This is a genomic window from Diaminobutyricibacter sp. McL0608 (genome assembly GCF_039613825.1).
Taxonomy (GTDB): Bacteria; Actinomycetota; Actinomycetes; order Actinomycetales; family Microbacteriaceae; genus Diaminobutyricibacter.
The window spans coordinates 1821181-1936523 of the sequence record NZ_CP154826.1; the positions used below are offsets into that span (position 1 = coordinate 1821181).

Consider the following 115343-nt stretch of genomic DNA (forward strand, 5'->3'; position numbering starts at 1 on the left):
TGCAGTTCCTCGACCTGATTCAGGAAGGCAACCTGGGCCTGATCCGTGCGGTCGAGAAGTTCGACTACACCAAGGGCTTCAAGTTCTCCACGTACGCCACCTGGTGGATCCGCCAGGCGATCACGCGCGCCATGGCCGACCAGGCACGAACCATCCGCATCCCCGTCCACATGGTCGAGGTCATCAACAAGCTCGCCCGGGTCCAGCGGCAGATGCTGCAGGACCTCGGCCGCGAACCCACGCCAGAAGAGCTGAGCCGCGAACTCGACATGACCCCTGAGAAGGTCATCGAGGTGCAGAAGTACGGCCGCGAGCCGATTTCGCTGCACACCCCGCTCGGCGAAGACGGCGACAGCGAGTTCGGCGACCTCATCGAAGACACCGAGGCAGTCGTCCCTGCGGACGCCGTCGGGTTCACCATGCTGCAGAAGCAGCTGGAGAGCCTCCTCGATTCCCTCTCCGAGCGCGAGGCCGGCGTGATCCGCATGCGTTTCGGGCTGGGCGACGGGATGCCGAAGACACTCGACCAGATCGGTGACACGTTCGGTGTGACGCGCGAGCGCATCCGCCAGATCGAGTCGAAGACGATGGCGAAGCTGCGCCACCCGTCCCGCTCGCAGTCGCTCCGCGACTACCTCGAGTAGGCAACCGGGTGCGGTACAGGCTGGCGGTCATCGCCGGTCGTCTCGCTCGCTGGGTGCTGCGGCTCCGTGGGGGCGGCTCTGCCGTCCCCGGCAGGGTCGCGCTCGCGATCGCTCCGCGGTTCCTCGAGCGTTCGATGACCCGGCTTCCTCTGGGCGTGCTCTTCGTGAGCGGCTCGAACGGCAAGTCCACGACGACGAACATGCTGACCGGGATCCTGCGCGAGCACGGTCTCGATGTCTTCACGAACCCGTCGGGCGGAAACCTTCCGCAGGGGATCGCGTCGGCGCTTCTCGCCTCGGTGCCCCTCGACGGATATGTGCGCGGGGATGTCGCGGTGATCGAGGTCGATGAGGCCTACGGTGTAAACTTGGCGACGATCCTCAAGCCGCGCGGCGCGCTGCTGCTCAATGTGCAGATCGACCAGCTGAACCGCTTCTTCGAGCCGGCCCGTGTCGTCGGGATGCTGCGTTCGATCGCCGACACTGCATCCGAGTTCGTCGTGGTGAACGCCGATGACGACAGCCTCCGGGGCGTCGGCGCGGAGCTTGCAGCGCAGGGCCGCGATGTGACGGCGTTCGGCGTCGCACCGTCGCTCATCGCGGCGTCGCCGAACGGTCTGGCGAACGTCGAGGATTTCGCAGGTGGCGCTGTCGGGGGGAGCGCCGAGAACGCACTCCCTGCATCCCGGGTGATTGTCGCGGCGCTCGACGCCCGTACTGCCCGCCTCGACGTCGACGCTTCACCGGTCGAGGTCGCGCTTCCGGCACGCGGACTGCACTACGCAGTGGATGCGGCCGGAGCTACGGCCACGGCCCTGCGCGTGCTCGGCGACCGGTTCTCGGCCGACGCCACCGCACGGGCGATGACCGCCCTTCGCACGGTCTACGGCCGTGGCGAGACCCTGCGCGTCGGCGATGAAGACGTCGAGATCATCATGATGAAGAACCCGCCGAGCCTTCAGCTGAACCTCGACTATCTCGCGGAGCCTCCCGAGCAGGTCTTCGTCGCCGTCGACGAGGGCACCCCGGATCCGTCCTGGGTGTACGACATCGACCTTTCGTCGATCACCCACGTCGACGTGGTCTCCGGCACGAAGGCTTGGCAGTTCGCGACACGATTCGCCTACGACGGGATCCCGGTGACCTCGGTCCTGCCCGAGCTCCGTCCAGCGCTCAAGGCCTTCCTCGATCTGCCGAAGCCGACCCGGGGGACGAAGACGATGATCGTCAACTACGAGCAGATGATGCTCATCCGCAAGCAGCTCGGATTCCTCGAGTTGGAGGGCAGCCCGTGAGCGCCCCGGTGAGAATCCTGCACCTCTATCCCCGTGAGCTCGGAATCAACGGCGACGCCGGGAACGTGACCGCACTCGTGAAGCGCGCCGAGTGGCGGGGGCTCGAGGCCACGGTGCACCACCATGACGTCGGCGACGAGTTGGTCACGGCGGTCGACATCATCCACATCGGCAGCGGCCCGTTGTCGTCGCAGCGCATCGTCCACGAGGACGTCCTGCGGATCGCGGCCGCCCTTCGCGAGCTTGCTTCATCCGGTGTCCCGCTCCTCGCCGTCGCAGGCGGCTGGCAGCTCCTCGGGCACCAGCTGGTGACGAGCGACGGCGAGACGCTTGCCGGCGCGGGAGTCTTCCCGTCGCTCGCGACACTCGGCACTGAACGACACGTGGGCGAAGTGGTCGTCGACTCCGCCGACGGAGTACTCGCAGGCTTCGAGAACCACTCGGCCGCGACCGTCCTCGATGCGGGCTCAGAGCCGCTCGGAACGGTCGTCGAGGGATTCGGAAACGGTGCGGATCCCACCGGCCGGCGAGTCGAGGGCGTCCGGGTGGGCGAGTCGGTCGGGACGCACCTGCACGGACCCGTCCTGCCGATGAACCCCGTGCTCGCCGACCGCATGCTCGCGGCAGCACTTGCGCTTCGTGGGGAAGAACTGCCTCAGCCGATCTCGCGCGAACTGTCGGGGGCCGACGGTTTCGCCGCGAACGCCCGACGCGCGATCGCGCAGAGAACCGGCGCCAGGACAGCTCGCTGACGGGGACCCGCCGTCAGGTCGTGCAGATCGGTCCGGATCAGCCGATGTAGACGCGCGTCACGCGCGGCATCACACCGGTGACCAGCTCGTCGCCGATGGTCTCGGCCCAGTCAGCCCACGTCTCCGCCGTCGGTTCACCCTCGGCGCCTGAACCGAATACGACGGCGATGTCTCCGACGCGGACGCGATCGCTGCCGCAGTCGATGACGGTGCTGTCGACGCCCACCTCGACGACCCGCCGGCGCACGCCGTTCACGAGCACGGACGCTTTCGCCGTTCCCAGGGTCGGGACACCGTCGGCGAATCCGATGCCGATTCGCGCCCGCGTGCTCCCGTCGACATGAATCCCCGCGACGGGCGCCTCGAGTCGCATCACCGGTACGAGTCCGAGCTCGGTGCCGGATGTGTCGTCGAAGGGGGAGATCCCGTAGGCGGCGATGCCGAATCGGACGAGATCGAAGCGAGCCTCGGGCATTCGGATTCCTGCCGAGCTGGCCGCCAGGTGCAGGACCTCGAAGACAGCGCCGCGCTCCTCGGCGACGGCGACCGCCTTGTGGAACTCCGCCAGCGCAGCTTCGTCGTCGGCGATGGATGCGTCAGCCAGGTGCGACCATGCCGCGCGCACCCGCACGACCCCCGCGTCCTGCAGCGCGAGGGCGGCGTCGACGAGCGCCGGCCAGTCCTCGGGACTGGCACCGTTGCGGCTGAGTCCCGTGTCCACTTTGAGGTGGACGACCGCGGGGCGGTTCGCGGCGGCGCGCTCGATCGCGTCGAGCTGCCAGCGAGCCGAGATGCCGAGCTCGATGTCGGCCTCGATGCCGGCCAGGAAGTCGGTGTTCGGACCGTGGAGCCAGGCGAGGAGCGGAACAGTGATCCCGGCGTCGCGGAGCACCAGCCCCGCCGGGATCTCCAGCACGGCGAGGGCTGTCGCCCCGGCGTCGAGCCCGGCCCGCGCGATCGGGATGAGTCCGTGTCCGTAGGCGTCGGCTTTGACCGCCAGCATGACCTCGGCGGGCGCCGCGATCTGGGCCAGTCGGGCGACATTGTGCCGCAGAGCGGCGAGGTCGATGACGGCACGGGGGAGCGCGGCGGTGTTTGCGACTGTCATGGGTAGATCCGCTCGATCCGGCTGCCCAGCCCGCTCACGATGACGGCGGCAGCGAGGCCCGTGGCATCGGCCCACTGGGCAAGAGATGGTTCCGCTTGCTCAGGGTCGCCGAAGAGGACGGCTTCGTCGCCGACGGACGCAGTGTTGCCGTCGAGGTCGACCACGAACTGGTCCATGGCGATGCGGCCGGTCACCCGCCCGACGAAGTCGCCGATCCTGACCGGCGCGCGGTTTGACGCGACCCTGGGGATGCCGTCGGCGAAGCCGAGTGCGACGAGAGCGAGCGTGGTCGGTTTGCGAGTGCGGTAGGTGTAGCCGTAGGAGACCCCGCGATCCGCCGGCACGTTCTTCACCGCGATCACCTCGCCGACGAGCCGGAAGGCACTTCGGGGTGCGGCGGAGTCGAGGCCGTAGAGCGCGTGCCCGACGACGGGGAACGCTTCACTCTGGGTCGGCGCCACGATGGCGGCCGTGATCCCGGCAGCCGCGAGAGTCTGGACATCGTCGGGCCGGGACACCAGGAACGCGGCGCCGCCCTCCTCGGCGAGTGCGCGTGACACAGGAACGAGGCCGTGGCCGTACGCGTCAGCCCGGACATCGATGAGGGCCTGGTCCGGCGCTGGCGCGCTCCGATGGAAGTTCTCTACGAGGGCCGAAAGGTCGACGAAAGCCTGCCTGCGCACACCTGTCGACACCGATCGAACCCCTCGAGTAGGTCAGCTACCGTGAAGCGAAGTGGGACTACGCGCGCTGCTCCTCGAACAGGCGAGCGGTCTCGTCGTGCCAGCTGTGCGCGATCTCGGACAGCTTCTCCTGGTGCTTCTTGCCGTGGTGGGCGCAGAAGAGGAGTTCACCGTTGTTCACGACAACGCGAATGTACGCCTGGGCGCCGCAGCTGTCGCACCGGTCGGCAGCCGTGAGTTGCGGCCCGCCGGCGAGCTCGTCAACCGCACCGTTCTCCGTGGTGATCGTCGACATGTGATGCTCCTCTCAATCCGAACCGTTCAACTCGGTATGTCTATAGAACCACGTTCACCTGTGAGAAACGAGGCGAACGGAGGGTATTTCGCTCAACGCGTAGCACCCCTCCGGGCGGGTGTCGGTGGCGTATCGTGCTCGTCGCTATCAGTACGCTTGAGTCTGGCAAGGCGTTCAGGAGCACGGGCGCCGCAACGTGTGCAAGGAGCGTTCGTGTCGAGCTCGGACTATTCAGCCAGGCATCTCTCCGTTCTGGAAGGACTGGAGGCGGTGCGCAAGCGCCCGGGGATGTACATCGGGTCGACGGACTCCCGAGGGTTCATGCACTGCCTGTGGGAGATCATCGACAATTCGGTCGACGAGGCATTGGCCGGTCACGGGAGCCACATCGAGGTCATCCTCCACCCTGACGACAGCGTCGAGGTGCGCGACTCCGCCCGGGGGATCCCGGTCGACATCGAACCGAAGACCGGCCTCAGCGGCGTCGAGGTCGTCTTCACGAAGCTCCATGCCGGCGGCAAGTTCGGCTCCGGATCCTACGCTGCCTCCGGCGGGCTGCACGGTGTCGGCGCGTCCGTGGTGAACGCGCTCTCCGAGCGGCTGGATGTCGAGGTCGACCGCGACGGCAAGACCTGGGCGATGTCGTTCCACCGTGGGGAGCCGGGCGTGTTCGCCGACCATGGCCCCGCAACACCCGACGCTCCGTTCACGCCGTTCGAGAAGGGCAGCGAACTGCGGGTGGTCGGAAAGGTGAAGAGAGGAGTCACCGGAACGCGCATCCGCTACTGGGCGGACCGGCAGATCTTCACACGTGGCGCCGAGTTCCAGGGCGACGACCTGCTCGGGCGCGCCCGCCAGACGGCCTTCCTCGTTCCCGGCCTGACCCTGACGATCGCCGACAACCGCGGCGAACAACCCGTCGACACGACATTCAGCTACCAGGGCGGGATCTCGGAGTTCGTCGACTTCCTCGCGCCGGACAGTCCACTCACCGAGACCTGGCGCCTCACCGGCGAAGGGCATTTCACCGAGACGGTTCCCGTGCTCACCGAATCGGGCGCGATGATGCCGACGGAGCTTCGCCGGGACTGCCAGGTCGACATCGCGCTGCGCTGGGGCACGGGCTACGAAACGGTGATGAAGAGCTTCGTCAACATCATCGCGACGCCCAAAGGCGGCAGCCATCAGCTCGGCTTCGACCAGGGCATGCTCAAGTTCCTGCGCCAGCAGGTCGAGCAGAACGCGCGCCGACTCAAAGTGGGCACCGACAAGCTGGAGAAGGACGACGTTCTCGCGGGTCTTACGGCCGTCCTGACGGTCCGTCTTCCGGAGCCGCAGTTCGAAGGACAGACGAAGGAGGTGCTCGGTACGCCCGCGGTACGCGCGATCGTCGCGCAGGTGGTCGCCAAGGCCATGGGCGAGCGGTTCAGCTCGAGCAAACGCGACGACAAGGCCCAGTCGGCCCTGCTCCTCGACAAGGTCGTGGCCGAGATGAAGTCGCGCATCTCTGCGCGCGCCCACAAGGAGACGCAGCGCCGCAAGAACGCGCTGGAGACCTCATCCCTTCCGGCGAAGCTCGTGGACTGCCGCTCGAGCGATGTCGCCAACAGCGAGTTGTTCATCGTCGAAGGCGATTCGGCGCTCGGCACGGCGCGTCGCGCGCGCGACAGCGAGTACCAGGCGCTCCTGCCGATCCGCGGCAAAATCCTCAACGTCCAGAAGGCGTCGGTCTCCGACATGCTCTCGAACGCCGAGTGCGCATCCATCATCCAGGTGATCGGGGCCGGGTCGGGGCGGAGCTTCGAGCTCGCATCCGCCCGGTACGGCAAGATCATCATCATGAGCGACGCCGATGTCGACGGCGCTCACATCCGGACGCTTCTCCTGACTCTCTTCTTCCGCTACATGCGGCCCATGATCGAGGAAGGCCGCGTCTTCGCGGCCGTGCCGCCCCTCCACCGCGTGGTCGTGATGAATCCCGGCTCGAAGCCCAACGAGACGATCTACACCTATTCGGAGGCGGAACTCCAGGGTGTCCTCGCCGGGTTGAAGCGGACCAACAAGCGCTACCAGGAACCGATTCAGCGCTACAAGGGACTCGGGGAGATGGATGCGGACCAGCTCGCCACGACGACGATGGATCGCACCCACCGGACGCTCCGCCGGGTGCGCGTGCCCGACGCCGAGCAGGCCGCGCGGGTGTTCGAACTCCTGATGGGGAACGACGTCGCGCCGCGCAAGGATTTCATCATCGCGGGTTCGGGAGATCTCTCCCGGTCGCGCATCGACGTCTGACTCAGGTCAGGGCCCGGTAGCGGCTGCGCGGCAGAAACAGGGACCCGACGAGCGCGATGCCGGAGAGAGCGATGAGAGCGTAGGCGGCCTGGTGGAGGCCCGACACCGGTCCGAGGGTGGCCGCGCTCTGGGTGAATCGAGTGACGATCACGGCGATGCCGATCGATGCGGCGATGCGCTGCCAGATGCTGAAGAGGGTGTTCGCGTCGGCAAGCCGTGCATCCTCCACGCCCCGCAGCATCACGGAGAGCAGCGGCGAGATCACCAACCCGATCGAGGCGGCACGACACGCGAGCACGAGCGACGTCACCCAGAGCGGCGTTGACAGTCCGATGACGAGTAAGGCGACGCTGGCGGCGGCCAGTAATGCGAATCCCAGTGCGACGGTCGTTCGAACGCTCAGCCGCTCGAGGAGCTTCGGACCGAACGCGAGGCTGAGTCCCGTGAGCACACCCTGGGGGAGCAGCGCCGCTCCCGCCGCGAGGGCTGAGTACCCCTGCGCAGTCTGCATGAATACGGGCAGTAGGAAGATCGCAGCGTACGTGACGACGGAGGCGAAGGCGCACAGGACGAGCGAGAGCACGGCGGGCATACGCCTGAGCAGTGTCACGTCGACGATGGGATGCGCCGACCGCCACGCCCACGCCGCATAGCCCCCCAGGAGAGCGAACCCGACGACGAGCGGGGCCCACGTCTCCGGGCTTCCCCATACTCCGGTCTCGCTGTTGCCGGCACCGAAGAGGAGGAGTCCGAGTCCGACGGCGAGAAGCACCCAGCCGATGAGGTCGAAGCGCGCACCAGGCTGTCCTCCGGCAGCAAGCGACCGGGGGATGCGCCGGACGCTGAACGCCGCAGCCAGACCGATCGGGATGTTGACGAGAAAGATGGCGCGCCATCCCCACAGGCCGATGAGCACGCCGCCGAGGCTCGGGCCGAGAGCCGGCCCCAGGAAGAGCATGATTCCCGCGACCGGCGACATCGAGCGCGCACCACCTCCGCTGCCGAGCAGCATGCTCATGGCGAGGGGAACCATCGGGGCCCCGGCGAGTCCCTGGAGCACGCGCGCTGCATTCAGGAACTCGGCCGAGGGTGCCACGGCACAAAGCAGCGACGCGAGGGTGAAAGCGCCTACGCTGAAGAGGTAGACGGGCAGTGTGCCGAAGCGGCGCGCGAGGTACGACGTGGCGGCGAGCCCGATTCCGAGCGCGAGGAGATACCCGCTGACCGCCCACTGCACGGTGGCGATGGGCGCGTGGAGTTCGGCTGCGATCGGCGAGACGGCGACGTTGACGATGCTGGAGTCGAGCATCGACAGGAGTGGACCGGCGAGCAGGGCGAACTGCACGACCGCTCCGAGGCGCGTGCGGGGCGCAGCCGCCGCATCCGGTGCCGTCATGGTCAGTTCTCCGCCAGCGGAGCCGTCGACGCCTCGTGCCGCATCCCGGCGAGCCATTCGCGTTCCGCCGTGCTCCGGCGAATCAGTTCCGTCGTGACCTCACGGTTCCAGAGGTCGTGCCTGGCGCGGTCGAGAAGCGCGGTCAGATGATGGATGCTCGCCTCGAGCGCCCGGTCGCGAGCATCCAGTATCGCGAGTCGTTCGGCGGGTTCCAGCAGGGAGAACTGTCCGAACCGGGTGAGGAATTCCAGTTCGTCCCCAGCCGCCTCGGGCGGGAGCTCGGCGAGCAGGTCGTGCAGCAGTTCGAGGCCGACCGGGGTGATCGAGTACACATTGCGCGCCGGGCGGCCCTCCTGTTCCTCTGAACGCCGCACGACGGCGCCCGCCTCCTCGAATCGTTTGAGGGCGGGGTAGAGCGAATTGTTGTGGAGCACGACCCCCGTCGTCTCCTCGACCCGCTTGCGGAGCTCATAACCGTGGGCGGGCTGCCGTCGCAGGTGACGGAGGATGATGATGTCGATCGAAGACATGTAGTCCAGTGTGACCTAGGTCACACTGGACGGTCAACCGTCACGTGACCGATCAGCCGAGCTGACGGCCGATACTTCCTACGACAGCGTCGAGTGTCACGCCCGAGCCGTCGCGTCGCGCACCGCCCTCGGGCAGCGTACGTGCTGCGCCATCCGGTGCCACCGCCAGGGCCGGCCCCCGGCCGACCCACGCCAGTGCCAACTCACCCTCGCCCTTCAGGAAGCGGTGCGAACGCACGCCGCCCGTCGCTCGTCCCTTCGCCGGAAATTCGGCGAAGTCGCTGACCTTCGCACTTCCCGGGTCCGTGCCGAGCAGCGTCTCGGTGCCCGTGGCGACGGTGACGACCACGGCGGCGTCACGTTCGACGGCGCGGATGGCCGAGAACGAGATGACCCGTGCATCCGCAGAGAGGTTGATACCCGCCATGCCACCGGCCGCTCGACCTTGCGGACGCACCGTGGACGACGGGAAACGGAGCAACTGGGAGTCGGATGCGACGAAGACCAGCTCGTCGGAGTCTGCTCCCTGTGCCGCACCGACCACTTCGTCACCCGGCTTGAGTGCGATGACCTCGAACTCGGGCTTGTTCGCCCAATCTCCAGCGGTGACACGCTTGACGACGCCCTGGCGTGTACCCAGTGCGATGGATTCGTCGGAGGTCAGTGAGACCAGGGCGAGGATCCGCTCCGTGCGGTCCGTCAGGGCGAGGTAGTCGCCGACGCGTACACCCGCGGCGAGCTGGATCGAGTTGGTGGGCACCGCAGGGAGGTCGACCGGGGAGAACCGGATCAGGCGCCCCTTCGAGGTGACCGCGCCGATCTCCGTTCGACTCGTCGTGTCGAGGCTCGACAGCACTGCGTCGTGCTTGCTGCGTCGCGCGGGCGCCTGGATGCGGTCGAGGCCGCCCTCGTCGTCCGGCTGCTGGTCGACGCGGACGATCCTTCCCGTCGTGCTGAGCAGCACACGGCACGCGATGTCCGCCACCTCGAGCACGACGGGCTTGCCGCGAGAGGACGTCGTCGCGATCGACAGCCGGGCTTCGGTCAGCAGGGTGCGACGGGGTGTTCCGAACTTCGCTGCGACCTGCTCGAGCTCGTCGGAGACCAGCTGGTCGATCCGTGCGCGGCTGCCGAGGAGCTCTTCGAGCTCGGCGATCTCGGCACGCAGCTGGTCCTTCTCTGTCTCGAGTTCGATGCGCGAGAACCGGGTGAGCCTGCGGAGCCGGAGCTCCAGGATGTAGTCGGCCTGCAGCGTGCTCAGGTCGAAGACGTCCATCAGACGCGTCCGGGCCTGTTCGGTGTCGTCACTGGTGCGGATGACCTGGATGACCTCGTCGATGTCCACGATCGCTATCAGAAGGCCCTCGACGAGGTGCAGGCGTTCCTGGCGCCGCGCCAGACGATACTGCGATCGCCGCGTGACAACACTGATGCGGTGGTCGAGGTAGACCTGGAGCAGCTCACGCAGCCCCAGAGTCTGCGGTCCGCCGTCGACGAGTGCGACGTTGTTGATGCTGAAGCCGTCCTCGAGCGGCGTGTGCCGGTAGAGCTGCTCGAGCACTGCCTCCGGGCTGAACCCCGTCTTGATACCGATGACGAGCCGGAGACCGCGCGTGCGGTCGCTGAGGTCGGTGACATCGGAGATGCCGCTCAGCTTCTTGGAGTTGACGCCGTCCTTGATCTTCTCGATGACCTTCTCCGGTCCCACGAGATAGGGGAGTTCGGTGACGACCAGGCCGCTCTTGCGTGCGGTGATGCTCTCGACGCTGACCTTCGCGCGCGTCTTGAAGCTGCCGCGACCGGTGGCATACGCATCCCGCACGCCGGCCAGTCCGACGATGGTGCCGCCGGCCGGAAGATCAGGTCCAGGCACGTACTCCATGAGCTCGTCGAGCGTCGCCTCGGGGTTCGCGAGCAGGTGCCGTGCGGCCCCGACGACCTCGATGAGGTTGTGCGGGGCCATGTTCGTCGCCATACCGACGGCGATGCCGCTCGCGCCGTTGACCAGCAGGTTCGGGAAGGCCGCCGGCAGCACATCGGGCTGCATGAGCTGGTTGTCGTAGTTGGGCACGAAGTCCACGACGTCCTCGTCGAGATCCTCGGTGAGCGCGAGTGCCGCTGCGGCCAGACGAGCCTCGGTGTAACGGGGAGCGGCCGGGCCGTCATCCAGCGACCCGAAGTTGCCGTGCCCGTCGATCAGCGGAACGCGGAGGGTGAAGTCCTGCGCCATACGCACGAGCGCGTCGTAGATCGCGCTGTCACCGTGCGGGTGCAGCTTTCCCATCACCTCGCCGGTGACGCGGGCCGACTTGACGTGGCCGCGATCGGGGCGGAGTCCCATCTCGGTCATCTGGTACAGGATGCGCCGCTGCACCGGCTTCAACCCGTCGCGTGCGTCGGGAAGAGCGCGCGAGTAGATCACCGAGTACGCGTATTCGAGGAACGACCCCTGCATCTCGGTCGTCACATCGACGTCTTCGATTCGCTCAGTCGACGGAGCTGGTGTGGGGTCGTTGGTCGGATTCATGCGTGCAATCTGGGAGGCGTGCTGGGGGCACCGAAGGGACGAGTGACTACCTCCGGTCCCGCTCGTCTATGACAAACTGGGCCGGATGCCCCCCATGCTACCGGCCGCCTTCACGACTCGGCTGAGCCTTGCCGCCGTTCTCCCAAGTTCGGTGGATGCGCTCCTGAGCGCGGAGAATCCGCTCGGGCTGCGGCCTGTCGAACGCATCATCGTCGTCGTCGTCGACGGTCTGGGGGCCGCCTCGTTGCGCGCACGCTCCGGCCACGCCCGGTTCCTCGCTCCCCTCCTGACGAAGCAGACCACGATCGACTCCGGCTTCCCGACGACCACGGCCGCCGCTCTCGCCACCCTCTGCACGGGTACGACGCCGGGTACGCATGGGCTGGTCGGCTATCGCGTACTGGACAGCGCATCCGATCGTCTGGTGAACCAGCTCAACGGCTGGGACGACCGTCTCGACCCCGCGACCTGGCAGCGCAGTCAGACCGTGTTCGAACGGGCCGCACGCTCCGGCATCCATGCCTACGCGATCGGCCAGCCCCGCTACAGCGACTCGGGGTTCACGCGGGCGGTCCTCCGCGGCGCGCAGTATCTCTCGGGCAAGCGTGTGGCCGACCGATTCGAGGCGGCCAGGAACATCCTGCGATCACCGGGGCCGAGCCTGACCTACCTGTACGTGAGCGAGCTGGATACGGTCGCGCATGCGTCCGGGTGGGAATCTCCCGCGTGGACCGCCGAGCTGGAGGGGCTGGACGCCGAAGTCGTGGGCCTGGCCCGGGCCCTGGGGCGTTCCGACGGCATCATCGTCACCGCCGACCACGGCGTGATCGATGTCCCGCATACTGCCCACGTGCTCTTCGACACGGCTCCCGAGCTCGTCGACGGAGTGGAGTACGTCGGCGGCGAGCCCCGCTGCCTGCAGCTGTACCTCTCGGATCGGTCCGGGCAGGCCGCCGACCGAGTCGCATCCGTCTGGAAGGATGTCGAAGGCGAGCGATCCTGGATCGCCACGCGGGACGAAGCTATCGACGCCGGATGGTTCGGAGGGCCGGTCGCCGACGCGGTGCTGCCACGCATCGGGGATGTGATCGTGGCCGCTCGGCGGCGGGTCGCCTACTACGACTCACGCGACCCGGCGGAGTCGGGCCGCAACATGATCGGACAACACGGTTCGCTCACACCCGAAGAGACCAGGGTTCCCCTGATCCGGTTGGGCGCGATCGCCTGACGGCGCCGGCTCAGGCCAGGTCGTCGTCAGTTCGCGCACCGAAGACGATCTCGTCCCAGCTCGGCATCGAGGCGCGGCCCTTCTTGCCGACGCGCTGCTGCGGGCCGGTCGACGACTGCGCAGGCGGATCGGGGAGCTCGGCCGGCGTGAACGGAATGTCCTCAAGCTGGTCGAGCGGCACGTCGACGATGCGGATGCCCGAGTCCGGGTCCGGCTGTGGCGACTCGGCCTTCTCCTCGAAGCTGGCGGCTTCCCGCTCGCCGCGGCGGCGGCGGAGCGCTTCGAGAAGGTCAGCCGTCTGGTGCACGTCCTTCGGCTGGTCGTCGTCGGAGCGCTTGATGGCCGAGATCGCGATCGAGTTGTTCGCCGACGGGATCGTGCGGCTGTACGCCACCGGTTCGAGGAAGGGGGCCGCGTCAGGCCCGAGCAGGTCGCTCGGTGTCTCGTGGAAGGTGAAGGCACCACTGTCGAAGCGCGAGTCGTCCGGTTCCGACGAGTGCGGCGATACGGCCCGTAGGCGTGGGATGAGCGCACCCTTCAGCTCGCCCTGCTGCGACAGGGTCGTCGCCTCCGAATTGAGGGGAGCCAGGGCGTGCTTGCGCGCGTCATAGCCCCAGCGCGCGTCGTGGTCGATCTGGTCTGCGGTGAACTCCAGCTTGATGATCCAGCCGGTCTCCGCGTCCTTCCAGCTCGCCCACCGTTCACCGACGACGCCGAGTGAGGCGAGGCGGTCGCGGATGACGGCACCGAACGTCGCGCCTTCGCCGAGCGGGTCCACATCTGCGGTGGTGTGCACGGGAACGCTCAGCGCCGAGGCCACGATGTGCTCGCGCTCGGCGACGATCGGGCCCTCGAACCGCTGGATGTACTCCAGAGAAGCTCCGGTGACAGCCGCGACGTCCTCTGCGGACATGCCGGAGCGGATGTGCGCCTGCACTTCCCTGGGCGACAACTTGGGAGCGGTCGACGCCACCTCGGCCTTGCGCTGGCGAAGTCTGGACTGCAGTACTTCGTCGATGGCGATGCGGAACCGCTCACCGTCGTCGCTTGCGGCGAGCAGTGCACCGTTCTCGACTCCGATGACCTTTAAATCCTGCATGATGAAATGCCTTCCCAGCTCTCCACGTACCTCGCAAGAATGCCACGTGATGCCCCCGATTCCGGGGAATAACCGTGGCGTGCCGGAAGTTGATCACCGAGCAGTGGAATTGCGCTACGTGACTGGTTTGCTATTCCCTGCGGTTTGATGCAAACTATGGCCGCCGATTGCGAAAAATCGGTCGTTTATACGAGAAGTGGATGGGGCATGGCAACGGATTACGACGCACCGCGGAAGACCGAAGACGACTCAGAGTCGATTGAGGCCCTCAAGGAGCGTGTCCCGGACAAGATGTCCGGAGTTGTCGACGTTGACGATGCGGACAACCCTGGTGGCTTCGAACTCCCCGGCGCGGACCTCTCAGACCTCGACCTAGACGTCGTCGTCCTTCCGCCTCAGGCCGACGAATTCACCTGTGTGAACTGCTTCCTGGTGAAGCACCGCTCGCAGATCGATCACGACACGAAGCTCGGACCGATCTGCGTGGAGTGCGCAGCCTAGGACGCAGCGCTCGCAGCCGCGAGTCGACCTTCATCGAGAGCCCGGACCAGCTGGTCCGGGCTTCTTGTTGAGATCAGCCAGTACGGCGCCGGGTCCTGCGGGTCGAGGACAGGCACCTTCACGACAGGCTTCACCCAGCCGCGGATGAGGAGCCAGGCACGCGCATCCAGGCGCTGGCCGCGTTCCAGCACCGCAGCATCCGGACCGTAGCCGGTGGGCTCGCCGACCAGCGTGAGCGTGATGCTCGCCCGGCCCGCGAAGAGTTCGCTGTCGGTCACCCGGATGACGGGCGATGATGCGATCAGCATCGCCACGCAGCCGCCGTAGAGGACGCTGGCCGTGATGACGCCGGCGATCATCGAGATGGGCGCGAAGACGAGGATGCTCGCGGGGATGACGAGGGCTGTGGAGATGTACAGCCAGGGAGCGGCCCAGAGCCGTTCACGATAGAGAACCATGACTCTATTCGATCAGACTTCTGCACTACCCTCGACACGTGACCGATACCGTTGATGTCCCGATCGTCGCCGACCTCGTGCCGGCATATGCCCATCCGGGCGACGCGGGCGCCGATCTGTGCGCGGCCGAAGCCGTGACCCTCGGACCCGGGGAGCGCGCGACCGTACCGACGGGCGTGTCGATCGCCCTCCCTGACGGCTTCGCCGGTTTCGTCGTGCCGCGCAGCGGACTCGCGGCGCGCCATGGGATCACGATCGTCAACTCGCCCGGCACGGTCGATGCCGGCTATCGCGGCGAGATCCGTGTCACGGTACTGAATACCGACAGTTCGATGCCGTACGATATCGCCGTCGGCGACCGGATCGCCCAGCTCATCGTGATGCCGGTGACCCGGGCGCGGTTCGTGCCCGTCGACAGCCTTTCGGAGAGCCTCCGCGGTACCGCGGGGTTCGGTTCGACCGGCTACAGCACGGAGCCGCGCACCACCGTGCGGTCAGAAGACAGCGTCAAGTCAGGAGAACCAGCGTGACCGACACGAGCAGCACCGACCCCGAGAGCTGGGAGAAGTCGGCGCCGGCGGACCGCGAGACGGAAGGGCCGCTCGACGAGAGCGAGGCCAACCCCGTTCGTCCGTACGTCGATCTCGGGGGCGTCAAGATCCTCCCGCGCGAAGGTCTGCACCTGCGCCTCGAGGTCGAGGAGGAGACGCAGCGCGTCGTCGCCGTCGGACTGGACTATGCGAACTCGACACTGCAGGTTCAGCCGTTCGCCGCTCCGCGCTCCAGCGGACTGTGGCACGAGATCCGCGAGCAGATCGCCGAACAGGTCGAGCGTCAGGGCGGCCGCACGTCGGTCCGCGACGGCGTCTTCGGTCCCGAGCTGGTCGCCGAGATCCCGGTCGCGTCGACCCAGGGCCCCGGCGGCGAGACACGTGTCGCGCGTTTCGTCGGTGTCGACGGACCGCGCTGGTTCCTCCGCGGCGTGATCGCGGGGGATGCCGCGGTCAAACCCGATGCCGCGGCTCTGGTCGAAGATCTGTTCCGCAGCATCGTCGTCGTCCGCGGAACCGTCCCGATGCCCCCTCGCGACCTGATCCCGCTGCGTATGCCGGCGGCTCCCGCTGCGGGCGACGGAACCCCGGTGTGAGCAGGCAGAGCATGTCCAGCACCGGTGAACCGTCGAAGCCGAACGACGAGGAGGGCGAGACCGCCGTCCCCAGTGCCATCGGCGAAAGCCTGGCGAACGCCGCACGCAAGTCCGGCATCGGGCAGCTCGCCGACAGCGATACCTCGACCGGAACGGCGCTGCTCGGCGCGCTCGGAGGGATACGCGGACTCCTGGAGACGATCCTGCCCGGACTCGTCTTCCTCATCCTCTTCACGTTCACGACGAACGTTCCGCTCTCCCTCGGCGCGTCGGTTCTCGTGGCCGTCGTCTTCACCGCGGTGCGGATCATCGGCAAGACGCCCGTCACACAGGCCGTCGCCGGCCTGATCGGGGTCGGCGCATCGGCGATCCTGGCGCTCATCACCGGTCGCGGCGAAGACAATTTCATCTTCGGTATCGGTCTGAATCTGCTCTACGGCGCGGCCCTGCTGATCTCCATGCTCGTGCGCTGGCCGCTGATCGGCCTCGCGTCCGGCTACCTCATGGGCGACGGGCTCGCCTGGCGCAAAGACCGCACCAAGTTCCGGGTGATGCAGGCGCTCACGTTCCTCTGGTTCCTCCTGTTCGCCGCCCGGCTCGTGGTCGAGCTTCCGCTCTACCTGGCGCACACGGACGCGGCGACCACCGGTCTCGGAATCGCGAAGCTGCTCATGGGGGTTCCGCTCTACGCGCCGCTCCTGCTCGTGACCTGGTTCGTCGTTCGCGGGCTTTACGGAGTCGGTGGCACAGCGAGAGACGAGGCGAAGCCCGAATCCACGGGTCCTGACCGTCCCGCATCGAACGGGACCTGAGGGCCCGTGACGTACGCGCGCACAGGGGAGGGACTGACCCGCGCGGAAGTTGCCGAGCGCCACGCCAGCGGACGTGGCAATGCGGTGACGCAGCCGACGTCGCGCTCGATCTCGGAGATCCTCCGAGAGAACGTCTTCACGCTCTTCAACGGCATCCTCACCGTGTGCTTCGTCGCGGTGATCGTGCTGGGCGACCTGCGCGACGGGTTCTTCTACGGAGTCGTCGTCGTGAACGCGCTCATCGGCATCGTCCAGGAGGTGCGGGCGAAGGTCGTGCTCGACCGGGCCGCGTTGCTGGCGGCACCGGAAAGCCGGGTGAAACGGGACGGCGCCGTCGAGACGGTCGCCCTGGCCGAGGTGGTCCTCGACGACCTCCTCGTCCTGCGGCCGGGTGACCAGATCCCGGCGGATGCGGTCGTCGAGGCGAGCAACGGGCTCGGACTCGACGAATCGCTTCTGACCGGCGAGGCCGACCCGGTGCTGAAGGACGAGGGCGATCAGCTGCTCTCCGGGTCGCACGTCGTCAGCGGCACGGGCTACGCGACGGTCACCGCGGTCGGCGCCGACTCGTACGCGAGCAGGCTGACCTCCGAGATCCGCAAGCACTCGCTCGTCCGATCGGAACTGCGCGATGCCACCAACCGCATCCTCGTCTACCTGTCCTGGATCCTCGGGCCCGTCATCGTCATCACGATCATCGGCCGGATCCTCACGTACGGCGGCTTCGCGACGCTCGGCCAGAACGGACGCTGGCGCCGTGCACTGCTCGACGCCGTCGCCAGCGTGGTCGGGATGATACCCGAGGGTCTCGTGCTCCTCACCAGCCTCGCCTTCGGGGTCGCCGCAATCCAGCTCGCCGCGCGCAAGGTGCTCGTCCAGGAGCTCGCGGCCGTCGAAGTGCTCGCGCGCGTCGATGTGCTCTGCCTCGACAAGACCGGCACTCTCACCAGCGGCGAACTGGCGTTCGACCACATCGAGTCACTGGGGGACGTAGTTGCTCCGGCCGACGCGGAAGCCGCTCTTGCCGCGTTCGGGGCCGACGATGCCGGGAACGCGACGGCGGGCATCCTCTCGCGGCATTTCCAGTCGGACACGCTCGTCGTCGAGCGACGCATCCCGTTCAGCTCCGCGACGAAGTTCAGTGGTGTCGTCTTCTCCGTCGGCGGCGTCCGATCCTCCTGGCTGCTCGGAGCTCCCGAACGGCTGCTGGGCGAGCACCCCGAGCAACTGGCACGCGCCAACACGGTCGCGGCGACGGGTCAGCGCACCCTCGCCCTCGTGCGTGCGCTCGACCCGCTGCCGACCGAACCGCACGCCTCGATCAGGGGCGTTCGCGTCGAGCCGGCGCAGCTGGTCGTGTTCGAGGAGTCGGTGCGCCCGGCGGCGCGAGCAACGCTCGGCTACTTCCGCAAACAGGCGGTGCGTGTGGTGGTCATGTCGGGGGACAACCCGGTGACCGTCTCGGCCATCGCACGGACCCTCGACCTGAACGGCGAGGCGGTCGACGCGTCGACGCTCAACGGGGATGCGGAACTCGCGGCGGCGCTCCAGACCTCCGACATCTTCGGCCGGGTCAGCCCGGAGCAGAAGCGCACGGCTGTGGGCATCCTGCGCGAAATGGGCAGGACGGTCGCCATGACCGGCGACGGTGTCAACGACGCCATGGCGATCAAGGATGCGGATTTGGGCATCGCGATGGGCACGGCGACGCCCGCGACCAAGGCCGTCTCGCGCATCGTGCTGCTCGACAATCGATTCGACCGGCTTCCAGACGTGCTCGCGTTCGGCAGACGCGTCATCGCCAACGTCGAGCGGGTCTCGAACCTGTTCCTCGCCAAAACGGTCTACGGGATCCTCCTCGCACTGGTCAGCGCCGTGATGTTGTGGCCTTTCCCGTTCCTTCCGAGGCAGTTGACCCTGGTCTCGACGCTGGCCATCGGCATCCCGTCGTTCGTGCTCGCGCTCGCCCGCAACCGCCGCATCTACACCCCGGGGGTCCTCCGGCGCATCCTCACGTATTCGATCCCGACAGGGACGATCGCCGCTATCGCGTGCGTGGTCGCATATCTACCGCTGTATCGGAGCATCCCGCTCCCTGAGGCGCGCAGCATCACGACCGTCACCCTGTTCTGCGTATCCCTCTGGATTCTCTGCGTGCTCACCCGGCCGCTCAGCTGGCCCCGACTCCTGCTGCTGGCCGGCGTCGTCGCGGCGATGGTCCTGGTCTGCGTGCTGCCGGGGCCGAGCGAGTTCTTCATGATGCGCATCCCGCTGTCGCCGGAATTGCTGTGGGGGATCGGCGTCGGTGTCGTGGGTGCCGCGGGAATCGAGGTCTTCTACCGGTTCGCACGGCGCCGCGGACTGGTCTTCGACCGGGAGTAGCGAGCGTCCCGCTGTGCTAGATTTATCTCGACGTCAAGATAAATTGTGAAGCGAACGGATGCCGGAAGCGGGCTCGCGACTTAGGCTAGCCTTGCTGGAAACACGCTTTGTTCGACCACGAATATTGATCACGATGGCCGGCTTCTTCCATGCCTGCCGATGAAGGAGAGGGCAACGTGTCTGCGGTAAACAGCTTTGGAGCAAAGGACACCCTCCGGGTCGGGTCGACGGACTACGAAGTCTTCAGAATCGACACCGTCCCGGGCTACGACAAGCTCCCGTTCAGCCTGAAGGTCCTCCTCGAGAACCTGCTTCGCACCGAAGACGGAGCGAACATCACGGCTGACCACATCAACGCTCTCGGCGGATGGGATCCGACCGCGGAGCCCGACACCGAGATCCAGTTCACTCCTGCGCGCGTCATCATGCAGGACTTCACCGGTGTCCCGTGCATCGTCGACCTCGCGACCATGCGCGAGGCGGTCTCCGCCCTCGGCGGCGACCCCCGCAGGATCAACCCCCTCGCGCCCGCCGAGATGGTCATCGACCACTCGGTCATCGCCGATCTCTTCGGCACCGAGAACGCGCTCGAGCGGAACACGGACATCGAATACGAACGCAACGGCGAGCGCTACCAGTTCCTCCGGTGGGGCCAGACGGCCTTCGACGACTTCAAGGTCGTTCCGCCGGGAACCGGCATCGTGCACCAGGTCAACATCGAGTACCTCGCGCGTGTCACGATGACGCGACAGGTCGGTGGGGCGCTCCAGGCCTACCCCGACACCTGCGTCGGCACCGACTCGCACACGACCATGGTCAACGGCCTCGGCGTGCTCGGCTGGGGCGTCGGCGGAATCGAGGCGGAGGCGGCGATGCTCGGGCAGCCCGTCTCGATGCTCATCCCCAAGGTCGTCGGCTTCAAGCTGTCCGGCGCGATCCCGACGGGCGTCACGGCCACCGACGTCGTGCTCACCATCACCCAGATGCTCCGCAAGCACGGCGTGGTCGGCAAGTTCGTCGAGTTCTACGGCGCAGGCGTCGCAGAGGTTCCCCTCGCGAACCGCGCGACCATCGGAAACATGAGCCCCGAGTTCGGCTCGACCGCGGCCATGTTCCCGATCGACGACGTCACGCTCGACTACCTGCGCCTCACCGGCCGCAGCGCGGAGCAGATCGCGCTCGTCGAGCAGTACTCCAAGCTGCAGTCGCTCTGGCACGACCCGTCGACCGAACCGGTCTTCAGCGAGTACCTCGAGCTCGACCTGGGCACCGTCGTGCCGTCGATCGCCGGCCCGAAGCGCCCGCAGGACCGCATCATCCTGGCCGAGGCGAAGGACCAGTTCGAGAAGGACCTCGTCGACTACGCCGACATCGACCACGACATCGTCGACCTGACGATCTCCGAGTCGTTCCCGGCGTCCGACCCGGGTGAACTCAGCCCGCAGGACACCAACAGCACGCACGTGCACCACCACCACAGCCACGCGCCCAAGTCGGCGTCGAGCCCGACCCCGGTGACCATCGCCGAGACCGGAACCTCGTTCACGCTCGACCACGGCGCCGTCGCGATCGCGGCGATCACGTCGTGCACGAACACGTCGAACCCGTCGGTGATGCTCGCGGCCGGCCTCCTCGCCCGTAACGCTGCCAGAAAGGGCCTGAAGTCCAAGCCATGGGTCAAGACCACGCTGGCTCCCGGCTCCAAGGTCGTCACCGACTACTACGAGAAGGCGGGCCTCACCGGTTACCTCGAAGAACTCGGCTTCTACACGGTCGGCTACGGCTGCACCACGTGCATCGGCAACTCCGGACCGCTCATCGATGAGATCTCGCAGGCCGTGAACCAGAACGACCTGGCCGTCACCGCGGTGCTCTCGGGCAACCGCAACTTCGAGGGCCGTATCAACCCCGACGTGAAGATGAACTACCTGGCAAGCCCTCCGCTGGTGATCGCGTACGCGCTGGCCGGTTCGATGAACTTCGACTTCGCGGTGGATGCGCTCGGCACCGATCAGGACGGTAACGATGTCTTCCTCAAAGACATCTGGCCCGACGCGGCCGAGGTGCAGGAGACGATCGACTCGTCGATCAACGAGGGCATGTTCACCCACGAGTACTCGAGCGTCTTCGAGGGCGACGACCGCTGGAAGTCCCTGCCGACCCCGACGGGTTCGGTCTTCGAATGGGATGAGAAGTCGACCTACGTGCGCAAGCCCCCGTACTTCGAAGGCATGACGCTCGAAACCACTCCGGTCAGCGACATCCAGGGAGCTCGTGTCCTCGCGAAGCTCGGCGACTCGGTCACCACCGACCACATCAGCCCGGCCGGGAACATCAAGGCCGACAGCCCCGCCGGCAAGTACCTCGACGAACACGGCATCGACCGCAAGGACTACAACTCCTACGGATCGCGACGCGGCAACCACGAGGTGATGATCCGCGGTACCTTCGCGAACATCCGCCTCAAGAACCAGCTGCTCGACGGCGTCGAGGGCGGATACACGCGCGACTTCACGCAGGAGGGCGGCCCGCAGTCGTTCATCTACGACGCGTCGCAGAACTACCAGGCGCAGGGAACGCCGCTCGTCATCCTCGGCGGCAAGGAGTACGGCTCCGGTTCGTCCCGTGACTGGGCGGCGAAGGGGACCAGCCTCCTCGGCGTCCGCGCGGTCATCACGGAGAGCTTCGAGCGCATCCACCGGTCGAACCTGATCGGCATGGGCGTCGTCCCGCTTCAGTTCCCTGCCGGCGAGTCGTGGGCGTCCCTCGGGCTCGACGGCACCGAGTCGATCAGCATCAGCGGACTCGAGGCCCTCAACGAAGGAACCACGCCGAAGACGGTTCACGTCGTCGCTGAGCCGACCTCCGACTCGCCCGCGGGCAAGCAGGCGATCGAGTTCGACGCCGTCGTGCGCATCGACACACCGGGGGAGGCCGACTACTACCGCAACGGCGGCATCCTCCAGTACGTCCTCCGGAGCCTGGTGGCCTGAACGCACCAATGAACCGAGTGCCGCCGAGGCGACCGGATCGTCCACTTCAGGATGAACGATGCGGGACGAAACGGCGGCACTCGGTGATTCCGGAGCGCGCGCGCCTAAACTCGAACCCATGAGTATCCTCGAGACCATCTCCGGTCCCCGTGACCTGGACGCTCTGTCCAAAGAGCAGCTGGTGCAGCTCGCAGCCGAGATCCGGGAGTTCCTGATCTCGAACGTCTCCAAGACCGGGGGACACCTCGGTCCCAATCTCGGCGTCGTCGAGTCCACCATCGCCATCCATCGCGTCTTCGATTCACCACGGGACGCCATCGTCTTCGACACCGGCCACCAGTCGTATGTGCACAAGCTGCTCACCGGCCGGCAGGACTTCAGCATGCTCCGCCAGCGCGGCGGCCTCGCCGGCTACCCGCAGCGCTCGGAATCCGTTCACGACATCGTCGAGAGCTCGCACGCCTCGAGTTCGCTGTCGTGGGCGGACGGCATCTCGCGTGCCTTCTCGATGACCGGTCAGGACGACCGTCACGTCGTCGCCATGGTGGGCGACGGTGCGTTGACGGGCGGGATGACCTGGGAAGCGCTCAACAACATCAGCGACGACAACACCCGTCGGCTCATCATCGTCGTCAACGACAACGGCCGCTCATATGCGCCGACGATCGGTGGGATGGCGCGCTTCCTCAACACCGTGCGCACGCGCCGCTCCTACCGCAGCCTCTACCTGACCAGCCGTAAAGCCTTCTATCAGCTCGGCACGCCGGGGCGAGCGATCTACCGCGGTATGCGCGGCGGGCTCCACGGCTTCCTCAGCCGTTTCTGGAACAACGACGCGCTCTACTCCAACCTCGACATCAAATACATCGGCCCGGTTCAGGGTCACGACATCGAGGCGATGGAAGAAGCCCTGCGCCAGGCGAAGAACTACGGCGCCCCGGTCATCGTCCACATGATCACGCAGAAGGGTCGCGGCTACGAGCCGGCAGTGCGCGATGCCGCCGACCAGTTCCACGCCGTCGGTCAGATCGACCCCGAGACCGGTGAACCGATCGAGAGTTCGACCAAGCCGTCCTGGACGAGCGTGTTCTCGGACGAGATCGTCGGGCTCGCCGAACGCAACCCCCGGATCGTCGGCATCACCGCGGCGATGCTGCGCCCCACCGGGCTCCACAAGTTCGCCGAACGCTTCCCAGGCCGCGTCCACGACGTCGGCATCGCGGAGCAGCACGCCGTAGCGAGCGCTGCGGGTCTCGCCTTCGGCGGCCTCCATCCGGTCGTCGCCATCTACGCCACCTTCATCAATCGGGCATTCGACCAAGTGCTGATGGACGTCGCCCTGCACAAGGCCGGGGTGACGTTCGTTCTCGACCGTGCCGGCGTGACCGGTCCAGACGGGCCCAGTCACCACGGAATCTGGGATCTCGCCATCCTCCAGGTCGTGCCGAACATCCGCCTCGCAGCGCCCCGCGACGCCACGCGCTTCCGCGAGGAGCTCGGCGAGGCCGTCGCCGTCGACGATGCTCCGACGGTGCTGCGGTTCCCCAAAGGCAGCGTGAGCCCCGACATCGAGGCCCAGCGTCGAACCGCGGACGGCGTGGACGTGCTCCGGGAAGCGCCGCACAAGGACGTCCTCCTGGTGACGGTGGGCCCGATGGCCGACCTCGGACTCAGGGTCGCCGATCGACTCGCGGCCCAGGGTATCGGTGCGACGGTGGTGGACCCGCGCTGGGTCGTCCCGGTCCCGCGCTCGATCCTGACGCTGGCCGCCGAGCACCGGATCGTCGTGACGATCGAAGACGGCATCCGGGTCGGCGGGATCGGCACGCGCGTCCGGCAGGACCTGCGCGAGGCGGGCATCGACACCGCCGTCGACGAGCTCGGGCTTCCCGACGAGTTCCTCGACCATGCGACACGCGAGCAGATCCTCGAAGACGCCGGCCTGACTCCGCAGAAGATCGCGCGCGATCTCGTCGCGCAGGTCCTGGGGAGCAAGGTGCCGGTTGCGAGGCCCCTTCCCGCGGAGGGCGGGGACCGCGCGGAGGTCGGCCAGCGCAAGGCAGGCGAGAAGCGGCTCTGAGGTCCGCCCGATCGATTCGTCCCTACGCGGAGGCGAGCACGATCGGCCGGTAGGGCTTGACGGGTTCCCTCGACTGGAATTCGAGAATCGCCGGGTTCACGATCTCACCGTCCCTGATCTCGATCGCGCGCCGGATGGTGTCGTCGGCCATCCATGCCTGCGCACCACCCATGACGGTGCGCAGGAACGGCGTGAGAGCTTCGCCGATCTCCCACGTGGCGGAGTCCCACAGGTAGGACGGACTGTGGTCGACCGCGTAGTAGCGGACATGGTCGCCCACCTCGAACACGGGGTCGTCGAACGTCGTGGGTGTCGCCCAGCTGAAACCCATCCCTTCGTCGCACGAGACGTCGACGATGAGACTTCCGGGCGCAAAGGCGACCAGGTCGGACTCGTCGAGGTAATTCAGTGGCGCGTTCGGGTCCTGCAGCGTGCAGTTGACGACGATGTCGGCCTCGGCGAGGAAGGGAGCGAGGGGCACCCGACCATGGTCGGTGAGCACGTGGCTGAGGTGAGGCGCGGTGTCGTCATGGTCGAACTGCACGATGTGCACGGAGTGGATGGGGGACCCGACCGCTGCGACCTCACGGTTGGTGAGCACCTGCACATCGTGCACGCCGTGGGCGTTGAGCGCGGTGACAGCACCGCGGGCTGTGGCGCCGAACCCGATCACCACGGCTTTCAGGCGACGACCGTAGTCGCCGGTGAGGCCGACGACCTCGAGCGCGTGCAGCACGGAACAGTAGCCGGCGAGTTCGTTGTTCTTGTGGAAGACGTGGAGACCGAAGCTGCCGCTTCGCGTCCAGTGGTTCATCGCCTCGAATGCGATGAGGGTGAGCCCCTTGTCGATCGCCAACTGGGTCATTTCACGATCCTGGACGCAGTGCGGCCACCCCCAGAGCACCTGCCCGTCGCGGAGATCGCGGAGATCGCTGTGCTGCGGCTTAGGCAGGAGGATCACATCCGACCCGGCGATCACCTCGTCGCGCGATCCGATGCTTCCGACGAAGGGGCGCAGCTGATCGTCTGAGAGACCGAAGCGAAGCCCGTATCCGGTCTCCAGCATGATGCCGGACCGCAGGTCGGCGTCGATTCGGTCGAGGCGTGCCGGGTGGAGGGGGAGTCGCCTCTCGTGGGGTTTCCGGGAACTCGCGAGCACACCGATCCGCATGGTCGGGTCGAAGCTGATCGCGTCGAAGAACTGAACGTCGTGCGGAACATCCATGATGGCTCCCTCAGTGGGCGCCGAACCGGCTCCGTCTTCGCGACTCTATGCCCCGAACCTGTGGGTCTCTCAGGTGAGCCGGTAGACGTGCTCGACGGCGCCGCCCTCGAACGGCGTGGTACTCGCCAGTGGGAGTGGCGACGTGGGTCGCCCGATCGGCAGCAGCGGCTTACCCGACCCGACGATGATCGGCATGACCGTCACCCGCAACTCGTCGAGCAGGCCGGCATCGACGAACTGGGCTGCGACGTTTCCGCCGCCGACCACCCACACATTGCGATCACCGGCTGCGATGCGTACCTCGCCATCGAGCTGCGCGATGTCCCCGGCCCAGAACACGACCTCGGCGCCCTCGATCGCGGGCAGTTCGCGGTGCGTGAGCACCCAGGTCGGGATGCCAGCATACGGCCATTCGAGGTTCGGCTGGTCGAGCAGGAATCGATAGGTCGCCGCTCCCATCACGAGTGCTCCGATCCTGGAGTAGAACGCGTCGTAGCTCTTCTGGAAGGCCGTGAAGCCGAACTGTTCGAGCCATTCGATGCGGTCGTCTGCATCCGCGATGAATCCATCGATCGAGGACGCGACGTAGTACTGGGTGAGTGCCATGCGCGGCACGCTACCAGCGACCCCTGACGGAAGGCACCGTTTGACTTCGAGTGCACTCTAAGTTCTAGGGTGGCAACATGACCACAACACCGGCGGCGATGTCGATCTCCGACGTCGCCGGGCTCACGGGCCTTTCGACCCACACGCTGCGGTACTACGAGCGCGAAGGACTGATGCTGACACCGGTCGACCGCTCGTCGTCCACGCATCGGCGCTACACGGAGGCCGACCTCACCTGGGTCACCTTCCTCACCAAGCTGCGGCTCACCGCCATGCCGATCGCGCGGATGCGCGAGTACGTCGAGCTCGCCCGGCGCGGCGACGACACGACGGCCGAGCGGCTCGAACTGCTACTGATCCACCGGATGAATGTGGTGAGGCAACTCGACGAGATGAAGAAGAGCCTCGCCGCCATCGACTACAAGATCTCGCTCTACAAAGAAAAGGTGAATGCATGAAGAAGATCACACTCGGAACCAACCGGCTCGAGGTCTCTCGCCTCGGTCTCGGCTGCATGGGCATGTCGGCGTTCTACACGGGCGCCGGAACCGACGAGGCCGGCTCGATCGCCACGATCCACCGCGCCATGGAACTCGGCGTCACGTTCTTCGACACGGCGGAGATCTACGGCCCGTACGCGAACGAAGAACTCCTCGCGAAAGCGTTCGCGGGCAAGCGCGACCAGGTCGTCATCGCGACGAAGTTCGGCACCATCCTGCACCGGTCGACGAATGAGCGCGGGCTCGACGGCAGCGCGGAGAACGTTCGACTGTCGGTCGAAGGTTCACTGAAGCGACTGAACACCGACTACATCGACCTCTACTACCAGCACCGGATGGACCCGGGCAGGCCGATCGAAGAGACCGTCGGAGCACTGAGCGAGCTGATCAGCGAAGGTAAGATCCGCCACTACGGGTTGTCGGAGGCCGCTCCAGAGACCATCCGACGTGCGAACGCGGTCCACCCCGTGACAGCGCTCCAGACCGAGTACTCGCTGTGGTCACGCGATGTCGAGCAGGACATCCTGCCGACGGTCCGCGAGCTCGGGATCGGTTTCGTGCCGTACTCGCCGCTCGGACGCGGATTCCTGACGGGCACCATCCGGTCGCTCGACCAGCTCGACGAGAGCGATTTCCGCCGCTTCAACCCACGCTTCGAGGGCGACAACCTGGAGGCGAACATCCGGATCGTCGAGCAGGTCGACGCGGTGGCGAACGAGATCGGCGCGGCTCCTGGCCAGGTCGCACTCGCCTGGCTGCTCGCGCAGGGCGACGACATCGCACCCATCCCGGGTACGCGGCGGGTGGCGAACCTGGAGCAGAACGTGGCAGCGGATGCGATCGAGCTGACGGATGCGCAGCTTGCGGCACTCGACGCGGTCGCGACCCCCGTCGGCGACCGCTACGCCGATATGACGCCCCTCAACCGGTGATTCCCCATTGCGGAAAGGGCGGACCCTCGAGCTGAGGGTCCGCCCTTTCCGTGGATGCGCTGCTAGGAGACGCCCCGAATCACCGGGTGCTGGAAGGTGTCACCGAAGACGCGCTCGCTCGCACCGACCCGGTCGAGGTAGGGCGTGATACCGCCCATCTGGAACGGGAAGCCCGCACCGAGGATCATGCACAGGTCGATGTCCTCAGCCGCGTGCACGACGTCGTCTTCGAGCATCCTGTGGATCTCGTCGGCCAGCCCGTCCTCGAGACGCGAGAGGATCTGCTCCTTCGTCCACGGCGAGGTCCCGCCGGAGACGATCTTCGCGGCGCCCTTGTCGATGCCCTTGATCCGGCCTTTGGAGTCCTTCTCGAGAAGGGTCCCGTACTCGGCCAGCTTGTGCAGGTTCTCGCTCTGATAGAAGCGGTCGGGGAACGCGGCGTGGTGGGTGTCGAGCACATGTGCGCCGACTTTCAGCCCGACCAGGTCGAGAAGAGCCGACGGCGCCATCGGCAGGCCGAGAGGGGCGAACCCTTCGTCGACCACGTCGAACGGCGTGCCGTCGTCGACCGCGTGCATCGCCTCGCCGAGCACCTTCGCGAGCACCCGGTTCACCACGAAGCCGGGGGTGTCGGCGGTGATGACCGCATTCTTGCGCAGCTTCGCCGCCGTGACCATCGCTGTAGACAGCGTCGCCTCGTCGGTGTTCGGGGTCCTGACGACCTCGATGAGCGGCATCACGGCGACCGGCGTGAAGAAGTGGAATCCGACGAGGCGTTCCGGGTGCTTCAGCCGCGCGCCGATCTGTTCGACTGAGAGGGACGAGGTGTTCGTCGCGAGCACGGCCTCGGGCGAGATGTAGTCCTCGAATTCGGCGAAGACGTCCTGCTTCACCGAGAGCTCCTCGAACACGGCCTCGATCACCCAGTCCGCGTCGGCGAACAGCGACCGGTCGGTGGTTCCCGTGACCAGTGCGCGCAGGCGGTTCGCCTCGTCGGGCGAGATGCGACCCTTCTCGAGGAGCTTGGCGATCTCGTCGTGGATGTAGGCGACACCCTTGTCGACGCGCGCCTGGTCGAGGTCGGTGATGACCACCGGCACCCGCAGGCGTCGCACGAACAGGAGCGCGAACTGGCTCGCCATATAGCCGGCACCGATCACGCCGACCTTGGTGACCGGCTTGGCCAGGGCCTTGTCCGGGGCGCCGGCCGGACGCTTGGCCCGCTTCTGCACCAGGTTGAACGCATAGATGCTGGCCTGGAACTGGTCGCCCGAGATGAGTTCGGCGAGTGCTGCGTCTTCGCGCTCGAAGCCTTCCTCCTTGGTTCCGCTCTTCGCTGCCTTGAGCAGGTCGAGGGCGAGATACGGGGACTTCGGGATGCTGCCGATGCGGCTCTCGAGCATCTTGCGCGCGATGCCGACGGCGGCATCCCATTTGACGAGACGCTCGACCTTGCCGGGCACGTTCGGACGTTTCACGGTGATCTCGCCCGCGATGACGCCGTCCGCCCAGCGGATGGAGTCTTCGAGGAAGTTCGCCGAGTCGAAGATCGCGTCGGCGATGCCGAGCTCGAAGGCCTCGTCGGCCTTGAGCACGCGGTTCTGCTTGAGCGGGTTCTCGATGATCACTTTGAGCGCATTCTCGATGCCGATCAGGTTGGGCAGGATGTACGCTCCGCCCCACCCGGGGATGAGGCCGAGGAACACCTCGGGCAGCGCGAACGCAGCCGTCGACCGGTCGATGGTGCGGTAGTCGGCGTTGAGGCCGATCTCCACACCACCGCCGAGGGCGAGACCGTTCGTGAACACGAACGACGGAACGCCGAACAGCGCCTGCTTGCCGAGTACATGGTGGCCGAGCTGGGGCAGCAGCTTCGCGACCTCCCTGCTCGGCAGGTCGCCCACCTTGCTCAGGTCGGCGCCGGCAGCGAGGATGAACGGCTTGCCCGTGACCGCGACGCCGTGGATCTCTCCTCGTGCGGCCCGGTCGGTGAGCGCGTCGAACGTCTTCCCGAGTTCGAGAAGAGTCGCAGGACCGAGCGTGTTCGGCCGGGTGTGGTCGCGGCCGTTGTCGAGGGTGACGAGGGCGAGGGTCTTGCCGCCGCGCAAGGGGACGTCACGCACGTAGGAGTGCGTGACGACCTCATCGGGGTCGATGCCGAGCAGCGGGGTGAAGTCGATCTTCGAGTAGTCGGTCATTGACGGCTACGCCTTTCCGTTCCAGTTCGGGTTTTCCCAGATGACAGAGCCGCCCTGGCCGAGTCCGATGCACATCGCGGTCAGGCCGTAGCGAACCTCGGGGTGCTCGGCGAACTGGGCGGCGAGCTGGATCATGAGGCGCACGCCGGATGCGGCGAGCGGATGCCCGATCGCGATCGCGCCACCCCACTTGTTCACGCGGGGATCTTCGTCGTCGATGCCGAAGTGGTCGAGAAGCGAGAGCACCTGGATGGCGAAGGCCTCGTTGAGCTCGAACAGGCCGATGTCATCGATCGTCAGGCCCGCCTTGCGGAGAGCCTTCTCGGTCGACGGAACCGGTCCGATACCCATGATCTCGGGCTCGACGCCGGCGAAGGCGAAGCTCGCCATGCGCATCTTGGGGGTGAGACCGAGCTCCTTCACCGCGTCTCCGGAAGCCAGGAGGCTCGCGGTGGCGCCGTCGGTGAGCGGCGACGCATTGCCCGCCGTCACACGCCCGTGAGCGCGGAACGGCGTCTTCAGGGTGGCGAGACCCTCCAGAGTGGTCTGGGGGCGCATCCCTTCGTCTTCGGTCGCGAGACCCCAGCCGGCTTCGCTGCGGATGGCCACGGACACCAGGTCGGGCTGGATCTTGCCGGCGGCGTAAGCGGCGGCAACCTTCTGCTGGCTGTGCATCGCGAAACGGTCGGCACGCTCCTTCGTGAGCTCCGGGAACCGGTCGTGGATGCGCTCAGCGGTCATGCCCATGTTGAGGGCGTCTTCGCTCACCAGGCGCTCGGCGAGGAAGCGGGGGTTCGGGTCGGCCCCGAAACCCATCGGGTGACGGCCCATGTGCTCGACACCGCCTGCGATGGCGAGGTCGTACTGACCGAATCCGATGCCGGCCCCGAGTGTCGTCACGCTGGTCATCGCGCCGGCGCACATGCGGTCGATCGCGAACCCGGGAACGGATTTCGGCAGGCCCGCGAGGAGCGCAGCGGTACGCCCGAGGGTGAGCCCCTGGTCACCCTGCTGGGTCGTCGCGGCGATGGCCACGTCGTCGATCCGGTCCTTCGGGACGAGAGGGTTGCGCTCCATCAGCCCGATGATCGCCTTGACCACCAGATCGTCCGCCCTGGTGTTCCAGTACTGCCCTTTTTCGCCGGCTCGCCCGAACGGAGTACGGACTCCGTCGACGAAGACGACTTCAGCTCTTTCGGCCACAATGCCTCCCACTTGTCACAGTCGGCTTCGATCCTAAGGTCGGCCCTGCATGGGAAAGAATCGTTTGCCTGAACCTACGAATCGGCTTCGGCAGTGTCGTCGGTCTTTTGGCTGGCTTCCACAAACGACTGGGCGATCACCTGTGCGGTCGCCTCAATTTGCCAGTCTCTGGCACCCAATTCCGCGAGTGCGGCGCCGATCGCCGCAGCCGTCGGATCGGCAGGGGGAGTCCACGCGACCCGACGCAGTGACTCGGGCGTGAGCAGGTTCTCGACGGGGATCGCGAGCTGTCCCGACAGGTCGGTGATGGCCGCACGAGCCGCCTTCAGTCGTGCATCCGCTTCAGGATTGCGGTCCGCCCAGGCCCGGGGTGGCGGAAGGCTCTCACCGTTGCTGCGCATCACCGGAAGATCGTTCGTCGTGCGCCCTGCCTCGATCGCCGCCCACCAGCGGTCGAGTTCGGTGCGGCTGGCGCGACCGTTGAATTCCCGCATCGCTGCGAGAGCGCGCTTGCTCTCCGGCATCGCGCGCGCCGCCGCGGTGAGGGACGCATCCGGAACCAGCCGGCCGGGTGCCACATCCGTCGTCCGCGCCAGCTCGTCGCGCGCCAGCCACAGTTCACGCGCAACAGCCAGGTTGCGGAGGCCGCGGATGCTGTGAACACCCGATAGGCGGCGCCACGGCTCCGCGCGCACAGGTTTGAGGTCGCGCTTCAGTTCGTCCTCGAACTCCTGTGCCGCGATCTCTGTCTTCTCTGCTTCCGCGAGCAGGGCGGCCATCGCGTCGCGCAGGTCGGGCAGGAGCTCCACATCCAGGGCGGCATAGTTGAGCCACGGCTCGGGAAGGGGACGCGTCGACCAGTCGGCGGCCGAATGCTCTTTCGCCAGGTGGATGCCGAGGAGTTCCTCGACGACGGTGCCGAGACCGACGCGGGGCATGCCGAGCAGCCGGGCCGCGAGCTCGGTGTCGAAGATATGCGCAGGATGCAGGCCGACTTCGCGCAGGCAGGCGAGGTCCTGCGTGGCCGCGTGAAGCACCCACTCATCGTCGACGATGGCGGCATTCAGTTCATCGAACCGACCGACTGCCGGCGGGTCGAAGAGGAAGGTGCCGGCTCCGCGCCGGAACACCTGAATCAGATAGGCGCGCTGCGAATAGCGGAAACCGGATGCGCGTTCCGCGTCGACGGCGATCGGGCCATCGCCGAGCGCGATCGCCTCCGTCGCTTCGAGGTAAGCCTCGCGGGAATCGATGACGATATGGTCAGCCACGATTCGCCCGTCGAGTGGAGAGGAGGCTCACGCCCTCTCCCGTCGGGGGCAACCCGGCAAGCATGCAGAGCAGTTCGCCCCAGCCTTCGACGTGTGCGGCCACATCGTGCTCGAGGGGTGTCCAGGATGCGCGCAGCTCGATCTGCGAACCGTCACCCTGCTTGGCCAGTTCGCCGAAACCGGTCGAGATGATCTTGGTCGCCGTGCCGGACGCCGCGGTGTATTTCGCCCCGCGGGCGTCGAGGGCGTCGACCAGCCACGACCAGGCGACATCGGCGAGGAACGGGTCGAGACCGATCTCCGTCTCGAGAGGAGCCTGCGCGAAGCAGACCACCCGGAACCGACCGCCCCAGGCCTCGGGCTCTTCGGGGTCGTACAGGAGGATGAACCGGCCAGTGCCCAGATCTGAGTCGCTTCCGTGACGCGCGGGCCTCACGTCCGCCGCGAGGGCGACGGCGTGCGGTGCGAGCTGCCCGGGTGCCGGGATCTCGGTGATGACGAGTTCCGGCCGCGCCTTGGCCCTGCGAATCGCCTCCAACGCCGCAGTGAACTCCGCTGGAATGCCCGGCGTTGAGGGTGAAGTCGACACGTACGAAGACTAGAGTTCGTAAGCGTTGCGCGAGCGAAGGCACGCCGCTGCAACGGAGGGAGGCAGTTGGCATGACCGGTGGAAACGGGCAGGGAAAGCTCCTCTGGACAGCTGTGGGCGGAGCCGCGGTGCTCGGACTCGCGGGCATCGCGTTCGCCGGGTATGCGATGGCCCGCGTGGCGCGGGCGGTGGTGGTGCCCGTTCGCAAGCGACCGCAGAACCAGCGCATCGTGGCCGTCGACCCGGTGGGACGTACCGTCACGCTCGCCGATACCCCGGATGCGTCGGTGCCGGGACGCTACGGCCTCTGGTTCGACGACGACAGCGGTTATGCCAGGCTCGGCGGCGTCGTCGAACGCTCGAATGGAACCGTCACGCGCTCTCTCCTCGACGTGGTCTTCGGCGAACTGCATCCGACAAGCCGTGCCCGTCTCAGCGGATGGTTCTACCTGACTCCCGAGGAACTCGGGTTCGACGTCGAGAGCGTGGAGATCGAGACCTCGCTCGGCCAGGCGCCGGCGTGGCATGTTCTCGCCGGTGACATGGGCGCCGATCAGGACCGCTGGGTGATCCAGGTCCACGGCTGGGGAGCGGCACGGGAGGAAGGACTGCGCGCGGTGCCGGTGTTCCGCGCTTCCGGGTACTCGTCGCTGCTGATCTCCTACCGCAACGACCGCGACGCACCGGCGAGCGAGGACAAGCGCTATGGTCTGGGCGGAACCGAGTGGCTCGACGTCGAGGCGGCGATCCGTTTCGCCAGGGATCGCGGCGCGAAATCGATCGTGCTCATGGGCTGGTCGATGGGCGGCGCGGTCGTACTCCAGACGATCACCCGCTCCCCGTCTGTCGACCTGATCACCGGGCTCGTGCTCGAATCACCGGTCATCGACTGGATCGACGCGCTCGAATACCAGGCGAAACTACTGAAGCTTCCGCCCGTCATCACTCTCGGCGCCCTGCGCATCATCGGATCGGACTGGGGCGCCCCGATCACCGGCCAGGGGGCGGCCATCGACTTCGCCAGCATGGACTTCGTCGCGCGGGCCGCCGATCTGAGCCTGCCGATGCTCGTACTCCACAGCGACGACGACGGCTGGGTTCCATCGACGAGTTCGCGTGCCCTGGCGATCGCGCGCCCCGACATCGTCACGTTCGTGCCGTTCGAGAACGCGCTGCACACGAAGCTCTGGAATTACGACGAGGAGCGCTGGCGCCGGTCGATCGCCGAATGGCTGTCGGCGCATGTCAACGATTCGAACCGCAGCCGCGCGCGTTCGGTGTAGTTAGCAGGTCAGGCGGCGGCGAGCTTCTCGCGTACCTGGCGCTTCGTGCGGCCGAGCAGTGCGGACATCCCGCGGATGCGCAGAGGCGACACCGCCTGGGTGAGGCCGAGCATCTGGGGAAAGTCGTCAGGCACGGCGAGCACCTCGTCGGAGGTCAGTCCTGCCAGCCCCTGCGCGAGAATCGAGGCGAAGCCGCGTGTCGTCGGCGACTCCCTCGGTGCCGTCGCGAAGAGATGCACCACATCGTGCTCGTCGACCTCGACGAAGATGTACACCGGCGACTGGCATTCCACAACCCGCTCGAAGAGGTCGGGGTGGTCCTGGTACCGCTCGGGAAGCTCAGGCAGGTCGTTCGAGAACTCCAGCAGTAACTGGAGCCGGTCGGGCTGCTCGAGCGCCAGGAAGTCGTCGCGGATCTCCGCGAGCGCGGGGGCGAGTGTCACGTCAGTCATCGGTTCCATTTTCTCTCAGCAACCTGAACGCGGCGAAGCCGGCGGTTCTTCCCTGAGGAACGAACCGCCGGCCGAAGCGATCAGCGCGTCGGAACCTCGCCGCGCTCCGCGCCCTGGATGACGGGCACGCGCACAGCGCTGCCCCATTCGGTCCAGGAACCGTCATAATTGCGCACGTTCTCGAAGCCGAGGAGGTGGGTGAGGACGAACCAGGTGTGACTCGAACGTTCCCCGATCCGGCAGTAGGCGATCACGTCGTCGCCCTCGACCAGTCCAGCCTCCCCTTTGTAGATCCCATCGAGCTCGCTACGGGACTTGAAGGTCGCATCCGGAGCAGCGGCGCGCGCCCACGGCACGGATGCTGCAGAGGGGATGTGGCCGGCGCGGAGTGCGCCCTCGGTGGGGTAGCCGGGGATCTCGGTGCGCTCACCGCTGTATTCCTCGGGCGAGCGGACATCGATCAGCGGCTTGCCCAGGTGCGCGAGCACGTCGTCCTTGAACGCGCGGACAGTCGAGTCGTCGCGCTCGATCACCGGGTACTCGGTCGGCGTCGGCGTCGGGACGTCGGTCGTGATCGCGCGGCCTTCGGAGATCCACTTGTCGCGCCCGCCGTTGAGAAGACGAACATCTTCGTGGCCGAACAGGGTGAAGATCCAGAGGGCGTACGCGGCCCACCAGTTGTTCTTGTCTCCGTAGATGACGACCGTGGAGTCGCGGGTGATGCCCTTCGAGCCTGCGAGCCGTGCGAAGGCCTCGCCCTGGACGAAGTCGCGTTCGACCGGGTCGTTGAGGTCGGTGTGCCAGTCGATCTTCACCGACCCCGGGATGTGACCGGTGTCATAGAGGAGCACATCTTCGTCGGACTCGACGACGACGAGGCCGGGAGCACCGAGGTGCTCCTGTAGCCAGTCGGCGCTGACGAGTCGTTCCGGATGGGCGTAGTCGGCGAAGGACGGGGACGGATCGGCCTCGATGGCCATGAGCTACCTCCTGCTGGCGCCTCGTGGGCGCGGAAACAATCGTGTTGGGTCGGTTTAGGCTTGAGGCCGGACTCCACTCACGAACCTACGCATTAGGCTACGCGGCGCGGATGGGTCCTGTAAGACTTCGACACAAAGGTGCCCAGTTCCATGACTCTCGAACAGACCGGTGCCGTCGTGCGCCTCACCGAGCGCACGCCGACGATCACCGGCGCCGAGATCGCGGCCGAACTGGTGCCACCGCCCCAGTTCGTGCACGCGACGTTCGAGTCGTATCGGCCTGACCACGACTATCCGTCGCAGGCGGACGCTGTCGAGAAACTGAAGACGTTCGCGAAAGCCTGGGAGCCGGCCAGGCCCGCCGGGTTCTTCAGCCGCAGCCGCAAGCGCATCGAGACGAAGCCCGGCGTCTACCTCGACGGAGGCTTCGGCGTCGGCAAGACCCACCTGCTCGCAGCCCTCTGGCACGAGGCTCCCGGCCGCAAGTACTTCGGCACCTTCATCGAATACACCGCACTCGTCGGCGCACTCGGGTACGCCGGCGCCGTCAAGCTGCTGAGCGGCTCGACCCTGATCTGCATCGACGAGTTCGAGCTCGACGACCCGGGCGACACGATGATGATGACCCGGATGCTGTCCGAGCTGGTCGCATCCGGCACCCGCATCGCGGCGACATCCAACACGCCGCCGAACGCGCTCGGCGAGGGCCGGTTCGCGGCCAGCGACTTCCTGCGTGAGATCCAGGCCCTCTCCGGTCACTTCGAGACCGTGAGGATCGACGGGCTCGACTACCGCCGCCGCGACACCGAGGGGCGAGCGCTCACCGTCGAGCCGGAATCCTACGAGAAGACCATCGCCGCACTCGCGTCACGCGGCGAGGCCGTCACCAGCGACGGGTTCGACGAACTCATCGCGCACCTCGCCACCGTGCACCCGTCGAGATACATCAAGATGATCGCCGGCATCGACGTGATCGGACTCACCGACGTGAAAGTGCTCCACGATCAGATGGCGGCACTGCGTCTCGTCGCGTTCATCGACCGCGTCTACGACGCCGAGATCCCGGTCGTCCAGACCGGCGTCCCTCTCAACAGCGTGTTCGACGACGACATGCTCGGCGGCGGCTACCGCAAGAAATACCTGCGGTCGGTCTCCCGCATGATCGCGCTCACCACCGGCGAACTGCCGCCGCACGACGACGAACTCTGACCCCTCGGCATCCGCACGGCTTTTTGTGCACGAATCGGGGGTCGCCTGAAACACGATGTTTACACGCATCCCTCAGCCGTAACACTCGCGAAACACGCGGGCGCATCCACGGAAACCTCTCACCGCAAAACTGACCACACCCCGAAAACGCGCCACACCTGATTGCGTCGACCGGGACATCGTGTGCAATCACTAGAGAGGTAGACCATTCGTATGTTGCTACATTCAGCAGCGGCCTATGACGCCCAGACAGCAGTCAACTCGCTTTGGCTCCTCGTCGCGGCCGCGCTCGTTCTGCTCATGACCCCCGGGGTCGCCTTCTTCTACGGCGGCATGGTCCGCGCCAAGAGCGTCATCAGCATGATGATGATGAGCTTCGGCGCCATGGCCATCGTCGGAGTCCTGTGGGTGCTGTACGGCTACGGGCTCTCGTTCGGCCCGGCGTCGATCCCTCACGTCCTCGGCACGCCCGACTGGGGCCTGATGAGCCTGATGGGCAAGGACGGTGTGACCCCCGACCTGAACGGACTTGCCTTCGCCGGCTTCCAGGCGACCTTCGCGATCATCACGGTGGCGCTGATCTCCGGCGCGATCGCCGACCGCGCGAAGTTCGGCGCGTGGATGGTCTTCGCCGCCATCTGGGCGACGGTCGTCTACTTCCCGGTCGCCTTCTGGGTCTTCAACCTTCAGCACGGCTGGATCGTCAGCATCCTCCACGTGAACGACTTCGCGGGTGGTACAGCGGTCCACATCAACGCCGGTGCGGCCGGCCTCGCACTCGCCCTGGTGCTCGGCAAACGCGTCGGATTCCAGAAGGGCATGGCTAAGCCGCACAACGTCCCGCTCACCCTGCTCGGCGCGGCACTGCTCTGGTTCGGCTGGTTCGGATTCAACTCCGGTTCCGAGGCGGCTGTCGACGGCGTCGCAGCGATCGCCTGGATCAACACCCTCGCCGCTCCGGCAGCTGCGACACTCGGCTGGCTGATCGTCGAGAAGCTCAAGGACGGCAAGCCGACGTCCATCGGTGCAGCATCCGGTGCCGTCGCGGGTCTTGTCGCGATCACCCCGGCGTGTAACATCCTGACCCCGTTCTGGGCGATCATCCTCGGTCTGCTGGTCGGCGCGATCTGCGCGATCTCGATCGACCTGAAGTTCAAGCTCGGCTTCGACGACTCGCTCGACGTGGTCGGCATCCACCTGATCGGTGGTCTGGTCGGAACGCTCTACATCGGCTTCTTCGGTCTGACCCACGTCGACGGCGATCCCACGAAGCCGTACTCGAGCCTCCTCTACGGCGGCAGCTTCCAGCAGCTCGGCGCACAGGCTGTCGGCGCCTTCTCGGTGATGATCTACTCCTTCGTCCTGGCGTATGCCATCGGCTGGGTCATCCAGAAGACGATGGGCTTCCGGATCAAGAACGAGGACGAGCTGGCGGGCGTCGACACCGTGGTTCACGGTGAAGAGGGCTACGCGCTCGAGAACGCCTGATCCTCCAGCACCAGCGAGCGGGGTGTCGCCTTCGGGCGGCGCCCCGCTTCGCGTGTGCGGTCCGCACCGGATGGGCGGCCCAGTAGCCTATGACCGTCGCCACACACGTCAGGAAGGACCCATGGACGCAGCTGCCCAGGTGGATGCTCTCCTGCTGCTGGTCTCGGGCGCCCTCGTCTTCGTCATCGTCCCCGGATTCGCGCTCCTCTACGGCGGAATGATCAGCAGCGCCGGCGCGGTGTCGGCGATGCGCGCGACACTGGTTGGTGCCGGCATCGCCGGGGTGCTGTTCGTCATCGGCGGATACGGGATGCTGTTCGGCGCCCCGCTCATCCCTCATGTCACCGGCGTCCCGGGGACGGTTCCAGGCGACGCGTTCGCTCTGGCTCGCGCCTGCTATGCCGGTGCCGTGTGCGTGCTCGCCGTCGCGATCGTGGCATCGGCCGTCGCGCCCCGCATCACCCTGCGCGGCTGGGCGTCGTTCGCCGTCATCTGGGTGGTGCTGGTCTACCTTCCGGCCGGCTACGCCGTGTTCAATCTGATGGACGGGTGGGCGTCGGCCGCGTTCGGGGTGATCGACTTCGGCGGCGCGATCCCCGTGAGCGTCGCTTCAGCGGCGGGGGCCGCCGGCATCCTGCTGGTCTGCGGCCGGCAGCCGTCACACGAGGTCCGCGCGCGCCGGAATGTGCCCATCATGGCCGTCGGAGGCGCGCTGGTCTGGTTCGGCTGGTTCGGCCTCGCCATCGGCTCGGAGGGATCCGTCGACGGGTTCACGGCGCTCATCTGGGTGAACACCCTGACGGCCTCGGCCGCGTCGACCATCGCCTGGGTGACGGTCGACCGCATCATGATGCGGCGCCCGACGGTGGCGAGCGCCGTCTGCGGTGCCGTGGCGGGTCTGATCGCGATCACGCCCGCATCCGGCATCATCACGACGGGATGGGCCCTGTTGCTCGGAGCGCTCTCGGGGATCGCGTGCGCAGTCATCGTCGACGTCGCCGCGCGCGCACAATTCGGGACACCGATGGTTGTCGTGGTCATCCACCTGGTCGGAAGCCTGGTCGGGCTGCTTTTCATCGGGCTGTTCGCCAACGGGACCGGGATGGTCTACAGCGGTAACTTCGACCAGCTCGGCGTTCAGGCTCTGGCGACCCTCATCGTCGCGGTGTGGTCCTTCCTCATCTCGTGGGGCGCCGCCTACGTCATCCAACGTACGATCGGGTTGACCGCCACGACGCACATCTCGTGGCGCGACGACGCGCCCGCCGAACCTGCGGACAGCCCGGCCGACGCGACCGAATAGTCCGTGTCCCGGCTGATCCGGCACGCAACCGAGCCGGTAATGTGCAGTGGGTGTTCTCGCGCCTCTTCTCCGCCATCGCATCCCTGTTCCGACCATCTGTCCGTCCGCCCCGTCCCGCGGGATTCGAGGCGTCCCCCGGCCAGTACGGTGCATCGGCGACCGTCGAGGTCGACCCACGTCGGGTCGGTGCCGTGACCATGTCCTACGCCCCGCGGATCGACGGCGACGCCGATCCCGGCGAGATCGTCTGGACCTGGGTGCCCTACCAGGAGCGGGATGGCCGGGGGAAGGACCGGCCGGTGCTGGTCGTCGCAGCGGAGAGTGCCGGAACAGTGCTCGCCGTGCAGCTGACCAGCCAGGAGCACCCCGGGCGACCGCAGTACATTCCGATCGGGACCGGACCCTGGGACGGGCAGCGGCGTCCGAGCTGGGTCAACCTCGATCGCGTCTTCCGTCTGCACCAGAGCGGCATGCGACGCGAGGCGTCGGCGCTGGGGGAGCGCGAGTACGCACAGGTGCGCTCCGCGCTGGTCGGCCGCTACGGCTGGGCGTCCCGCTGACCCGCGGCGAACGAGCGGCGGCTACACCTGCCCGGCCTCTGCCAGCGCTTCAGCGACGGCCTGCTCGACCGTGAGCTCTCTTCCTTCGGCGATCGCGGCATCCAGCTGCGGCCCGGATCCGCTGGCGCTGAGCTGATCCAGGTACGCCTGGTGGAAGGTGAACATCGGCCCGTTGTGGAGTCCGCTCCGTTCGCGCAGAGCACGGGCCGCGCCCGCGAGGCGGCCTGCACGGTCCACGTCACCGGCGAGGGCGGCGACGGCGACCATCCCTTCGAGACCGTAAGCGAGACCCTCGACATGACCGAGGCTCGCCGAGACCCGCACACTGAGCGCGAAATCCGCGCGGGCGTCGTCCACAGATCCCAGCTTCAACTCTGTCCAGCCGAGATGGTACGAGGCGATCCGCTCGCCGATGGCGTCGCCGGTCCGTTGCGTGATGGCGAGGCTCTTCTCGAAACGATCGAGCGCCTCCGGGAGCTTCTGCTCGAGCAGCGCGACGCGGCCGAGGAGGACCAGCGCCATGGACTCACCCCACTGGCTGCCTGATCCGCGGAAGAGCGCCAGGCTCGTCTCCATGACCTCGCGAGCCCGCACGGTGTCCGGCTTTCCGCCCGCCATCAATGCGAGCGCCAGCGAGATCAGGGTCAGGGCCTCGCCGTCCGGGTCATGTGTCTGATGGAACAGGTCTGCACTGGTGGTCAGATCGGCGGCCACGCTGCCGTCCGGGTCGCGCCAGAACATGATCGTGCGGCTGAAGTACAGTGCGATCGCCCTGGTGTGGTCGGCAAGGGAATCTCCGGAGCGCAGGGCGAGGTCCATCCAGGTCCGCACCTCACCGAGCAGCCCCGACACCCACCAGTACAGGTAGAGGCTGAACGCCAGCGTGGCGGCACGATCCCAGTCACGGGAGTCGAGGAGGTAGCGTTCCGCCGCCCGCAGGTTCTCCCGCTCCTCGCCCAGCCGCTGCATCCACTCGTGCTGCTTCTCGCCCTTGAGCTCGTCTTCCACACGGTCTCCCAGGTCGAGGAAGAACCGCGCGTGAGCGTCCCGCACGGCCGCGAGCTCGCCGCTTCCGGCCAGCCGTTCGCGGGCATACTCACGCACGATCGCCTGCATGCCGAATCGCGGGCGATCGGCACTCACCGTCTGGCTGACGAGGCTGCTGTCGACAAGGGCGGTGAGGTCGGTGAGAACGTCGCTCACCGCATCCGTGGCCCCGTCGTCGCCGACGGCTTCGGCCGCTTCGAGTGAGAATCCGCCCTCGAACACGCCGAGCCTGTCGAGAAGATGCCGTTGCGCGTCGTCGAGGAGCTGGGTACTCCACTCGATCGTGCGACGCAGCGTCTGCTGGCGCTCGGGCAGGTCGCGCGAACCCGAGACGAGGACGTTGAGCTGCCGGTCGAGGCGTTCGAGCAGTTCTGTCGGCGAGAGCACGCGTACCCGCGCCGCCGCGAGCTCGATGGCCAGCGGCATCCCGTCGACTGCGGCGCACACACCCGAGATGGCCATCGCGTTGTCCTGCGTCAGTTCGAAGTCGGGCTTGACCGCTCGGGCGCGTTCGACGAACAGATTCATCGACGATTCCTCTGCGAGCGGACCGACCTCGTAGCTGTGCTCTGCGCTCACGCGCAGGAGAACGCGACTCGTGACGATCATCGCCACCCCCGGCGCGGACGCCAGCAACGACGTCAGCATCGGCGCCGCGTCGAGCACCTGCTCGAAATTGTCGACCACGAGAAGGATGTGCCGGTCGTGCAGGGCGGTGATGAGGTTGTCCATGATCGGCGCGTCGCCGGTGTCACGGACACCGATGGCCTGCGCGATCGCATGGAGGACGCGCTCCGGATCGGGGACCGCGGAGAGGTCGACGAACGCGACACCGTCCTCGAAAGCGTGCGCGACCGTGCTCCCGGCGGCGATCGCCAGACGGCTCTTCCCGATGCCGCCCGGGCCGGTGAGCGTGACGAGTCTGGCGCCGGCGTCGAGCATCCGCCCGATCTCGGCGATGTCCGCATCCCGTCCGATCAGCTCGGTGAGCGGCATCGGCAACCGCACCGGCTCTGCTGCGCGGTCGGCGTCTTCGAGGACGACTGCCGCAAGTCTCGCCTGGCTCTGCTCGAACCGCTCCGCGAGCATCGTTGCGAGGTCGGCCTCGATGAGCCGGCCGAGTTCCTTCGCGGATTCGAAATACTTGTAGGCGGCCAGGTCGTCGTGGCGGATGCGGTCCAGCAGCGCCGAGAGCCGCGGTTCGCGGGAATCCGCCGGCGCCTTCACATAGAGCAGGCGAGGCACCTCGCTGGGGCACAGGTTGTACTCGTCTTCGAGTCCTGACACGTCCTCATCGGGCGCGGTCCAGCCGTAGCGCTCCCAGTACAGGCCGACGAACACGTCGCTCTGGTCGAGATAAGCGCGATAGAGCTCACGCGGGGGATGGGGACTTGCCCCGAGCTCGAACATGACCGGCGCGAGGTGCAGGCGTTCGATCGCCGCTCGGGCCGCCCTTCGCTCGGGTGCGAGTTCCTGCAGGGTGGAACTGACGAAGATCCGCAGCCGCTGATCCGGCGTGCGGATAACATGAGCGCTCCTCATGTGTGAATTCTGTTGCTGTTCTCAGCAATAGTCCAGTGGTAGACCGACTGGTCAGCAAGGATTTTATGTGGTGGGCGATACCGGACTCGAACCGATGACCTCTTCCGTGTGAAGGAAGCGCGCTACCAACTGCGCCAATCGCCCGCTGCATGCCGTGTGCCGGCTGCGAGTCTCGATACTAGCCGACCGAAGTGCGCCGTGCATAAACGCGCGCCGCGCCTCTCCAGTCGACACGCGCGGAATACGAAACACAACCGTGTCAGTTTGAATATCGATTGAAGTATCGCTACAGTTTCAAAGCACGCAGAAATGCGAGCAATGCGGATGTGGCGCAGTGGTAGCGCATCACCTTGCCAAGGTGAGGGTCGCGAGTTCGAATCTCGTCATCCGCTCGAGTACAGCCTGATCGAAAGGTCGGCTGCTCATGGTGGACAGCCCGATGTATTGAGGTTTGGCCGAAGCGGTGGATTGGCCGAGAGGCGAGGCAGCGGCCTGCAAAGCCGTATACACGGGTTCGAATCCCGTATCCACCTCCAACCTGAAGCAGAAACGCAACAGGCTTGGGCGATTGGCGCAGCGGTAGCGCGCTTCCCTGACACGGAAGAGGTCACTGGTTCGATCCCAGTATCGCCCACCAGCGAAGCCCCGGCAGAGATGCCGGGGCTTCTGTCGTCTGTCCCTCCTTCACGACCTGAGCAACCGGCAGGGCCGTCTCCGGGCGTGACTGCGCGCGTTCGGAACGTTTGCGGTCGCTCGACACGGGGGTCAATCGCGCCAAACCACCGCATGCGCAGGGGACAGGGCATCCTGTCCAGAATCGTGCACGTCTGCAATAAGTGATGCGAAGTCGTGATCAACGCTCTATATCTGCCGGATTCACGACCCGCTAGCGTGCATCTCATGGGCAGAATGGTCGGTCTCCTGGCGGTCGCATCCTCCATCGTCGTATTAACAGGCTGTTCGGCGCCGACCGGCGATCCTACCCATTCGCACACTGCTGCGCCCGCAGTCGCCGCGCCGACCCCGACACCCGCCGCGCCCGCCGAACCGGGCTGGCCGTACTCGATCGGATGCGCGGACATCCTGACCGAGGCCCAGGTACAAGCGAACGTCACCGCGACCGTGTCGATCAGGGCGGACGAGACCGCAGCACCGTCCCGGTTCACAGCTGTCTCGCTATCTGACGCCGGTGGGCTCAGCTGTGTCTGGGGCGGTGCCAATATGACCGACAGCTCCTACGATGCCGGGGTCACCCTGACCATCCTGCCGAAGGCCGCGGCGGCATACGCTTCCCGCCCCGCCTCGACCGCCAGCCCATGCAAGGCGTGGGGGTGCTGGGAGGACTTCCTCGTGGGCGATACCTGGGTTGAGATGCGTTATTCCGACTCAGGGCAGACGGACAACACGACAGACGTCCAGGCCAAGGTCGACGGATTGAAGACCATCATCGCCGACAGACTCAGCTCACTCGGGGTGCCGCAGGCGTCGTGGTCCGCGCCCGAGGGAAGCCTCACCGCAGGGCAGGCCTGCGTCAGCTCGGGGGCTGGCCTCGTAGCGGGCGCTATCGGCGTCGACCCCTCGACGCTCCGACTCGACACGCAACCCACCGACTCGTTCCAATATTCGTCAGTGAACGCGCGGTCGGGGGACACCTACTGCCGGTGGCTGATCGGGTCGGGCTACACGTCGTCGACGACCGTCGAGGTCATACCGGGAGGGTCGTGGGCCTATGCCGGCGTCAGCGCTCCTCTCCTCGCCGGCGCTACCGAGGTCGGCACCTTCGCGCCTGCCGTCATACCAGGCGCCGACAGCGCCGTCGTCGCCTGCAGCGACCACTGCAGCGCTGTCGTGAGCGCGCAGCACAGTCTCGCGATGTTCACCACTGAGTCGACGAAGGACCCGGCGACGTTCACCGCTGAGGTACAGCGGCTCGTCGCCTCGCTCGCAGGCTGAGCTGCTTGTGCGAGTGACTGCGCGCGTTCGGAACGTCTGCGGTCGCTCGACGCGGGGGCAATCGCACCAAACCACCGCAGAGGCGGCCGGGGGAGCTGATCTGGCACGAAGCGCCCGGCGCCCGCTACTACAGTTGAAGAAACCAATCGACGACTCTAGGAGTGGAACAAGGTGGCTGACGGCTTCGAGCTCTTCACCGATCGTTCCGTTGTCGCAATGCGCGTCAACGGCCAGCTGAAGGACCTCGCCACGCAAGTCACGTCCACCGACACCGTCGAACCCGTCACGATCGACTCGCACGACGGGCTGAGCATCCTGCGTCACTCCGCGGCGCACGTGCTCGCGCAGGCCGTGCAGTCCGTCAACCCGAAGGCGAAGCTCGGCATCGGTCCGCCCATCACCGACGGCTTCTACTACGACTTCGATGTCGCGCAGCCGTTCACACCCGACGATCTCAAGGCACTCGACAAAGAGATGGCGCGAATCATCCGGGCCGGCCAGCGCTTCGTGCGACGGGTCGTGACCGACGACGAGGCGCGCGTCGAGCTCGCGAACGAACCGTACAAACTCGAACTGATCGGGCTCAAGGGTGGCGCCCTTCCCGGCGACACGGCCGCCTTCGATGCCGAGGAGAGTGTCGAGGTCGGCGGTGCTGAACTGACGATCTACGACAACGTCGATCCACGCACCGGCGAGACGGTGTGGAAAGACCTCTGCCGCGGCCCGCACCTGCCCAACACGCGGATGATCGGCAATGGCTACGCGCTCACCCGACTGGCCGCCGCCTACTGGCGTGGGTCGGAGAAGAACCAGCAGCTGCAGCGCGTCTACGGAACGGCCTGGCCGACCAAGGACGAGCTGCGGGCGTACCAGACCCGGATGGAGGAGGCCGCCAAGCGCGACCACCGCAAGCTCGGTGCCGAACTCGACCTGTTCAGCTTCCCCGAGGAGATCGGGTCCGGTCTCGCGGTGTTCCACCCCAAGGGCGGCATCATCCGCAACGAGATCGAGAACTACATGCGCGAGCGTCTGATCGCGAACGACTACGAGCTCGTCAACACACCGCACATCACCAAGGCACACCTGTACGAGATCAGCCAGCACCTCAACTGGTATCGGGAGGGTATGTTCCCGCCCATGCACCTCGACCAGGAGGTGGACGCGGACGGCAACATCACCCGTCAGGGCCAGGACTACTACCTGAAGCCGATGAACTGCCCGATGCACAACCTGATCTATCGTGCGCGCGGCCGCAGCTACCGGGAGCTTCCGCTCCGCCTCGCGGAGTTCGGCACCGTGTACCGGTACGAGAAGAGCGGCACGCTCTCCGGCCTGACCCGCGTGCGCGGTCTCACCCAGGACGACGCCCACATCTACGTCGCCGACGAGCAGATCAAGGACGAGGTCGCCCGGCAACTCGAGTTCGTGCTCGAAACGCTCCGCGGTTATGGACTCACCGACTTCTACCTTGAACTCTCGACGAAAGACCCCGACAAGTACGTCGGGTCCGACGAGAGCTGGGAGCAGGCGACCGAGACGCTCCGTGAGGTCGCCATCGAGTCCGGGCTGGAGCTCGTCGACGATCCCGGCGGAGCCGCTTTCTACGGGCCGAAGATCAGCGTCCAGGCGCGCGACGCGATCGGTCGCACCTGGCAGCTGTCCACCGTGCAGCTCGACTTCAACCAGCCCGAGCTGTTCGAGCTCGAGTACAACGCGGCCGACGGAACCCGTAAGCAGCCGGCGATGATCCACCGTGCGCTGCTCGGCTCGATCGAGCGCTTCTTCGCCATCCTGCTCGAGCACTACGCCGGTGCCTTCCCGGTCTGGCTGTCGCCGGTGCAGGTCGTGGGCATCCCTGTCGCCGACACGTACGGGCCGTTCCTCGACGACGTGATCGGCCGCCTCAAGGCTCGCGGTGTGCGCGCGGAGGTCGATCACTCCGACGACCGGATGCAGAAGAAGATCCGCACCCACACGAAGGCGAAAGTGCCGTACCAGCTCATCGTGGGCGAAGAGGATGCCGCGGCAGGCACCGTCAGCTTCCGCTTCCGAGACGGCAGCCAGCGCAACGGCGTGACGGTCGACGACGCCATCGAGCGGATCGTCGCTTCGATCGCGTCGCGCGAACAGGTCACCACGGCATGGCTCGACTGAGCATCGACGACCCGAGCTACCTGGTCGGCGTGCCCGACGAGTTCCAGCGGCTCTGGACTCCGCATCGCATGGTGTACATCCAGAACAACCAGCAGCCCGGTCAGGATGAATGCCCGTTCTGCCACGCTCCGAAGATGAGCGACGAGGATGCTCTCATCGTCGCGCGCGGAACGTTTGCCTACGTGATCCTCAACCTGTTCCCGTACAACAGCGGGCACCTGCTGGTCTGCCCGTATCGGCACGTTGCGATGTATGACGAGGCGACGCCCGAGGAGGTCGCCGAGATCGGGAGCCTGACGCAGACCGCGATGCGCGTCATCACGCAGGTCTCGCACAACGACGGCTTCAACATCGGGATCAACCAGGGCGCAGTCGCGGGCGCCGGAATCGCCGGGCACCTGCACCAGCACATCGTTCCCCGATGGGCGCAGGATGCCAACTTCTTCCCGATCATCGCGAGGACGAAGGCACTTCCACAGCTGCTCGGAGACGTGCGGGCAGCGATCGCGGCGGCATGGCCGTCGCACCCCGACGAGTAGAATCGTCACAGCGTAGTTCCCGCCGCAGCGGCGCCGGAACAGATCAGCGTGCCGCGCGAGGCAGCGGCACCAGGAGAGGACACAGTGAGCGAGACAACCACCGCCGAACAGTTCGGTTCGAGCCGCGTCAAGCGAGGGCTCGCCGAGATGCTGAAGGGCGGCGTCATCATGGACGTCGTGACGCCCGAGCAGGCGCGCATCGCAGAAGATGCCGGTGCAGTCGCGGTCATGGCGCTCGAGCGCGTTCCGGCTGACATCCGGTCGCAGGGCGGCGTCGCGCGTATGAGCGATCCCGATCTGATCGAGGCGATCATCGCCGAGGTGTCCATCCCGGTGATGGCGAAGGCTCGCATCGGCCACTTCGTCGAGGCGCAGGTGCTGCAGGCGCTCGACGTCGACTACATCGACGAGTCCGAGGTGCTGAGTCCTGCCGACTACGTCAACCACATCGACAAGTGGGGCTTCACCGTCCCATTCGTCTGCGGTGCGACGAACCTGGGCGAGGCGCTCCGCCGCATCAACGAAGGCGCTGCCATGATCCGCTCGAAGGGCGAAGCCGGTACCGGTGACGTGTCTGAGGCGACCAAGCACATCCGCAAGATCAAGGGCGAGATCGCGGCCCTCAGCTCGATGAGCAAAGACGAGCTGTACGTCGCTGCCAAGGAGCTCCAGGCGCCGTACGACCTCGTGGTCGAGGTCGCGGAGACAGGCAAGCTCCCCGTCGTGCTGTTCACCGCAGGTGGCGTCGCGACGCCCGCCGACGCGGCGATGATGATGCAGCTCGGCGCTGACGGCGTGTTCGTCGGCTCGGGTATCTTCAAGTCGGGCAACCCGGCTCAGCGTGCGGCGGCCGTCGTCAAGGCGACGACGTTCTACGACGACCCGTCGGTCATCGCTGAGGTCTCCCGCGGACTGGGCGAAGCGATGGTCGGCATCAACGTCTCCGACCTGGCCGCCCCGCACCGCCTCGCAGAGCGTGGCTGGTAGCCCAGACGCGCCACAGGCGCCGCGTGTCGGAGTGCTTGCACTCCAGGGCGATTTCCGGGAGCACATCTCGGTGCTGCACGGACTGGGGGCGGATGCCGTCCCCGTCCGTCGCGCATCCGAACTGGCGGACGTCGCGGGTCTGGTCATCCCGGGCGGCGAGTCCAGCGTCATGGACAAGCTGGCCCGGACCTTCGGTCTCGCCCAGCCGCTGAAAGATGCGATCGCCGGGGGACTTCCGGTCTACGGAACGTGCGCCGGCCTGATCATGCTGGCGGACACCATCCTCGACGCCATCCGGGGCCAGGAGAGCCTCGGGGGCCTCGACGTGGTCGTGCGTCGTAACGCGTTCGGCTCCCAGCTCGACTCGTTCGAAACCGATCTGGACATTCCCGCGGTGGGCGACGAGCCGATGCACGCCGTGTTCATCCGGGCACCCATCGTCGAGAGCGTCGGGCCGGCCGCGACACCGTTGGCGACTCTGGCCGACGGGCGGGTCGTCGCCGTGGAGCAGGGCAATCTGATCGGAACATCGTTCCACCCCGAGATGACAGGGGACACCCGGTTCCACAAGTACTTCCTGCGGCGCGTCACTGAACGAGCAGCCTGAGGCTTCGAGCGCGCTCTACAATGGACAGGATCTTCAGAAGTAGTTAGGGAGCAACGTGTCCGGGCATTCCAAATGGGCGACCACCAAGCACAAGAAGGCCGTGATCGACCAGCGGCGCGCGAAGTCTTTCGCAAAGCTGATCAAGAACATCGAGGTCGCTGCGAAGATCGGCGGCGCCGATCTCTCCGGTAACCCGACGCTCGTCGACGCGGTGCAGAAGGCCAAGAAGACGTCGGTCCCGAACGACAACATCGATCGCGCGATTAAGCGCGGTGCCGGCCTCACGGGCGAGAGCATCGACTACACGACGATCCTGTACGAGGGCTACGGCCCCAACGGCGTCGCCCTGCTGATCGAGTGCCTCACCGACAACCGGAACCGCGCCGCCGCGGACGTCCGCACGGCGATGACGCGTAATGGCGGCACCATGGCCGACCCGGGCAGCGTCGCCTACAACTTCCACCGCAAGGGTGTCATCGTTGTGCCCCAGGCTGACGGCGTCTCCGAAGACGACGTCCTGCTCGCCGTCCTCGATGCCGGAGCAGAAGAAGTCACCTCTCGCGAAGAATCCTTCGAGGTGGTGACCGACCCGTCCGCCCTGGTCGCGACGCGAACCGCACTGCAGGATTCGGGAATCGACTACGACAGTGCCGACGTCGAGTTCGTCGCGTCGATCCAGGTCGAAGGCGACGCCGAGACGGCACGCAAGGTCTTCCGTCTCATCGACGCGCTCGAAGACTCCGACGACGTGCAGAACGTGTACACCAACCTCGATCTCTCGGCCGAGGTCCAGGCCGAGCTCGAGGCAGAGTAGAACCCGGCCGATGCCGCTCCGTGTGCTCGGCATCGACCCGGGGCTGACCCGCTGCGGTGTCGGCATCGTCGACGTCGAGCCGAACCGCACTGCGCGGCTGGTAGAGGTGCTCGTCATCCGGACGCCGCCGACCATGCCGCTCGAGGAGCGGCTGCTCGCGGTCGGCGACGGTATCGCAGAACTGCTCGACCGGCACCAGCCGCAGGCGGTCGCCATCGAGCGTGTCTTCGCACAGCACAACCTCAGGACTGTGATGGGCACGGCTCAGGTCAGCGGCGTGGCGCTGCACGCCGCCGCCAAGCGGGGCCTTCCCGTCGCATTGCACACCCCCAGCGAGGTCAAGGCGGCCATCACCGGATACGGTTCGGCCGACAAGAAGCAGGTGCAGGCGATGGTCGCACGGATTCTCGGGCTCACCGAGGTGCCGAAGCCGGCGGATGCGGCTGATGCGCTGGCGATCGCGATCTGCCATGCGTGGCGGGGCGGCGGCGCGCAGCCCGGAGCATCCGGCTCCGCGACGCTGACTCCTGCGCAGGCGGCGTGGCACGCCGCGGAGCGTTCCAGCCGCGCGTCGGCGGTGCCCCGTAGGCTGGCCAAGTGATTTCATCCCTTCGTGGCACGGTCCTCGCCATCAGCGGCGGCTCGATCGTGATCGAGGTCGGTGGCGTCGGATTCTCGGTCCAGGTCACTCCCGATCACGCGCTCTCGTTGCGAGTCGGAGACGAGGCCCTGGTACTCACGTCGCTCATCGTGCGCGAAGACGCTCTGTCGCTTTTCGGGTTCTCCGATGGGGAGCAGCTCCAGGTCTTCGACCTGCTCACCGGCGTCTCGGGCGTCGGACCGAAGTCAGCCATCGGAGTCCTCTCTGTACTCTCGCCCGAGCAGATCGCTGAAGCGGTGACTGCCGAGGACGACGCGCCCTTCCGCAAGGTTTCCGGCATCGGACCGAAGACGGCGAAGCTGATCGTGGTCTCCCTGTCCGGCAAGCTCGCCGTCACGCGTCGCGCTCCACGCGCGGCCGCCGCCGCACCCCCTTCGTCTCTCAGCGAGAGCGTCCTCATCGCGCTCGTGGGTCTCGGCTGGCCGGAGAAGACCGCATCCGATGCGATCGCGGACGCGGTCGCCGAGACGGACGAGTCGGCGCGCGACAATGTCCAGTCGTTGCTGCGGCTCACCCTGTCCAGGCTCGGTCCCGGTCAGTCTGCGGCGCGGAGGTGACCGTGGCAGACCAGAACGATCTCACCGCGCCCGAACTCGAGTCCGAGTCTGAGCTCGCCTTCGAGGGCGCCCTCCGACCGCGCTCGCTCGCCGAGTTCGTCGGTCAGGCCAAAGTCCGGGGGCAGTTGCAGCTGCTCCTCACCGCAGCGAAGATGCAGGACCGAACCGCGGATCACATCCTGCTCGCCGGCCCCCCGGGACTCGGCAAGACCACGCTCGCGATGATCGTGGCCCACGAGAGCGGGCGCCCGCTGCGGATGTCGAGTGGCCCGGCGATCCAGCACGCCGGCGACCTGGCCGCTCTGCTCTCCTCGCTCACGCCCGGCGAAGTGCTCTTCATCGACGAGATCCACCGTATGGCGCGATCCGCCGAAGAGATGCTCTACCTCGCGATGGAAGACTTCCGTATCGACATCATGGTCGGCAAAGGGGCCGGCGCCACTTCGATCCCGCTCGACCTCGCTCCGTTCACCCTCGTCGGCGCAACGACCCGATCGGGTCTGCTGCCCAACCCCCTCCGAGACCGGTTCGGCTTCACGGCCCACCTCGAGTTCTACGACGAGTCCGAACTCGCCCAGGTGCTCACCCGCGCTGCCGTCATGCTCGATTTCGAGATCGACGGCGAGGCGCTGGCCGAGATCGCCGGCCGGTGCCGTGGGACTCCTCGTATCGCCAATCGCCTGCTGCGCCGCGTTCGAGATTTCGCACTGGTGCACGGGGGAGAGGCGGACGTTCACGCGGTCAGGTCCGCACTGGAGCTGTACGACGTCGACCCGCTGGGTCTCGACAGGCTCGACCGTGCTGTTCTCCAGGCGATCCTCGAGCGTTTCGACGGCGGTCCCGTAGGCCTCAACACGCTTGCAGTCTCGGTCGGCGAAGAGGCGGAAACCATCGAGTCCGTCGTCGAGCCGTTCCTCGTTCGCATCGGACTTCTGTCCCGCACTCCGCGGGGACGGGTGGCCACACCGGCGGCCTGGCGACACTTCGGCGCAGCGCACTCACAGCAACCATCCCTCATGGATGACCTATAATTCAGACTGGCCCATCGGCCACTCACAAATAAGCAGGGTGTCTCCTCGTGCGGCGCCCTCTGGAAGGCCCCAAACTTTTCATGGATCCGTTAACTATTGTCATGCTGGTCGTCCTGGCCGGCCTGGTGTTCTTCATGTTCCGCAACAGCCGCAAGCGTCAGCGCGACGCGGCTGCGCTTCGCGACAAGATCGTTCCCGGTGCTGACGTCATGCTCAACTTCGGTGTCTACGGCAAACTGCTCTCGATCGACGAAGACACGAACGAAGCCCTTGTCGAGACGACGCCGGGCACCGTTCTCAAGGTCCACCGCCAGGTCATCGCCCGGGTCGTCGAGCCCAAGGAGATCGAGCCTGAGGTCGAGTCCTCAACTGAGCCCGAGCTGAACGAAGACCACGCCATCCCACTCTCCGAGCCTGAGTTCGGCGAGCGGATCGACGACGTGGCCAAGAAGCCCGGCGCGAAGAGCGACGACTGACCCCATTCCCTTGTGTGCCCACGTCTTATGAGGCGTGGGCACGCGCGTAGAAAGCTGAGTTCGTAGGTGGCAAAGTCGACCCCGGTCAAGAAAGCCTGGCGTTCGTTGAGTTGGCTCGGTGCGATCATCGTCGTGCTGCTCGGCACCCTCATTGCGGGTGTCGTGTTCAGCAATGCGACCCTGATCCCCAAGCTCGCACTCGACCTCGAGGGCGGAACGCAGGTCATCCTTGCTCCGCAGCTGTCCAACGGCCAGCAGGTCGAACAGCAGCAGCTCGACCAGGCTGTGTCGATCATCCGCCAGCGCATCGACGCGTCCGGAATCTCCGAGGCGGAGATCAGCACCGAAGGATCGAAGAACATCGTCGTGTCCCTGCCGGGAACGCCTGACGAAGCCACGCTCAACCGCATCAAGTCGAGCGCGAAGCTCGACTTCCGCCCTGTTCTCGTCGCCGGTGCACCCTCGAACACGGTCGTTGGAGCCGACGGCAAGACGACCCCCGCACCGGCCCCCGCTCCCGGGCTGCAGTCGACACCGTCGACGAAGCCGACCAACGGAAGCGATGAGGCCTGGGTGACACCCGCGCTTCAGGCCGAGTACGACGCGTTCTCGTGCTCGTCGGACGCAGCCAAGGTCACCAACGTGGCGCCGACGGACAAGCCGCTCATCACGTGTGACCCCCAGGGGAGGACCAAGTACATCCTCGGCCCGGTCGAGGTTCGCGGTCAGGACATCAAAGATGCGACGAGCGGCCTCGTGCAGAGCTCGAGCGGTGTCAGCACCGGCCAGTGGGCCGTCAACATCGTCTTCAACGGTGCGGGCACCCAGGCATTCGCCGACGTGACCACCCGCCTGAACGGCCTGACCGGCGCACAGAACCAGTTCGCGATCGTCCTGGACGGCAAGGTCATCTCGGCGCCCGCGACCCAGGCTGCGATCACGGATGGCCGGCCCCAGATCACCGGAAACTTCGATCAGACGTCGGCCAAGACCCTGGCGGACCAGCTGAAGTTCGGCGCTCTCCCCTTCAGCTTCGAGGTCCAGAGCCAGGACACGATCTCCGCCACCCTGGGTTCGTCCCAGCTGCTCAGCGGACTGATCGCAGGCCTCATCGGCCTCATCCTGGTCATGATCTACACCCTGTTCCAGTACCGACTGCTCGGTCTGGTGACTATCACGTCGCTTGGCGTGGCAGCGCTGCTGACCTATCTCACGATCTCGCTGCTGTCGTGGCACTACGGCTACCGGTTGTCCCTGGCCGGCGTAGCGGGCCTCATCGTGGCCATCGGCTTCACCGCAGACTCCTTCATCGTGTACTTCGAACGAATCCGTGACGAGCTCCGTGACGGGCGCGGTCTCGAGTCCGCCGTCGAAGCCGGCTGGAAGCGTGCGCAACGCACGATCTACGCCTCGAAGGCAACCAACCTCCTCGCGGCTGTCGTGCTCTACGTGCTCGCCGCAGCCAACGTGCGCGGCTTCGCGTTCACGCTCGGACTCACCACGATCATCGACGTCCTCGTTGTCGTGCTCTTCACCCACCCCACCCTCCAGCTGCTGGCCAAGACGAAGTTCTTCAACAGCGGGAGCTCGTGGAGCGGGCTCGATCCCGACGCACTGGGTGCGGTCTACCGGGGCGCTGCGCGGTTCCGCGCCCCGTCGGCTGCCGTCAGCGCCGGCAAAGCCGCCTCGAGCAGCAAGGAAGCCGCCAAGCGACAGACGATCGCAGAGCGCAAGGCCGCTGAGCTCGTCTCGGCGAACTCAGGCAGCAGCAGCACGGATCGATCGAACGACGGGAAGGACTCCTGATGGCCGCCAGTCGCCTCACACGGTTCGGAAACGACCTCTACACCGGCGCTCGCTCGTTCGACTTCGTCGGCAAGCGCAAGATCTGGTACACGATCGCAATCGTGATGGTGATCGCGTCCATCCTGATTCCCGTCCTCAAGGGCGGATTCAACTTCGGCATCGAGTTCCGCGGCGGATCGCAGTTCCAGATCACGAACGTGCAGACCACGGCGCAGAAACCGGCTGAGGATGCGGTCGCCAGCGTCGTCCCGGATGCCGTGGTGCACGTCACCAGCGTCAACAACAACGCTGTGCGCGTGCAGACCGACCAGCTCACCGCCGACCAGAGCCGTCAGGTCGCGGATGCGCTCGCGAAGGCCTACAACGTGCCCTCGACCGAGGTCGCGTCGTCGTTCATCGGCCCGACCTGGGGTGCTGACGTGACCCAGCAGTCCATCCAGGGCCTGGTCGTCTTCCTGCTCCTCGCGTTCATCGCGATGGCCCTGTACTTCCGAACGTGGAAGATGTCGGCTTCGGCGATCATTTCGCTGTTCCACGACCTCATCATCACGGCCGGGATCTACGCACTCGTCGGCTTCGAAATCACCCCGGCTACCATGATCGGCTTCCTGACGATCCTCGGATACTCGCTGTACGACACGGTCGTCGTGTTCGACAAGGTTCGCGAGAACACTCGCGAAGAGCTCGAGCTGTCACGTCGAACGTTCCCTGAAGCGGTGAACCTCGCGGTGAACCAGACTCTTGTGCGCTCGATCAACACGGCTGTCGTGGCCGTTCTGCCTGTCGCGTCGATCCTGTTCATCGGTGCGTTCGCGCTCGGCGCGGACACGCTCCGAGACATCTCGCTGGCGCTCCTCATCGGAATCATCGTCGGCACATACTCGACGATCTTCCTCGCAGCCCCGATGTACTCGCAGTTCCGCGAGGGCGAGGCCGCCATCAAGAAACACGACGCCAAGGTGCGCTCGGCCCGTCCGAAGGCTGCAGCCGCGGCCGCTCCGGTGCCCGTCGCAGCCAAGTAGCGTGGAATAAGGAGCTCGCGTGCACGGTTCTCATCTCGACGGATACGGGATGAGAACCGCGCGCGTAGCGCTCCTGCAGGTCTGCTCAGCAGGCTGCACCGGCGGTACCCGCGATAATAGAAGACGGGAGGCACGCTGATGGTCGACACGACAACGCCACAGACTGCTTCTCTGCGCCGTCTTGTACCGCGCATCTTCTCCCGGGCTCAACCAGCGGGCGCCGTCGACACCCTCATCCGCACTCTCCGGATGCACCATCCGAAGGCCGATCTGTCGCTCGTCGAACGGGCCTACGCCGTCGCCGAGAAAGCTCACTCCGGGCAGAAGCGCCGAAGTGGTGAGCCGTACATCACGCATCCCGTCGCCGTAGCCCAGATCTTGGCGGACCTCGGTATCGGGTCGAAGACGATCGCTGCAGCCCTCCTACACGACACGGTCGAAGACACCGAGTACACGCTGGACGAGTTGCGCGACGCGTTCGGCGACGAGATCGCAATGCTCGTCGACGGCGTCACCAAGCTCGACAAGGTCAAATACGGCGACAGCGCCCAGGCCGAGACGGTACGCAAGATGATCGTCGCGATGTCGAAAGACATCCGAGTCCTGATCATCAAACTCGCCGACCGACTTCACAACGCTCGTACCTGGGGTTTCGTTCCGGCCGAATCCGCGACCCGCAAAGCCACGGAAACGCTCGAGATCTATGCTCCACTCGCTCATCGACTGGGTATCCAGGCGATCAAGTGGGAGTTGGAGGACCTCTCGTTCGCAGTCCTGTACCCGAAGCTCTACGCCGAGATCGAGAGCCTGGTGCGCCAGCGGTCACCCGAACGTGAGCGTCTTGTCCAGCACGTGATCGACGCGATCAACGACGACCTGAAGTCGGCGCGCATCCGCGGCAAGGTCGTGGGACGACCGAAGCAGTACTACTCGATCTACCAGAAGATGGTCGTCCGGGGTCGCGAGTTCGACGAGATCTACGACCTGGTGGGTATCCGGGTGCTGGTGAACTCGGTGCGCGACTGTTACGCCGTTCTGGGCCAGATCCATGCGCGGTGGACGCCGATGCCCGGTCGCTTCAAGGACTACATTGCCACCCCGAAGTTCAACCTCTATCAGTCGTTGCACACGACCGTCATCGGCCCTGAGGGCCGCGCCGTCGAGATTCAGATCCGCACAGAGGAGATGCACCAGCGCGCTGAGTTCGGCGTCGCGGCGCACTGGAAGTACAAGGAGCAGGTCAACGGCAAGAGCTCCGGTCCGGCCGGCAAGGTCGATACCGACCTCGCCTGGCTCGCCCATCTGTCGGACTGGCAGGCGGAGACGGCGGATCCGAGCGAATTCCTCGACTCCCTCCGGTTCGAGATCGGCGCGAAAGAGGTCTACGTCTTCACCCCGAAGGGGCGGGTCATCGGTCTGCCGACAGGTGCGACCCCGGTCGACTTCGCCTATGCGGTCCACACCGAGGTCGGACACCGCACCATGGGTGCGAAGGTCAACGGGCGTCTCGTTCCCCTGGAGAGCACCCTCACGACCGGTGATGTGGTCGAGGTCTTCACCTCGAAGAATCCCGACTCCGGCCCCAGCCAGGACTGGCTGAACTTCGTCAAGAGCCCCCGAGCCCGCAACAAGATCCGCCAGTGGTTCACCAAGGAACGGCGCGACGAGGCAATCGAACAGGGCAAGGATGCGATTGCGCGCGCGATGCGCAAGCAGAATCTGCCGCTGCAGAAACTGATGACGCAGGACTCGCTGGCCGAAGTCGCAGCGCAACTTCGCTACGACGATGTGTCCGCCTTGTATGCCGCTGTCGGCGAAGGCCACGTCTCGACGCAGTCCGTCATCGAGAAGGTCGTGGCGTCTCTTCAGACCGAGGCCGACGGCGACGCCGGCGAGCTGGAGCTTCCGGTCAAGGGTCGTTCGCGACAGCTTCGCAACAGCGATTCTGGCGTGTTGGTCCGCGGCGCCCCCGACATCCTGGTCAAGCTGGCCAAGTGCTGCACCCCGGTGCCCGGCGACCCCATCGTCGGCTTCATCACACGCGGGGCCGGTGTTTCGGTTCACCAGGCCAGTTGTCACAATGTGCAGTCGCTGCTCCAGGAGCCGGAGCGCATGATCGATGTCGAGTGGGCGCCCAGTTCGAAGAGCGTCTTCCTCGTCCAGATCCAGGTGGAGGCCCTCGACCGCTCCGGCCTCCTTTCGGATGTGACGCGGGTGCTGTCCGAGCACCATGTGAACATCCTCTCGGCGACCGTCACCACGTCGAGCGATCGGCTGGCTCTCAGCCGGTTCGTCTTCGAGATGGGCGACACCACGCACCTCGATCGGGTGTTGAACGCCGTACGCCGGATCGACGCCGTCTACGACGTCTACCGTGTGAGCGCCGGCTGACCCTCGGCTCACTGAGCAACCGGTCGCCCGTGTAGCGCAGGCTCCCACCGCTCGACCAGTGTCGTGCGTGCAAGGGCACGACGGACCCCGGGATAGCCTGGCTGCGCACGAATGAGGTGCCGGCATTCGCTCATGGTGGATCCGCCTAGTCGCAGCACCGCGAGCACATCCAGTGCGTCGGACGGACTGAACGGCTCGCAGGTGCGGAGCAGGTCGATCGCCGTTCGAAGATGGGACGTCACTCGCAGCGAACCGAGCTGCACGATGTCGACCGGATCGAGCCTGCACTCCCGGAATTCGAACCGGGATGAGAGGTGCGGGGTGGTCCTGTTGGCGATATCGGAGCACAACTGGTGACGGAATGGTGGGTACGATCGCGCTCCGTGAACCCACAGCGCCGACGCTCGCTCGACGATCATCCGCGACGGAACGAGGTGTGCGAGCGCCGACGCCCTGAACTCACTGCTCTCGGGTTCATCGATGGGGGAAAACCAGTCTCCGATCGCATAGACCTCCCCGTCGATGCGGGCGGCGTGAAGCTCGGCCGACGGCAGATCGTCGACGTTCAGGAGTCGGGGGAGTAGGCGCATCACCTGACCAGTCTGCCGAGACGATGTACGTGTGTCGCCGATTGAGACTGATCTGTGCAGGAGCCCGGCCTGTGCATAGTCTGACGGCAGCACAGCCTGACGAGGACGCTCCTACTTCAGAGCGTCGAGCCAGACCTTGCGCGCGTCGAGCGCCTCCTGTGCTTCGGCGACCTTGGCCTTGTCGCCACTGGCCTTAGCCTCTTCGAGCTCCGCTTCGAGCTTGGCGATCGCAGCAGTGAGCTGGCTGGCGAGGCCCTCAGAGCGTGCCTTCTTCTCCGGGTTGTTGCGCTGCCAGTGGTCGTCGTCGAGCTTGCGTACGGCCGCCTCGACCCGGCGGAGCCTCTCTTCGACGACCTTGACCTGGTCGCGAGGGACCTTTCCGATCGCATCCCACCGCCGCTGGATGGAGCTGAGCGTCGCTCGAGCCGACTCGCGATCGGTCGCGGTGAGCAGGGGTTCTGCTTCGGTCAGCAGCGCGAGCTTGGCCTCGAGGTTCTCGGAGAACTCTTCGTTCTCCCGGGCGTCTATTTCGGACTTCGCCGAATAGATCGAATCGCCCGCGGCTTTGAACCGTGCCCAGAGAGCGTCATCGTTCCGTTTTCCGGCGCGTCCGGCCAGCTTCCACTGCTCGAGGAGTTCACGATACGCGGGCACGCCGTCGGCCCCGCGCGGAATCAACGCTTCGGCCTGTTCGATCAGCTGCGTCTTGCGAGCGCGCACGTCGCGGTGCTGGTTGTCGAGTTCGGCGAAGAATGCCTTGCGGTTGTGCTCGATCGTCGCTCGGGCGGCGCGGAACCGCTTCCACAGCTCGTTCGCCTCGTTCTTCGGCAGGCGCGGCCCGTCGTGCTGGTGGGCCTGCCAGCGGGCGAACAGCGAGTCGAGAGCGGCGGTCGTCTGCTTCCATTGCGTCTTGGCCGGGTCTTCGGCCGCGAGAGCCTCTGCCGCGACGACGATCTCGGTTCGCTCAGCGATCGCGGCATCCACTGCCGCACGTGCCTCCGCGGTCTGCTGCTCCGTCAGCTCCTCGACGGTGCCACCCAGCTTCGCCAGACGCTCCTGGAGCGAGGCGAGGTCGCCGACCGCGTTGGCCGTGGCGACGTGTTCGCTCAGGGTCGAGACGGCCTTCGCGATATCGGTAGCCGGCGCTCCACGCCGAGCGCGCTGCTCGAGCAGCGTCACCTGACCGGCCAGGTCCGTGTACTTGCGCTCGAAGTAGGCGAGTGCCTCCTCGGGAGTTCCGTCGGGATACTGGCCGACCTCCCTCTCGCCATCGCCTTCGCGCACGAAGACGGTGCCGGTCTCATCGACGCGGCCCCACGGTTGCTGATCAGTTGTAGCCAAGAGCCTCACCTTGCTGACGACGACGGCCAGGACGACCGCCTCACACTGCGTTTTAGCCTATTGCACGCGCCCGACGGCGTGCAGGGGTCCTTACTGAACCGTTATCCCGTTGATCGTCGTCGTGACGTTCGGCTTGCCGTCGGTCGTACCACCCTGGACCCCCTTGTCGGCGACCTGGCTGATGACCTGGTCGAGTCCGCTCGTCACCTGGCCGATGACGGTGTACCCGCCCGCTGTGTCGGAGGGGATGGTCGAGTTCTTGTAGACGATGAAGAACTGACTGCCCTGGCTGTTGCCGTCGTTGCTGGTCCGTGCCATTGCCAGCGTGCCTGCCGGGTAGACATTGTTCGCGGGCGCGTTCTCGACGGGCCCGTAGGTGTAGCCGGGGCCGCCCGACCCGTCACCCTTCGGGTCACCGCACTGCAGGACGTAGATTCCGGAGGTCGTCAGACGGTGGCAGGTCAGGCCGTTGTAGAAGCCCTTCTGGCTGAGCGCGATCGTGGACGAGACCGCCTGCGGCGCTTTCGCGCCGTCGAGGGTGATGCCGAGCGGGATGCTGTTGATCGTCATCGTGCCGGTCCACTGCCGGTTGCCCGCAAGAGTCTTCGGGGGCAGCGTGTATGCGGCCGCGGACGCGGAGGGTGAAGGACTCGCGACCGGCTTGCCCGGACCCGAGTTGAAATACAGCAGCTGGGTCAGCACGGCGAGGACGACGACGACGAGTACACCGATGCCCGCGAGCCAGTTGTCGCGCGCCCGGCGCTTCGCCTTCGCCTCATGCACCGTCTGACGCGCCTGGTAGGCCCTCAACCGCTCTCGCGCCTGTCGCGCTTCGCGATCGTTCTGCTTGTTCGGTGCCACGTGAAATCCTCCGAGGGGGCGCGCCGTCGTGCGGGGGGAGTCTGCGGTCGACACGCCACAGCGCTGGACCTCAGATGAACTTTATGCGACCGAGCTATGTCGGCCAAATGCGGCTGTGGATGACGGCGCGGTCGTGTCGGCGGAAGCAACTACCCTTGACCCATGGTCGATGCGCAACCGGGGCTCCGTAGCGGGGCAACGCCGCTCGCCGTGCGCATGCGACCGAAGAGCCTCGACGAGGTCGCTGGGCAGAAGCATCTGCTGACTCCTGGGTCGCCACTCGTGAGCCTGGCGTCGGACACGACGGGGGAGCGCGGCTCCGTCTCCGTGATCCTCTGGGGCCCGCCGGGCACCGGCAAGACCACGCTCGCGCAAGCGATCGCTCACTCGTCCGGGCGTCGATTCGTCGAGCTGTCCGCTGTCTCCGCCGGCGTCCGCGACGTACGACAGGTGATGGACGAAGCACTCTCCACACGTGATCTCTACGGCATCTCGACCGTCCTGTTCCTCGACGAGATCCACCGGTTCAGCAAGGCGCAGCAGGATGCCCTGCTTCCCGGCGTCGAGAACGGCTGGGTCATCCTCGTCGCGGCAACCACAGAGAATCCCTCCTTCTCCGTGATCTCGCCCCTGCTTTCGCGATCGCTTCTCCTCACGCTCGAGACGCTGAGCGACGACGACCTGGGCACCGTGGTCGATCGCGCCGTCGCCGACGAACGGGGGCTGGCCGATCGCTTCGTACTCGAGACGGACGCGCGCGCAGCCATCATCCGCCTTGCATCCGGTGACGCGCGACGCGCCCTGACAGCGCTCGAAGCCGCATCCGTCTCGGCCGCTTCGTCGACGCCCGCGACCTCGCCGGACAAGCCGGTCATCACCGCCGACATCGTCGCCCAAGCCGTCGATCGGGCACTTCTGCGTTACGACCGCAACGGCGACGAGCACTACGACGTGATCAGCGCCTTCATCAAATCGGTGCGCGGGTCCGACGTCGACGCCTCGCTCCACTATCTCGCACGCATGATCGAGGCAGGGGAGGACCCGCGATTCATCGCGCGTCGCATCATCGTCCTCGCATCCGAGGACATCGGGATGGCCGATCCCCAGTCGCTGGTGATCGCCGTAGCGGCTGCGGACGCGGTACAGCTGATCGGGATGCCTGAGGGGCGCATCCCGCTCGCCCAGGCTGTGGTGCACCTTGCGACCGCGCCGAAGTCCAATGCGGCGTACATGGCACTCGACAAAGCGATCGCCGACGTGCGCGCGGGGACGATGGGCCGCGTCCCCAAGCACCTGCGCGACGCGCACTATCCGGGTGCGAAGCGTCTTGGCCACGGCAAGGGCTACAAGTACCCCCACGACGACGAACTCGGGGTGCTGCAGCAGCAATATCTTCCGAACGAGCTCAAGAACGCGATCTACTACGAGCCCACCGAGCACGGCAACGAGAGGGACGTCTCCGCGCGCCTCGCCAAGCTCCGACGCATCGTGCGCGGACGCTGATCGCGATCTGCTAGAATCGAGCAGCCTAGAAACGGGTGTCGCGTGCGGCTGCGTCGACAAACGTTCTCGAAGGGAAAGGCCCTGTAGCCGGGCATCCCTGGCACCATCCCTCTAATACTGCAGGACGATCTTGTGTGCCTGCATTTCACACCGTTAGAGAGACAACCGAAAGGAACTCGTGTCTACCAAGTCACGTACCCGTAGCAAGACCCGCCTGTCGCGGTCACTGGGCATCGCCCTGACCCCGAAGGCAGCCAAGTACCTCGAAAAGCGTCCGTACGCTCCGGGCGAGCACGGCCGCACCAAGCGCAAGGCCGATTCCGACTACGCCGTTCGTCTGCGCGAGAAGCAGCGTCTGCGCGCCCAGTACGGCATCCGTGAGAAGCAGCTGAAGATCGCGTTCGAAGAAGCCCGCCGCACCCAGGGCCTGACCGGTGAGAACCTGGTCGAGCTCCTCGAGATGCGTCTCGACGCGCTCGTACTCCGTGCCGGCTTCGCCCGCACCACCGCGCAGGCCCGTCAGATGGTTGTTCACCGCCACATCCTCGTCGACGGCAACCTCGTCGACCGTCCGTCGTTCCGCGTCAAGCCGGGTCAGCTGATCCACGTCAAGGCGCGCAGCGAAGGCACCGAGCCGTTCCAGGTGGCGGCCGCCGGCGGTCACGTCGACGTCCTCCCCAAGACGCCTGCCTACCTCGAGGTCGAGCTCGACAAGCTTCACGCGCGCCTCGTGCGCCGCCCGAAGCGTGCCGAGGTTCCGGTCACGTGTGAGGTCCAGCTCGTCGTCGAGTACTACGCAGCTCGATAACTTGCGTCTACGCTAGGAAGCGGGTCACCTCTTGGGTGGCCCGCTTCATGCGTTTAAGACGGCGCGGAATTGCAAATCCGGCCGATAATATGCCGTTGGCGGAATGGATGGTGGACTCGTGACCGGTGGCGACATCGCAGGGCTCATCGCGGCGGTGGTCTTCGCCGTCCTCGTGGGGTTCATCGCCCTGCCGCTGATCAAGCTCGGCCGGGTGCTCGACGAGACCCGTTCGGCCATCAAGGATGCGAGCGACGGGCTCACACCCATCCTGGAGGAGACGGCGACGACGATCCAGGAGACCAACAAGCAGCTTGCCCGCGTCGACGTCATCACGAAGAACGTCGCCGACGTCACCGGTAACGTCTCCGCGCTCGTGGCCTTGTTCGCGGCGACGGTCGGCGGCCCGCTCATCAAGCTCGCCGGTTTCAGCGCCGCGGTCCGGGCAGCATTCCGGGCAACCGCCGGTACCGCCAAGGGCGCCTCGGAGGATTCCACAGGTCGCCCCCGCTCCCGGCGGAAGCGCGGAAGCACGCACTAAACTGACCCGAGGCGTTTCGTTTGCAACGACGCCTCTTTCACCACGAAGCCGTCATTGAGCAGGGAGTACGCACCATGAAGAGTTTTCTATGGCTTGTCGTCGGCATAGCGATCGGTTTCGCCGTGGCGCACAAAGTCAACGAAACCCCTCAGGGCAAGCAGTTCTTCTCCGAACTGGACAAGAAGGCGCGTGACTTCGGAACCGCCGTCTCCGACGGCTACCGCAAGCGCGAGGCCGAACTGCGTTCCGCGATCGAAGACGCCGAGGCCTAGCCCGTTCCCTTCGACCCTGCCCGACCCCTCTACCAACCGGAACCCATGCAGACTGCCGAAATCCACAGGCGCTGGCTCGATTACTTCGCTGCCCGCGGCCACACCGTAGTTCCTTCCGCTTCTCTGGTCAGCGACGATCCGTCATTGCTCTTCACTGTCGCAGGCATGGTGCCGTTCGTGCCCTATCTGACCGGGCTCGTCCCTGCACCGTTCCCGCGAGCGACGAGCGTTCAGAAATGCATCAGGACCAACGACATCGAAGAGGTCGGCAAGACGCCGCGTCACGGCACCTTCTTCCAGATGTGCGGCAATTTCTCGTTCGGCGACTATTTCAAGGAACAGGCGATCACCTACGCGTGGGAGCTCCTCACCATGAGTGAGGACGACGGCGGCCTGGGCTTCGATCCGAAGGACCTCTGGGTCACCGTCTACGAGGACGATGACGAGGCGCGCGAGATCTGGCGTCGCGTTGCCGGGCTTCCTGATGGGCGCATCCAGGGCCTCGGCAAAGACACCAACTACTGGTCGACCGGACAGCCCGGACCGGCGGGACCCTGCTCCGAGATCTTCTTCGACCGCGGTTCCGCCTATGGGATCGACGGAGGACCGGCGACGGACGACGACCGCTACGTGGAGATCTGGAATCTGGTCTTCATGCAGTACCTGCGCGGTGAGGGCACCGGCAAGGCCGATTTCGAGATCCTCGGCGACCTGCCGCGCAAGAACATCGACACCGGCATGGGCCTCGAACGCGTCGCCTTCCTCAAGCAGGGCGTCGAGAACATGTACGAGATCGATCAGGTCCGACCGGTGCTCGATCGCGCAGCTGCTCTCGCCGGCAAGACGTACGGGGCGGTCCACGAGGACGACGTACGACTCCGCGTCATCGCCGACCACGTCAGAAGTGCCCTCATGCTCATGTCCGACGGGGTCACCCCGTCGAACGAGGGCCGCGGTTACATCCTGCGCCGTCTGCTTCGCCGCACGGTGCGGTCCATGCGGCTGCTGGGCGTCGAGACGGCAACCTTCCCCGAGTTGTTCACCACGTCGCGCGACGCGATGGCTGCCGCGTACCCCGAGGTCTCCGCCGATTTCACACGGATCTCACGGTTGGCCTATGCCGAAGAAGAGGCTTTCCTGCGAACGCTCACAAGCGGCACGGGCATCCTCGACACCGCTGTGGCGAACACGCAGCGGGCCGGAAAGTCCGAACTCGCGGGTGACACCGCATTCCTTCTTCACGACACCTACGGCTTCCCGATCGACCTGACGCTCGAGATGGCTGAAGAGGCCGGCCTGAGTGTCGACCGCAAGGCCTTCGACTCCCTGATGGCCGGGCAGCGCGCCCGCGCGAAGGCGGACGCGAAAGCGAAGAAGACCGCGCTGGCCGATCTCTCGGTGTACAGCACGTTCCGTTCACTCGGCGAGACCGTGTTCACCGGTTATACCGAGCTCGAGACCGAGTCGTCGATCCTTGGCCTGATCGTGGACGGGGAGTCGGTGCGCTCGGCGACTGCAGGCCAGATCGCCGAGGTGATCCTCGGGGCGACCGCGCTGTATGCGGAATCCGGAGGGCAGGACGCGGACGCAGGCCTCATCGTCGGCCCCGGGTACGAACTCGAAGTGCTCGACGTGCAGAAGCCCGTCAAGGGCTTGATCAGCCACACGGTGCAGGTCCGCAGCGGCGAGGTCGGAGTCGGTTCGCCGGCGACGAGCGTCGTGGACAAGGAGTACCGCCGCGGTGCGCGGCAGGCGCACTCCGGCACCCACATCATCCACGCGGCTCTTCGCCAGGTGCTCGGCCCCAACGCCCACCAGTCCGGTTCGTACAACAAGGCCGGATACCTTCGACTCGACTTCTCGTGGAACCAGGGCCTCTCGGCCGACACACGGTCCGAGATCGAAGAGATCTCCAACAACGCGATCCGCGACAACCTCGAGGTGGTCACCCGAGAGATGCCTCTCGCGCAGGCGAAGTCACTCGGTGCTATGGCGCTCTTCGGTGAGAAGTACGGTGAGACCGTGCGCGTGGTGGATATCGGAGGCCCTTGGTCGCGCGAGCTCTGTGCGGGAACCCACGTGGTCTCGAGCGCGGAGATCGGCATGATCAACCTCGTCAGCGAATCCTCCGTCGGTTCGACGAACCGGCGCGTCGAGTCGCTCGTCGGCATCGAAGCCTTCCGTGATCTCGCTGCCGAGCGAGCGATCGTGTCCCAACTCTCGGGGAGCCTCAAGACTCCGCGTGAGCAGCTGCCCGAGAAGATCGCCGACCTCGTCGCCAGCCTGAAGACCGCCGAGAAGCGGATCGCCGCCTTCGAGGCACGTGCCGTGCTCGACAAGGTGCCCGTGCTCCTCGACTCGGCGGCGTACCACGGTGCAGTCCGCCTCATCGCCCAGGATGCCGGCAAACTGAACTCGGGCGACGATCTGCGCCTGCTCGTCACCACACTGCGCGAACGGCTCGGATCCGATGCCACCGTGGTCGTTCTGGCGGCCGAGGTTGCAGAGAAGCCGGTCATCATCGCCGCGACCAACCAGGCAGCGCGCGATGCCGGCGTCAAGGCCGGCGCTCTCGCACGCGTTGCCGCCGGGGTTCTCGGTGGGGGCGGCGGTGGCAAGGACGACCTCGCCCAGGGCGGTGGCGCCGATGTCTCGGCCATCCCGGCGGCACTGGCCGCCGTGACCCAGGCGATCGCCGGATAGGGGCCGACTGGTGCGTTCAGGCGTGCGTGTCGGCATCGACGTCGGCAAGGTTCGGATCGGCGTGAGCCGCTCCGACCTGCACGGGATGCTCGCCACGCCCGTCGAGACGGTCGCTCGCTCCGAGGATGGTGCGGATCGCCTGAGGATCGCCGGGATTGTGACTGAACTCGGAGCTTTCGAGGTTATCGTCGGACTTCCGCTTGCTCTTTCGGGCGCTCACACCGCATCCACCGGTGACGCAGTCGATTTCGCCCGAACGCTCGCGGCCGATCTGGACGCCGACGTGCGAATGGTCGACGAGCGATTGTCGACCGTCTCCGCGCACGCAGCTCTCCGTGCTTCGGGAAAGAACTCGAAAAGCGCGCGACCAGTGGTGGATCAGGTCGCCGCCACGATAATTTTGCAGCACGCCCTCGATGCGGAGCGTGCCGCAGGCCGTCCTCCCGGCACCCTCGTCGTACCGAACATTGGAAGCTAGCGTGTCGCACACTCCTCCTTCGCCTGGGCCCAGCGGCCCTGTCGCGCCGGACGACGGCGCGCGCGACGAATTCGACGCGTTCGACGAACTGTTCCGTTCCGAGCCGGAGGTCGCACCTCCGACGATGCCGGCGGCTCCGGAGAAGAAGCCGACGACCCGGCGTGAAGCGCGCGAGGCCGAAGCCCGGCGCGCACAAGCGGGAGAGAATTTCACCCCCTCGGCCGACGCGCCTGCCCCCGCAGCCGCGGCAGTGAGCGATGCGCGTCACCACCACGAATCCCCGTTGGCGTGGCGACAGCAGCACTACGTCTCGCACCAGAAGCCCCGCAAGAAGAAGCGGAGCCTCAAGCCGCTCTGGATCACGCTGGTGATCCTCGCCATCCTGGGCGGTCTCGCGGGCACCGCGTATGCGATCTTCCAGCCTCAGGTCGCGAAGATCATCGCGAGCTTCGAGCCGAACGACTACAAGGGTTCCGGATCGGGAGAGGTGCTGGTCAGCATCAAGACCGGAGACACCGGATCCGACATCGCGACGACCCTTCAGAAGGCGGGGGTCACCAAGACCTTCGACGCGTTCTACAGCCTCCTGTTGAGCCAGCATCCGGAGCCGGTCTTCCAGCCGGGCGCGTATCGCCTTGCGAAGCAGATGAGTGCACAGGCCGCACTGACGATGCTCGAAGATCCCAAATCGCGAGTCGACCAGACCGCCGTCATCCCCGAGGGTACGGCCGAGAAAGACATCCTCCCGCTCCTGGCCGATGCGACCAAACTGCCTCTCGCCGACCTTCAGAAGGCTGCGGGCGACGTGAAATCGTACGGCGTGCCGGCCGAGGCGAAGACACTGGAGGGCTTCCTGTTCCCGGCGACGTATAAGTTCACGCCGGGCACGAGTGCACACGACGTCATCAAGACGCTCGTCGATCGGAGCTTCACCGCTCTCGACGATGCCGGTGTCGCGCCGGCGGACCGTTGGAAGACCGTCGTCCTCGCGTCGATCGTCCAGCGCGAAGCGGGTCTCGCGCCCGACTATCCGAAGGTCTCCCGTGTCTTCCTCAATCGGCTCGCCCAAGGCTGGAAGCTGCAGTCGGATGCGACGGTCGCCTACGGGACCGGCCACACCGACACGGTCACGACGACCGACGCGGAACGCGCCGATGTGTCGAACCCGTACAACACCTACGCGCACGCGGGCCTGCCGGTCGGGCCGATCTCCAACCCTGGCGATCTCGCGATCAACGCCGCGCTCCATCCCGCTTCGGGCACCTGGATGTACTTCGTCACCTGGAACCTGAAGACCGGTGAGACGATCTTCTCGACCACGCAGGCAGAACACGACGCCGCTGTCCAGAAATGGCAGCAATGGATGAGGGACAACCCCGGGTATGGATAGCAAGAGCGAGAAGCCTGACCAAGTCGTGACCGCGACGGGGCCCGACCTCGAGACCGATGAGGTCATCGAGGAGCTGGTCAAGGCCGACGAGGTCAGCGAGGTCAGCGAATTCGAAGAGGTCGAGGTGCTCGAAGACGACGTTGCCGCAGTGCCGGCCGCTCCGGCCGCTCCGGCCGAGGAGGGTGACATCGACGAGGGCGCCGAGCCTGCGGAAGTCGACGAAACCGAGGAACTCGAAACCGAGGAACGTGAAGCCGAGGTACTCGAAGCCCAGGAACTCCAGGCCGAAGAGCCCGACGTCGAGGCGGATGACGAGCTCGCCTCACCGCGCCGTCTCGCCGTGCTCGGTTCGCCGATCGCGCACTCCAAGTCTCCGGCCCTTCACGCCGCCGCCTACGCGGCGCTCGGGCTCGACTGGACCTACGAGGCCGTCGAGGTCACGACGGACACCCTGCCGGCGTTCATCGACGCGTGTGCCCGCGATGCAGAATGGCGCGGTCTGTCCCTGACCATGCCCCTCAAGCAGGCCGTCATCCCAGTACTCAACGAGGTCGACCGGGTTGCCACCGTGACCGGAGCCGCGAACACCGTCCTCTTCGACTACTCCGAGACGGCGGTCGCAGCACTCGACGACAGCGACGCAGGCGACGAGAGTGCCGCATCCGACGACGATCACGACGCCACTTCCGTCGTGATCCGTGGCTTCAACACCGACGTCGCCGGCATCGTCCGTGCCCTCGCGGCGGCCGGTCTCACCAGTGCCCGTTACGTCCTGATCCTCGGCGGCGGTGCGACCGCGGCATCGGCGATGGTCGCCGCCGCAGAGCTCGGTGCCGAGAAGGTCGTCGTCGCTGCCCGGTCGCTCGAGCGCAGCGTCTGGCTGGAGCCACTCGCGCACTCGCTCGGCCTGATGATCCAGATTCGCTCGCTCGGTCAGGCAGACCGCACACTCGACGTGCCCGATCTGGTCGTGAGCACGTTGCCCGCCTCCGCCGCGACCGACATCCTCTTCACCGACTCGACACGTCGACGTGCGACCCTGCTCGATGTCTCCTACGACCCGTGGCCGAGTGCGTTCGCGCGCGCGTGGGAGAGCGTCGGCGGCACTGTCGTCTCCGGACTCGCGATGCTCGCACACCAGGCTCTGCTGCAGGTCCGCATCTTCACGGGCGGAGATCCTCTTCAGCCGCTCGACAAAGAAGACGACGTGCTGGCAGCGATGCTCGCAGCCGTGGGAATCGATGCGACAGGAAAGCCCGTCGAGCGCACCGAGGGCGAAGACCAGTAGCTCCCGCTCGCTCCCGTCACACCGGAATCCGGTGATCATCGGCTATGCCAGAATCGATAACATGCTTCGTTGGCTGACCGCCGGAGAGTCTCACGGCCCGGAACTCATCGCAATCCTCGAGGGCCTGCCCGCCGGCGTGCCCGTCACGCTCGACGGAATCCGGGCCGATCTCGCCCGCCGCAAGCTCGGCTACGGACGCGGCGCGCGGATGAAGTTCGAGCAGGACGAGCTCACCCTCTCGGGAGGCGTGCGTCACGGCTTCAGCCTCGGGAGCCCTGTAGCCGTTCGCATCGGGAACACCGAGTGGCCGAAATGGGTCGACGTGATGAGCCCCGAGCCGGTCGACCCCGAGCAGCTTTCCGGTGGCCGCGGCGCGCCGCTCACCCGTCCGCGCCCTGGTCACGCGGACCTCGTCGGGATGCAGAAGTACGGCTTCGACGAAGCGCGTCCCGTGCTGGAGCGCGCCAGCGCCCGCGAAACCGCTGCCCGTGTGGCACTCGGCGCCATCGCACGATCCTTTCTCGAACAGCTCGGCATCACTCTCGTCAGTCACACGCTGGCAATCGGCCCCGTGCGAGTGCCCGAAGACAGCCCACTCCCGCTGCCATCCGACGTCGCAGCGCTCGATGCCGACCCGCTTCGGTGTTTCGACCCTGAGACGTCCGGGCGCATGGTCGCCGAAGTCGACGAAGCCCACAAGGAGGGCGACACCCTCGGCGGTGTCGTCGAGGTGCTCGCGTACGGCCTGCCACCGGGACTGGGCTCCCACGTGCATTGGGACCGCCGCCTGGACTCGCAGCTCGCCGCCGCGCTCATGGGAATCCAGGCCATCAAAGGGGTGGAGGTCGGCGACGGCTTCCTCACCACCACCCGCCGCGGCTCGAAGGCGCACGACGAGCTCGTGCAGGCCGGGGGGGAGATCGCCCGGACCAGTGACAAGGCCGGCGGCACCGAGGGCGGCATGAGCACCGGGACCGTCCTGCGGGTCAGGGCAGGCATGAAACCGATAGCGACGGTGCCTCACGCGCTCCGTACGATCGATGTCGTGACCAGTGAGGCCGCGCCGGCGCATCACCAGCGCTCCGATGTCTGCGCCGTGCCCGCTGCGGGCGTGGTCGCGGAGGCGATGGTGGCACTCGTGCTGGCCAATTCCGTCATCGAGAAGTTCGGCGGCGACTCGATCGCAGAGACGTCCCGCAACCTCACCGGCTACCTCGCCGCGATCCCCGCGAATCTCGCCACGGCGCGCCTGTCGGCGCCGTACACCGCGTGACCGTCGTCCTCATCGGTCCGCCCGCGGCCGGCAAGACGCGGATCGGCAAGCGCCTGGCGTCACGGCTCGGCCGCCCGTTCATCGACACCGACCACGAGATCGTCGCAGAGCACGGGCCCATTCCGCAGATCTTCGCGGAGCACGGGGAGCCCTACTTCCGTCGACTCGAACGCGAAGCGGTCCGGTCTGCGCTGACCGAGCACGCCGTCGTGTCGCTCGGCGGCGGAGCGGTGCTCGACCGTGAGACGCAAGCCGATCTTGCTGCGACGTCCGTCATCCTCCTCACAGTGAAGGCCGAGGCCGTCGCGGCCCGCATCGGTAACGCGAAACGCCCGCTGGTGACCGACCTCACCTCGTGGCAGGCTCTGGTGGACAGCAGGGCCGAGCTGTACGCATCACTCGCCGATTACAGCATCGACACGTCGACGCGGCCCCTGGACGCCATCGTCGAAGACATCGCCCTCTGGGTGGAAGGAAACCGATGACCGAATCATCCGACGACGCGACCGAGATCACGGTGACGGGGGAGCATCCCTATCCCGTCGTCATCGGCCGTGGCCTCCTGAGCTCACTGCACGTCCACCTGGGTGCCGGCGTGCAGAAGGTCCTGATCGTGCATCCGCCGACCCTCGGCGCAGCCGCAGCGGACCTGCGTGAATCCCTGCTCGGACGATACGAGGTGCTGCTGGCAGAGATCCCCGACGCCGAAGCAGGCAAGCGGGTCGAAGTCGCCGCGTTCTGCTGGCAGGTGCTCGGCCAGGCCGATTTCACCCGCTCGGATGCGGTCATCGGCTTCGGCGGCGGCGCGGTCACCGATGTGGCTGGGTTCGTGGCGGCGACGTGGCTGCGCGGTGTTCGCCTCGTGCAGGTGCCGACGACACTTCTCGGAATGGTGGATGCGTCGGTCGGCGGCAAGACCGGCATCAACACCGCAGAAGGCAAGAACCTCGTCGGTGCGTTCTACGCCCCTGCGGCCGTCGTCGCCGACCTCGACACCCTGGACTCATTGTCGCGCAATGAGATCCTCGCGGGATTCGCGGAGGTCGTGAAATGCGGTTTCATCGCCGACCCCGAGATCCTCGACATCATCGAAGCGGATGTGGATCGTGCCACGGACCCGCGGACGCCCGAGTTCCGCCGACTGGTCGAGCTTTCGATCGGGATCAAGGCGCGCGTCGTCGGCGAGGACTTCACCGAGAACGGCCTTCGCGAGATTCTGAACTACGGCCACACCCTCGGGCACGCGATCGAACATGCAGAGCGCTACCAGTGGCGCCACGGTGCCGCGGTGGCGGTCGGCATGATGTTCGCGGCAGAGCTCGCGCGGCTGAGCGGACGGCTCTCGGACGAGGTCGCCGACCGGCACAAGAGCATCCTCGAGTCGCTGAGCCTGCCCGTGACCTACCCGCTCGGGCGCTGGCAGACCCTGCTCGCAACGATGCAGCGCGACAAGAAGGCGCGCGGCAGCATGCTCCGGTTCATCGTGCTCGACGACATCGCCCGCCCGACTGTGCTCGCCGGCCCGGACGCCAGCCTCCTCTTCGCCGCCTACCAGGAGATCGGGTCCTGACCGTGGCCGAGCGAACCGTCGCACAGAAACTGCAGATCAAGCCGAGCGATGTGGTCGCACTCGTCGCGGCCTCGGATGACGACGTGACGCGCATCGGCGCTCTGCCCGAGGGTGCACGCTTCGTGCGTGAAAGCACAGCCGGCGCGGCCGTCGCGATCGTCTTCGTGACGAGCCTGGCCCAGCTCCTGGAGCGTTTCGCATCCGAACTGCCCTCCCTCGTCGATGCGCGGGCCGTCTGGTTCTGCTACCCCAAGGCGAATCGGGTGGACCTGAACCGCGACACGATCATCCGCGAGTCGCCCGCGTTCGGGTGGAGACCGAACAGCAATGTCGCCGTCGACGACACCTGGTCGGCCGTACGCGTGCGTCCGCTTGCACCTGGCGAAGCGCCAGTAGGCTGATCTCCCATGAGCACAGTCCTGGTCCTGAACGGCCCGAACCTCGGGCGCCTCGGCACGCGCGAACCCGAGATCTACGGATCGGCGACGCTCGACGACCTGCGTGCGCAGCTCACCGCGGATGCCCCCGAACTGACCATCGATCTGCGCCAGACCGACGACGAAGGCACAATGCTCGGCTGGCTGCACGCCGCAGCCGACGAGCGTACCCCGGTCATCCTGAACGCCGGGGCGTGGACGCATTACTCATACGCACTACAGGATGCTGTGTCGATGGTCTCGAAGGCGGGAATCACTGTCGTCGAGGTTCACATCTCGAACCCGCACGCGCGCGAGGAGTTCCGGCACACGAGTGTGCTGACCCCTGTCGTCACCGGTGTGATCGCGGGGTTCGGCTTCGAGTCGTACCGCCTCGCGCTCGCCTTCATTCGCCGAAACCAGTTCTGACAACTAGAATCTCTTGTGGTCGCCGGGCATCCGGCACCCATCGTGGACCACGCGTCCACCGTCGGCTGCAGGCGTGCGTGTCGCCGCCGGCCCACCTCACGCTTCCTCAATCGATCGGAACACTCTCGCATGGCTTCAACCGCTGACATCCGGAACGGCGTCGTCCTCAACATGGACGGCCAGCTGTGGACGGTGATCGAGTTCCAGCACGTCAAGCCCGGCAAGGGCGGCGCATTCGTGCGCACCAAGCTGAAGAACGTCACCAGCGGCAAGATCGTCGACCGCACCTTCAACGCCGGCGCCAAGATCGAGACCGCCAACGTCGACCGCCGCGACTTCCAGTACCTGTACCAGGACGGCGACGGCTACGTGTTCATGGACACCTCCGACTACAACCAGCTGACCGTATCCGACGTCGTCGTCGGCGACGCGTCCAACTTCATGCTGGAGAACCAGGCCGTCACCGTCGCGCTGCACGACGGTGAGCCGCTCTACGTCGAGCTCCCCGCGTCCGTGACTCTCGAGATCACCTACACCGAGCCCGGCCTCCAGGGCGACCGCTCGACCGGCGGCACGAAGCCGGCCACCGTGGAGACCGGCTACCAGATCCAGGTGCCGCTGTTCCTCGAGACCGGCACCAAGGTCAAGGTCGACACGCGCACCGGGGACTACCTCGGCCGCGTCAACGACTGACCGGCGATCCGATGAGTGCACGGACGAAGGCGCGGAAACGTGCTCTTGATGTGTTGTACGGCGCCGACCTGCGCCAGATCCCGCTGAACCAGGCCCTTGCCACCGAAGCGGAACGAGCTGCAAGCGAGCCGCAGCGCGAGGCATCCTGGTTGTACGCCCGCGAGATCCTCGACGGCGTCATCGACAACGGCGACGAGATCGACGAGCTGATCGAGACGTATTCGCAGGGCTGGACCCTCGAGCGGATGCCTGTCGTCGACCGTGCGATCCTGCGGATCGGCATCTGGGAGGTCGTCTTCAACGACGAGGTGCCCGACGGCGTCGCCATCTCCGAGGCGGTGGAGGCTGCCACGGTGCTCTCGACCGACGACTCGGCCGGGTTCATCAACGGGTTGCTTGCGAAGATCGCCCAGACCAAATCCGCGGGTTGACCGACCCACGACCGGAAGAGACCGCATCCGCATGCCCCGACGTCGAAGCACCCTCATCCGCGCGCTGACGGCGGCCGGTGCGGCCGTGCTCGCGATCGCGATCGGCGTGGGCGTCGCCGCCTGCTCCACAGCGGGCAGTGCACCCGTGTCGACCGTGCCGCTGCCGACCGGCACGAGCGGAGCGGTGCACTTCGACGACGGCTACATCCAGGTCGGGTCGGGGCCGAAGACGGTGGACGTGTATTTCGACCCACTGTGCCCGTACTGCCAGGAGTTCGAGCTCACGAACGGCGCGACGCTGGCCTCCGCCGTGTCGGACGGGAGCATCACGCTCCGGCTTCACCCGTTGACATTCCTCGACCCCTCGTCGAACGGCACTGCGTATTCGAGCCGCGCGGCTGCGGCGCTCACCTGCGTCGCGGAGACCCAGCCGGATTCCACGCTCGACTACCTCGGGGCTCTCTACAAGAACCAGCCGAAAGAGGGCAGCGACGGCTTGACCGACAAGAAGCTCGTGTCGATGGCGACGGACCTCGGCGTCCCCGACATCTCGTCGTGCATCGCCACGGGCGCGAATCAGGCGTGGGCGCAGTCGATCACCCGGCGCGCGCTGGCGGGTCCGATCAAGGAGGCGGACATCACCCAGATCAAGGGCACGCCGACCGTCCTCGTCAACGGCATCTCCTACGCGGGGAGCATCACCGATGAGAAGGCTTTCGCGAAGTTCCTCGACTCGCACTGATTCCCGGTCTCCGGACCGACTATGCTCGTTCGAGGTAGACATCCTTTAAGAGCCGTCCAGTGAGGCGGGAAAGGGGGTCGGCATGACGGTGCGCACTGTGCTCCAGCAAGCTGACATCACCCGGGCGTTGACTCGGATCTCACACGAGATCCTGGAGTCCAACCGGGGAAGACGTGATCTCGTGATCCTCGGTATCCCGACGCGCGGAGTCGCGTTGGCGCACCGGATCGCTGAATCCATCGAACGCATCGAGCCGGGTGCGGGCGAATCGATCGTCGGAGCACTCGACGTGACGATGTACCGGGACGACCTGTCGCGGAATCCGACCCGCACGCCCTCGCCCACGTCCCTTCCCGGCCCGATCGACGGGAAGACGGTCGTCCTCGTCGACGACGTCCTCTTCTCCGGACGCACCATCCGGGCGGCCCTCGACGCGCTCAGCGACCTGGGGCGGCCTCGCGCCGTTCGTCTCGCAGTGCTGGTCGACCGCGGTCACCGCGAGTTGCCCATCCGCGCGGACTTCGTCGGCAAGAACCTGCCGAGCGCCGCCTCCGAGCGGATCAACGTGCGCCTGGCTGAGGTCGACGGCGACGAGTACGTGACCATCGATTCACCCGACGACGCGGGGGAGGCTCGCGCATGAGGCATCTACTGTCCACCAAAGGTCTCGGCCGCGACGACGCGATCCGGCTCCTCGACGTCGCCGAAGACATGGCGGATGTGCAGGGGCGCGAAGTCAAGAAGCTGCCGACCCTGCGCGGCAAGACGGTCGTCAACCTGTTCTTCGAGGATTCGACGCGCACTCGCATCTCTTTCGAGGCGGCCGCCAAACGGCTGTCGGCCGACGTGATCAACTTCAGCGCCAAAGGCTCGAGCGTCTCGAAGGGCGAGAGTCTGAAGGACACCGCGCAGACGCTGGCGGCCATGGGCGCGGATGCCGTCGTCGTGCGCCACCACGCCTCGGGCGCACCGCACACCCTCGCCTCGAGCGGGTGGATCGACGCGGGCATCATCAACGCGGGCGACGGGACGCACGAGCATCCGACCCAGGCGCTCCTCGACGCGTTCACCATGCGGCGCCGCCTGCACGGGGCCGGCTCTCGCGGCCGCGACCTCGGCGGCGTGACGGTGACCATCGTCGGCGATATCCTCCATTCACGCGTGGCCCGCTCGAACGTCTGGCTCCTCGAGACGCTCGGCGCCCGCGTGACGCTGGTCGCCCCGCCGACGCTCCTGCCGGTGGATGTGAGCGGCTGGCCTGCAGAGGTCGGATTCGACCTCGACGAGGCCATCGACACGGGCAGCCCCGACGTCGTGATGATGCTGCGCATCCAGGCGGAACGGATGAACGCCGCGTTCTTCCCGAACAGCCGCGAATACGCCCGCCGGTGGGGACTCGACGACGAGCGGCTGGCGCGCCTGCGCCCCGATAGCATTGTGATGCACCCCGGCCCGATGAACAGGGGCCTTGAAATCTCGGCCGCTGCAGCGGATTCGCCGCAGTCGACCGTCAGGGAACAGGTCGCGAACGGGGTGTCTGTGAGGATGGCCGCGCTGTACCTCCTGCTGTCCGGAGATCGGGAGGACTCGTAAATGGTGACTGACAACGCACGCAACCGACACCTCATCCGCGGCGCGACGCTGGCGGATGGCTCGATGACGGACCTGCTGGTCGAGAACGGGCGAATCGCGGAGACAGGCGCAGGGCTGTCCGCGGCGGGTGCGTCGATCGTCGACGCAGAGGGCCTGCTCGCGCTGCCGGGGCTGGTCGACCTGCACACCCACCTGCGCGAGCCGGGTTTCGAGCAGAGCGAGACTGTGCTCACGGGCACGCGCGCCGCCGCCGCCGGAGGTTTCACGGCCGTCTTCGCCATGGCGAACACCTCACCGGTGGCGGATACGGCGGGCGTCGTCGAGCAGGTCCTGTCGCTGGGCGACCGCGCGGGTTACGCGACCGTGCGCCCCATCGGGGCGGTGACGGTCGGGCTCGAAGGCGAGCGCCTGGCAGAGCTCGGGGCGATGGCAGACTCGCGCGCCCGGGTCCGGGTCTTCTCCGACGACGGCAAGTGCGTCTCCGATCCGCTCCTGATGCGGCGCGCACTCGAATACGTGAAAGCGTTCGACGGCGTCATCGCGCAGCACGCCCAGGAGCCTCGACTCACCGAAGGCGCGCAGATGAACGAGGGCGCGCTGTCCGGCGAACTCGGCCTCACCGGCTGGCCGGCGGTCGCGGAGGAGTCGATCATCGCGCGCGATGTGCTGCTCGCCGAGCACGTCGGTTCGCGCCTTCACGTCTGCCATGTCTCGACGGCCGGATCGGTCGACGTCATCCGCTGGGCCAAAGCACGGGGGATCGATGTCACGGCCGAGGTCACGCCGCATCACCTGCTGCTCACCGAAGACCTCGCCGCCGGCTACGACGCCCGCTACAAGGTCAACCCGCCGCTCCGTCGCCGTGAGGACGTCGAGGCGTTGCGCGCGGGCCTGGCCGACGGCACGATCGACATCGTGGCGACCGACCACGCACCACATCCTGTGGAAGCGAAGGACTGCGAGTGGGGTGCGGCGGCGTTCGGGATGGTCGGGCTCGAATCCGCGCTCTCGGTCGTACACGCCGCCGTGGTGCAGAACGGCCTGCTCGACTGGAACGACGTCTCGCGGGTTCTCTCGACTGCTCCGGCTGCGATCGGGCGCCTCGCCGGTCACGGGGGCCCGCTGGTCGCAGGGTCGACGGCCGACTTCCTTCTTTACGATCCCCAGGCGACCCGCACCTTCTCGACCGCCGACCTCGCAGGCAAGGGCGTCAATTCGCCGTACCTTTCGATGGAGCTTCCCGGCCGCGTCGTCGCGACCTTCCATCACGGCTACCCGACCGTCCTCGACGGCGTCGTGCTCCCGGCCGACGAGGTAGCCGCACAGGCAGCACTCTGGACGGAGACGATCGATGGATAAGCTCGTTCCCACGCTCGTGGCGATCGCGGTGGTGGCACTGATCCTCTACCTGCTGATCTTCGCGTGGCGCAGGCGCGCGAAGCGCGACGCCGGCCTCGGCGCGGGGTACGACGTGCCGGCGGATGCGGCGGTCGCTACACATGACACGGACACCCTCTACGTGGCCACGACTCCCCACGACAAGCCTCTCGAGCGTCTCGTCCTGCCGAACCTCGGGTTCCGCGGCAAAGCGACGGTCTCCGTCGCACCGGATGGCGTCACGCTCGCGATCACCGGCGCCGACCTCGTCTTCATCCGGGCATCCGCCCTCCTCGGCGTCGGTCTTGCGACCTGGGCCATCGACCGCGTGGTCGAGACCGACGGCCTGGTCTGGATCGCCTGGACGACCAGCGGCGGCGCGGCCGTCGACAGCTACATCCGGGTCATCGACCCGGCAGAACGGTCGTCGCTCATCGGCGCCGTGAACGACATCCTGCCGGCTTCGGTGCACGGGCAGACGCCCGCAGCGCACGACAGCACCGGCTCAGAGCAGACCAACGAAAGGGAGGTGTGAGGTGGCTGGTTTCGAACCGGCGGTCCTCGTCCTCGAGGACGGCAAGCGATATGTCGGGCGCGCGTACGGCGCACAGGGCCGCACCCTCGGCGAAGCGGTCTTCGCCACGGGAATGACGGGATACCAGGAGACGCTCACCGACCCGTCCTACGCGGGTCAGATCGTCCTCATGACGGCGCCGCACATCGGCAACACGGGCACCAACGACGAAGACATGGAGTCCCGGCGCATCTGGGTCTCGGGTTACGTCGTGCGGGAACCATCGCGGACCGTCTCGAACTTCCGTGCGACCCGGAGCCTCGACGAGGATCTCGTCGCGAACGGCGTCGTGGGGATCAGCGGGATCGACACGCGCGCCGTCACCCGCCACATCCGTTCAGCGGGCGCCATGCGCTCCGGGATCTTCTCCGGCGCCGACTTCGAACTGAGCGACGGCGAGCAGCTCGACCTCGTCCGCAGCGGCGCTGAGATGGCGGGTCTCAATCTCTCCGCAGAAGTCTCGACGCCCGAACCGTTCACGGTTCCTGCGGTCGGCGAGCGCATCGGATCGGTCGCGGTGCTCGACCTGGGCGTCAAGACCTCCACACTCAATTACCTGGCCTCACGCGGGTTCGACGTCCACGTGCTGCCTCAGATGGTGTCGGCCGGAGATGTTCTCGAACTGAAGCCCTCTGCGCTCTTCTTCTCGAACGGACCCGGCGACCCGAGCGCATCCGACCGTCATGTCGCGCTGCTGCAGGAGGTGCTCCGTGCCGGGGTGCCGTACTTCGGCATCTGCTTCGGCAACCAGCTGCTGGGACGCGCGCTCGGGTTCGGCACCTACAAGCTTCCGTTCGGTCATCGCGGCATCAACCAGCCGGTGCTCGACAAGTCCACCGGCCGTGTCGAGATCACTTCGCAGAACCACGGCTTCGCTGTGGACGCCCCGATCGAAGGCGTCATCGAGTCGCCCGCGGGCTTCGGCCGGGTCGAGGTCAGTCACTTCTCCCTCAACGACAACGTCGTCGAGGGACTGAACTGCCTCGATCTCAACGCGTTCAGCGTGCAATACCACCCCGAGGCGGCCGCCGGGCCCCACGACGCCAACTACCTGTTCGACAGGTTCAGGGACATGGTCCTCAGCACCAAGGGAGACGCGAAGTAATGCCACGCAGGGAAGACATCAAGAGCGTCCTGGTCATCGGCTCAGGGCCGATCGTCATCGGGCAGGCGTGCGAATTCGACTACTCCGGAACCCAGGCCTGCCGCGTGCTGCGTGAGGAGGGCGTGCGCGTCATCCTCGTGAACTCGAACCCGGCGACGATCATGACCGACCCCGACTTCGCCGACGCGACGTATGTCGAGCCGATCACCTGGCAGGTCATCGAGACCATCATCGCCAAGGAGCGACCGGATGCGATCCTGCCCACCCTGGGCGGCCAGACCGCGCTCAACGCGGCCATCCAGCTCCACGAGCACGGCATCCTCGAGAAGTACGACGTGGAACTCATCGGCGCCAAGTTCGAGGCGATCCAGAAGGGTGAGGACCGCCAGATCTTCAAAGACCTGGTGATCGCGGCGGGGGCGGATGTCGCACGTTCGCACATCGCCCACTCGGTCGAAGAGGCGATCGGCTTCGCCGAGGACCTCGGCTACCCGCTCGTCGTGCGGCCCTCGTTCACGATGGGCGGCCTCGGCTCCGGTTTCGCGCACACCGAAGAGGAGCTTCGCAGGATCGTCGGCGACGGCATCCACCAGAGCCCGACGAGCGAGGTGCTGCTCGAGGAGTCCATCCTCGGGTGGAAGGAATACGAGCTCGAACTGATGCGCGACACCGCGGACAACACGGTCGTCGTCTGCTCGATCGAGAACGTCGACCCGGTCGGCGTCCACACCGGCGATTCGATCACCGTCGCCCCGGCACTGACTCTGACCGACCGCGAGTACCAGAACCTGCGTGACATCGGCATCGACATCATCCGTGCGGTCGGCGTCGACACCGGCGGCTGCAACATCCAGTTCGCGGTCGATCCGGTCGACGGGCGTGTCATCGTCATCGAGATGAACCCCCGTGTGTCCCGCTCCTCTGCGCTTGCGTCGAAGGCCACCGGGTTCCCGATCGCGAAGATCGCTGCGAAACTGGCCATCGGCTACCGTCTCGACGAGATCCCGAACGACATCACGCGCGTCACCCCGGCCAGCTTCGAGCCGACCCTCGACTACGTCGTGGTGAAGGTGCCGCGGTTCGCCTTCGAGAAGTTCCCGGCCGCCGATCCCACGCTCACGACGACCATGAAGTCGGTTGGCGAGGCGATGGCGATCGGCCGCAACTACACGAGCGCTCTCCAGAAGGCGCTCCGCTCACTCGAGAAGCGCGGCTCGTCGTTCCACTGGGGCGCCGAGGAGCGCACGCTGGAGCAGCTGCTCGAGTCGATCGCGACACCGACCGACGGACGCATCGTCGACGTGCAGCAGGCGCTCCGCCTCGGCGCGACGATCGAGCAGGTCTTCGAGGCGACGAAGATCGACCCGTGGTTCATCGACCAGGTCGTTCTCATCAACGACGTCGCCGAGATGGTGCGCACCGCCGAGACCCTCGACACCGACACGCTGCGGTACGCGAAGGACCACGGATTCTCGGATGCGCAGATCGGCCAGCTCCGCGGCTTCGGCGAGGCGGATGTGCGCGAGATCCGTCACATCCTCGACGTCCGGCCCGTGTACAAGACGGTCGACACGTGCGCTGGAGAGTTCCCCGCGCTCACGCCGTACCACTACTCGAGCTACGACCTCGAGACCGAGGTCGAGCCGAGCGACCGCCGCAAGGTGGTCATCCTCGGTTCCGGGCCCAACCGCATCGGCCAGGGCGTCGAGTTCGACTATTCCTGCGTGCACGCGTCGTTCGCACTGCACGATGCCGGGTTCGAGACGATCATGATCAACTGCAACCCGGAGACCGTCTCGACCGACTACGACACGAGCGACCGGCTCTATTTCGAGCCGCTCACTCTGGAGGACGTGCTCGAGGTGATCCACGCGGAGAGCCAGTCGGGCGAGCTCGTCGGCGTGGTCGTGCAGCTCGGCGGGCAGACGGCGCTGGGTCTCGCCAAAGGTCTGAAGGCCGCCGGCGTGCCCATCCTCGGGACCACACCGGAAGCGATCGACCTCGCAGAGGAACGCGGCCTGTTCGCCGAGATCCTGGAGAACGCGGGGCTTCTCGCACCGCGCAACGGCACGGCGCACGATTACGCCGGAGCAGTCACGGTCGCCGAGCAGATCGGCTACCCGGTGCTCGTGCGCCCGAGCTATGTGCTCGGCGGCCGCGGCATGGAGATCGTGTACGACAGCCCGTCGCTTGCCGACTACTTCGACCGTGTCGCCAATCAGGGCATCGTCGGCCCCGCGCATCCCCTCCTCGTCGACCGATTCCTCGACGACGCGATCGAGATCGACGTCGACGCACTCTACGACGGCGAGACGCTGTACATCGGCGGGGTGATGGAGCACATCGAGGAGGCGGGCATCCACTCCGGCGACTCCAGCTGCACCCTCCCGCCGGTGACCCTGGGGCGCCAGGAGATCGATCGCGTGCGTGTCGCGACGCTGAAGATCGCCGAAGGCGTCGGCGTGCGCGGCCTGCTCAATGTGCAGTTCGCGATCGCCGCAGGCGTGCTCTACGTCCTCGAGGCGAATCCTCGGGCCTCACGCACGGTGCCCTTCGTATCGAAGGCGCTGGGCATCCCGCTGGCGAAGGCCGCATCGCGGATCATGGTGGGGGAGACGGTCGCAGACCTGATCGCCGAGGGCCTGCTTCCCGCGCAGGACGGATCGGTCATCCCGATGGACTCGCCCGTGGCCGTCAAGGAGGCGGTGCTTCCCTTCAAGCGGTTCCGCACCCGCGAAGGGCAGATCGTCGACTCGGTCCTCGGCCCCGAGATGCGCTCGACCGGCGAGGTCATGGGCATCGACAAGGACTTCCCCCGCGCGTTCGCGAAAAGCCAGTCCGCGGCGTACGGCGGGATGCCTCTCGGCGGCACGGCGTTCGTCTCGGTTTCCGACCGTGACAAGCGCTCGATCATCCTGCCGGTCCTGCGGCTGCAGCAGCTCGGCTTCGACATCCTCGCGACCGAGGGAACAGCCGAAGTGCTGAACCGCAACGGCATCGCCGCCCGCGTCGTCCGCAAGTTCAGCGACGCCCCCGATGGCGAGGCGCCGTCGATCGTCGACCTGATCAACCGCAACGAGGTCGACGTCGTGATCAACACGCCGAGCGGCCGCTCCGCCCGCGCCGACGGTTACGAGATCCGCGCCGCCGCCGTCGCCGGGGACAAGCCGCTTTTCACCACGATCGCCGAGCTCAGTGCCGCCGTCGCCTCCATCGACGCCATCCGCGAAGGCTTCGAGGTGCGGTCGCTGCAGCAGTACGCACTGGACCGGGCGGCGCGCGCGTGACCGCTGGAACGAAGGCGTTCGGGGACCGGCTGGCGTCGGCCTTCGTCGAATTCGGCCGGCTCTGCGTCGGTATCGATCCGCATCCCCATCTGCTGCAGGAGTGGGGGCTCGACGAGTCCGGCGCGGGCACCCGCGAGTTCGGGCTGCGGGTCGTGGACGCGGTCGTCGGACACGCTGGAATCGTGAAGCCGCAGATCGCGTTCTTCGAGCGCTACGGTGCAGCCGGGTATGCCGCGCTCGAGGATGTACTCGCGGCGGCTCGTGCCGCCGGCGTCCTGGTGATCGCAGATGCGAAGCGCGGCGACATCGGGACGAGCGTCGAAGCCTACGGTCAGGCGTGGCTCACTCCGGGTTCGCCGCTGGAAGCCGATGCGATGACCATCTCGGCGTTCCAGGGCGTCGGCTCGATCGCGGCCCCGATGGAACTGGCCGAGTCCGCGGGCAAAGGCCTGTTCGTCCTGGCTGCGACCTCGAACCCGGAGGCGGAATCGATCCAACGGGCCGTCGTCCCTGTGGAGAACGCCAGCGGACAGACGGTCTCCCGTGCCATCATCGATGGTGTGAAGGCGTTCAACGAAGCCCAGGCGGCGCATCCCTTAGGCTCCATCGGTGTCGTCCTCGGGGCGACCCTCGATCTCGCACGATTCGGCATCGACACCGCATCACCCGCAGGTGTCAACCCGCCGCCGGTGCTCGCGCCCGGCTTCGGCCACCAGGGTGCGAAGCTGTCGGATGCTCGGTCGATCTTCGGCTCGTACGCACCGGCGACGATCGTGAGCGAGTCCCGCGCGATCCTGTCCGCCGGCCCCGATCGCGTCGCCCAGGTCATCCGCGATCGAGCGGAGCAGGTCCGTGCCGAGATGGGGTCGCAGATTGGCTGAGCGCGGCAACCGCCCGACCCCGCCCGACGTCGACCGGGTCGCCGCATCGCGGGCGGCGATCGCGGCGCGTCGCGCCCGGGCCGCCGTCAAAGTGACGATCGCGAACGGTGACATCTCGTCGCTCACGGTGCTCGACAAATCCGCCGAAGAGCCTGAGGGAATCGAGGGGCGCCTCCGGGTCACAGAGTTCCTGCTGAGTGTTCCGGCGATCGGCACCACGAAGATGCACGAAGCCCTCGAACGGCTCGCGATCTCACCGGCCAAACGCCTCGGCGGTCTTGGAAAGCACCAGCGTGTGCGCCTGCGCGAGTACCTCGTCGACCGCGAGGCCGCGAACCACGGCAGGCGCCCGAACCGTCTCGTCGTTCTCGCCGGGCCGACCGCGGTCGGCAAGGGCAGCGTCGCTGGGTACATCAGGGAGAACTACCCCGACGTGCTCCTGTCCGTGTCGGCGACGACACGTCCGCCGCGCCCCGGCGAGGTCGACGGCGTCAACTACTACTTCGTCGACGACAGTGAATTCGACCGGATGATCGGGGCAGAAGAACTGCTCGAGTGGGCGACCGTGCACAACGCCTCTCGTTACGGCACACCGCGCGCTCCCATCGAGCAGGCTCTCGACGCCGGGCGCAGCGTGCTGCTCGAGATCGACCTGCAGGGTGCCAGAAACGTCCGGGCGGCGATGCCGGAGGCGCGGCTCATCTTCCTGCTCCCTCCCACGTGGGAAGAACTCGTGCGCAGGCTCATCGGCAGGGGCACTGAAGACTCCGCCGAACAGCAGCGCAGACTCGAGACGGCGAAGGTCGAACTGGCCGCCCAGGACGAGTTCGACTACAGGGTCGTGAACAGCGACGTGGCCGATGCCGCTCGCGAGGTCGTAGACTTGATGAAGATCCGCACGGCGCCGTCGCGCGCATAGCCGTCGCTGCGTCCCGCCGAGACGTTTCGCTGTGCTCGTTTCGCCGTGTTCGTTCGATCGACGACCAGACCTCTACCAAGGAGCAGTACACGTATGGCAACCAACCTCAAAGGCATCATCGACCCGCCGATCGACGACGTGCTCGCCAAAGTCGAGTCCAAGTACGCGCTGGTGATCTTCGCCTCCAAGCGTGCGCGCCAGATCAACGACTACTACGCCGACCTCCACGAGGGCAGCCTGTTCGACAACGTCGGACCGCTCGTCGACTCGACGATCGACGACAAGCCCCTCTCCGTCGCACTTCACGAGATCAACGAGGACAAGCTGACGATCAAGCCGATCGTCGAGTAGCGGTCTCACCGGGCTGAACCCATCGGCCCGGTTCCGACCCGTTCGATTTCCTGAGGGGATGCCGCTGTGAGCACTCGACTGACCATCGTCGTCGGAGTTACCGGCGGCATCGCCGCATACAAAGCCGTGAGTGTCATCCGCGCACTCGTCCTCGAGGGCCACTCCGTCCACGTCGTGGCGACAGAGGCGGCTCTGCGATTCGTCGGTCGGCCGACACTCGAGGCGATCAGTCGCAACCCTGTCGCCACCGACCTGTACGAGGGCGTGGCCGAGGTACGGCATGTCGCCATCGGGCAGTCAGCCGATCTCATCGTGATCGCACCGGCCACCGCCAACACCATCGCCAAGCTCGCAGTGGGACTCGCCGACGACCTTCTCGGCAACACCGTTCTCGCGAGCACGGCTCCGCTCGTCATCGCGCCCGCCATGCACACCGAGATGTGGCAGAACCCGGCCACCGTGGCGAATATCGCCACCCTCCGCGAACGCGGAGTCACGATCGTCGGACCGGGGGTCGGGCAGCTCACGGGCAAGGACTCGGGCCCGGGCCGCATGGAGGAGCCCGACACCATCGTGCGCGCGGCCCTCGCGGTGGTCGGAGGCGATGCCGTCACGTCGGCTGCCGCGCCCGCGATCGCGGTAGCCGCCGCCCAGCCGGCTGCCGTCGTGTCCCTCACCGAACGCCGCCGCGCCGGCGAATTCGTCCGACCGACGCGCGGAGGCGACGACCTCGCAGGCCGTCGCGTCGTCATCACCGCCGGCGGAACGCGCGAACCGCTCGACCCTGTTCGTTTCCTCGGCAATCGGTCGAGCGGGCGGCAGGGGATCGCCATCGCCGTCGCCGCGAAGGCCCGGGGAGCCGATGTGACGCTCATCGCCGCTCATCTCGAGGTTCCGCCGCCCGACGGCGTCCGCCTGATCGAGGTCGGCACCGCGAACGAGCTCCTCGACGCCGTCACCGAAGCCGCGCGCACGGCCGACATCGTCGTGATGGCTGCCGCTGTGGCCGACTACCGCCCGGCAGAGGTCCGCGCCGACAAGATCAAGAAGGCCGACGTCGGCGACCGACTCACGCTCGAGTTGGTCGCCAACCCCGACATCCTCGCCGGACTGGCCTCGGCCAGGCGCGAAGGCCAGACGATCGTCGGCTTCGCCGCCGAGACCGAGCAGGACCCGTCGGCTCTCGTCGACCTGGGCCGAAGGAAGCTCCAGGCGAAGGGCTCCGATTTCCTCATCCTCAACCAGGTCGGCTGGTCGCACGGGTTTGCCACAGAAAGCAATGAGGTCGTCGTCCTGAAAAGAGGCGGCGATATAGTGATGGAGGCCTCCGGCACCAAGCTGTCGGTGGCCGATCGTATCCTCGACGTCATCGCCTAACGCAAACCAGATGTGGATGGGCCCGAACTTGGGACAACTATGACTGAACTGCGCCTCTTCACCTCCGAATCGGTGACCGAGGGACATCCTGACAAGATCTGCGACCAGATCTCGGACAGCATCCTCGACGCCCTTCTCACGGAAGATCCGGCGAGCCGGGTAGCGGTCGAGACTCTGGTGACCACAGGGCTCGTCCACGTCGCCGGTGAGGTGACGACCAGCGGCTACGTCGATATCCCCACCCTGGTGCGTGACCGCATCGTCGCCATCGGCTACAACTCGTCCGAAGTGAGCTTCGACGGGCGCTCCTGCGGCGTTTCGGTGTCGATCGGCGCGCAGTCGCCCGACATCGCACAAGGCGTCGACAACGCGCTCGAATCACGTGCCGAGCAGAGCGGCGACGACCTCGACCGCCAGGGCGCCGGCGACCAGGGCATCATGTTCGGCTACGCCACCACCGAGACGCCCCAGTACATGCCGTTGCCGATCTGGCTCGCGCATCGTCTCGCGGAGCGCCTGGCGGAGGTGCGCAAGAACGGCACCCTCGACTACCTGCGGCCCGACGGCAAGACCCAGGTGACGGTCGGCTACGAGGGATTCGTTCCGAAGACGGTGCAGACCGTCGTGCTCTCCACGCAGCATTCACCCACCGTCGGATCCGAGACCCTGCAGGCCGAGGTCATCGAAGAGGTCATCAACCCCGTGCTGCACGGCGCGGGCCTCGACACGTCGCACGTGCGCACCCTGATCAACCCCACCGGTCGTTTCGAGATCGGCGGGCCGAAGGGCGACGCCGGGCTCACCGGCCGCAAGATCATCGTGGACACCTACGGGGGCGCCAGCCGCCACGGCGGGGGAGCGTTCAGCGGAAAAGACCCGTCGAAGGTGGATCGGTCTGCGGCATACGCGATGCGCTGGGTGGCCAAGAACGCGGTCGCCGCAGGGTTCGCCGATCGTCTCGAACTGCAGGTCGCCTACGCGATCGGCAAGGCGGCTCCGGTGGGTCTGTACGTCGAGACCTTCGGTACGGGCGTCCTCCCCGACGAGCAGATCATCCGGGCGATCCGCGATGTCTTCGACCTTCGACCCGCGGCCATCATCCGTTCGCTCGACCTGCTGCGCCCGATCTACGCCCAGACGGCGACATACGGGCATTTCGGCCGCGAGCTTCCCGACTTCACGTGGGAACGCCTTGACAAGGTCGACGACCTCCGCTCTGCAGCGGGATTGTAGGCGTGGTGGCGGCAGGCAGGGTCGCCCGCGTGCTGATCGACTCGGCCCTGCCCCAACTCGATCACCTCTTCGACTACCGGGTTCCTGAAGAGTTGCTGGCGGATGCGCAGCCCGGCGTACGCGTCAAGGTTCCGCTGCGCACGGCGGGCCGGATCGCCGACGGTTACGTGATCGGGTTCACCGATGAGGAGTTCGAGGGGGCCCTCAGCGACATCGAGTCCGTCGTCTCGCCGGTCCCCGTGCTTTCGGCGGACGTCTGGGCTCTTGCCCGCAAGGTCGCCGACCGGAGCGCCGGCACGGCGAACGATGTCGTGCGTCTCGCCGTTCCCGGCCGCCAGGTGCGGGTGGAGAAGGCCTGGCTCGCAGCGCGAAGCAACGGGGGGCCAGATGAAGTGCCCATCGCAGCGCCACCCGTGCGCGGCTACCCGTCAGGCCGGATCGAGAGCGCGCTGGCCGGCGATGAGCGGATCGCGCTCCAGGCACGCCCCCAGCTCGCAGAGCTTCCCGACGGCGCCTGGGTGGGCGAGTGGGCGGTCACCCTTGCGACGGCGGCGACCGTCTGCTGGGCAGCGGGACGGTCCGCTATCATCGTCGTTCCCGACTACCGCGACCAGGATCAGGTCGCTGCGGCCCTCGCGGCGATCGCACCGGCCGAGGCGGTGGTGCGGGCGGATGCCCGCCAATCCAACGCCGAACGATATCGCGCCTTCCTCGATGCGCTCTCGTCTCCCCGCATCGTGCTCGGCAACCGGTCCGCCGTCTACGCTCCCGCATCCGATCTCGGACTCATCGCCGTGTGGGACGACGGCGATCCTCTGCACGCCGAACCGCTGAGTCCCTACGTCCACGCACGCGACGCCGCGCTGGTCCGTCAGGAATTACAGGGATGCGCCCTCATCTTCGCCGCCCACAGCCGCAGCGTGGAGGTGCAGCGCCTCGTCGAAGTGGGCTGGCTCCGCGACGTCGCGCCGGAACGCGCGGTGAGCCCGAAGGTGGTTCCGACCGCGAACCAGGCCGCGAACGACGTCGCAGCTCGCGCGGCCCGCATCCCTTCGACGGCCTGGCAGACCGCGAAGGCTGCGCTCGAATCGGGACCCGTGCTCGTTCAGGTCGCGCGTCCCGGTTACGCGCCCATGCTGGCGTGCGCGAACTGCTCCCAGGCCGCACGCTGCAATCGGTGCGAAGGTCCGCTCGGGCAGGCCCGCGCCGGGGCGACGCCGTCGTGCGGCTGGTGCGGTGCGCTGGCCACCGACTGGCGCTGCGAGAACTGCGAGCACGCGCGCTTCCGCATGGTGACGGTCGGAGCGGGCCGTACGGCTGAGGAGCTGGGCCGCGCGTTCCCCGGTGTCCGTGTCGTGGTCGCCGACGGCGAGCATCCCTTGCAGACCATCGGGTCGGCGCCCGCGCTGGTGGTCGCGACGCGCGGCGCCGAGCCCATCGCGGCGGGCGGCTACCGCGCGATCCTCCTGCTGGACGGCGAACGGATGCTCGCCCGCGAGACGCTGCGGGTGACCGAGGACTGCATGCGCTGGTGGTCCAATGCTGCCGCACTGGCCGCGCCGGGCGCCGCGACGGTGCTCGTGGGTGTCGGCGGAGCCCTCGCGCGGGATCTCGCCACCTGGCGGCAGGTCGATTTCGCCCGTCAAGAGTTGATCGACCGGCGTGCGCTGCGTTTCCCTCCCGCGGTGAGGCTGGCATCCCTCACCGGCGCTGCCGAGGTCGTCGAGGAGGCAGCCGCCGCAGTCGATTCGGACCTGCTCATCGATGTGCTCGGCCCGGCACCGCTCGGCGACGGAAATGTGCGGACGATCCTCCGCTTCGACTATGCGCACGGCCCGGCGGTCGCCTCCGCTGTGCGGGCGGCCATCGTGCGGAACGCCACCCGTCGCCGTCGGGCGCCCGCCGGCAAGGGCGGTTTCCGGCCCGCGCCGTCATTGAGAGTGCGTTTCGACGATCCCGAGCTCGGGTAGCCGGGCTCGAGACACGCGAAACCCCGTTTCGCACCCCTAGTACTCGTGGGTGGCCGGTTCGCGCATCGTCGTCGGCTGCGAGAGACTGGATTGCCGACCCGCTTTCGATGAACCGGAGAACCGTGATGACCGCATCCCGCTCAGGCGAGCTCGCATGAGGCTGGTCTTCGCCGGCACCCCGGCCGTCGCTGTCCCCGCCCTGCACGAGCTGGCTCGGGGTCCGCACCAGATCGCGGCTGTGATCACCCGGGAAGACGCCGAGTTGGGGCGCAAACGCATCCTGACCCCGTCTCCGGTCGCGAGTGCGGCGCAGGACCTGCGATTGGCGACCATCAAGGCGAACCGGCTCGACGCATCCGTCACAGAACGCGTCGCCGACCTGAGCCCGGACCTTGGCGTCATCGTCGCGTACGGGGGACTGGTGCGCGAGCCGCTCCTCTCGCTGCCACGCCACGGCTGGATCAACCTGCATTTCTCGCTCCTGCCACGATGGCGGGGCGCGGCCCCCGTGCAGCGCGCCGTGATCGCGGGGGATGCGGTCACCGGCGCGTCTGTCTTCCAGCTCGTCCCCGAGCTCGACGCCGGTGCCGTCTTCGCCGAGGCCACCCGCGCGATCGGTCCTGCCGAGACGTCCGGTGAGGTTCTGGATGCCTTGGCAGGCGTCGGTGCGCGTCTCCTCGCGACGACAGTGGATGCGATCGCGGCCGGAACAGCGCACGCCTCACCGCAGGCCGGTTCCCCGACGCTGGCTCCCAAACTCACGATCGATGACGCACGGATCGACCTGTCGGGCGACGCGGGGCACGCGTTCGACCGCATCCGCGGGGTGACACCGGAGCCGGGCGCCTTCGTGATGCTCGGCGATCAGCGGTTCAAGATCCTCGAGGCCTCCCCCGCGCCCGAGGAGGCGGGCCTCGCGCCCGGCCGACTCGCCCTCCGCGACAAGCGCATCCTGGTGGGCACAGGCACCCATGCGCTGGAGCTCATCACCGTGCAGCCGGCAGGCCGCCGCCCGATGCCCGCAGCCGACTGGTGGCGCGGAGTGACCGACGCTGCAGAGGTCGTGCTCTCATGAGCGAACGCGGCCCGCGCATCCAGCCCGCCCGACGAGTGGCCTACGACGTCATCGCCGCGGTGCGGGAGTCGGACGCGTACGCCAACCTGCTGCTTCCGACCAGGATCGCCCGCGCATCCCTCAACACGGCCGACGCGGGACTCGCGACCGAGTTGACGTACGGCACACTGCGGATGCAGGGCTACTACGACCGCGTCATCGCACGAGCCGCCGGCAGGACGATCGACCGCATCGACCCTCCCATCCTCGACGTCCTTCGTCTCGGCACCCACCAGCTGCTCTCCATGCGGGTGGCGAGCCACGCCGCCGTCGACGAGTCGGTGTCGCTTGCGCGGGTGGTCGGGTCGCGCTCCGCGACGGGCTTCACGAACGGGGTGCTGCGCGAGATCAGCCGGCACACTCCGGACGAGTGGCGTGAGCGGATCGTCTCGGATGCGTCCAGCCCCGACGACGAACTAGCCGCCGTGCACTCGCATCCGCTCTGGGTCGTGCGGGCCCTCCGCCGCGCCCTCGAGACGGAGGGACGCGAGAACGAACTCGAAGAACTCCTGGCCGCCGACAACACAGCGCCCCGCGTCAACCTGATTGCACTTCCCGGGCTCGCCGAGGTACCTGACGATGCTGCCGCAGACCGGTTCTCACCATTCGGCTTCACTCTCGGCGGGGGCGATCCGGTGGGGATCGTTGAGCAGCACGAGGGCCGCATCCGCGTGCAGGACGAAGGGTCTCAGCTCGCCGCCCTTGCGCTGTCCCGGGCCCGTGCCGTCGAGGAGGGCGAGCTCTGGCTCGACCTGTGTGCCGGTCCCGGCGGAAAGGCCGCGCTCCTCGCGGCAGAAGCACGAAGCAGCGGGGCGACCCTCATCGCGAACGAACTCGTCCCGGCCCGCGCCGACCTCGTGCGTCGCGCGCTGGGCTCTGTCCCCGAGCCGGTCGAGGTCTGGGAGCGTGACGGTACGACGATCGGCGGGTCCGAGCCGGAGCGCTTCGACCGCATCCTGCTCGATGCGCCGTGCACCGGGCTCGGCGCGCTCCGCCGCCGCCCGGAAGCCCGCTGGCGCAAGACGCCGCGTGACGTCGCCGAACTGACCAAGCTCCAGGCGCAACTCCTCGACAGCGCTTTCGCTGCGCTGAAGCCCGGAGGCGTCCTCGCCTATGTGACCTGCTCGCCGCACATCGCGGAGACACGGCTGTCGGTGGCGGATGCGGTGGATCGGTGGGGTAACGCGATTGAGCCCCTCGACACGGCGTCTGTACTCCAGGAGGTGGCGCTCGAACGCCTGGACCTCGCGGGCGACCCGACCCAGGTGCAGTTGTGGCCGCACCGGCACCAAACGGATGCCATGTTCATCGCCCTACTGGCGAAACGAGCTGCATCCTGAGCGGTGCGACGGCCGGGCTTCACTAGGCTGAAAGGCATGCCCGCCCGGATCAGCCCCAGCATCCTCGCCGCCGATTTCGTCAATATGCAACGCGACCTGGCGAAGATCGCCACCGCCGACCTGGTCCACGTGGATGTGATGGACAACCATTTCGTCCCCAACCTGACGTTCGGGCCTCAGATGGTTGAGCGCATCCAGGATGTCTCGGCCATTCCGCTCGATGTGCACCTGATGATCACGGATCCGGAACGGTGGGCTCCTGGGTACGCAGAGCTCGGTGCCTATTCGGTGACCTTCCACGCGGAAGCGGCCAGCGATCCGGTCGGGCTGGCCCGCCGCCTCCGCGCCCTTGGTGCGCGCGCCGGCCTCGCGCTGAAGCCCGGGACCGCGGCCGACGACTATCTCGACCTGCTGCCCGAGTTCGACCAGGTCCTCGTCATGACCGTCGAGCCGGGCTTCGGCGGCCAGAGCTTCATGCCCGAGACGATGCCGAAGCTTCGGCAGCTGAGGGCGGCGGTCGAGGCGCGAGGCCTGGATGTCTGGCTGCAAGTCGACGGCGGAATCACCGAGGAGACGATCGTGACGGCGGCAGAAGCAGGCGCCGACACCTTCGTCGCCGGGTCCAGCGTCTTCCGTGCCGATGACCCGGCTCGGCAGATCTCACTGCTGCGGGAGACTGCCCAGCTCCATCTGTGAGGACAACGCGGGTGTCCCCGCGGAGCGCCTTGTTCGCGGGATCGCACTGAGGACGACCATGGCGAGCACAGCGGCGATCGCGAAAACGTAGAAGCCCCACGGGTATGCGATTCCGAGCCCGACCAGCGCGCCGGTGATCAGCGGACCGACGATGGCCCCCGCCCGTCCGATTCCTGCCGAGAACCCCAACGCCGTACCGCGGACCGATGACGGGTACGCACCGTTCACGAAGGCATAGACGAGCACCTGGGCCGAGAAGACGAAGACTCCCGTGATGAAGACCGCGATGTACAGCACGGCGACGTGGTTCATCCGGATGCTCAGCACGGCAAGGAATACGGCCGCCAGCAGGAACCAGGTCGCCGCGACGCGCCTGATGCCGAGGCGATCGCCGACGACTCCGGCGAGCAGGAGCCCAGCCACCGCCCCGAGATTGAGGACCATGAGAAAGGCCAGAGAGTTGCCCAGATCGTATCCCGCCGATCTCATCAGCTCGGGAAGCCAGGTGTTCAGCCCGTAGACGAGGAGCAGCCCCATGAACGACGCGCTCCAGATCGCGACGTTGAGCGGCAGGTACTTTCTGCGCAGCAGCTCGCGGGCCGCACTCGCCGGGGCGCGGCGCTGTGCGCCGGGCCGGTCCTCGCTGAAGCTCGACGACTCGGGAAGGGCGAGCCAGAGCAGGGGCAGCACGACGAGACCGGCGATTCCGCCGATGAGGAACATCACCCGCCAGTCCGGGATGATGACGAGCGCAAGCAGTGCGGTGACGACGGCGCCGACGTGGTAGCCGGTCATCGTGAGGGTGACGGCCCGGCCGCTTCGGCGCGGGGGTGCGAATTCGCCGACGAACGCGATCGCGGTGGGCAGGCAGGCACCCAGCCCGAGCCCTGCGACGAAACGAAGGATCCCGAAGACGAGGGTGTTCGGTGCGGCAGCGACCGCCAGCGTGCAGACCGAGAACACCAGCACGCACACGATGATCGGTCGCCGTCTGCCGTAGGCGTCGGTCATCGGCCCGATCAGGAAGGCCCCGAGGCCGACGCCGACCAGCCCGACCGTCGCGATGATCGTGGCCGCAGCGGGATCGAAGCCGAGCTCGCCCGTGGCGAGAAGGGTCGGGATGACAGTGCCGAGGACGACCAGGTCGAATCCGTCGAGGGCGACGACCGCCCAGCAGAGGATGGTCGGCACTAGTCGATTGGTGCGGATCGTTTCCATGGAGCCTCCTTGCTCAGTGCCCACCCCAACAATGCTTTTATAATCCGGGCACACACGCTTGATAACAAACACTTTGTTTATATCACGGAGGATATGAACAGCGCATATCCGCACCCGACGATCGCGCGCAGCGGGAACCGATAGCCTGTACTGGTGAAAACCTTCGACGACCTCTTCGCCGAGCTCAGCGACAAGGCCACCGCCCGGCCGGCAGGTTCCGGAACCGTGCGCGAGCTCGATGCGGGGGTGCACGCCATCGGAAAGAAGATCGTCGAGGAAGCCGCCGAGGTCTGGATGGCCGCCGAATACGAGACGGACGACCGCACAGCCGAGGAGATCTCGCAGCTGCTGTACCACCTCCAGGTACTCATGCTGGCGAAGGGACTGACCACGGCCGACGTGTATCGACATCTGTGACCGCGTGACGCACAGCGTCAGCCCACTCCTGTCGACCACTCCAGCTGAAGGCTTTGTCAATGCTCAAGATCGCCGTCCCCAACAAAGGCTCCCTCTCCGAGACCGCAGCCCAGATGCTGCACGAGGCAGGCTACGTCGGCCGCCGCGACCCGAAGGAGCTGATCGTCGCCGATCCGCGCAACGACGTCGAATTCTTCTATCTGCGCCCGCGTGACATCGCGACCTATGTCGGGTCAGGCGCGCTCGATGTCGGGATCACCGGTCGCGACCTGCTCCTCGACTCCGGTTCCGCCGCCGCCGAGATCGCGGCCCTCGATTTCGCCGCGTCCACGTTCCGGTTCGCCGGCCCGACCGGGGTCTTCACCGACCTTGAGGACCTCATCGAGAAGCGGGTCGCGACGAGCTACCCGGGACTCGTCGGCGACTTCCTGGCCGCCAACGGCGTCACCGCCGACCTGATCCGCCTCGATGGCGCCGTCGAGTCCGCGGTGCGACTCGGGGTAGCGGATGCTGTGGCCGACGTCGTGGAGACGGGTTCCACCCTTCGCAAACAGGGCCTCGAGATCTTCGGGCCGGTCATCCTCGAATCCGAAGCGGTGCTGATCTCCTCGCCCTCGAACGCGACCGGCATCGACACCCTGCTCCGTCGTCTTCAGGGCGTGATGGTCGCGCGCCAGTTCGTGCTGATCGACTACGACCTGCCCGCGCGACTCCTGGAGCAGGCTGTCGCCCTGACCCCCGGGATCGAGTCGCCGACCGTCTCCCCGTTGCGCGACCCCGAGTGGGTGGCGGTGCGGGCGATGGTCAAGCGCGACGGCACGAACCACATCATGGACGACCTGTACGAGCTCGGCGCCCGGGCGATCCTGGTGACGCCCATCCACGCTGCGCGGATCTGACATGTCGCTCTCGGTCAGGGTCATCCCGTGCCTCGACGTGGCCGACGGCCGCGTCGTCAAGGGCGTCAACTTCCAGAACCTCCGTGACGCCGGCGACCCCGTCGCGCTCGCGCGCTCGTACTACGAGCAGGGCGCCGACGAACTCACCTTCCTCGATGTGACCGCCACTGTCGACAACCGGGTGACCACCTACGACGTCGTGCGCGCGACCGCCGAACAGGTGTTCATCCCGCTCACGGTCGGTGGGGGAGTGCGCAGCACCGACGACGTGGCCCGTCTGCTCGCCAGCGGAGCGGACAAGGTCGGCGTGAACAGCGCGGCCATCGCACGGCCGGAGCTCGTCGCCGAGATCGCCGACCGGTTCGGCGCCCAGGTGCTCGTGCTGTCGCTCGATGTCAAACGGTCGCCGGCCACCGCATCCGGGTTCGTCGTGACGACCCACGGAGGCCGCACCGAGACCACGCTCGACGCGCTCGACTGGGCTGCGCGGGCGATCGAACTCGGCGCCGGGGAGCTGCTGGTCAACTCGATCGACGCCGACGGCACCAAGGCCGGCTTCGACCTGGAGCTCATCGGACTCATGCGCGGGATCAGCTCCGTGCCCGTGATCGCCTCCGGGGGAGCGGGCGCGGTCACCGACTTCGCCCCGGCCATCGCCGCAGGAGCGGATGCTGTACTCGCCGCGAGCGTCTTCCACTCCGGTGAGATGACGGTCGGGGACGTGAAGCGCGAACTCGCGCAGGCAGGAATGGAGGTCCGCTCGTGACCGGATCCGTGGATCGTGCGATCATCGAGAGGGTCGCCTTCAACCGTGAGGGCCTGGTGCCGGCGATCATCCAGCAGTGGGACACCGGCGAGGTGCTCATGATGGGGTGGATGGACGAGGAGGCGTTCCGGCGCACCCTCACCGAGGGCCGTGTGACCTTCTGGTCACGGTCGCGCGGAGAATACTGGCGCAAGGGCGACACCTCCGGGAACGTGCAGTACGTCAAGGGCGCTGCCCTCGACTGCGATGGAGATACCCTGTTGGTGAAGGTGGAGCAGATCGGCGTCGCCTGCCACACCGGCACCCGCACGTGCTTCGACGCCGACCAGCTCGCGCCCGTCGTCGGCAACGCACCGACCGATTCCTGACACCTCTTCGCCCCGGGAGACCGCATGACCTCCGCAACCGGATCGCTGGCCGCGACAGGCTCGACCACGGCCACCGATTTCCAGGCACTCCTGTCCGCCCACCGCGTCGTTCCAGTCGTCCGCGAGCTCTTCGCCGACGGTGAGACCCCGGTCGGCATCTACCGCAAGCTCGCGGCCGGCAAGCCGGGCACGTTCCTGCTCGAGTCGGCGGAGCAGGGCGGTATCTGGTCGCGGTTCTCCTTCGTCGGCGCGTCGTCGTTCGGGGTGCTCACGCAGGACGGCGATGAGGTCTCCTGGCTCGACTACGGCGTCTCGCGCGAACGTGCACTCGGCACGACCGAGACGGTTGCGCCGCTCGTCGCTCTCGCACACCTTTACGAGCGATGGCAGACGCCGCGGATCGAGGGCCTCCCTCCGCTCACCGGAGGCCTCGTCGGTTTCATCGGGTGGGAGGCGATCCGCCAGATCGAGCGTCTGCCCGACCAGCCGGTCGCCGATTTCAGCGTTCCCGGCCAGGCGCTCTGCTTCGCGGCGGATGTCGTCGCGATCGATCACCGGTACGGCACCGTGAAGCTCATCGCGAACGTCCTCAATGACGGCGTCGACGACGCCGACGTGATGTGGGCACAGGCACAGACGCGGCTGGATGCGATGCAGGCCGGTCTCGCGCAGCCGGCGGAGGCCTGGCTGGCAGAAGTCGACCTCTCCACGCCCGCGCACCCGGTCTCGCGCACCGAACGGGACGACTTCCTGGCCGCTGTCGTCACCGCGAAGCGGCACATCCACGACGGCGATGTGTTCCAGGTCGTCATCTCCCAGCGCTTCGAACTCGACTGCCCGGCGCATCCGATCGACGTCTACCGCGTGCTCCGCAGCCTGAACCCCAGCCCGTACATGTACCTGCTGACGCTCGAGCGACCGGATGGGGGAGAGTACGCGATCGTCGGAAGCTCACCCGAGGCGCTCTTCAAGGTGCAGAACGGGCGCGCGTTCACGCATCCGATCGCCGGCTCCAAGCCGCGCGGCGCCACACCGGAGGAAGACCTCGAACTGGAGACGACGCTTCTCAGCGACGACAAGGAGCGCGCCGAGCACCTGATGCTCGTCGACCTCGCCCGCAACGACCTGCTCAAAGTCTGTGCCGCCGGCTCTGTCGAGGTCACCGAGTTCATGCGGATCGAGCGGTTCAGCCACATCATGCACATCGTCTCGTCGGTCGAAGGCGACCTCCTGCCCGGCGCGACGGCCATCGACGTGTTCCGTGCGACGTTCCCTGCCGGAACCCTCTCCGGGGCTCCGAAGCCGCGGGCACTCGAGATCATCGACGCGCTCGAGCCGGCGCAGCGAGGTGTCTACGGGGGCGTGATCGGGTATTTCGGCTTCGCAGGAGATGCCGACCTGGCCATCGCGATCCGCACCGCGACGATCATGGACGGGGTGGCACGCGTGCAGGCCGGCGGGGGTCTCGTCGCCGATTCCGACCCGGTGAGCGAGTTCCAGGAGTCGCAGAACAAAGCGGCGGCCCCTCTCCGCGCCGTCGCGGTCGCGAACGCAATGCGACGGGTGAAGTGACAGCATGAGCGACGAGGCGACCACAGACGAGAGCCGGGCGGGCAGCCGCCGGGCCAAATACACGACCATGCTGGCGATCGTCGTGGGAGCCGGACTCGCGCTGCTCGCATCGACTCAGCCGTGGATCACCGTGCACCTGGCGTCCGCGGCGAACCACGCCGGCGATGTGGTCGTGCAGGGGTCCGCAGCGGCTCCCGCACTGACCGCGCTCTCACTCGCCGGCCTGGCCCTGGCGGCCGCGCTCGCGATCGCCGGACCCGTCGTGCGGATCGTCCTCGCCGCCCTCGGCGTCCTGATAGCCGTCTCCGTCGCCCTGTCCGCGGGGATCGCCCTCGGAGACCCGGTACAGGCCGCCGCCGCAGCGATCACGAGCGCCTCGGGCGTCTCCGGCGGATCCTCGGTCGCCCGCCTCGCCGAAAGCGTGGACGTGTCGGCCTGGCCCTGGATCGCGATCGCAGGTGGCGTGGTCATCGCCGTCGCGAGCATCGCCGTGATGGTCACCTCGCGGCGCTGGCCCGGTCCCTCGCGCCGCTACCAGGCCGTGCGATTCGAGGATGCCGACAGCTCGGCCGCTGAGAACCCGGCTGGGACCGACAGCGATGCGGCCCCTGAGGCAACGACCGCAGAGAATCCGTCCGCTGCATCCGATCGGTCGGGACAGGGCGTCGCGCTCGACCGTGACTCGGCCATCGACAGCTGGGATGAGCTCAGCCGCGGGGAAGACCCCACGCGCTGACGCTGCGCACCGCGCCTTCGCGGTTTCGCTAGACTTGACCGGAACCATCCAGAACCATCGTGCGCCTGCGTGAGCGGTGCACCCGACACGCGGGAGTTTCATGAGCACGGAGTCAGTGGAGCCAGGACACGGGCACTCGCCGGCAGCCTGGACGGCCGTCATCATCATGCTCATCGCGTTCGCGATCGGTACCGTGGCGTTCTTCCTCGACCTTCCGTTCGTCGTCTGGGGAGCCGCCGGCCTCGCCGTCGTCGGTCTCATCGTCGGCTGGATCATGGCCCGCGCCGGCTACGGCGTCAACGGCGACAAATACACCCCGAAAGAACACTGAGGCGTGCTCTCCGACCTCGTCGCCGGAGCGCTTGCCGATGCTGAACGTCGACGGGCCGAACGGCCCCTGGAACTCGTCGAAGCCTCAGCGCACGACCGTTCTCCGGCGCTCGACGCCCTGACAGCGCTTCAGCCCGCCGATCGCGTCAAGATCATCGCGGAGGTGAAGCGTGCGAGTCCGTCGCGCGGAACACTGGCAGAGATCACGGATCCGGCCTCGCTCGCCGTCTCGTATGAGACCGGAGGCGCCAGCGCCATCAGCGTGCTGACCGAGGAGCGTCGATTCCTGGGGTCGCTCTCCGACCTCGAAGCGGTCCGTGCCAGCGTCAGCCTCCCCGTCCTCCGCAAGGACTTCATCGCCGAGCCGTACCAGGTGTTCGAGGCGCGGGCAGCGGGAGCCGACATCGTGCTCCTCATCGTCGCCGCGCTCGACCAGCCGACCCTGCAGTCGCTCTTCGACCTGTCCACTTCGCTCGGGATGACGACGCTTGTCGAGACGCATTCCGCAGACGAGGTCAGCCGAGCGCTCGACATCGGCGCCAGTCTCGTCGGCGTCAACGCCCGCAACCTGTCGACCTTCGAGCTGGATCGCAACCTCTTCGGCACCCTCGCCGACCAGATCCCGTCCGGCGTCATCCGGGTCGCAGAGTCCGCCGTCAAGACGGCCGGCGATGTGGCCCATTATCGCGCGAGCGGCGCAGACGTCGTCCTCGTCGGCGAAGCGCTCGTCACGAGCGACCCCGTCGCAACCCTCGAAGAATTCCTGGTGGTCTGATGTCCCTCCGTGAAGAAACGGGCCCGTATTTCGGCGACTTCGGCGGACGATTCGTCCCCGAGTCACTTGTCGCCGCGCTCGACGAGCTCTCAGCAGCCTGGGAGCAGGCCAAGATCGACCCGGCGTTCACGGAGGAGCTCGACTTCCTGAACCGCACATATACGGGCCGTCCGTCGATCATCACCGAGGTGCCGCAGTTCGCAGCCCACGCCGGCGGGGCCCGCATCATCCTCAAGCGCGAAGACCTGAACCACACCGGCTCGCACAAGATCAACAACGTGCTCGGGCAGGCCATCCTGACCAAGCGCATCGGCAAGACACGCGTGATCGCGGAGACCGGGGCCGGGCAGCACGGCGTCGCGACGGCGACCGCAGCCGCGCTCTTCGGCATGGAGTGCGTGATCTACATGGGCGAGGTCGACACCGAGCGCCAGGCGCTGAACGTCGCCAGGATGCGGCTCCTCGGAGCCGAGGTCATCGCCGTCAAGACCGGCTCGCGCACTCTCAAGGACGCGATCAACGAGGCGATGCGCGACTGGGTCACCAACGTCGAGAACACCAACTACATCTTCGGGACGGTCGCAGGGCCCCACCCGTTCCCCGCCATGGTGCGCGACCTCCAGAAGATCATCGGCGAAGAGGCGCGTGAACAGGTGCTCGCCCTCACCGGACGCCTTCCGGATGCCGTAGCCGCGTGCGTCGGCGGCGGCTCGAACGCCATCGGCATCTTCCACGCTTTCCTCGACGACCCAGGAGTCGCCCTATACGGCTTCGAAGCCGGGGGAGAGGGCGCCGAGACTCCGCGGCACGCAGCCACGATCACGAAGGGCCGGCCCGGCGTTCTACACGGTGCGCGAAGCATGCTGCTGCAGGACGAAGACGGGCAGACCATCGAGTCGCACTCGATCTCCGCCGGGCTCGACTACCCGGGCGTCGGCCCGGAGCACGCGTGGCTTGCGAGCATCGGACGCGCCCAGTACCGTCCTGTGACGGATGCTGCAGCAATGGATGCGCTCCGGCTGCTCAGCCGCACCGAAGGCATCATTCCCGCGATCGAGTCATCGCACGCCCTTGCAGGAGCCCTCGAGCTCGGGCGCCAGCTGGGACCAGAGTGGATCATCCTCGTGAACCTCAGCGGCCGTGGCGACAAAGACATGGAGACCGCCGGAAAGTACTTCGGCCTGATCGACGAGAACGCGGTGCAGTCGTGAACCAGGTCGCAACGAGCAGGGTCGAAGCCACGATCGCCGAGCGCAACTCCGTGGCGAAAGGCGCACTCGTCGGCTATCTCCCGGCAGGATTCCCCAGCCTTCAGGCGAGCATCGACGCGGCGGTCGCTCTTGCTGAGAACGGCGTCGACGTCATCGAGCTCGGGCTGCCGTACTCCGATCCCGTGATGGACGGGCCGGTCATCCAACAGGCCACCCAGACGGCGCTGGCGGGCGGATTCCGCCTGCGCGACGGCTTCACGGCCGTGCGCGAGATCACGGCACGGGTCGACGTGCCCGTCCTGCTGATGACGTACTGGAACCCCGTGCTCCAGTACGGCGTCGATCGCTTCGCCGACGACCTCGTCGCTGCGGGCGGCGCGGGACTCATCACGCCCGACCTCATTCCAGACGAGGGTTCGTCCTGGATCGAAGCGTCCGATCGGACCGGCCTCGACCGGGTGTTCCTCGCCGCGCCCTCGTCGACGGATGCTCGACTGAAGCAGGCCGTCGAGACGAGCCGCGGGTTCGTCTACGCCGTCTCCACCATGGGCATCACCGGCGCGCGTGCCGATGTCGACACGGCCGCACGAACCCTCGTGACCCGGCTCCGCGCGGCCGGCGCGACGAGCACCTGTGTCGGGCTCGGGATCTCGAGCGCGGCTCAGGTGTCAGAAGTCCTCGACTATGCGGATGGCGCGATCGTCGGTTCTGCACTGGTGAAGGCACTGGCCGAGGGCGGCGTCGAGCACGTCAGCGAGGTGGCCGCAGAGCTGGCCGCCGGGACCCGCAGAGCGAAATAGACTAAGTTGACCGTGGCGCGGATGCGCTGGAACGCCGTCTTCTGCGGCGGGGACAAGTAAAAGCACGAAAGGTGAGTCATCGGGTGTTTGCGGTGTTGAGCAGCTTGCATGCGAGCATTCCGAGTCCGGATCCGGCCTGGGCGTCGTTCACGATCGGCCCGTTCACGATCCGGACGTACGCGTTGTGCATCCTCGCCGGCATCGTCCTGGCGACCATCTGGACGTCGCGCCGTCTGACGAAGCGCGGCGCCGAGCCGGGCATCGTGCTCGACGTGATCCTCTGGGCTGTGCCGCTCGGCATCATCTTCGCCCGTGCCTACCACGTCTTCACGCACCCGGCCGACTACTTCTACCCGGGCGCCGACCTCTGGAAGACACTCTTCATCTGGGAGGGCGGGAACGCCATCTTCGGCGCGCTGATCGGTGGCGCCGTCGGTGCCTACGTCGGCTGCCGCATCTCGGGCCTGCGATTCTGGTCGTTCGCCGACGCCCTCGCCCCCGCGCTTCTGCTCGCGCAGGCGGCCGGCCGCCTCGGAAACTACTTCAACCACGAGCTCTTCGGCCTTCCGACGAACCTTCCATGGGGCCTCGAGATCGAGTCGAGCAATCCGGCCTTCCCCGCCGGCCTGCCCGACGGCACGCTCTTCCAGCCGTTGTTCCTCTACGAGATCATCTGGAACATCATCGGTATCGTCGTCCTGCTGTGGCTCGAGCGTCGTTTCCGGCTCCGCTGGGGCAAGCTCTTCGCCTCGTACCTCATCTGGTACGGCGTGGGCCGCTCGTACCTCGAGTCGATCCGGATCGACCCGAGCGAGTACTCCTTCCTCGGCATCCCGTTCAACGTGTGGGCCGCCTTCGGAGCCGTCGTCCTGGGCATCATCATCTTCATCGTGCAGACGCGTCGCCACCCGGGACTCGAGCCGAGCGTGTACCGACAGGGTCGCGAATGGCACAAGCCCGATGCTGAGGTAGACTCTGACGACACCGATTCGGACGACGAGGATCAGGGCGACGACGCCGATGAGACCGAGGAACCGGGCGCAGCCAAGGCCACAAGCACAATAGGCACCGCGTCGTAATCCGGTGCCCAAGGCCCAGGCAATCCCGAAAGCATCTCCCTGACCGCATGCTCGTAGCGCCCATACCGGGCGTACAGGGCAGCGGATCCCATGTTCACGGGCCGACGGCGTCCCACCTCAGCAACTCTTCACGTGAGGACGGTCGATGATGGCGCAACAGCCACCCCTCTCCCGCTCAGGCACGCAGTCCGGTTTCAGCGCGATTCCCGCGCGGCAGGGTCTCTACGACCCTGCCTTCGAGAAGGACGCCTGCGGTCTCGCCATGGTGGCGACGCTCCGCGGCACCGCCGGGCACGACATCATCGATGCCGCCCTGAACGCCCTGCGCAACCTCGAGCACCGCGGGGCCGTCGGGTCCGACGCTGGTACCGGTGACGGTGCTGGCATCATCACGCAGATCCCCGACACCTTCCTCCGCGCGGTCTCCGGCCTCGACCTCCCGCAGGTCGGCCGCTATGCCGTCGGCAACGCCTTCCTTCCCTCAGAGCCGGATGCGCGCGCGGTGGTCAAGACCGCCATCGAGGCGATCGTGGTAGAAGAGGAGCTCGCTGTGCTCGGCTGGCGGGATGTTCCCGTACGCCCCGACGAGATCGGGACGCTCGCTCGCGACGCCATGCCCGTCATCGAGCAGCTCTTCGTCGCGAGCACGCGAATCGGCGACTCGGGCTCCCCGGTCGGCGGCATCCTTCTCGACCGGCAGACGTTCCGTGCCCGCAAGCGCGTCGAGCGCGAACTCGACGTCTACTTCTCCTCGCTCTCGAGCCGCACCCTGGTCTACAAGGGCATGGTCACGACACTCCAGCTCGAGCCGTTCTACCCCGACCTCTCCGACCAGCGGTTCGCGTCAAAGCTCGCCCTCGTGCATTCGCGCTACTCGACGAACACCTTCCCGTCCTGGCCGCTCGCCCAGCCGTTCCGCATGATCGCCCACAACGGTGAGATCAACACCGTGCAGGGCAACCGCAACTGGATGCGCGCGCGCCAGTCGCAGCTCGAGAGCGCCCTTCTCGGCGACCTCGCTCCCGTCCTCCCGATCGTCACTCCCGGTGCGAGCGACTCGGCGTCGTTCGATGAAGTGGTCGAGTTGCTGACGCTGGCCGGCCGCTCGCTCCCGCACGCCGTCATGATGATGGTGCCGGAGGCCTGGGAGAACCAGACCGAGATCGACCCGGTCCGCCGCGACTTCTACGAGTACCACTCGATGCTCATGGAGCCGTGGGACGGCCCGGCCGCGATCGTCTTCACGGACGGCTCACTCGTCGGCGCGACCCTCGACCGCAACGGCCTGCGTCCGGGCCGGTACGTCATCACCGACGACGGACTGGTCGTGCTGGCCAGCGAGATCGGCGTACTCGACATCGAACCGAGCCGCGTCGTGCGCAAGGGCCGACTCCGCCCCGGAAAGATGTTCCTCGTCGACACGGTCGCGGGACGCCTCATCGAAGATGACGAGATCAAGGCGGAGCTCGCCGCGAGCGAGCCGTTCGGCGAGTGGCTCGAGCACGGCCGCATCAACCTCAAGGACCTCCCGGAGCGCGAGCACATCGTTCACACTCCGGCCTCCGTCACACGTCGCCAGCGCACCTTCGGCTACACCGAGGAAGAGGTGCGCGTCCTTCTCGCCCCGATGGCGAAGGCCGGTGCGGAGCCGCTCGGCGCAATGGGCTCGGACACGCCGGTCGCCGTCCTCTCAGAACGACCGCGCCTGCTGTTCGACTACTTCACCCAGCAGTTCGCGCAGGTGACCAACCCTCCGCTCGACTCCATCCGTGAAGAGGTCGTGACCTCCCTGAAGCTCGGTCTCGGCCCCGAGCGCAACCTGCTCACAGCCGGACCCGAGCACGCTCGCCAGGTCGTCCTCGACTTCCCGGTGATCGACAACGACGAGCTCGCCAAGATCCAGCACATCGACCCGCGCGCCGGCAGCCGCCTGACGACCACCCTCAAGGGCCTGTATCGGGCGGATGCGGGACCCGACGCGATGCAGGAACGGATCGCGGAGCTCTGCGATGAGGTCGACGTCGCGATCGAGGCCGGCGCGCAGTTCATCGTGCTGAGCGACCGTGACTCGAACCGCGACCTGGCGCCCATCCCGTCCCTCCTCATGCTCGCGGGCGTGCACCACCACCTCATCCGGACCGAGAACCGCATGAAGGTCGGCATCATCGTCGAGGCCGGAGACGTGCGCGAAGTCCACCACGTGGCGCTCCTGATCGGGTACGGCGCTTCGGCGATCAACCCGTACCTCGCGATGGAGACCTGCGAGGAACTCGTACGCAGCGGCATGATCACGGGCGTGACCCCCGAGAAGGCCGTCAAGAACGTGATCAAGGCCCTCGGCAAAGGGGTCCTGAAGATCATGTCGAAGATGGGGATCTCGACCGTCTCGTCCTATGCGGGAGCCCAGGCGTTCGAGGCCGTGGGCCTCAGCCAGGAGTTCGTCGACCAGTACTTCACCGGCACGACCAGCAAACTGGGCGGCGTGGGCATCGAGGTCGTCGCGGCCGAGAACCTCGCGCGGCACGCGAGCGCGTACCCGCTGGACGGCGCGACGATCGCACACGAGCGCCTGGCCAACGGGGGAGAGTACCAGTGGCGACGCGACGGTTCGCCGCACCTCTTCAACCCGGAGACCGTGTTCCGCCTTCAGCACTCCACACGCACCAGGCGGTACGACGTCTTCCGCGAGTACACGCAGCTCGTCGACGAGCAGGCCGAGAGCCTGATGACACTCCGCGGCATGTTCAAGCTGCAGACCGGAGTGCGGCCGCCCGTACCGCTCGACGAAGTCGAACCGATCGAATCGATCGTCAAACGTTTCTCGACCGGCGCGATGAGCTACGGCTCCATCTCGAAAGAGGCGCACGAGACGCTGGCGATCGCCATGAACAGCATCGGCGCGAAGTCGAACACGGGTGAGGGCGGCGAAGACCTCGACCGTCTGCTCGACCCGGAGCGCCGCAGCGCGATCAAGCAGGTCGCCTCCGGCCGGTTCGGCGTCACCAGCATGTATCTCACGCACTCCGACGACATCCAGATCAAACTCGCGCAGGGCGCCAAGCCCGGCGAGGGCGGACAGCTGCCGCCGACCAAGGTGTACCCGTGGATCGCGCGCACCCGTCATGCGACCGCGGGCGTCGGTCTGATCTCTCCGCCCCCGCACCACGACATCTACTCGATCGAAGACCTCAAGCAGCTGATCTTCGACCTGAAGCGCGCCAACCCGAACGCCCGCGTCCACGTCAAACTCGTGAGCGAGTCGGGCATCGGAGCTGTGGCCGCGGGAACGGCGAAGGCACTGGCCGACGTCATCCTGGTCTCCGGTCACGACGGCGGCACGGGCGCGAGCCCGGTCAACTCCCTCAAGCACGCGGGAACTCCGTGGGAGCTCGGCCTGGCCGAGACACAGCAGACGCTGATGCTCAACGGGATGCGCGACCGGGTGGTCGTGCAGGTCGACGGTCAGCTGAAGACCGGTCGTGACGTCATCGTCGGAGCCCTGCTCGGCGCCGAGGAATTCGGCTTCGCCACCGCTCCTCTTGTGGTCTCCGGCTGCGTGATGATGCGCGTCTGCCACCTGGACACCTGCCCGGTCGGCGTCGCCACCCAGAATCCCGAGCTCCGCGCCCGGTTCTCCGGCAAGCCCGAGTTCGTGGTGAACTTCTTCGAGTTCATCGCCCAGGAGGTGCGCGAGTACCTCGCCGAGCTCGGCTTCAGGAGCATCGATGAGGCCATCGGCCACCACGAGTTCCTCGACGTCAACGGGGCCATCGAGCACTGGAAGGCATCGGGGCTCGATCTCGCGCCGATCCTCGTCGGTCCGGATTTCCCGGATGACGCGCCCCGCAAGAACGCGCGCCCCCAGGACCACGAGCTCGAGAAGCACTTCGACAACGTGCTGATCGCCCGCAGTGCCGGCGTTCTCGAAAAGGGTGGCCGCATCCAGCTGGAACTGCCCATCCGCAACACCGAACGCGCCGTCGGCACCATGCTCGGCCACGAAGTCACGGTGCGTCACGGCGAGAACGGCCTGCCGAGCGGCTCGATCGACATCACGCTCACCGGTTCAGCGGGCCAGTCGCTCGGCGCTTTCCTGCCGGCCGGAATCACGCTCCGCCTCGAGGGCGACTCGAACGACTACGTCGGCAAGGGACTCTCGGGCGGCCAGATCATCCTGCGACCGGACCGCAACAGCGTCTTCCCCGCCGAACGCAATGTGATCGCCGGAAACGTCATCGGCTACGGTGCGACCCAGGGCAGCATGTTCATCCGCGGCATCGTCGGTGAGCGGTTCCTGGTGCGCAACTCCGGGGCCACGGCTGTAGTGGAAGGCGTGGGCGACCACGCGCTCGAGTACATGACGGGTGGCCTCGCGGTGATCCTCGGCGGCACCGGGCGCAACCTCGGCGCGGGAATGTCGGGCGGAACGGCGTACGTGTACGAGCTCAAGCGCGATCGGGTGAACCGGGATGCGCTCGACACCGGCGAGCTCGAGCTGCTGCCCCTGGGCAGCGCCGACGTGGAGATCGTGCGCGACCTGCTCGAGCGACACGTCGCCGAGACTGAGTCGACGCTCGCGGCCAAGCTCCTCGCGGACTTCGACGACACCGTCGCGAACTTCGTCAAAGTCCTGCCGCGCGACTATGCCGCGGTGCTCGAAATGCGACAGAACGCCGTGGATGAGGGGCTGGACCCCGACGGCGACGTCGTCTGGAACCGAATCCTGGAGGTAACCGGTGGCTGACCCGAAGGGCTTCCTCAAAGTTACGGAGCGCGAGCTCCCCAAGCGCCGCCCGGTCTCCGTGCGCCTGATGGACTGGAAAGAGGTCTATGAGGCGGGCGACCCGGCCGAGCTCCGACGCCAGGCCGGACGCTGCATGGACTGCGGCATCCCGTTCTGCCACCAGGGCTGCCCTCTGGGCAACCTGATCCCCGAGTGGAACGACCTGATGTGGCGAGGCGAAGGCCGCCAGGCCATCGAGCGCCTGCACGCGACCAACAACTTCCCGGAGTTCACGGGCCGGCTGTGCCCGGCGCCATGCGAGTCGTCGTGCGTTCTCGGGATCAACCAGCCCGCGGTCACGATCAAGCAGGTCGAGGTGTCGATCATCGACCAGGCCTGGCAGAACGGCTGGGTCCAGCCGCATCCGCCGGAGCGCCTCACCGGCAAGACCGTCGCGGTCGTCGGCTCCGGTCCTGCGGGACTCGCCGCGGCCCAGCAGCTGACCCGGGCCGGTCACACGGTGGCCGTCTACGAACGCGACGACCGCATCGGCGGCCTGCTGCGCTACGGCATCCCCGACTTCAAGATGGAGAAGAAGCATCTCGAGGCGCGCCTCAACCAGATGATGGCCGAAGGCACCCGGTTCCGCGCCGGAGTGAACATCGGCGTCGACATCACGTGGGACGAGCTGCGCACCCGGTATGACGCCGTGGTGATCGCGACGGGGGCGATGGTCCCGCGTGACCTGCCCGTCCCGGGCCGCGACCTGAGCGGCGTCCACTTCGCGATGGAATACCTCGTCCAGCAGAACAAGGTCGGCGCTGGTGACAGCGTGCCCGACCAGATCACGGCCGAAGGCAAGCATGTCGTCGTCCTCGGCGGTGGCGACACCGGCGCCGACTGCATCGGAACCTCCCACCGGCAGGGTGCCGCATCCGTCACCAACCTCGCCATCGGCAAGCAGCCGCCGAACGAGCGTCCGACGCACCAGCCGTGGCCCGTCACGCCGACGCTGTTCGAAGTCCAGACCGCGCACGAGGAGGGCGGCCGTCGCGAGTACCTCGCCTCGACTGTCGAGTTCCTGGCGAACGACTTCGGCGAGGTGCGGGCGATCCGCGTGGCCGAGACCGAATACCTCGACGGACGCCGCGTGCCCAAGGCGGGAACCGAGCGGGAGATCCCGGCAGACCTCGTGCTCCTCGCACTCGGATTCACCGGGCCCGAGCCGGAAGACCTCGGCAACCAGCTCGAGGTGCCCTTCGACTCCCGTGGCAACGTCGAACGCGACGGTGACTACCAGACCAGCCTGCCGGGCGTCTTCGTCGCAGGCGATGCCGGCCGCGGCCAGTCCCTGATCGTCTGGGCCATCGCCGAAGGACGGGCAGCGGCGTCTGCTGTCGACCGGTATCTTGAAGGGGAGACGCAGTTGCCCTTCCCGGTGAAGCCGACCGACCGCGGCATCCTCGTCTGAGAACAATACGAACCATCACGCGCGGCGCTGCCGCACGCCCCGAACCGATACGAATCCAGAATCACGGAGCAAAAGGAAGAAATGAGACGGGCAAAAATCGTCGCGACCCTCGGGCCGGCGACATCGAGCTATGAGAACATCCGCGCGATCATCGACGCGGGTGTGGATGTGGCTCGCATGAACCTGAGCCACGGAAGTTACGACGTGCACGAAGCCGTCTACGCGAACGTGCGACGCGCGACGGAGGACTCCGGGCGCAGTGTGGCAGTGATGGTCGACCTGCAGGGCCCGAAGATCCGGCTCGGCAAATTCGAGGCCGGCCCCTACGAGCTCGCCGAGGGCGACATCTTTCGCATCACGACCGAAGATCTGATCGGCACGAAGGAACTCTCGTCCACGACCTTCAAGGGGCTGCCCCAGGACGTGAACCCCGGGGACTTCCTGCTGATCGACGACGGCAAGGTCAAGGTGCGCGTGCTCGAGACCGACGGAACCGTCGTGACCACCGAGGTGGTCGTCGCAGGTCCGGTGTCGAACAACAAGGGCATCAACCTGCCCGGGGTCGCTGTCAACGTGCCCGCGCTCTCCGAGAAAGACGAGGCAGACCTCCGCTGGGGCCTCAGGCTCGGTGCCGACCTGATCGCCCTCTCGTTCGTGCGTAACGCCTCCGACATCGAGCGCGTCCACGAGATCATGGCAGAAGAAGGACGCAAGATCCCGGTCATCGCCAAGATCGAGAAGCCCCAGGCCGTCGACAACCTCGAGGAGATCATCGAGGCGTTCGACGCGATCATGGTCGCACGAGGCGACCTCGGCGTCGAGCTTCCTCTGGAGGCCGTGCCGATCGTCCAGAAGCGCGCTGTCGAACTGGCCCGCCGCATGGCTAAGCCGGTCATCGTGGCCACTCAGATGCTCGAATCGATGATCTCGAGCCCGGTTCCGACCCGCGCCGAGACCTCCGACGTCGCTAACGCGGTGCTCGACGGTGCGGATGCCGTCATGCTGAGCGGCGAGACCAGCGTCGGCGAATACCCGGTCATCACCGTGCAGACCATGGCGCGCATCGTCACGTCGACCGAGGAGCACGGACTCGACCGCATCGCCCCGCTCGGCACGAAGCCGCGCACGCAGAGCGGCGCGATCACTCTCGCCGCCGTCGAGGTCGCTGACTTCGTGGAGGCCAAGTACCTGTGCGTGTTCACCGAGTCGGGCGACTCCGCCCGCCGCATGTCGCGACTCCGCAACCGGATCCCGATCCTCGCCTTCACGCCGGACCCGGCCATCCGCCGTCGCATGGCACTGTTCTGGGGCGTCGAATCGTTCGTCGTCGACCGCGTCACCCACACCGACCAGATGGTCGCGCAGGTCGACGAGGTCCTGAAGGCGAACGGTCGCGCGACCGACACGGAGAAGGTCATCATCATCTCCGGTTCCCCTCCCGGAATCCCCGGCACGACCAACGACCTCCGTGTTCACAAGGTCGGGGACGTGCTCTAAGCCACCCACCACGAACGGCCCGCGACTTTCACCCGTCGCGGGCCGTTCGCGTTCGGCTACGCTGACGGGCGTGAGCGCAGACGAACCGGGAGCCACCGCAGGCGCGGTGACCGGTGCGCGCGGTGCCGCCGAACGTCGCCACGCCAGCTGGCTCGAGCTATTCTTCGACCTCGTGTTCGTCGGTTTCGTCGGCCAACTGGCCCTGCGCCTCCACGGCGATCCGACCGCCGGCGACTTCGCTGTCTTCGTGCTCCTGTTCTTCCCGGCGTGGTGGCTGTGGATCGACGTTCTGCTCACCACGAACCTCTTCGGCCGTCGGGCGACCGGTGTCACCTGGCTCGTGATGATCACGGTCATGTTCGCCGTCGGGATCATGGCAGCAGCCGTCTCCGCGGAATTCCCGGAGCGGGCCTGGGCTTTTGCAGCCGCCAACGCGCTCGCCAGGCTGGTGATGCTGCCGGTCTGGCTGTTCGCGGCGAAGAAGAAGAGCCTGGACTGGTGGCGGCCGGCGCTCTACAGCGGGCTGACTGCCGCACTGTGGCTGGCATCCATCGCTTTTCGTGCACCGGGCATCTACATCGTCTGGGTGGTGTCGATGCTGATCGAGCTGGTGCTCTCGTATGCGATCGGCCGTCAGGGCGCGTGGCTCCGCCGGGCGCTCGACATCGATCACATGTCCGAACGCATCGGGCTGTTCGTGGTGATCGTGTTCGGCGAGACGATCTTCACCCTCATCGTCGCCGCGTCGGAGCACTGGACCCTGGCCTCGGGGGCAACCACAGCGCTCGGCTTCATCATCGTGGCGCTTCTCGCCTGGTCGTTCTTCACGTATGGCGCAACGCTCGCGGAGCGGGCCTGGGGCGAGATGCGCGTACGCGGCGACATCGCCGCCCTCCGGGATACTGCGACATTCCTGCCGTTCTTCCTCGTGATCGGCATCGTATCCATGGCGGCCGGACTCGGAACAGCGGTATCCGAACCCCTCGTGGCGCTGCCGAACGGAGCCGCGATTGCTCTGTGTGGTGGAGTCGCCCTGTTCTATGCGACGAACGGCGCCGTTTCGCTGCGCTACGGGCAGCCCCTCCGCCGAGTTCTCGCCTGGGCGGCGCCCGGTGTGCTCGGGCCGCTCGTCCTCGCGGCGCTCTCCGGTCTGGTCACGTCGCTTGCGCTGGTGGCGATGCTGGCAGTGTTTCTCGCGGTGCTGGTCCTGACGGTACGGTTCCGTCAGCCGTCGACCTGACCCCGACCCGCTGATGTCTGCGGTCGTTTGTCAGGTCTGCCTGCCGCTCGCGCTGCCGCAGACGTAACGCGGAGCAGCAGTCACCGGCGGGCACGGCAGGCTACTCGGCGCTGCTGATGATCGTGCCGATTCCGAGCACGCCGAGGATGGCCGCCGAGACCCGTTCGAGCACCTTCGCCACCCTGGGACGCCGCAGCCAGAGCACGGCACGCGCCGCGACGATCGACACGATCGCGAGATAGACCAGCGCCACCACCGCGTCGATCGCTCCGAGCAGCATCGTGCTGCCCACCGAGGCGTTGCCCGCTGGAATGAACTGCGGCGCGACCGCGAGGAAGAAGAGCCCGACCTTGGGGTTCAGCATCGTCGACAGCATGCCGGCGAGCAGGCTCGAGTGGATGCGCGCCCTCGGCGCTGCGAGCTCCGCGCCCTCCACCCCGGCCCGGCGGCTCGCAAGGAACGCGCTCACTCCGAGGTAGACGAGGTAGAGTCCGCCGATGATCTTTACCACGCGGTACGCCTCGGCCGACTGTTCGAGCAGGGCGGCGAGACCGAAGGCGACCGCGGCCGCCCAGACCAGCGACCCGATCGCCGAACCCACCGACGCGGCCACACCGGCGCGAACCCGCACCAGACTGTAGCGGAGCACCAGGAACGTGTCCGGCCCGGGCGTCAGCGCCAGCAGGACGCAGAGCCCGGTGAAGGCCAGGATCGAGGGGAGAGTCATCCGGCGAGTCTACCGAGGGGAGGTCAGGTCAGTCCTTCGGCGGTGGTCTCCAGATCCGAGCGCGGATGCTCGCGCTGGGTCGCGATCGTCACTCCGGCCGCAAGACAGACAACGACGATGCCGGCGACCTGCACGGGCGTGAACGACTCACCGAGGACGAGCACGCCGAAGATCGCGGCGATCACCGGCCCGAAACTCGTGATGATCGCGTACAGGCGCGGGGGTATGCGGCGCAGGATGAACGTGTCCAGGCTGTAGGGGATGGCCGACGACAGGATGCCCGCTGTCACGAGCAATGCGATGACCCGCAGGTCGAGCTTGGAATAGTCGACGACGATGAGCGCAATGGGGAGCAGGATGGCCGTCGCGACGACACTGGCCACGCTGAGGCCTTCCAGCCCCGGCAGTCCGACCGCCACCCTACGGGTGAGCAGGATGTAGCCCGCCCACGACGCCGCCGCGATGAGGGCGAACACCACACCGAGCACATCGATCGAGCCGGCCGTGCCGGTCAGGAGTACGACTCCGGCGGCAGCGACGATGGCACAAGCGAAGTCGAGCAGGCGCCGCGAGCCGACCAGCGCGAGCGCGAAGGGGCCGAGGAACTCGATGGTCGCGGCGATTCCGAGTCCGAGTCGACCGACAGCTTCGTAGAACGACAGGTTCATGGTGGCGAGAACGATCCCGAGCGCGAGTGCCGGCCAGAGCCGCCGCCAGGTGAGTTCGCGCCGCTTCGGCCGGTAGAACGGCAGCACCGCGATGGCGGTGATGACCTGGCGGACTGCGACGACGACGACCGCTCCGACGATGGGGATGAGCAATCCGGCCACGGCCGACCCGAAGTTGATGCTGACCTCGGTTGCGACCTGGGTGCCCGCGCCGATGAGGCGGTCGCGTTTCGAAGTCACTCGACGAGCCTAGGGCGCGGAGGGACTGGTCGCGAACCGCCGACAGTGCCGTGTCAGGTGTCGAGGCCGAGCCGCATGATCGCGCGCGTCGCAGACGGTCGCCTCACCACGGAGAAGCCGCCGGACTCGAACAGCGACACAGTGCCGTGGTACCGTTCGGCGGCCGACAACGACGGCCGCACGCCAGGATCGACGGGGTAGCCTTCGACGACGCGCGCACCACTCGATCGGGCGTGCTCCACGGCTCCGCCCAGCAAATGGCGGGCGACGCCGCGACGCCGCGAATCGAGCCGAACCACGAAGCACGTCACAGCCCAGAGGTCGTCGACCGGATCGCCCTCGAGCCGTCGCGTGATCGGTGAGCGCCCCAGGCCGGAGTATGCCGAGTACGGCTCGACAGCCGACCATCCGACCGGTTCATCGTCGAGCCACGCGATGACGCCCGCGGTCGGCGAGCCGGAGGTCTGCCCGTGGAGGGCGTCGCGCCTCTCGGCCGTCGTGGTCGCCCGGTACTCCGCGCCGGTCAGCTTGAACCACTGGCACCAGCACGTGGCCTGATCACCCGGCTGGCCGAAGACCCGCTCGAGCTCTGGCCAGGTCTCAGCCGTGGCCGGTGCCACGCGCATCGTCATTGAGGTCATGCGATCACGCTACCGGTCGCCTCTGACACACGCAGCAGGTTCTCAGAGCCCGAGTTCCGCGAGCACGAGCAGAGGGCGTTCGATCTGGCCGAAGTGTCCCGTCGCCGGGAGCACAGCGACCGTGAAGCGCGGAATGACACAGCGCAGGCGTGCGTCGTCGTTGCGGCCGGTGAACACATCCCGGTCACCATGAACGCTGACGACCGGGCACTCGATCCGTCCCCAGCGCCCGACCGCGTCGTACCGGCGCGCACAACGCAGGGCCCGCGCGAACGCCGCTGGTCTGACCTCGACGGCGAGGGCATCCACTACGGAGGCATCGACGCGCCGGCCGGGCGCGAACAGGGGAGTGGTGAGCAGGCGGAGAAGGCCGACCCGATTGAGCAGGCGCACCGCCGCGCAGCCTGCGCGACCGAGCACAGAGAGCATCCGCATCCCCTGCAGCAGCGCGAACAACGCCGGGTAGGCTGCCCAGGCCTGAACTGCGCAGATCCGGTCACCCCGCGCGCCGAGAGTGGTCGGTGACACCAGCAGGACCTCAGTCGTCTCCTTCGGTCGCTGTGCGGCGAGTTCCAGCGCGACGAACCCGCCGAGCGAGTGCCCGAGAACGCGCCAGCTGTCGTAGCCGCACGCCCGGACCACCTCGACGACGGCGGCGGCGAGGCTCTCCGCGTCCACCGCGCCCAGACCCGATTCGGGCCCGAGCGAATCACCCCAGCCGGGCAGATCGGGGATGACGAGGCCGGAAAGCCGCCCCCGGCCCGCCGCCCGCAGCATCGGTGTCCAGGTCGTCCAACTGCCGGCCGCGCCGTGGAGCAGCACCATCGCCTCGGATGCGGTCCCAGGGCTGCGATACACGACCACGTCACCGAGAGCCGTCGGCACCACCACGCGCTCGAGACCGAGCGAGGACGGGTTGGTCACGAGCGGATACACGATGTTGCCCGAAGTGGGCGCCGACGAACCTGCGATATGGATGCTCACATGAATTCGTTCGGAACGGACCAGTCAACGGATTGCGCCTCCCGGCAGCATTCCTAGGATGGAAGCATCCGAGTCATCCCGCCTGAGCCGCCCGCGGCACCGCGAACGCATGGAAGGACTTCGTGAACGACACCGACGCATCCGCCGCCCTCTGGGCCCGCCGAGCACGAACAGAGCTGTCCCCTGAAACCCTCGACCAGCTGGATGCGTGGTGGCGCGCCGCCAAC

At 67.0% G+C, this 115343-nt stretch carries 104 protein-coding genes and 4 tRNA genes (2 of these 108 only partly in view); 82 read left to right on the plus strand and 26 right to left on the minus strand.

The window, feature by feature from the left end; all coding sequences use genetic code 11:
• The 3 genes in view from AAYO93_RS08605 to AAYO93_RS08615 are tightly spaced (at most 8 nt apart) and all read left to right on the plus strand, a layout consistent with a single transcriptional unit that may run on beyond the window.
• Window positions 1–644, plus strand: the final stretch of a protein-coding gene (locus tag AAYO93_RS08605) for an RNA polymerase sigma factor (protein ID WP_345764567.1). It extends 742 nt beyond the left edge of the window; only the last 644 of its 1386 coding nucleotides appear in the window; its start codon lies beyond the left edge, outside the window; its stop codon occupies window positions 642–644.
• An 8-nt stretch (window positions 645–652) separates the two neighbouring features.
• Window positions 653–1939, plus strand: a complete 1287-nt coding sequence (locus tag AAYO93_RS08610) for a MurT ligase domain-containing protein (protein WP_345764568.1) — start codon at window positions 653–655, stop codon at window positions 1937–1939.
• Window positions 1936–2691 (plus strand): type 1 glutamine amidotransferase, encoded by a 756-nt coding sequence (locus AAYO93_RS08615; RefSeq protein WP_345764569.1) that lies wholly within the window; start codon window positions 1936–1938, stop codon window positions 2689–2691. Before AAYO93_RS08610 ends, AAYO93_RS08615 begins: the two co-directional genes overlap by 4 nt.
• Window positions 2692–2728: 37 nt before the next feature.
• Here the strand turns inward: AAYO93_RS08615 and alr are convergent, their stop codons facing one another.
• From alr to AAYO93_RS08630, 3 genes are read right to left on the minus strand one after another with little or no spacing between them, the layout of a single operon-like run.
• Window positions 2729–3799 (minus strand): alanine racemase, encoded by a 1071-nt coding sequence (gene alr / locus AAYO93_RS08620; RefSeq protein ID WP_345764570.1) that lies wholly within the window; start codon window positions 3797–3799, stop codon window positions 2729–2731.
• Window positions 3796–4494: an alanine racemase C-terminal domain-containing protein gene (locus AAYO93_RS08625; protein WP_345764571.1), complete on the minus strand. Its 699-nt coding sequence runs from the start codon at window positions 4492–4494 to the stop codon at window positions 3796–3798. Before AAYO93_RS08625 ends, alr begins: the two co-directional genes overlap by 4 nt.
• A gap of 46 nt (window positions 4495–4540) precedes the next feature.
• Window positions 4541–4777 (minus strand): DUF7455 domain-containing protein, encoded by a 237-nt coding sequence (locus AAYO93_RS08630; RefSeq protein WP_163289797.1) that lies wholly within the window; start codon window positions 4775–4777, stop codon window positions 4541–4543.
• 213 nt (window positions 4778–4990) lie between these two features.
• On the opposite strand from AAYO93_RS08630, the gene AAYO93_RS08635 reads away from it, so the two are divergent.
• Window positions 4991–7072: a DNA gyrase/topoisomerase IV subunit B gene (locus AAYO93_RS08635; protein ID WP_345764572.1), complete on the plus strand. Its 2082-nt coding sequence runs from the start codon at window positions 4991–4993 to the stop codon at window positions 7070–7072.
• Window position 7073: 1 nt separating this feature from the next.
• Here AAYO93_RS08635 and AAYO93_RS08640 read toward each other — a convergent pair whose 3' ends face one another.
• The 3 genes from AAYO93_RS08640 to AAYO93_RS08650 are packed head-to-tail and all read right to left on the minus strand — an operon-like array spanning window position 7074 to window position 11525.
• Complete coding sequence (locus tag AAYO93_RS08640) at window positions 7074–8468, minus strand: DHA2 family efflux MFS transporter permease subunit (protein WP_345764573.1); 1395 nt, start codon at window positions 8466–8468, stop codon at window positions 7074–7076.
• Window positions 8469–8470: 2 nt separating this feature from the next.
• On the minus strand, window positions 8471–8998 hold the full coding sequence (locus AAYO93_RS08645; RefSeq protein ID WP_345764574.1) for a PadR family transcriptional regulator: 528 nt from the start codon (window positions 8996–8998) through the stop codon (window positions 8471–8473).
• A gap of 52 nt (window positions 8999–9050) precedes the next feature.
• The gene (locus AAYO93_RS08650; protein WP_345764575.1) at window positions 9051–11525 is read right to left on the minus strand and encodes a DNA gyrase/topoisomerase IV subunit A; all 2475 of its coding nucleotides are present in this window, start codon (window positions 11523–11525) and stop codon (window positions 9051–9053) included.
• 85 nt (window positions 11526–11610) lie between these two features.
• Here AAYO93_RS08650 and AAYO93_RS08655 point away from each other — a divergent pair, with 85 nt between their 5' ends.
• On the plus strand, window positions 11611–12753 hold the full coding sequence (locus AAYO93_RS08655; RefSeq protein ID WP_345764576.1) for an alkaline phosphatase family protein: 1143 nt from the start codon (window positions 11611–11613) through the stop codon (window positions 12751–12753).
• Window positions 12754–12763: 10 nt separating this feature from the next.
• Here the strand turns inward: AAYO93_RS08655 and sepH are convergent, their stop codons facing one another.
• Window positions 12764–13852: a septation protein SepH gene (sepH, locus tag AAYO93_RS08660; protein ID WP_345764577.1), complete on the minus strand. Its 1089-nt coding sequence runs from the start codon at window positions 13850–13852 to the stop codon at window positions 12764–12766.
• 207 nt (window positions 13853–14059) lie between these two features.
• Between sepH and AAYO93_RS08665 the strand changes: the two genes are divergently transcribed.
• Window positions 14060–14353, plus strand: a complete 294-nt coding sequence (locus tag AAYO93_RS08665) for a DUF4193 domain-containing protein (RefSeq protein ID WP_345764578.1) — start codon at window positions 14060–14062, stop codon at window positions 14351–14353.
• On the opposite strand, the gene AAYO93_RS08670 is transcribed toward AAYO93_RS08665, so the two are convergent.
• Window positions 14350–14811, minus strand: coding sequence for a DUF3093 domain-containing protein (locus AAYO93_RS08670; RefSeq protein ID WP_345764579.1), 462 nt, complete (start codon window positions 14809–14811; stop codon window positions 14350–14352). The genes AAYO93_RS08665 and AAYO93_RS08670 overlap by 4 nt on opposite strands.
• Before the next feature lie 38 nt (window positions 14812–14849).
• Here AAYO93_RS08670 and dut point away from each other — a divergent pair, with 38 nt between their 5' ends.
• From dut to dxs, 6 genes are all read left to right on the plus strand, one after another.
• On the plus strand, window positions 14850–15341 hold the full coding sequence (gene dut / locus AAYO93_RS08675; protein WP_345764580.1) for a dUTP diphosphatase: 492 nt from the start codon (window positions 14850–14852) through the stop codon (window positions 15339–15341).
• Window positions 15338–15958, plus strand: coding sequence for a DUF3710 domain-containing protein (locus tag AAYO93_RS08680; protein ID WP_345764581.1), 621 nt, complete (start codon window positions 15338–15340; stop codon window positions 15956–15958). The genes dut and AAYO93_RS08680 overlap by 4 nt, the downstream gene beginning before the upstream one ends.
• A gap of 11 nt (window positions 15959–15969) precedes the next feature.
• A complete protein-coding gene (locus AAYO93_RS08685) occupies window positions 15970–16770 on the plus strand; it encodes a DUF3159 domain-containing protein (RefSeq protein ID WP_345764582.1) in 801 nt (266 codons plus the stop codon).
• An 84-nt stretch (window positions 16771–16854) separates the two neighbouring features.
• The gene (locus tag AAYO93_RS08690; RefSeq protein ID WP_345764583.1) at window positions 16855–19152 is read left to right on the plus strand and encodes an HAD-IC family P-type ATPase; all 2298 of its coding nucleotides are present in this window, start codon (window positions 16855–16857) and stop codon (window positions 19150–19152) included.
• Between the two features lie 176 nt (window positions 19153–19328).
• Window positions 19329–22145 (plus strand): aconitate hydratase AcnA, encoded by a 2817-nt coding sequence (acnA, locus tag AAYO93_RS08695; protein WP_345764584.1) that lies wholly within the window; start codon window positions 19329–19331, stop codon window positions 22143–22145.
• A gap of 118 nt (window positions 22146–22263) precedes the next feature.
• Entirely contained in the window at window positions 22264–24225 is a 1962-nt protein-coding gene (gene dxs, locus AAYO93_RS08700; RefSeq protein ID WP_345764585.1) for a 1-deoxy-D-xylulose-5-phosphate synthase, read from the plus strand.
• A 22-nt stretch (window positions 24226–24247) separates the two neighbouring features.
• On the opposite strand, the gene AAYO93_RS08705 is transcribed toward dxs, so the two are convergent.
• Together AAYO93_RS08705 and AAYO93_RS08710 are read right to left on the minus strand one after the other, a co-directional pair.
• On the minus strand, window positions 24248–25450 hold the full coding sequence (locus tag AAYO93_RS08705; protein WP_345764586.1) for a N(5)-(carboxyethyl)ornithine synthase: 1203 nt from the start codon (window positions 25448–25450) through the stop codon (window positions 24248–24250).
• A 69-nt stretch (window positions 25451–25519) separates the two neighbouring features.
• The gene (locus AAYO93_RS08710; RefSeq protein ID WP_345764587.1) at window positions 25520–26056 is read right to left on the minus strand and encodes a dihydrofolate reductase family protein; all 537 of its coding nucleotides are present in this window, start codon (window positions 26054–26056) and stop codon (window positions 25520–25522) included.
• A gap of 77 nt (window positions 26057–26133) precedes the next feature.
• Here AAYO93_RS08710 and AAYO93_RS08715 point away from each other — a divergent pair, with 77 nt between their 5' ends.
• Both AAYO93_RS08715 and AAYO93_RS08720 read left to right on the plus strand, forming a co-directional pair.
• Complete coding sequence (locus AAYO93_RS08715) at window positions 26134–26514, plus strand: MerR family transcriptional regulator (protein ID WP_345764588.1); 381 nt, start codon at window positions 26134–26136, stop codon at window positions 26512–26514.
• A complete protein-coding gene (locus AAYO93_RS08720) occupies window positions 26511–27488 on the plus strand; it encodes an aldo/keto reductase (RefSeq protein WP_345764589.1) in 978 nt (325 codons plus the stop codon). Before AAYO93_RS08715 ends, AAYO93_RS08720 begins: the two co-directional genes overlap by 4 nt.
• A gap of 62 nt (window positions 27489–27550) precedes the next feature.
• On the opposite strand, the gene AAYO93_RS08725 is transcribed toward AAYO93_RS08720, so the two are convergent.
• The 4 genes from AAYO93_RS08725 to AAYO93_RS08740 all read right to left on the minus strand — a co-directional run bounded on the left by AAYO93_RS08725 (window position 27551) and on the right by AAYO93_RS08740 (window position 32749).
• Window positions 27551–29686, minus strand: a complete 2136-nt coding sequence (locus tag AAYO93_RS08725) for a 3-hydroxyacyl-CoA dehydrogenase NAD-binding domain-containing protein (protein ID WP_345764590.1) — start codon at window positions 29684–29686, stop codon at window positions 27551–27553.
• A 6-nt stretch (window positions 29687–29692) separates the two neighbouring features.
• A complete protein-coding gene (locus AAYO93_RS08730; protein ID WP_345764591.1) occupies window positions 29693–30889 on the minus strand; it encodes a thiolase family protein in 1197 nt (398 codons plus the stop codon).
• A 74-nt stretch (window positions 30890–30963) separates the two neighbouring features.
• Complete coding sequence (locus AAYO93_RS08735; protein WP_345764592.1) at window positions 30964–32160, minus strand: HRDC domain-containing protein; 1197 nt, start codon at window positions 32158–32160, stop codon at window positions 30964–30966.
• A complete protein-coding gene (locus AAYO93_RS08740) occupies window positions 32153–32749 on the minus strand; it encodes a DUF3000 domain-containing protein (protein WP_345764593.1) in 597 nt (198 codons plus the stop codon). Before AAYO93_RS08740 ends, AAYO93_RS08735 begins: the two co-directional genes overlap by 8 nt.
• A 71-nt stretch (window positions 32750–32820) precedes the next feature.
• Here AAYO93_RS08740 and AAYO93_RS08745 point away from each other — a divergent pair, with 71 nt between their 5' ends.
• A complete protein-coding gene (locus AAYO93_RS08745) occupies window positions 32821–34032 on the plus strand; it encodes an alpha/beta hydrolase family protein (protein ID WP_345764594.1) in 1212 nt (403 codons plus the stop codon).
• An 8-nt stretch (window positions 34033–34040) separates the two neighbouring features.
• Here AAYO93_RS08745 and AAYO93_RS08750 read toward each other — a convergent pair whose 3' ends face one another.
• Both AAYO93_RS08750 and AAYO93_RS08755 read right to left on the minus strand, forming a co-directional pair.
• Window positions 34041–34484 (minus strand): SufE family protein, encoded by a 444-nt coding sequence (locus AAYO93_RS08750; RefSeq protein WP_345764595.1) that lies wholly within the window; start codon window positions 34482–34484, stop codon window positions 34041–34043.
• A gap of 80 nt (window positions 34485–34564) precedes the next feature.
• Window positions 34565–35464 (minus strand): sulfurtransferase, encoded by a 900-nt coding sequence (locus AAYO93_RS08755; protein ID WP_345764596.1) that lies wholly within the window; start codon window positions 35462–35464, stop codon window positions 34565–34567.
• Window positions 35465–35614: 150 nt separating this feature from the next.
• Between AAYO93_RS08755 and zapE the strand changes: the two genes are divergently transcribed.
• From zapE to AAYO93_RS08775, 4 genes are all read left to right on the plus strand, one after another.
• The gene (zapE, locus tag AAYO93_RS08760) at window positions 35615–36673 is read left to right on the plus strand and encodes a cell division protein ZapE (protein WP_345764597.1); all 1059 of its coding nucleotides are present in this window, start codon (window positions 35615–35617) and stop codon (window positions 36671–36673) included.
• A gap of 213 nt (window positions 36674–36886) precedes the next feature.
• Window positions 36887–38161 carry an ammonium transporter gene (locus tag AAYO93_RS08765; RefSeq protein ID WP_345764598.1) on the plus strand — a complete coding sequence of 425 codons (1275 nt, stop codon included), beginning with the start codon at window positions 36887–36889 and terminating at the stop codon, window positions 38159–38161.
• Between the two features lie 121 nt (window positions 38162–38282).
• Window positions 38283–39464, plus strand: a complete 1182-nt coding sequence (locus AAYO93_RS08770; RefSeq protein ID WP_345764599.1) for an ammonium transporter — start codon at window positions 38283–38285, stop codon at window positions 39462–39464.
• A gap of 50 nt (window positions 39465–39514) precedes the next feature.
• Window positions 39515–40024 carry a type II toxin-antitoxin system PemK/MazF family toxin gene (locus AAYO93_RS08775; RefSeq protein ID WP_345764600.1) on the plus strand — a complete coding sequence of 170 codons (510 nt, stop codon included), beginning with the start codon at window positions 39515–39517 and terminating at the stop codon, window positions 40022–40024.
• A gap of 21 nt (window positions 40025–40045) precedes the next feature.
• On the opposite strand, the gene AAYO93_RS08780 is transcribed toward AAYO93_RS08775, so the two are convergent.
• Together AAYO93_RS08780 and AAYO93_RS08785 are read right to left on the minus strand one after the other, a co-directional pair.
• Window positions 40046–42613, minus strand: coding sequence for a DUF4062 domain-containing protein (locus AAYO93_RS08780; RefSeq protein WP_345764601.1), 2568 nt, complete (start codon window positions 42611–42613; stop codon window positions 40046–40048).
• 68 nt (window positions 42614–42681) lie between these two features.
• Window positions 42682–42757, minus strand: a tRNA-Val gene (locus AAYO93_RS08785).
• Window positions 42758–42933: 176 nt separating this feature from the next.
• Between AAYO93_RS08785 and AAYO93_RS08790 the strand changes: the two genes are divergently transcribed.
• The 16 genes from AAYO93_RS08790 (at window position 42934) to AAYO93_RS08865 (ending at window position 57611) form a co-directional block, all read left to right on the plus strand.
• A tRNA-Gly gene (locus tag AAYO93_RS08790) sits at window positions 42934–43005 on the plus strand.
• 70 nt (window positions 43006–43075) lie between these two features.
• Window positions 43076–43149: transfer RNA gene (locus AAYO93_RS08795), tRNA-Cys, on the plus strand.
• Between the two features lie 26 nt (window positions 43150–43175).
• A tRNA-Val gene (locus AAYO93_RS08800) sits at window positions 43176–43250 on the plus strand.
• 584 nt (window positions 43251–43834) lie between these two features.
• The gene (locus AAYO93_RS08805; protein WP_345764602.1) at window positions 43835–44566 is read left to right on the plus strand and encodes a hypothetical protein; all 732 of its coding nucleotides are present in this window, start codon (window positions 43835–43837) and stop codon (window positions 44564–44566) included.
• 171 nt (window positions 44567–44737) lie between these two features.
• Window positions 44738–46720: a threonine--tRNA ligase gene (thrS, locus tag AAYO93_RS08810; protein WP_345764603.1), complete on the plus strand. Its 1983-nt coding sequence runs from the start codon at window positions 44738–44740 to the stop codon at window positions 46718–46720.
• Window positions 46708–47259 carry an HIT family protein gene (locus tag AAYO93_RS08815; protein ID WP_345764604.1) on the plus strand — a complete coding sequence of 184 codons (552 nt, stop codon included), beginning with the start codon at window positions 46708–46710 and terminating at the stop codon, window positions 47257–47259. Before thrS ends, AAYO93_RS08815 begins: the two co-directional genes overlap by 13 nt.
• 147 nt (window positions 47260–47406) lie before the next feature.
• Window positions 47407–48246 carry a pyridoxal 5'-phosphate synthase lyase subunit PdxS gene (gene pdxS / locus AAYO93_RS08820; RefSeq protein WP_434056682.1) on the plus strand — a complete coding sequence of 280 codons (840 nt, stop codon included), beginning with the start codon at window positions 47407–47409 and terminating at the stop codon, window positions 48244–48246.
• 31 nt (window positions 48247–48277) lie between these two features.
• A complete protein-coding gene (gene pdxT, locus AAYO93_RS08825; RefSeq protein ID WP_345764606.1) occupies window positions 48278–48853 on the plus strand; it encodes a pyridoxal 5'-phosphate synthase glutaminase subunit PdxT in 576 nt (191 codons plus the stop codon).
• A gap of 55 nt (window positions 48854–48908) precedes the next feature.
• A complete protein-coding gene (locus AAYO93_RS08830) occupies window positions 48909–49667 on the plus strand; it encodes a YebC/PmpR family DNA-binding transcriptional regulator (protein WP_345764607.1) in 759 nt (252 codons plus the stop codon).
• A gap of 10 nt (window positions 49668–49677) precedes the next feature.
• On the plus strand, window positions 49678–50268 hold the full coding sequence (gene ruvC, locus AAYO93_RS08835; RefSeq protein ID WP_345764608.1) for a crossover junction endodeoxyribonuclease RuvC: 591 nt from the start codon (window positions 49678–49680) through the stop codon (window positions 50266–50268).
• Window positions 50265–50885, plus strand: coding sequence for a Holliday junction branch migration protein RuvA (ruvA, locus tag AAYO93_RS08840; RefSeq protein ID WP_345764609.1), 621 nt, complete (start codon window positions 50265–50267; stop codon window positions 50883–50885). Before ruvC ends, ruvA begins: the two co-directional genes overlap by 4 nt.
• A gap of 2 nt (window positions 50886–50887) precedes the next feature.
• The gene (ruvB, locus tag AAYO93_RS08845; RefSeq protein ID WP_345764610.1) at window positions 50888–51916 is read left to right on the plus strand and encodes a Holliday junction branch migration DNA helicase RuvB; all 1029 of its coding nucleotides are present in this window, start codon (window positions 50888–50890) and stop codon (window positions 51914–51916) included.
• Window positions 51917–52017: 101 nt separating this feature from the next.
• Window positions 52018–52392, plus strand: a complete 375-nt coding sequence (locus tag AAYO93_RS08850) for a preprotein translocase subunit YajC (protein WP_345764611.1) — start codon at window positions 52018–52020, stop codon at window positions 52390–52392.
• Between the two features lie 66 nt (window positions 52393–52458).
• Window positions 52459–54198: a protein translocase subunit SecD gene (gene secD / locus AAYO93_RS08855; protein WP_345764612.1), complete on the plus strand. Its 1740-nt coding sequence runs from the start codon at window positions 52459–52461 to the stop codon at window positions 54196–54198.
• Window positions 54198–55220, plus strand: coding sequence for a protein translocase subunit SecF (secF, locus tag AAYO93_RS08860; protein WP_345764613.1), 1023 nt, complete (start codon window positions 54198–54200; stop codon window positions 55218–55220). Before secD ends, secF begins: the two co-directional genes overlap by 1 nt.
• Window positions 55221–55358: 138 nt before the next feature.
• Complete coding sequence (locus AAYO93_RS08865) at window positions 55359–57611, plus strand: RelA/SpoT family protein (protein WP_345764614.1); 2253 nt, start codon at window positions 55359–55361, stop codon at window positions 57609–57611.
• An 8-nt stretch (window positions 57612–57619) separates the two neighbouring features.
• Here the strand turns inward: AAYO93_RS08865 and AAYO93_RS08870 are convergent, their stop codons facing one another.
• The 3 genes from AAYO93_RS08870 to AAYO93_RS08880 all read right to left on the minus strand — a co-directional run bounded on the left by AAYO93_RS08870 (window position 57620) and on the right by AAYO93_RS08880 (window position 60403).
• Window positions 57620–58204 carry a hypothetical protein gene (locus AAYO93_RS08870; protein WP_345764615.1) on the minus strand — a complete coding sequence of 195 codons (585 nt, stop codon included), beginning with the start codon at window positions 58202–58204 and terminating at the stop codon, window positions 57620–57622.
• A 108-nt stretch (window positions 58205–58312) separates the two neighbouring features.
• Window positions 58313–59542, minus strand: a complete 1230-nt coding sequence (locus AAYO93_RS08875) for a DUF349 domain-containing protein (protein WP_345764616.1) — start codon at window positions 59540–59542, stop codon at window positions 58313–58315.
• A gap of 90 nt (window positions 59543–59632) precedes the next feature.
• Window positions 59633–60403 carry a peptidylprolyl isomerase gene (locus AAYO93_RS08880; protein WP_345764617.1) on the minus strand — a complete coding sequence of 257 codons (771 nt, stop codon included), beginning with the start codon at window positions 60401–60403 and terminating at the stop codon, window positions 59633–59635.
• A 162-nt stretch (window positions 60404–60565) separates the two neighbouring features.
• On the opposite strand from AAYO93_RS08880, the gene AAYO93_RS08885 reads away from it, so the two are divergent.
• The 31 genes from AAYO93_RS08885 (at window position 60566) to rpe (ending at window position 92754) form a co-directional block, all read left to right on the plus strand.
• Window positions 60566–61906: a replication-associated recombination protein A gene (locus tag AAYO93_RS08885; protein WP_345764618.1), complete on the plus strand. Its 1341-nt coding sequence runs from the start codon at window positions 60566–60568 to the stop codon at window positions 61904–61906.
• Window positions 61907–62084: 178 nt separating this feature from the next.
• On the plus strand, window positions 62085–62714 hold the full coding sequence (gene rpsD, locus AAYO93_RS08890) for a 30S ribosomal protein S4 (RefSeq protein ID WP_345764619.1): 630 nt from the start codon (window positions 62085–62087) through the stop codon (window positions 62712–62714).
• A gap of 118 nt (window positions 62715–62832) precedes the next feature.
• On the plus strand, window positions 62833–63252 hold the full coding sequence (locus AAYO93_RS08895) for a DUF948 domain-containing protein (protein ID WP_345764850.1): 420 nt from the start codon (window positions 62833–62835) through the stop codon (window positions 63250–63252).
• Window positions 63253–63326: 74 nt separating this feature from the next.
• Entirely contained in the window at window positions 63327–63524 is a 198-nt protein-coding gene (locus AAYO93_RS08900; RefSeq protein ID WP_345764620.1) for a hypothetical protein, read from the plus strand.
• A 45-nt stretch (window positions 63525–63569) separates the two neighbouring features.
• Entirely contained in the window at window positions 63570–66227 is a 2658-nt protein-coding gene (alaS, locus tag AAYO93_RS08905) for an alanine--tRNA ligase (RefSeq protein WP_345764621.1), read from the plus strand.
• A gap of 10 nt (window positions 66228–66237) precedes the next feature.
• The gene (ruvX, locus tag AAYO93_RS08910; RefSeq protein ID WP_345764622.1) at window positions 66238–66705 is read left to right on the plus strand and encodes a Holliday junction resolvase RuvX; all 468 of its coding nucleotides are present in this window, start codon (window positions 66238–66240) and stop codon (window positions 66703–66705) included.
• A gap of 1 nt (window position 66706) precedes the next feature.
• Window positions 66707–68095 carry an endolytic transglycosylase MltG gene (gene mltG / locus AAYO93_RS08915; RefSeq protein WP_345764623.1) on the plus strand — a complete coding sequence of 463 codons (1389 nt, stop codon included), beginning with the start codon at window positions 66707–66709 and terminating at the stop codon, window positions 68093–68095.
• A complete protein-coding gene (locus AAYO93_RS08920; RefSeq protein ID WP_345764624.1) occupies window positions 68088–69383 on the plus strand; it encodes a shikimate dehydrogenase in 1296 nt (431 codons plus the stop codon). Before mltG ends, AAYO93_RS08920 begins: the two co-directional genes overlap by 8 nt.
• A gap of 61 nt (window positions 69384–69444) precedes the next feature.
• Window positions 69445–70656 carry a chorismate synthase gene (aroC, locus tag AAYO93_RS08925; protein ID WP_345764625.1) on the plus strand — a complete coding sequence of 404 codons (1212 nt, stop codon included), beginning with the start codon at window positions 69445–69447 and terminating at the stop codon, window positions 70654–70656.
• Window positions 70653–71141, plus strand: coding sequence for a shikimate kinase (locus AAYO93_RS08930; protein ID WP_345764626.1), 489 nt, complete (start codon window positions 70653–70655; stop codon window positions 71139–71141). Before aroC ends, AAYO93_RS08930 begins: the two co-directional genes overlap by 4 nt.
• A complete protein-coding gene (aroB, locus tag AAYO93_RS08935; protein WP_345764627.1) occupies window positions 71138–72226 on the plus strand; it encodes a 3-dehydroquinate synthase in 1089 nt (362 codons plus the stop codon). Before AAYO93_RS08930 ends, aroB begins: the two co-directional genes overlap by 4 nt.
• Window positions 72227–72228: 2 nt before the next feature.
• Complete coding sequence (locus AAYO93_RS08940; RefSeq protein ID WP_345764628.1) at window positions 72229–72627, plus strand: hypothetical protein; 399 nt, start codon at window positions 72229–72231, stop codon at window positions 72625–72627.
• A gap of 6 nt (window positions 72628–72633) precedes the next feature.
• Complete coding sequence (locus tag AAYO93_RS08945; protein ID WP_345764629.1) at window positions 72634–73071, plus strand: type II 3-dehydroquinate dehydratase; 438 nt, start codon at window positions 72634–72636, stop codon at window positions 73069–73071.
• Between the two features lie 129 nt (window positions 73072–73200).
• Window positions 73201–73764: an elongation factor P gene (gene efp, locus AAYO93_RS08950; RefSeq protein WP_345764630.1), complete on the plus strand. Its 564-nt coding sequence runs from the start codon at window positions 73201–73203 to the stop codon at window positions 73762–73764.
• Window positions 73765–73775: 11 nt separating this feature from the next.
• Window positions 73776–74195, plus strand: a complete 420-nt coding sequence (nusB, locus tag AAYO93_RS08955; RefSeq protein WP_345764631.1) for a transcription antitermination factor NusB — start codon at window positions 73776–73778, stop codon at window positions 74193–74195.
• 31 nt (window positions 74196–74226) lie between these two features.
• Window positions 74227–74937, plus strand: a complete 711-nt coding sequence (locus AAYO93_RS08960) for a DsbA family protein (RefSeq protein ID WP_345764632.1) — start codon at window positions 74227–74229, stop codon at window positions 74935–74937.
• A gap of 82 nt (window positions 74938–75019) precedes the next feature.
• On the plus strand, window positions 75020–75580 hold the full coding sequence (gene pyrR, locus AAYO93_RS08965) for a bifunctional pyr operon transcriptional regulator/uracil phosphoribosyltransferase PyrR (protein ID WP_345764633.1): 561 nt from the start codon (window positions 75020–75022) through the stop codon (window positions 75578–75580).
• Complete coding sequence (locus AAYO93_RS08970; protein WP_345764634.1) at window positions 75577–76530, plus strand: aspartate carbamoyltransferase catalytic subunit; 954 nt, start codon at window positions 75577–75579, stop codon at window positions 76528–76530. The genes pyrR and AAYO93_RS08970 overlap by 4 nt, the downstream gene beginning before the upstream one ends.
• Window positions 76531–77889, plus strand: coding sequence for a dihydroorotase (locus AAYO93_RS08975; RefSeq protein ID WP_345764635.1), 1359 nt, complete (start codon window positions 76531–76533; stop codon window positions 77887–77889).
• On the plus strand, window positions 77882–78442 hold the full coding sequence (locus AAYO93_RS08980; RefSeq protein ID WP_345764636.1) for a hypothetical protein: 561 nt from the start codon (window positions 77882–77884) through the stop codon (window positions 78440–78442). The genes AAYO93_RS08975 and AAYO93_RS08980 overlap by 8 nt, the downstream gene beginning before the upstream one ends.
• A 1-nt stretch (window position 78443) precedes the next feature.
• Window positions 78444–79586 (plus strand): glutamine-hydrolyzing carbamoyl-phosphate synthase small subunit, encoded by a 1143-nt coding sequence (gene carA / locus AAYO93_RS08985; RefSeq protein WP_345764637.1) that lies wholly within the window; start codon window positions 78444–78446, stop codon window positions 79584–79586.
• Window positions 79586–82873 carry a carbamoyl-phosphate synthase large subunit gene (gene carB, locus AAYO93_RS08990; protein ID WP_345764638.1) on the plus strand — a complete coding sequence of 1096 codons (3288 nt, stop codon included), beginning with the start codon at window positions 79586–79588 and terminating at the stop codon, window positions 82871–82873. The genes carA and carB overlap by 1 nt, the downstream gene beginning before the upstream one ends.
• The gene (gene pyrF / locus AAYO93_RS08995; RefSeq protein WP_345764639.1) at window positions 82870–83754 is read left to right on the plus strand and encodes an orotidine-5'-phosphate decarboxylase; all 885 of its coding nucleotides are present in this window, start codon (window positions 82870–82872) and stop codon (window positions 83752–83754) included. Before carB ends, pyrF begins: the two co-directional genes overlap by 4 nt.
• On the plus strand, window positions 83747–84673 hold the full coding sequence (gene gmk, locus AAYO93_RS09000) for a guanylate kinase (RefSeq protein ID WP_345764640.1): 927 nt from the start codon (window positions 83747–83749) through the stop codon (window positions 84671–84673). Before pyrF ends, gmk begins: the two co-directional genes overlap by 8 nt.
• A 93-nt stretch (window positions 84674–84766) precedes the next feature.
• A complete protein-coding gene (gene rpoZ / locus AAYO93_RS09005) occupies window positions 84767–85024 on the plus strand; it encodes a DNA-directed RNA polymerase subunit omega (RefSeq protein ID WP_345764641.1) in 258 nt (85 codons plus the stop codon).
• Window positions 85025–85102: 78 nt separating this feature from the next.
• On the plus strand, window positions 85103–86401 hold the full coding sequence (locus AAYO93_RS09010; protein ID WP_345764851.1) for a bifunctional phosphopantothenoylcysteine decarboxylase/phosphopantothenate synthase: 1299 nt from the start codon (window positions 85103–85105) through the stop codon (window positions 86399–86401).
• A gap of 39 nt (window positions 86402–86440) precedes the next feature.
• Window positions 86441–87634 carry a methionine adenosyltransferase gene (metK, locus tag AAYO93_RS09015; RefSeq protein WP_345764642.1) on the plus strand — a complete coding sequence of 398 codons (1194 nt, stop codon included), beginning with the start codon at window positions 86441–86443 and terminating at the stop codon, window positions 87632–87634.
• Between the two features lie 2 nt (window positions 87635–87636).
• Window positions 87637–89604, plus strand: coding sequence for a primosomal protein N' (locus AAYO93_RS09020; protein WP_345764643.1), 1968 nt, complete (start codon window positions 87637–87639; stop codon window positions 89602–89604).
• 154 nt (window positions 89605–89758) lie between these two features.
• A complete protein-coding gene (gene fmt / locus AAYO93_RS09025; protein ID WP_345764644.1) occupies window positions 89759–90679 on the plus strand; it encodes a methionyl-tRNA formyltransferase in 921 nt (306 codons plus the stop codon).
• Window positions 90676–92058: an RsmB/NOP family class I SAM-dependent RNA methyltransferase gene (locus AAYO93_RS09030; protein WP_345764645.1), complete on the plus strand. Its 1383-nt coding sequence runs from the start codon at window positions 90676–90678 to the stop codon at window positions 92056–92058. The genes fmt and AAYO93_RS09030 overlap by 4 nt, the downstream gene beginning before the upstream one ends.
• Window positions 92059–92094: 36 nt before the next feature.
• Window positions 92095–92754 (plus strand): ribulose-phosphate 3-epimerase, encoded by a 660-nt coding sequence (gene rpe / locus AAYO93_RS09035; RefSeq protein WP_345764646.1) that lies wholly within the window; start codon window positions 92095–92097, stop codon window positions 92752–92754.
• On the opposite strand, the gene AAYO93_RS09040 is transcribed toward rpe, so the two are convergent.
• Window positions 92719–93972, minus strand: coding sequence for an MFS transporter (locus AAYO93_RS09040; RefSeq protein WP_345764647.1), 1254 nt, complete (start codon window positions 93970–93972; stop codon window positions 92719–92721). The two genes, rpe and AAYO93_RS09040, sit on opposite strands and share 36 nt — an antisense overlap.
• A 153-nt stretch (window positions 93973–94125) precedes the next feature.
• Here AAYO93_RS09040 and AAYO93_RS09045 point away from each other — a divergent pair, with 153 nt between their 5' ends.
• The 15 genes from AAYO93_RS09045 (at window position 94126) to AAYO93_RS09115 (ending at window position 111856) form a co-directional block, all read left to right on the plus strand.
• Window positions 94126–94389, plus strand: a complete 264-nt coding sequence (locus AAYO93_RS09045) for a phosphoribosyl-ATP diphosphatase (protein ID WP_345764648.1) — start codon at window positions 94126–94128, stop codon at window positions 94387–94389.
• A gap of 59 nt (window positions 94390–94448) precedes the next feature.
• Window positions 94449–95288 carry an ATP phosphoribosyltransferase gene (hisG, locus tag AAYO93_RS09050; RefSeq protein WP_345764649.1) on the plus strand — a complete coding sequence of 280 codons (840 nt, stop codon included), beginning with the start codon at window positions 94449–94451 and terminating at the stop codon, window positions 95286–95288.
• Between the two features lies 1 nt (window position 95289).
• Window positions 95290–96054 (plus strand): imidazole glycerol phosphate synthase subunit HisF, encoded by a 765-nt coding sequence (gene hisF, locus AAYO93_RS09055; protein ID WP_345764650.1) that lies wholly within the window; start codon window positions 95290–95292, stop codon window positions 96052–96054.
• Window positions 96051–96422 carry a phosphoribosyl-AMP cyclohydrolase gene (hisI, locus tag AAYO93_RS09060; RefSeq protein WP_345764651.1) on the plus strand — a complete coding sequence of 124 codons (372 nt, stop codon included), beginning with the start codon at window positions 96051–96053 and terminating at the stop codon, window positions 96420–96422. Before hisF ends, hisI begins: the two co-directional genes overlap by 4 nt.
• Before the next feature lie 24 nt (window positions 96423–96446).
• Entirely contained in the window at window positions 96447–97994 is a 1548-nt protein-coding gene (locus AAYO93_RS09065) for an anthranilate synthase component I (protein ID WP_345764652.1), read from the plus strand.
• 4 nt (window positions 97995–97998) lie between these two features.
• Window positions 97999–98730, plus strand: a complete 732-nt coding sequence (locus tag AAYO93_RS09070; protein ID WP_345764653.1) for a Trp biosynthesis-associated membrane protein — start codon at window positions 97999–98001, stop codon at window positions 98728–98730.
• A gap of 100 nt (window positions 98731–98830) precedes the next feature.
• Window positions 98831–99061, plus strand: coding sequence for a DUF6704 family protein (locus tag AAYO93_RS09075; protein WP_345764654.1), 231 nt, complete (start codon window positions 98831–98833; stop codon window positions 99059–99061).
• Between the two features lie 3 nt (window positions 99062–99064).
• Complete coding sequence (gene trpC, locus AAYO93_RS09080) at window positions 99065–99835, plus strand: indole-3-glycerol phosphate synthase TrpC (protein ID WP_345764655.1); 771 nt, start codon at window positions 99065–99067, stop codon at window positions 99833–99835.
• Window positions 99835–101046, plus strand: coding sequence for a tryptophan synthase subunit beta (trpB, locus tag AAYO93_RS09085; protein WP_345764656.1), 1212 nt, complete (start codon window positions 99835–99837; stop codon window positions 101044–101046). The genes trpC and trpB overlap by 1 nt, the downstream gene beginning before the upstream one ends.
• Complete coding sequence (gene trpA / locus AAYO93_RS09090) at window positions 101043–101846, plus strand: tryptophan synthase subunit alpha (protein ID WP_345764657.1); 804 nt, start codon at window positions 101043–101045, stop codon at window positions 101844–101846. Before trpB ends, trpA begins: the two co-directional genes overlap by 4 nt.
• Window positions 101847–101941: 95 nt before the next feature.
• Complete coding sequence (gene lgt, locus AAYO93_RS09095) at window positions 101942–102925, plus strand: prolipoprotein diacylglyceryl transferase (RefSeq protein ID WP_345764852.1); 984 nt, start codon at window positions 101942–101944, stop codon at window positions 102923–102925.
• A 148-nt stretch (window positions 102926–103073) separates the two neighbouring features.
• Window positions 103074–107669: a glutamate synthase large subunit gene (gene gltB, locus AAYO93_RS09100; RefSeq protein WP_434056683.1), complete on the plus strand. Its 4596-nt coding sequence runs from the start codon at window positions 103074–103076 to the stop codon at window positions 107667–107669.
• Complete coding sequence (locus AAYO93_RS09105; protein ID WP_345764659.1) at window positions 107662–109119, plus strand: glutamate synthase subunit beta; 1458 nt, start codon at window positions 107662–107664, stop codon at window positions 109117–109119. Before gltB ends, AAYO93_RS09105 begins: the two co-directional genes overlap by 8 nt.
• Window positions 109120–109200: 81 nt before the next feature.
• Complete coding sequence (gene pyk / locus AAYO93_RS09110; RefSeq protein ID WP_345764660.1) at window positions 109201–110616, plus strand: pyruvate kinase; 1416 nt, start codon at window positions 109201–109203, stop codon at window positions 110614–110616.
• Window positions 110617–110686: 70 nt separating this feature from the next.
• The gene (locus tag AAYO93_RS09115; protein ID WP_345764661.1) at window positions 110687–111856 is read left to right on the plus strand and encodes a low temperature requirement protein A; all 1170 of its coding nucleotides are present in this window, start codon (window positions 110687–110689) and stop codon (window positions 111854–111856) included.
• A 100-nt stretch (window positions 111857–111956) separates the two neighbouring features.
• On the opposite strand, the gene AAYO93_RS09120 is transcribed toward AAYO93_RS09115, so the two are convergent.
• From AAYO93_RS09120 to AAYO93_RS09135, 4 genes are read right to left on the minus strand one after another with little or no spacing between them, the layout of a single operon-like run.
• Window positions 111957–112583 carry a LysE family translocator gene (locus AAYO93_RS09120; protein ID WP_345764662.1) on the minus strand — a complete coding sequence of 209 codons (627 nt, stop codon included), beginning with the start codon at window positions 112581–112583 and terminating at the stop codon, window positions 111957–111959.
• Window positions 112584–112606: 23 nt separating this feature from the next.
• Window positions 112607–113491 carry an EamA family transporter gene (locus AAYO93_RS09125; RefSeq protein WP_345764663.1) on the minus strand — a complete coding sequence of 295 codons (885 nt, stop codon included), beginning with the start codon at window positions 113489–113491 and terminating at the stop codon, window positions 112607–112609.
• Window positions 113492–113544: 53 nt separating this feature from the next.
• Window positions 113545–114132 (minus strand): GNAT family N-acetyltransferase, encoded by a 588-nt coding sequence (locus AAYO93_RS09130; protein ID WP_345764664.1) that lies wholly within the window; start codon window positions 114130–114132, stop codon window positions 113545–113547.
• A 42-nt stretch (window positions 114133–114174) separates the two neighbouring features.
• Window positions 114175–115116, minus strand: coding sequence for an alpha/beta fold hydrolase (locus AAYO93_RS09135; protein WP_345764665.1), 942 nt, complete (start codon window positions 115114–115116; stop codon window positions 114175–114177).
• Between the two features lie 122 nt (window positions 115117–115238).
• Between AAYO93_RS09135 and AAYO93_RS09140 the strand changes: the two genes are divergently transcribed.
• Window positions 115239–115343, plus strand: the start of a protein-coding gene (locus AAYO93_RS09140) for a phosphoketolase family protein (RefSeq protein WP_434056678.1). The gene runs 2358 nt beyond the window's last position; only the first 105 of its 2463 coding nucleotides appear in the window; the start codon lies at window positions 115239–115241; the stop codon falls past the right edge of the window.

What these genes read in the sequence shown, in the direction of transcription:
- pyk (WP_345764660.1), top strand. Translation starts at nt 109,201, where the DNA reads ATGAGACGGGCAAAAATCGTCGCGACCCTCGGGCCGGCGACATCGAGC.
- AAYO93_RS08815 (WP_345764604.1), top strand. Translation starts at nt 46,708, where the DNA reads ATGGCTCGACTGAGCATCGACGACCCGAGCTACCTGGTCGGCGTGCCC.
- AAYO93_RS08980 (WP_345764636.1), top strand. Translation starts at nt 77,882, where the DNA reads ATGGATAAGCTCGTTCCCACGCTCGTGGCGATCGCGGTGGTGGCACTG.
- dxs (WP_345764585.1), top strand. Translation starts at nt 22,264, where the DNA reads ATGAGTATCCTCGAGACCATCTCCGGTCCCCGTGACCTGGACGCTCTG.
- AAYO93_RS08770 (WP_345764599.1), top strand. Translation starts at nt 38,283, where the DNA reads ATGGACGCAGCTGCCCAGGTGGATGCTCTCCTGCTGCTGGTCTCGGGC.
- trpB (WP_345764656.1), top strand. Translation starts at nt 99,835, where the DNA reads ATGTCCCTCCGTGAAGAAACGGGCCCGTATTTCGGCGACTTCGGCGGA.
- AAYO93_RS08765 (WP_345764598.1), top strand. Translation starts at nt 36,887, where the DNA reads ATGTTGCTACATTCAGCAGCGGCCTATGACGCCCAGACAGCAGTCAAC.
- aroB (WP_345764627.1), top strand. Translation starts at nt 71,138, where the DNA reads ATGACCGAATCATCCGACGACGCGACCGAGATCACGGTGACGGGGGAG.
- hisG (WP_345764649.1), top strand. Translation starts at nt 94,449, where the DNA reads ATGCTCAAGATCGCCGTCCCCAACAAAGGCTCCCTCTCCGAGACCGCA.
- pyrR (WP_345764633.1), top strand. Translation starts at nt 75,020, where the DNA reads ATGACGGTGCGCACTGTGCTCCAGCAAGCTGACATCACCCGGGCGTTG.
- AAYO93_RS09065 (WP_345764652.1), top strand. Translation starts at nt 96,447, where the DNA reads ATGACCTCCGCAACCGGATCGCTGGCCGCGACAGGCTCGACCACGGCC.
- AAYO93_RS08975 (WP_345764635.1), top strand. Translation starts at nt 76,531, where the DNA reads ATGGTGACTGACAACGCACGCAACCGACACCTCATCCGCGGCGCGACG.
- AAYO93_RS08960 (WP_345764632.1), top strand. Translation starts at nt 74,227, where the DNA reads ATGCCCCGACGTCGAAGCACCCTCATCCGCGCGCTGACGGCGGCCGGT.
- AAYO93_RS08970 (WP_345764634.1), top strand. Translation starts at nt 75,577, where the DNA reads ATGAGGCATCTACTGTCCACCAAAGGTCTCGGCCGCGACGACGCGATC.
- AAYO93_RS08780 (WP_345764601.1), bottom strand. Translation starts at nt 42,613, where the DNA reads ATGAGGAGCGCTCATGTTATCCGCACGCCGGATCAGCGGCTGCGGATC.
- carB (WP_345764638.1), top strand. Translation starts at nt 79,586, where the DNA reads ATGCCACGCAGGGAAGACATCAAGAGCGTCCTGGTCATCGGCTCAGGG.
- AAYO93_RS08640 (WP_345764573.1), bottom strand. Translation starts at nt 8,468, where the DNA reads ATGACGGCACCGGATGCGGCGGCTGCGCCCCGCACGCGCCTCGGAGCG.
- AAYO93_RS08645 (WP_345764574.1), bottom strand. Translation starts at nt 8,998, where the DNA reads ATGTCTTCGATCGACATCATCATCCTCCGTCACCTGCGACGGCAGCCC.
- gltB (WP_434056683.1), top strand. Translation starts at nt 103,074, where the DNA reads ATGGCGCAACAGCCACCCCTCTCCCGCTCAGGCACGCAGTCCGGTTTC.
- AAYO93_RS08755 (WP_345764596.1), bottom strand. Translation starts at nt 35,464, where the DNA reads ATGGCCATCGAGGCCGATCCGTCCCCGTCCTTCGCCGACTACGCCCAT.
- AAYO93_RS08885 (WP_345764618.1), top strand. Translation starts at nt 60,566, where the DNA reads ATGGTCGATGCGCAACCGGGGCTCCGTAGCGGGGCAACGCCGCTCGCC.
- AAYO93_RS08630 (WP_163289797.1), bottom strand. Translation starts at nt 4,777, where the DNA reads ATGTCGACGATCACCACGGAGAACGGTGCGGTTGACGAGCTCGCCGGC.
- rpoZ (WP_345764641.1), top strand. Translation starts at nt 84,767, where the DNA reads ATGGCAACCAACCTCAAAGGCATCATCGACCCGCCGATCGACGACGTG.
- hisF (WP_345764650.1), top strand. Translation starts at nt 95,290, where the DNA reads ATGTCGCTCTCGGTCAGGGTCATCCCGTGCCTCGACGTGGCCGACGGC.
- AAYO93_RS08725 (WP_345764590.1), bottom strand. Translation starts at nt 29,686, where the DNA reads ATGACCGACTACTCGAAGATCGACTTCACCCCGCTGCTCGGCATCGAC.
- AAYO93_RS09070 (WP_345764653.1), top strand. Translation starts at nt 97,999, where the DNA reads ATGAGCGACGAGGCGACCACAGACGAGAGCCGGGCGGGCAGCCGCCGG.
- AAYO93_RS09120 (WP_345764662.1), bottom strand. Translation starts at nt 112,583, where the DNA reads ATGACTCTCCCCTCGATCCTGGCCTTCACCGGGCTCTGCGTCCTGCTG.
- AAYO93_RS08805 (WP_345764602.1), top strand. Translation starts at nt 43,835, where the DNA reads ATGACCGACAGCTCCTACGATGCCGGGGTCACCCTGACCATCCTGCCG.
- sepH (WP_345764577.1), bottom strand. Translation starts at nt 13,852, where the DNA reads ATGCAGGATTTAAAGGTCATCGGAGTCGAGAACGGTGCACTGCTCGCC.
- AAYO93_RS08865 (WP_345764614.1), top strand. Translation starts at nt 55,359, where the DNA reads ATGGTCGACACGACAACGCCACAGACTGCTTCTCTGCGCCGTCTTGTA.
- AAYO93_RS08710 (WP_345764587.1), bottom strand. Translation starts at nt 26,056, where the DNA reads ATGGCACTCACCCAGTACTACGTCGCGTCCTCGATCGATGGATTCATC.
- efp (WP_345764630.1), top strand. Translation starts at nt 73,201, where the DNA reads ATGGCTTCAACCGCTGACATCCGGAACGGCGTCGTCCTCAACATGGAC.
- AAYO93_RS08705 (WP_345764586.1), bottom strand. Translation starts at nt 25,450, where the DNA reads ATGGATGTTCCGCACGACGTTCAGTTCTTCGACGCGATCAGCTTCGAC.
- AAYO93_RS08685 (WP_345764582.1), top strand. Translation starts at nt 15,970, where the DNA reads ATGTCCAGCACCGGTGAACCGTCGAAGCCGAACGACGAGGAGGGCGAG.
- AAYO93_RS08650 (WP_345764575.1), bottom strand. Translation starts at nt 11,525, where the DNA reads ATGAATCCGACCAACGACCCCACACCAGCTCCGTCGACTGAGCGAATC.
- alaS (WP_345764621.1), top strand. Translation starts at nt 63,570, where the DNA reads ATGCAGACTGCCGAAATCCACAGGCGCTGGCTCGATTACTTCGCTGCC.
- AAYO93_RS08920 (WP_345764624.1), top strand. Translation starts at nt 68,088, where the DNA reads ATGGATAGCAAGAGCGAGAAGCCTGACCAAGTCGTGACCGCGACGGGG.
- AAYO93_RS09130 (WP_345764664.1), bottom strand. Translation starts at nt 114,132, where the DNA reads ATGACCTCAATGACGATGCGCGTGGCACCGGCCACGGCTGAGACCTGG.
- AAYO93_RS08900 (WP_345764620.1), top strand. Translation starts at nt 63,327, where the DNA reads ATGAAGAGTTTTCTATGGCTTGTCGTCGGCATAGCGATCGGTTTCGCC.
- AAYO93_RS08665 (WP_345764578.1), top strand. Translation starts at nt 14,060, where the DNA reads ATGGCAACGGATTACGACGCACCGCGGAAGACCGAAGACGACTCAGAG.
- AAYO93_RS08670 (WP_345764579.1), bottom strand. Translation starts at nt 14,811, where the DNA reads ATGGTTCTCTATCGTGAACGGCTCTGGGCCGCTCCCTGGCTGTACATC.
- AAYO93_RS08745 (WP_345764594.1), top strand. Translation starts at nt 32,821, where the DNA reads ATGACCGGTGGAAACGGGCAGGGAAAGCTCCTCTGGACAGCTGTGGGC.
- AAYO93_RS08715 (WP_345764588.1), top strand. Translation starts at nt 26,134, where the DNA reads ATGACCACAACACCGGCGGCGATGTCGATCTCCGACGTCGCCGGGCTC.
- pdxS (WP_434056682.1), top strand. Translation starts at nt 47,407, where the DNA reads ATGCTGAAGGGCGGCGTCATCATGGACGTCGTGACGCCCGAGCAGGCG.
- AAYO93_RS08655 (WP_345764576.1), top strand. Translation starts at nt 11,611, where the DNA reads ATGCCCCCCATGCTACCGGCCGCCTTCACGACTCGGCTGAGCCTTGCC.
- aroC (WP_345764625.1), top strand. Translation starts at nt 69,445, where the DNA reads ATGCTTCGTTGGCTGACCGCCGGAGAGTCTCACGGCCCGGAACTCATC.
- metK (WP_345764642.1), top strand. Translation starts at nt 86,441, where the DNA reads ATGACTGAACTGCGCCTCTTCACCTCCGAATCGGTGACCGAGGGACAT.
- secF (WP_345764613.1), top strand. Translation starts at nt 54,198, where the DNA reads ATGGCCGCCAGTCGCCTCACACGGTTCGGAAACGACCTCTACACCGGC.
- AAYO93_RS09040 (WP_345764647.1), bottom strand. Translation starts at nt 93,972, where the DNA reads ATGGAAACGATCCGCACCAATCGACTAGTGCCGACCATCCTCTGCTGG.
- AAYO93_RS08720 (WP_345764589.1), top strand. Translation starts at nt 26,511, where the DNA reads ATGAAGAAGATCACACTCGGAACCAACCGGCTCGAGGTCTCTCGCCTC.
- AAYO93_RS09030 (WP_345764645.1), top strand. Translation starts at nt 90,676, where the DNA reads ATGAGCGAACGCGGCCCGCGCATCCAGCCCGCCCGACGAGTGGCCTAC.
- fmt (WP_345764644.1), top strand. Translation starts at nt 89,759, where the DNA reads ATGAGGCTGGTCTTCGCCGGCACCCCGGCCGTCGCTGTCCCCGCCCTG.
- ruvC (WP_345764608.1), top strand. Translation starts at nt 49,678, where the DNA reads ATGCCGCTCCGTGTGCTCGGCATCGACCCGGGGCTGACCCGCTGCGGT.
- zapE (WP_345764597.1), top strand. Translation starts at nt 35,615, where the DNA reads ATGACTCTCGAACAGACCGGTGCCGTCGTGCGCCTCACCGAGCGCACG.
- AAYO93_RS08850 (WP_345764611.1), top strand. Translation starts at nt 52,018, where the DNA reads ATGCTGGTCGTCCTGGCCGGCCTGGTGTTCTTCATGTTCCGCAACAGC.
- AAYO93_RS09075 (WP_345764654.1), top strand. Translation starts at nt 98,831, where the DNA reads ATGAGCACGGAGTCAGTGGAGCCAGGACACGGGCACTCGCCGGCAGCC.
- AAYO93_RS08945 (WP_345764629.1), top strand. Translation starts at nt 72,634, where the DNA reads ATGAGCACAGTCCTGGTCCTGAACGGCCCGAACCTCGGGCGCCTCGGC.
- nusB (WP_345764631.1), top strand. Translation starts at nt 73,776, where the DNA reads ATGAGTGCACGGACGAAGGCGCGGAAACGTGCTCTTGATGTGTTGTAC.
- AAYO93_RS08750 (WP_345764595.1), bottom strand. Translation starts at nt 34,484, where the DNA reads ATGACTGACGTGACACTCGCCCCCGCGCTCGCGGAGATCCGCGACGAC.
- alr (WP_345764570.1), bottom strand. Translation starts at nt 3,799, where the DNA reads ATGACAGTCGCAAACACCGCCGCGCTCCCCCGTGCCGTCATCGACCTC.
- rpe (WP_345764646.1), top strand. Translation starts at nt 92,095, where the DNA reads ATGCCCGCCCGGATCAGCCCCAGCATCCTCGCCGCCGATTTCGTCAAT.